The organism is Luteolibacter flavescens, from assembly GCF_025950085.1.
In the GTDB taxonomy this organism is placed as follows: Bacteria; Verrucomicrobiota; Verrucomicrobiia; order Verrucomicrobiales; family Akkermansiaceae; genus Haloferula; species Haloferula flavescens.
In genome coordinates this window covers 113,874-226,222 of the sequence record NZ_JAPDDS010000010.1, presented here as the reverse complement: position 1 = coordinate 226,222, position 112,349 = coordinate 113,874, and the positions used below count along the sequence as shown (strand labels likewise).

Genomic DNA, 112,349 nt, shown 5'->3' with positions numbered 1-112,349 from the left:
AAGCCCTCATCCACCTGTCGATGTCGAGGCGCATGCTGGCGAGAATTACAGCATGAGTTATTTTTCAGACGGCTTCTAAGTTGGTGCGTCGAGGGTGTGGACCGTTTGAGGTCCCATCGTTCAGCCCCGGGAGCGCCGGTCATTAGACCGGCCCGAAGCCTCCTTCACAGCCCTCTCGACCGCAAAGGCCCGCATCGCCCACCACTGGGAACGCGGAACTTCATTCCTCCCGAATCCACCAACAACGCCGACGGAAACCCTGTGCCATCGTGGTCCGCATCGCTCCGCGTGCGGTTCATAGATAGGGAAGCAGTAGGTAGGGCGAAGGAAATGGTGGGCGCGGAAAGTGAGCAGTAGGAAGTCGGGAGAAGCTTTTCAGGGGGAGCCTTCGACATGAGCTTCCCCGCTACCGCAAAGACCGTAGGCAGACCCAGAAGGTCCGGGATGAATCGGCCCTCATGCTTTGCTGGCCAAGAAAACTAAAATGGGGGACTTGGGAGGAAAGAACCGAGGACGAGAGGGCAAGGACGAACAGGCCGAGACCGGGGAGGAAAGATGTCGAAGGGAAGTCCGCAGCTATATGGTCGGGGATGAAGGGGCCGAGAATGAAGTCAGCAGCCATATGACTTCGCCGCACGCGGAGCGATGCGGACCACGATGTTGCTTGGTCGAGCGAGCAGTCAGGGATTGCTCGGGCGGAATGAATTCCGCGTTCCCAGTGTGAGAGCACTTGGTGAGGTGTGCAGTCGGGGACCACTCGGGTCGGTCTAATGACCGGCGCTCCCAGGTGAGGGCGCTGCGTGCTTCAGCGTGGCGCGTTTCGTTATGAGCGTGCCGCGATCAAAACGCTCCATTCAGCTTTCGGCCGGTCCAGAAGACGCCGAGCAGGACGACCAAGAGCACGACCGTCGCCCAGTGGGACCACAACGGGACGCGGTTCTCGATCGGGCGGGGTTCGGGCAGGGCGGTGATCTCCTTGATGAGGTCCGGGAGCTGTTCCGGGGAAATCATCCGGCCGCGGGAGATGCGGGCCATTTCCTGCAGGACTTCCGGACGGGCGGGTTGGCCGGTTTGCTCCAGCTCCGCGCCTTGGGCGAGCAGCTTGGTTTCCACGGGCTCGGCACCGGCTTCGTCGATGGATGCCTTCAGTTGCCACTCACCCGGCAGGCTGATGCGCAGGCGGCCTGAGTAGGCACCCCAGGCGGTGTCGTTCTTCTCCAGCACCACGCGCTCCTTCGTGCCATCGGGCGCGGTGGCATCGACGTAAACGGTGCCCTCCTGAAGGGGGGCGCCGTTTTTGTCGAAGGCATTCGCATTGAAGGTGACCGTGTCGCCGGGCACCGGGCGCTCCGGCGTGAAATACAGCCGCACACGCTGACCCGAGGCCATGTTCCGCTGATACGACATCCAGCGCGCGACCTGGCCCCAGAAGCGGTAGTGATACTTGTCCTCGACGCCGCGGCGCCAGCGCCATGCGGAGTCGATGCCCATGAAGAGCACCTTGCCGTTGCCCGCCGACTTCGTGACGATGAGGGGCACGGGGCCGAAGCGACCGCGGCGGTTCGCGTGGACGGCCAGCACCTCGGTGCCGCCCTTCGACTTCACGACCGGTGCATGCCAGTGGAAGCCCGGCAGGCTGCGCCACACGTCAGGATTCGCCTCCTCGGAGTCGGCCAGCATCGTGAGCAGCGAGCCGCGGCCTTCACCGGTGAGGGTGAGGGGAGCGGCGACGGGGTCATGCAGGCCGCCTCTCGTCTCCTCGTCGTAGATCACAGGAATGAGGTCGCCGAGCGCTGTGTCGAGCAGGCTGAATTGATTCCCCTGCGGCCCCGGCATGAAGACAATCCCGCTCGCCTGATTCTCCACCAGGCCGCGCAGCAGCTCGCACTGCTCCTTGGTGAGCTGGTCCGGTGCGACGCCCACGTCGCCGATGAAAATCACGTCGTATTTCGAAAGCTCCTCCGGCTTCGATGGGAAGTCCTGGATGTAGTCCGGTCCGGCACCCTTCCCGAGCTGCGGGTGGAAGAGCAGGCAGGAAAGCTCCACTCCCGGGTCGCGCGACAGCGCATTGCGCAGGTAGCGGTATTCCCAGCGGGGCAGGGTCTCGATCACCAGCACCTTGATCGACTCGGGCCGGCCGGAGAGCGTGAATTTCCGCGAATTGTTCGCCTCGATGCGCTCGCCATCCGCCACGGGGATCGAGAGTTCCAGCGTGGACGCGCCTTCCTTTTCCAGCCGCCAGAGGATCGCGTCGAAGGTGGTCTCGCCCGGAGGAAGCACGATCTCCTTGGTCTTCTCCCGACCGGTATCATCGCGCAGCCGGGCGATGGTGCGGACCTCGCGGTCCAGTGAAGAGCGGACGGTGAAGGGGATCTGGACGTTCTCGCCGACGATGCCGTAGGCAGGGGCCGTCACCGCGAGCAGGTCGAGGTCCGGCAGGCGCTTCTTGCTGCCCACGGGGATGGTGAAGAGCGGGACGCCGCGCTGCAGCATCTTCTGTGCGGCCACGACCGGTGGATCGCCCGCATTGTAGTCGCCGTCCGAGAGCAGCACCGCGGCACGCAGGTTGGTCTCGCTCTCGAGCAGATCCTCGATCGGCGTGGAGAGATCGGTGCCTGCCATCGCGGCGGCGGACGGGTCGGAAGGAGGAGCGCCAAAGGAACGGTCCACGAGCTCGTTCTTTCCACCTTCCTCCAGCGCGTCCCACAGCGGGCTATCGAGGGCGGCGCGCGTCCAGTCGGTGCGCGAGACCACGCCGCGCTGCGGGGAAAGGATGTCCGGCATCTCCGCATCCAGCGTCTCCATCGAGCGCGAGGCATCCCACAGGATGGCGATGCGCGGCTTCGTCTCCGGATGGAGGATGGTCAGCCACTCCGGCTTCCACAGCAGAAGTACGACGAGCAGCGTACATCCGAAGCGCAGGCCCTCCAGCAGCGCGGTCCGCCTTGGATGCGGGCTGCGCTTCCATGACAACACGCACAGCACGCCCACGGCCACGAGCGCGATCAGGCCGATCGCCAGGGTCGCCGGGGTGGGGGAGAAGTGGAGATTGTGGAGGTGGAAGGACAAGGGAGATCAGGCGTTGGTCGGGCGGCCCGGCAGGGGTGAGCCGGAGGGATTGCTTTTCTTCGGCAGGCACAGGATGGCCTCAGCGAGCAGGAAGCAGAGCATGGCGACGAGGAATGCCTGCCACAGCGGCTGGCTGCCATTGGCACGGGACGAAGTACTACGGTCCTCGAAGAAAGTGGCATCGAGTCCTTCGAAGAGACCTTGGGCAGTGTTGTTTTCCAGGATCTCCAGGTCATCCTCCGCAGCCGGGCGATTGAGCGCCATGATGCGCTCGCCGAATTGGTGGATGCCGGCTTCGTAGGCCTCGTTCGAGGGCACGGGCGAGCCGTAGTCATCGAGCCGCGAGCGGCTTTCCCCCGGGCGAGGCTGGGCGGAGCGGTTTCCCACGATGGCGAGGTAGCCGGTGTCAAAGCGCTGGGCTCCCTCCACCACGAGGCGCTGGCTCACGGGCAGCAGCACGTCCGCGTCCGCGAGATTTGACCACGTGTAGTCCGGCAGCGAGCTGAAGAACCACGCGGTGCCGCGGTCGAAGACGCGGCGCGAGAGGAATGGACGGCCATCGTCCCAGCGGGCGAGCGTGGTGCCCTCGCCCTCGGGCAGGCGGCGCTTCACCGCCTTCAGCCGGTCGGCTGGCACCGGTGTGCCATCGAGTCCGTCGCGGAGCAGGCCGTCGTCATGATCCCACGAGTCGATGATGAAGAACTTGCCTTCCTCGGACTGGGTGACGGGTGACCACTTCATCCCGGCGAATTCCGCGTCGCTATCCGCTTGCGGAGGGAAGAAAGCGACCTGCCCGCCTTCGGTGACGAAGCGCACGAGCGACTCGGCGACCTGGCCGATGGGCAGCGGGGCGGCCCAGAAGATCGCGGCGACGCCCTCGGTATCGAGGCGTGAGATCTGCGCGGGATCGAGCCGCTCGACGCTCTGCCCGTGGTGGCCGCCGGGGGCGGAGGCGAGGGCGAGGTAATCGGTCGCCTCGCCGGGAGGCGCGACCAGCAGGCTCTTCACCGGGCGTGCCGGGCCGTAGGCAAAGAAGGCCGCATTGTCGCGGAGATTTCCGTCACCGGGGATCGAGAGCCAGCCGTAACCGGAGTCCTCGTTCGCGGGGATGGGCAGCGTCTTCCGGAAGCGGAAATTCTGGCCGGCGAGCGTGACATTCGAGGTGCTGCGCACGCCATTCAGAGTGGCGGTCAGCGGCAGGTTCACCGGCGCGGCGGAGTCGTCGTTGCGGGTGATCTCCACATCGAGCACGAGCTGCGCGCCCGCCCGGCGGGAGGAAAGCAGGCGGATCGCCTGGTTCGGCGACGCATCGCCGCCGAGGGATATGACCCGCAGCTTCGGCTGTTCCGCCAGCGAGGAGAATGCCGCGCGCACGGAGGTCCAGCGGTCATTCCGAGGCTGCCAACTGGTGGCCTGCATGTCTGAGGCGATCCACACTTCGGCGCGGCCCGGTGTCTCCGTCAGGAACTCGGCGGCGCGGGATGCGAGAAGGGAGACGTCCGCCGAGGTGTCGGTGGGAGCGGTGGAGGAAATCGAGGTGAGCACGTCCGGGCTCGGGACGTCCTGCGGCTCGCCGGAAGCGCTGTCGATCAGCACGAGCCGGGTGCCGTCGAGATCGGCCATCGCGCTTTTCACCCGCTCCAGCGCCAACTCGCGGCGGGGCACGGAGCCGTTCTTCGGGGTGGCTTCCATGCTGGCCGAGCGGTCGAGCAGCAGAACCACGAGGTCCGGCTTGCCGCTGCCCCAGCCGAGCACATTGCTGAGCAGCGGGCGCGCTGCGGCGGTGGCGAGCGCCGCGATGCCGAGCGCGCGGCAGGTGAGGATCAGGATGTGGCGCAGGCGCTTCTTGCCGCGGGATTCCCGGGTCGCCTTCAGCAGGAACTGCATGGCCGCCCACATCACCGTCTTGTGCCGCCTGCGGTTCAGCAGGTGGATGATGATGGGGATCGCCGCCGCGAGCAGGCCCCAGAGCATGAGTGGCTGGAAGAAGCTCATGCGTGACCTCGTTTCGACAGGCGGTTCGTAAGGAAATCACGCAGCAGCGGCTCCAGCGGCGTATTGGTCGGGACGAGCTGGTAGTCGGCAGCGGCGTCATGGCACTTCGCCTTCACCGTGGTGAGGAATTCGCGTAGAGCCCGGTGATACTCGTCGGAAATCAGGGTTGGCTCCACCACCAGCGAGGTACCGTCCTCGATGTCCACGAAGCGGTGCGGGCGGTCGAATTCGAAACCCAGCTCTTGCGGATCCATCAGGTGGAAGACGCAGATGTCGTGCTTGCGGTAGCGCAGGTGCTGGAGGGCATCTGAAAACGCCTGCGAATCGGTGAAGAGATCCGACAGGATAACAACGAAGGCCCGCTGGCCGATCTTTTCAGCGATGGTATGCAGCGCGCCGACCAGGCCGGTCTCGCCGGAAGGCTCCAGCTTCCCCAGCGTCTCGAAGATGTGCTGCAGGTGCGCGGGGCGACGGCTGGGCGGGACTTCGAGGTGAAGCTTGTCCGTGCAAACGGACAGGCCCGCCGCATCGCCCTGGTTCACCAGCAGGTAGGCCAGCGAGGAGGCGATGCGATTGGCGTAGGCGATCTTCGATTCGCCCTCGCCGTGGAATTTCATCGAGCCCGACGCATCGACCACGAAGTAGGCCCGGAGATTGGTGTCAGCCTCGAATTCCTTGATGTAAAAGCGATCCGAGCGCGCGAATGCCTTCCAGTCCAGTCGCCGTGTGTCGTCTCCCGGGACATACTTGCGATACTCGGCGAACTCGACCGACGACCCGCGGTGCGGCGAGCGATGCTTGCCGGCCACATTGCCGAGCATCGGCACCCGCGTCTCGACCGGGATGGAGCCGAGCCGTGCAAGCAGACCGCTGTCGAGGAAGTCGTATTTCATTTCAGCTTCAATCCTCGCGCATCTCGGCAATCAGGCGCTCGACGACTTTCTTCGAAGTCATGCCTTGGGACTCGGCGGCGAAATTCGTGATCACGCGGTGGCCCAGCACCGGCACGGCGACGGCTTCGAGGTCTTCGAGGCTGGCCATGTAGCTACCGCGGAGGGCTGCCCGGGACTTCGCCCCGAGGATGAGATACTGCACCGCACGCGGTCCGGCTCCCCAAGCAACATAGTCCTTCAGCCACGGAGGGGCTTCGGGGGTGCCCGGGCGGGTCTTGCGGACGATCGAGACGGCGTAGTCGTAGAGGTGCTCCGGCACCGGCATGCGGCGGACGAGCTGCTGGTAGGCCATCACGGTGTGGCCATCGAGCAGGTGATTCAGCGTGGTGCGGGCGGTGCCGGTGGTCTCGCGGGCGATCCGCTTTTCCTCGTCCGAGGATGGGTAGCCCACCTCGATGAGGAACATGAAGCGGTCGAGCTGCGCTTCCGGGAGGGGATAGGTGCCCTCCTGCTCGACGGGGTTCTGGGTCGCGAGGACGAAGAAAGGCGGCTGGAGATCGTAGCTGCGGCCCAGCACCGTCACCTTCAGCTCCTGCATGGCCTCCAGCATCGCGGACTGGGTTTTGGCCGGCGCACGGTTGATTTCGTCCGCCAGCACGATGTTCGCGAAGACCGGGCCGCGGACGAATTCGAACTCACGGCGACCGCCGACGCCGGACTCTTGGATGATGTCCGTGCCGGTGATGTCCGCGGGCATCAGGTCCGGGGTGAACTGGATGCGGTTGAAGCTGAGGTCGAAGGTCTTCGCCACGGACGAAACCAGCAGCGTCTTCGCCAGTCCGGGGACGCCCATCAGCAGGGCGTGGCCCTTCGCGAAGAGACAGATCGCGAGCTGCTCGATGACGAGTTCCTGTCCGATGATCGCCTTGCCGAGTTCCGCCTTGAAGGCGGCGTAGGTCTTTCCGAGCTGGTCGATGGCCGCCACGTCGTCGGGCGGGAGCTCGTGATCCTGGCGGCTGGAGGAGGGGGCTACGGGTGGATCGGCGAGGGTATCTTCCATGTAGTCAGGCGGTTTACGGAATTTTCAGGAAAGCTAGAGAGGTGCCACACTTTGTCGAGGGTGATGAGACGAATCCGGCTTGCAGCCATCAGGCCGGATGCCAAGTTGTCAGACATCATGCTACGCGACCTACTCCTTGCAGCATTCATCGTTGGATCCGTCTCCGCAAAGGAAGGCCCCTGGATACCGCTTTTCGATGGAAAATCTCTCGCCGGATGGACCTCCGACAATGGCGGCAAGCCGGGCGAAGGCTGGAAAGTCGAAGATGGCGCGCTTCATCGCACCGGCAAGAAGCCCGGAAACCTCATCAGCGAGAAGGAATACAAGGACTTCGAATTCGAGTTCGAATGGAAGATTTCCGCGAAGGGAAACAGCGGCGTGAAATACCGCGTCCAGAAGTCGGCCGGTGGCTGGCTCGGCCCGGAGTATCAGGTGCTCGACGACAAGGGTCACCCGAATGGCAAGGTGGCGGACACCACCGCGGCCTCGCTTTATGAAGTCGTCCCTGCCGCGAAGGACAAGGAACTCAAGCCGGTGGGCGAATGGAACACCTCGAAGATCGTCGCCAAGGGCAGCGTGCTGGAGCACTGGCTGAATGGAAAGCTGGCCCTGAAGATCGACACCAAGGGCAAGGAGTGGCCCACGCTCAAGAAGGACAGCAAGTTCGCCAAGTTCGACGACTTCGCCGGGCCTGCCGCGGGCAAGCTGCTGCTACAGGATCATGACGATGAGGTGTGGTTCCGCAACCTGCGCATCCGCGAACTCTGAAGTCTCCGGTTCGCTGCTCATCTCAAAAATTCAGGATTCTTGAAGGGTTCCTTTTGAAAATGCGGGAGTGGCGTTGCTTTGAAGGTATTGAATTTTAATTTTAATTGAAGTGGCTCGGGAATTCGGAGACGGAGAGAAATTCTTCGCCGGAAAAAATCGATTTCCCACTTGCCAGAGGGGTCGCGTCTGCTAAACAGCCCGCCCGCTTCGGAGGGCCGGACTTGTATTCAGGTTCTCCTCCGCTTCGGACATCCGCTCACCACAGCATCAAATGGCACGTATTTTCGGCATCGAAATCCCCAACGAGAAGCGCATCGAAGCGTCGCTCCGCTATATGTATGGCATCGGCGCGACCACCGCTTCACGCATCCTCGAACAAGCGGGCATCGACCCGGACATCCGCACCGGTCAGCTTACTGAAGACCAGCTCGTCAAGATCGCCACGGTGATCCAGAGCCAGGGCATCATCATCGAAGGCGACCTTCGCCGCGAGAAGCAGGCCCAGCTCAAGCGCCTGACCTCGATCAACTGCTACCGCGGCCTGCGCCACAAGCGTGGCCTGCCTGTCCGCGGCCAGCGCACCCGCACCAATGCCCGCACTCGCAAGGGCAAGCGCCGCACCGTCGGCGTGAAGAAGTAATTGCCCTGAACCACCGAACGCTTTTCTCAAATGGCTGACGAAGAAACCATCCCAGCGGCTGACGAAGCCGCCACGGCTCCAGCCGCTGCCGCTCCGGCTGCTGCTCCTGCCGCCACCCCGGCAGCTGCTCCTGCTGCGGAAGAGGTCGCTCCGAAGAAGGACGACAAGAAGCGCGACATCTTTGCCGAGATCGCTGGTGCTGAAGAGACCCAGATCAAGATCCACAAGGCGAAGGGCTCCAAGAACATCTCGCGCGGCATCGTCCACGTGACCGCCACCTTCAACAACACCATCGTCAGCGTCACCGACTCGAACGGCAACACGCTCGGCTGGTCCAGCGCAGGCAAGATGGGCTTCAAGGGCTCCCGCAAGTCCACCGCCTACGCCGCCCAGGTCGTCTCCCAGGATGCCTGCCGCCAGGCCATGGGCCACGGTCTGAAGGAAGCCGAAGTCCGCGTGAAGGGCCCGGGTTCCGGTCGCGAGTCCGCTGTCCGCGCCGTCCAAGCCCTCGGCATCGAGCTTCTCTCGATCAAGGACGTCACCCCGATCCCGCACAACGGTTGCCGTCCGAAGAAGGCGCGCCGCGTTTAATCGCACTTTTCCAAGATCATGGCTCGTTACACCGGACCCCGCACCAAGATCAGCCGCCGCTTTGGCGTGGCTCTCTTCGGTTCCTCGAAGGCGCTTGAGCGTCGCAATTTCCCGCCGGGCCAGCACGGCCTGCGCGCCGGCCGCAAGAAGAAGAGCGACTACTCCGTCGCCCTCGGCGAGAAGCAGAAGCTCCGTTTCCAATACGGTGTGCTTGAGAAGCAATTCCGTGGCTACTACGAAGAGGCTGCCCGCCGTCGTGGTGTTACCGGCGTGATCCTTCTCCAGCTTCTGGAACTCCGCCTCGACAACGTCTGCTACCGCCTTGGCTTCGGCAACAGCCGCCAGGCTGCCCGCCAGCTCGTCAACCACGGCCACGTGCTCGTGAATGGCAAGCGCGTGGACATCGCCAGCTATCAGGTGAAGCCGGGCGACAAGATCAAGGTCGGCGGCAAGCCTTCCTCGCAGCAGCTCGCTCTCCGCGCCCTCGATCTCACCCAGTCCAGCCCGCTGGTTGACTGGCTGACCATCGACAAGGAAAGCCTCGAAGGCACCGTTTCCCGCACGCCTGAGCGTTCGGACATCGACCCGCTCGTCAACGAGCAGCTCATCGTCGAACTTTACTCGCGCTGATTTCCGAAAGGAATCTTCCGATTTCAAAAGACGCCCGGAGGCAACTCCGGGCGTTTTTTGTTTGTTGATGAAGCGGCGACCGATGGTGGTGGAGGGGCCAGAGAAGTGCTCCGCTTTTTCAAACGAGCCCTGATTCTACCGGGCCAACGGCCCACGCCATGCCAGCCTAGGCCCGTTCCATTCGTGAACGGCTCGCATCGCTCGCGGATGTCGGAGAGCCTTTGGCCCTTGAGGGAGCAAGGCGAATGAGCCGTCAGGCAGCCGAGCTGTGATGGCGGGCTTTTGCCGAGATACGTGCTGCCGGGTTACTCGCCGGCTAAAGCCAGCGCTCCGCCTGCGGCAGCCGGTGGGCGTGAAGATCCGCGCCTCAAAGCTGGTCCTTCAAGACCTTCCAGACATTCTCCGCGACCTTCTCCTGACCGGCTTCGGTGGGGTGGATGCGGTCCTGCTGGTTGAGTTCATCGACTCCGCCGACTCCTTCCAGGAGGAAGGGGACCAGCGCCGCCTTCTTCTCGGTAGCGACCTTTGTGAAGAGCCCCTTGAACTTCCCGGTGAATTCCGCGCCCATGTTGTCGGGCATCTGCATGCCAGCGATGACCACCTTCATGTCGGGATTCTTTTCCCGGGCCTTGTCGATGATGCCGGTAAGATTCTTCTCGGTCTGCTCCGGCGAGATCCCGCGCAGGCCGTCATTCCCTCCCAGTGCCACCACCAGCACGTCGGCACCTTTTCCCAGCACCCATGCGACGCGGCGGAGCCCGCCGGCAGTGGTGTCTCCGCTCACGCCCGCATTCGCCACCGTGTAGGCTTGGCCTGCGGCATCGATCTTCTTTTGAAGCAGCGCCGGGTACGCTTCCTGCGGGTCCAGTCCGTATCCGGCGGTGATGCTGTCTCCCAGCACGACGATCCGTTTTTTCCCACCATTTGCATCCGGCGCATCCTGTGCCCATAGTGCGCCGCCCGACATCAACAGCATCAGTCCCAGAAATGCCCGCAATCTCATCTTCCGCCAGCTTAGGATCCTCCACAGATGCTGTCAAACGGCCCCTCCTCGAGATTCAGGGACTCACGAAGGTCCACCGCACGGCCAGCCACGAGCTGACGGTCCTGCGCGAAGTCTCGCTGAGCCTGGACGAGGGCGACTCGCTCGCGATCATCGGGCCATCCGGCAGCGGGAAGACAACGCTGCTGGGCCTGTGCGCGGGCCTCGACGATGCCACCAGCGGCTCGGTGAAGCTCGACGGCCAGCCTTTCGAAGAGCTTAGCCAGGACGCACGGGCGGCCCTGCGCAACCGGCTCGTCGGCTTCGTTTTCCAGAGCTTTCAACTCATCCCGACCCTGACCGCGATCGAGAACGTGCTGGTCCCCCTCGAACTCCGCGGGGAAACCGGCCGCGAGAAGGAGGCGGAGGAACTGCTCCGTCAGGTCGGCCTTGGCGACCGCCTCGATCACTACCCGCTCCAGCTTTCCGGCGGGGAGCAGCAGCGCGTTGCCCTCGCCCGTGCTTTCATCCATCGGCCGAAGATCCTCTTCGCCGACGAGCCGACGGGAAATCTGGATGCGGACACCGCCGGACCCATCGTCGAAATGCTCTTCCGGCTCAATCGCGAGGCGGGCACCGCGTTGGTTCTCGTCACCCACGATCCCACGCTCGCGGCCAAGGCGCGCCGGGTGGTGAAGATGAGCGGTGGAAAGATCGTCTCGGAGGAGATCAATCCGGACCATCACTGAGACGGCTCATTCCAGCGCCGCCATCAATTGCCTGGCATACCCGGTGCCGGCCGCGGTGTCCTCATGCTTGAGGTAGGCGAAGGCTTCTTTCCACTCCTGCGAGCGGATGAATTCCGCCCGTTCCGCGATCTCGTCCGTCGTGTAGCGATCACGGCGGAGTCGCATGTAGCCGAAGTCCGCCGTGGCGATGCGGGGCGTCTCCAGTTCTTCCGACTCGGCGATGCACAGCGCGGCATTCCTTGCGGCCAGCGCGTCGAAGACCTTGTCCGCGAACCACGACGCGTGGCGGAATTCGAATGCAGCCCGCAGCCCCTTCGGCATCGAATCCAAGAAGTCTGCCAGAAGCGGGGCATCCGCCGTGAAGGTCTCCGGTAGCTGGAAGAGCACCGGTCCCAGCTTGCAACCGAGCCCGGTCACCGCCTGCCGGAATTCGTTCATCGCCTGCCCGCATTTCCGCAGCTTCGCGAAGTGGGTGACCCGTTGGGGTGCCTTCAGGCTGAAGCGGAAGTCGTCCGGCGTCTCTTCAGCCCAGCGGGTGATCGTCTTCTCGCTCGGCAAACTACGGAAGGTATAGTTGATCTCCGTGCTGGGGAATTCACCGGCATAGAATGCCAGCATCTTCGGCAGCGAGAGCTTCTCCGGATAGAAGGAGCCCTTCCATTCCTTGTATTGGAAGCCAGAGGTGCCGATCCACGTTTTCATCTTCAAGAGGGGCGGATGTTATGACTCCAGCGGTGGCGCGGTGATGCGGCCTTCATCCAGGTCGATGAAGTCGAACATCGTCTGCACCGTGCCCGGTGGCAGGCCGATCTCCGCGAGACGTTCGTTCAGGCGCTGCGTCCCGCTGTCCCGCCAGCCGCGCTTCTGCATGAAGGCATTCCACACTTCGATCTCGTCTTCGGTCGCACGGCGGCCGTGCTCGAAGGCCCACTCTAACAGCTCCTCGTCGGTCTTTCCGCTTTTCACCGTCTCCGCTTCCAGCGCCGCGTAGCCGATGCTGAGGAATTGGCAGCAGCGGTCGTCGAAGCTCTTCTTCACCGCCGTCCCGCGGGCTGCCTCCCAGCCCTCGGGTAGGGTGCCGGCCGCAGCCAGCCGGATCTTGTCGATCATGCGGCCGAAGTAAACGACACCGAGAACGGTCTCCGACGGACCGCGAAGGCCCGGTATGAGGGTGGGGTAGGGGAGTGGCATGGCCGGATCGATTGGCGGGTTGAGTTACGTCGTAGGGTGGTCGCTACGCTCGGGATGGTGACAATATTCAGATGGATTGTCCCGGAAGCCGGTGCCCGTTCGTGGTATGGGTGAATACCAACCCACCGAACTGCCATGTCCGAGACCGACACCACCGCCGCCACCAATACCGTCCGCTTTCATCGTGTGCTCCGCGCCAAGCCGGAGCGGGTGTACCGCGCCTTCATCGACCCGGATGCGATGGCGAAGTGGCTGCCGCCGCACGGCTTCACCGGAAAGGTCCACCACATGGATGCCCGGGTCGGCGGCACCTACCGGATGTCATTCACGAATTTCAGCACGGGCAGCAGTCATGCCTTCGGCGGGAAATTCCTCGAGCTCAAGCCGGGCGAGCGCCTGCGCTACGACGACCAATTCGAGGACCCGAGTCTGCCGGGCACGATGATTACCACCGTGGACCTGCGCGAGGTCTTTTGTGGAACGGAGATCCACATCGTCCAGGAGGGCATCCCCGCCATGATCCCGACGGAGGCCTGCTACATGGGCTGGCAGGAGTCCCTGGTGCTGCTCGCCCTGCTGGTGGAGCCGGAGATCCCGGACCAGATGTGATTCCGGGCTTGTGCAGTCCTTGCGGGCAGGTCTTTTTCGACCGCCATGGCCGATGCGACCTGCCCGCTTTGCGAGATGAACGAGATCCTCACCAAGGATCTCCATCACGAATGCCTGACCTGCGGCCACGAGTGGGACGATGCTCCCGTGGAGACCGGGGCGGGCGACCGCGTGGTGAAGGACGCCTATGGCAATGTGCTCGCCGATGGGGACGTGGTCGCGATGATCAAGGATCTCAAGCTCGGCGGCACCTCGCAGGTGTTGAAGACCGGCACGAAGTCGAAGCCGATCCGCCTCGTCGATGGCGATCACGAGATCTCCTGCCGCATGGATGGCATGGCCATCGCGCTGAAGGCGATGTATGTGAAGAAGGTCGTCGGTTAGATCAATCGCCCCGCGGAAACCATGGACCATTGGCAGGAAGAACGGCTGCGCCTCGAGCAGGAATTCGGCGAGCGCATCACCCTGGACGCGCTCACCGGACCGAATGGCCTCGACCGCGAGCCATGGCGGGACGACGCGGGCGGCGAGGCGGGCTGGCTCATCGCCCAGCGGAAGAAAGGCCACCGCCACTCCGCGGATGACGTCCTCACCGCGTGGTATGCCTTGCAGGTTTCGCCACGGGTGACCGAGCACCTCGATCTCGGCACGGGCATTGGCACCGTCGGCCTGCTCACGCTCTGGGGGATGGGTCCGGCGGCTCGGCTGACCTGCGTGGAGGCACAAGCGATCAGCTACCGGCTTCTCCAGTCAAATCTCGATGCGAATGGCCTCCGCGCTCGCGTGGATTGCTCGCACGGAGATCTGCGGGATCTCGCGCTTGGGAAGGCATTCCCGCTGGTCACGGGTAGCCCGCCTTACTTCCCGACGAGTGCCGGAGTGGTCCCGCAGGATTCGCAAAAGGCCCATGCGCGCTTCGAGTTGCGCGGGGATGTCTCCGACTATGCAAAGGCGGCGGTGAAGCACCTCGCGCCCGGCGGGTGGTTTGTCCTGTGCTTTCCCACGCCGCAGAAGCAGCGCGCGCTCGATGGTATCGCTGCGGCTGGGCTCGCCACGGTGAAGCTGCGCGATGTGATCCCGCGCGAGACCTTGCCCGCCTTGTTCACGCTCTTCGCCAGCCGGCATCGGGACGAGGTCGATCAGCCGATGATCGTCGAAGAACCGCTGGTCGTTCGCGAAGAAAGCGGACGCCTCAGCGCGGAGATGGCTTCGGTGAGGCGCGGCTTCGGATTTTCGGACAGTGCCGCGCACGGCGGGCATTGAGATCAGCCCGCAGGTGGCCAGGTCACGCCTTCCAGCTCCGGCGGCAGTTGCTTCGGATCCTGCGGGTAGATCAGGGAGAGATCCATGTCGGAGAGCGAGCCCTTGAGGAACTCCATCTCCTCCGGCGCGCCGATGATCAGCCAGAGGACTTCCTCTTCCGTGTCGTTGAAGACCTGTCGGAGTTGGTCCGGGCCGACGAGCACTCCTCCGTGTTTCGGGACGGTCACGCTTTCCTCGCCGATCCGGATGCGGCCGGTGCCTTCCAGCACGAAGTAGAATTCCTCCGTGCGGATGTGCTTGTGCAGCGTGTTCGCGCTCATCGGCGGCATCCTCCACAGGCGTGCTCCCATGTTTTCGCTGCCCGTGCGCTCGAGGAAGTCGGCGTTCGGGATCTTCATCAGGTTCGACGGACGCCAGTGGAGATCGTCCGGGGTGATGAGCTGATAGCCGGAGAATGTCTTCATGAGGGATGAGAATGAAGTAATCCGTCACTGGTCCGACGGCAATATCTCAAGCTATCTCCCGGGCGGAGAGAGGTGGATCACGCCTGTTGCTTCAGCCAATCTACGAGCCAGGTTTTCCCAAGCTTCGCGCCTGCGCCGGGGGTGAGGCTGCGGTCGTCGATGGGGGCGCCGAAGTAGGTCACCCCCGCATCACCGATCACCTCGCGCGAATCCCCGCGAGCCTGGAAGTAGCGCCTCGCGATCTCGTCCATCGGAGCGGATTCCGGTCCGGCAATCTCGACGATGCCTCGCTGCGGCGTGGAGGTCGCGACTTCGGCAAGTGCTGCCGCCACGTCATCCGCAGCCATGGGCTGGAAGCGCGCCGAGGTGATCCGCACGCTCTTGCCGTCTTCCGATGGCGTCGGGATCGCACCGATGAACTCGAAGAACTGGGTGGCGCGCACGATGGTGAAGGGCAGATGCGATGCCTGGATCAGGCTCTCCTGCACCAGCTTCGCGCGGAAGTAGCCGTTCGCAGGCAGCCGGTCGGTCCCCACCACCGAGAGCGCGATGTAGTGCTGCACGCCTGCTTCGCCCGATGCCGCGAGCAGATTGCGGGTCGAGGTCTCGAAGAATTCGCGCACGGCATTCTCTTCGAACGAAGGCGAGTTCGTGACGTCGATCACCACGTGCGAACCTTTCACCGCTCCTGCCAGTCCTTCGCCGGTCAGGGAGTTCACGCCGCGCGATGGCGAGGCGATGACGACCTCGTGGCCTTGTGCTTCGAGGAGCGGCGCGAGCTTGCGACCGATCAGGCCACTGCCGCCGATGAGGGTGATCTTGAGAGGGGAGTTGTTGTTGGAAGTGATGTCGTTCATAACGACGTGATGATTCCACCGGGACCCGTTTTGCGGTAGCCATCGGGTTTGCATTACGGTTATGCGTTTGGCGTATGAGCGCCTTCGACGATCTCGGCCTGTTGCGTTCCTTCGTGGCCATCGTCGAGGCCGGCAGCATTTCCGCCGGGGCGCGGCGCATGAAGGTGCCGCAGCCCACGCTTAGCCGGTCGCTGCAAGCACTGGAGGAGCGGGCCGGTGCCGCGCTCTTGCTGAGGGACACGCATCGCATGAGCCTCACGCCCACCGGTCGCATCTTCTTGGACGAAGCTCAGGCGATCCTGCTGCTGGCGGACGGCGCACAGCAACGGATACGAGAGGATCAGACCATGCTGAGCGGGCACTTGCGGATCTTTGCCACCATTGATCTCGGGCAGTCCGTCGTCACGCGCCTGACCAGCGAGTTCCTGCTGGCGCATCCGCAGGTGACGGCGGCGCTCTCCCTGACGAATCGCCCGCTGCAGATGATCGAGGAGGGCTGCGACGTCGGCGTGGTGCCGGGGAAGATCACGGATGAAAGTGTCATCGCGCGCCCCGCCGGAACGATATCCCTCCAGCTCGTCGCCGCACCTTCGCTGGTGAATGGAATGCCTGCCGCGAAGAAGCCAGCCGACCTCAAGGAGTGGCCGTGGATTGGTCTGGCGGGATCCCATTTCTGGAGCACGTCGGCGATCAGCCTCTTCGGTCGTGGTGGCGCAGAGCAGGTGCTGAAGGTGACGCCCGTTCTCGTATCCGAGGGGGTGACCAGCATGCGCGAAGCGGCGAGGACCGGGCTCGGCCTCTCGATCCAGCCGGATTGGCTGGTCGAGGAAGACATCACCGCCGGTCGCCTGGTGCGCGTGCTGCCGGGGTGGCGTCCGCAGGCCTTGCCGGTGCACGTGGTCTATGCCGGGCATCGCTTGCTCCCGACCCGCGCCCGCTCTTTCGTGGACTTCGCGGTCGATTTCCTGAAGCAAGCGCTGCCCGTGGGGCGCTGATCTCAGGCCGTGGCCGTGGCGAGCGAGCTGCCGAGCATGCGATGAAGATGCGGGCACGTGCTGGCCGTGGGACGCACCTCGGTGGTCAGGCCGAATTCATGCATGGGATTCGATTTCGCGATGGCCACGGCTTCCTCCATGCTCGTCACGGAGAGCAACACGTAGCCGCCGATGGACTCCTTCGCCTCGACGAATGGCCCGTCGGTCACCGCGCCGCCTGTCTCGCCGCTGATCATCACGCCGGCCTCCATCAGTGGCTGCGCGCCGAGGATCTTGCCCTGCGAGGCCAGGCCGTCGAACCACGCGTTGATGCGATTCATCACCTGGCGGATTTCATCTTCGGACAAGCCCTGGCTGGCCCAATCCGTTTGACGGAAGAGCAGCAGGTGGCCGGTCACTTGGGGCGGATTTGACATGTCGAGGCTCATGGTGGGTAGGGGAATGAAGTTTGATTCGATATCACCACGAATGGCCGGCCCCTGCGAGGACAGGCTCCGGAAAAATTCCCACGGATTTTTCCGGAGCCGTGATCGGATCACTCCCTTGTGATCACGAAATGCGTCGCGGCGGAACTCGCCACGTGTCCTGTGCATCGATAGCCGAGCTTCAGTAGATCCAGTCCGCCGAGCAGGCTCTCTCCGCTGCCGAGGATCACCGGGGAGACGGCGACATGCATTTCATCGACCAATCCGGACTCCAGATACTGGCGGATGGTGGCCACGCCGCCGCAGAGCCTCACGTCCAAATCTCCCGCCGCCTCCTTCGCCCGCTCGAGTGCGGCGTGGATGCCATCCGTGACGAAATGGAAGACCGTCCCGCCTTTCATCTCGATCGACTCGCGCGGATGATGAGTCAGCACGAAGACCTGCGCATGATACGGCGGCTCCTCGCCCCACCAGCCCTTCCATTCATCGTCCGGCCATTCGCCTCGGACCGGGCCGAACATGTTACGGCCGAGGATCCACGCGCCGATGCCATCGAATCCGCGCCGGGCGAAATCATTGTCCACGCCGGTGCTTCCTCCGCTTTCTCCAGCTCCGTGCATTTCCTGGAAGACCTGCGTGGGGAAGAACCACTGGTGGAGATCCAGCCCTCCGATGCCAAGGGGATTCTCAAGGCTCTGCTCCGGCCCGGCACCGAAGCCGTCGAGCGATACCCCGAAGCAATGAACGCGTAGCTTTGGCATCGGTCAGTCGGAGGTAGTGATTCCCGCTCGGCGCTGTTCGCTCTCGCGGATCATCTCGCTGAGGTCGGCGGCAGGGCGGATCTCGAAGGGGCCGGCCTTCACGCCCGGGTGCTTCGACATGATCTGGATCGCGTGGTTCAGGTCGCGTGCTTCCAGAATGAGGATGCCGCCGATCTGCTCCTTCGTTTCCGCGTAGGGGCCATCGGTGATGACCACCTGGCCATCCTGCCAGCGCAGGGTTGCGGCAGTCTGCGGAGGTTGCAGCGCCTCGCCGCCGGCGAAGTGTCCCTTCGCGCGCAGCTCGTCGTCGTAGGTGAAGCATTCATCGACCATCGCATTGCGAGCGGATTCGGTGAGATTGCCGAGCTTGTCGGGCTCGATGTAGCCCAGGCAGACGTATTTCATGGGAAAGCTTTTTGAAGGGTTCTCGTCCTCACGCTTCCGGGAACTCGAAGATCGGGCGCAGCTCGATCACATCACCGGCGTCCGCAGGCACGCGGCGCGCCCACTCGACGGCTTCCTCCCGTGACGCCGCCTCGAAGATCCAGTAGCCGCCGATGACCTCCTTTGACTCGATGAAGGGACCATCGGTGAGGGTGGGGATACCTCCCTCGAAGGTGACGCGTGCTCCCTTGTCGAGCGGGCAGAGGCCGTCGATGTCCAGGATCTTCACCGCCTTCGCAAGGTCTTCATTGTACTTCGTCATCTGCTCGATCGCGTCGGCCGGTGGCACGAAGCCCTCGCCCGCGCGTTCGTCGGCGGGAGTGGAGGGCTGATAGACGCGGGGGATCATCAACATGAGAAATTTCATGGCATCAGATAGGTTCGTTTGTCGGAGGTCCTGCGAGGGTCGCAGGGTGACCGTTCATTAGTTGGACGAACGGCGCATCCGGATTTCGACAGGCAGCGTCAAAAAATTTCGCCGGACTCCCTGAGTCGCTTCTCGAGGAAGCGTCGTTCGGGTGCCTGCTGCGCCAGTGCCAATGCGTGGCGGTAGGAATCCCGCGCTTCCTCATGGCGTCCGAGCCGGCGGCAGAGGTCGGCCCGGGCCGAGTGGGCCAGATGGTAGCCGGTCAGATCTCCGCGGGAGAGCAGGGCATCGATCAATTCCAGCCCGGCCTCCGGGCCATCGCGCATCGCCACTGCCACAGCTCGATTCAGCTCCACCACGGGGGAGGGGGCTGCCTTCGCGAGCAGCGTGTAGAGCGCCACGATCTGCGGCCAATCGGTCGAGGCCGCGTCCGGTGCCTCGGCATGCACCGCGGCGATGGCGCCCTGCAGCGTGTAAGGGCCGAAGCGTCGCGAGGTGAGCGCCTGCTCGACCAGCGCGATCCCCTCGGTGATCAGCCTGCCATCCCAGAGCGAGCGGTCCTGATTCTCTAACAGGATCAACTCGCCATCGTCCGATGTGCGGGCTGCCCGCCGTGACTCTTGCAGGAGCATCAGCCCGAGCAAGCCTATCACCTCTGGCTCCGGCAGCAGCGTGTGCAGCAGACGACCGAGACGGATGGCCTCCGCCGAAAGATCCGCGCGGGTCAATGAGGCACCGGAGGTGGCGTAGTAGCCTTCATTGAAGACCAGATAGATCACCTGCAGCACCGGAGGCAGGCGCGCTGGCAGCTCCTCCGGCGAGGGCACCTGATAGGGCAGCCTCGCATCGCGAATCTTCGCCTTCGCCCTCACGATCCTCTGCGCGAGGGCCGGTGGAGTCGTCAGGAAAGCACGGGCGATTTCCTCGGTGGTCAGTCCGCAGACTTCGCGCAGCGTCAGTGCCGCCCGCCCCTCCGGAGCCAGCGCAGGATGACAGCAGGTAAAGATCAGCCGCAGCCGGTCGTCTTCCACGCTCTCCTCCTGCCTCCCCGTGGACGCGAAGATCTCATCGGCGATCTTTTCCTGTGATGCATCGAATCGTGCCCGGCGGCGTAGCGCGTCGATCGCCTGATTGCGTCCCGCGGAAACCAGCCAAGCGCGACCATTTGCCGGAATACCGTCGCTGGGCCATCGTTGCAGGGCTTTGGCAAAGGCGTCGTGCATCACGTCCTCCGCCACATCGAAGTCGCCGAGCAGGCGGATCAATGTCGCGAGGATGCGGCCGGACTCCTCGCGGTAGAGGCGGTCCAGATGTTGCCGCACCTGATTGATGTCGGCCCCGGGCATGGCGGGTCACTTGGTCGCGTCCGGCGGGAGGACTTCCGGCCAGCCGTCCTCGCTCCAGCGGATCGGCATCACGCCCAGCGTGGCCTTCCCCTCCATGCGATCGTCCGCCTCGAAGTGGCAACTGAACCAGCTCTTGCCGTCCTTCTCCACGATGCCGGCATGGCCGGGACCGGTGAGCGTGCCGATCTTCTTGTCCAGCACGAGCGTGCCGCCGCCATCGATCATCAGCGAGCCGTCCTTCGCGACGTAGGGGCCCTTGATGTCTTCGCTGCGGCCGACCGTGATGTGGTAGGTGCTGTTCACACCCGCGCAGCAGTTCCCTCGATTCAGGAAGAGATAGTAGTGGCCCTTCCGCTTGTAGATCCACGGGGCCTCGATCGATTGGCCAGCCGCGAGCGGGGTCATCGGCTCGTCCGGCTTGAGGCGCTTCCCGGATTTCGGATCGAGTTCCACCAGCTTCAGGCCGCTCCATTGCGAGCCGAAGGAAAGCCACAGCTTACCATCGTCATCGAGGAAGATGGACGGGTCGATGGTATTGAAATCGCCACCGTCGCGCGATTGCACCACGGGCCCGTGGTCGGTCCAGCGGAAGTCCGGGCTCTTCGGATCGAGCGTCGGATTCGTCGCCAGCCCGATGGCCGAGTGCATCGCGCCGAAGCTGGAGACCGAGTAGTAGAGGAGATACTGGTCGCCCACCTTCATCACGTCCGGTGCCCAGTAGATGCCGTCGTTCTTCGGCACCTCCTTCGCGATCCATTCCGGGGGCTTCTCCAGCACGCGCGGCCCGCGCTCCCAGGTGACGAGGTCCTTCGAGTGCAGGGATGGCACGCCGCGACCGGTGAAGAAGGTCCAGTAGGTGTCGCCGTGCTTTACGATCGTCGAGGGATCTCTTGCCGTCACTCCGCGGCTGGCGGTGGTCTCCAGCGGTCCGCCGGGTTTCGGCTCCGCGGCGTTCACGGCATGGCAAGCGACCGCGGCTGCCAGCGAGGCGAGAAGGAGGCCCCGTGAGGGAAATCGAAATACCCGATGCATGCACTCATGCTCGGAAGCACGTCCGCAGCGCGACAAGTGCAAAAGCTCCGGGAGAACCGGCTGACACGATTGTCACCCTGGAGCCGGCTACCAGACTCGAACTGGTGACCTGATGATTACAAATCAACTGCTCTACCAACTGAGCTAAGCCGGCGTCGAGGCGGGAAGGGCGGAGTTGGTTGGTGTAACTCCTTGATCCTTCGTGCGATTGCTTGCGACCCAGCAGTGGTATCAGCCGGGGCGGGATGGTCAATGGCAGAGTGAAGCAGGTGGCAGATTTTCCGGGGTCGAATGGGCACCCGGTGTGGCCTGCCACCTTGATTCTATCAGCTCTGATCCGGACTTCAGCCGAGCGGGCTGGGGTAGTCCCCGGCGGCCACGAGCTTCGCGATGGACTCGACCACGTGCGGCTTGTCATCCGGATAGGTGACTCCGAACCACGAGGACGTGGTGTCGAGCACTCGGCAGTCGGCGCGCTCCTGGCGGATGAAGTCATCGACCACGGTGGGGATGTAGCACTCGGACTTTTGCTCGCCGCCCTTTTCCGTGAGGAAGGCGGTGAAGTGCTCCTCGATCTGCTCGAAGAACTTCTCGGTGAAGCCCCAGAAATTCATCGAGACCGGGCAGACGTCGGCGATCTCGCGGCGGCTGCCGTCGAGGGCGGTGCCGCGGACGATGCCGTCCTCATCGCGGGCGATGTCCACGACTTCCTCCACGTCGGTCAGCAGGCCGAGCGCGTCGGTCTGGCAGATGCCGCGGTTCACGGAGCCGTGTTCGGAGAGAGTGTTTTTCAGCGGGTAGCCGACCATCGAGTAGTGGTCCTTTCCGGCCTCGCCGGTATCCGAGGCGAACCAGCGGGCAATGACCTGATAGGCGTCCGCGCCGTAGAAGTCGTCCGCATTGATCACGGCGAAGGGGCCGCTGACCACGTGGCGCGCGGCGCGCACGGCATGGGCGGTGCCCCAGGGCTTCGTGCGGCCCTCGGGAATGGTGAAGCCTTCCGGGAGGTCATCCAGCTTTTGGAAGGCGTAGTCCACCTCGATCTTGCCCGCGAAACGCGCGCCCACGCTGCTCTTGAAGGCCTCGGCGAAATCCTCGCGGATGATGAAGACGACCTTGCCGAAGCCGGCGCGGATCGCGTCGAAGACCGAGTAATCGAGCACGGTTTCGCCACTCGGGCCCATCGGGTCCATCTGCTTCAGTCCGCCGTAGCGGGAGCCCATGCCGGCAGCGAGAACAAGGAGAGTCGGTTTCATCAGGGTAGGTCTGGAGGACGGGCGGGGTTATGAGCCGCAGCCCGATCCCCGGCAATGCGGAATGGCGCATGCACGCGGGGGAAAGGCGAAGTTTAATAGGTATCGCCGGTTCTTCGTGGCTTTCGGGAGTATTTCGCCAGAAGCTGGGAAAGCGTGATGATATCGCGGGCTGAGAAGTCCCGGTCGATCGACTCGATCTCGGATGCTGGCAAATACAAAGCTTGTTCGAGTGTGTCCCCGATAGCTTGTCCCAGTCCAAGTCTCGCCTTGGCCATGCCCATTTCTTCCAACTTCTTGAGAATGTCGATGGGCTGGTGTCCCGGTGGAGGCTGGATGGAAATGGGAAAGCGCTCCATCCAAGCGATGAAGAATGCCTTCATCGGCTCATAGTCTTCTTGGGAGATCTTCGGCATAGCAAGGGGGGGGTACTCGACCTCGATCACTTCTTCACCAAGAACCCCGATGACCCGAGTGTCACCGATCATCGTGGTCTGCCGCAAGTGCTGGTGACCGTGGAGGAAGTATCGCGGGCGGGAAGTCTCGATGTATTTCAGGAAAGCGTCGAAGCCCTGATGGACATGGTCGTCTCTTTCGTGGATGCCAGCGGGTGAATTGTGGGCGATGAAAATGTCCACACTCGGGAAATCCGCCAGCATCCGTGTCACTTCGTCCTAGTCAAAGAGGTGATGGCCACGCGGCTTGTAGCGCCAGCTACCGTTGAAACCACCGATGGTGAGATCGCCGATTCGCTTCACGGTGCAGTGCACGGGCTGGATGAGGGAGGGGAAGGGGGCGTCCGAATCGTGGTTTCCTTTCACGCCGAATGCTGCCTCGGGCTGGTAGCGGGCATGGGCCTTCTCAAGGGACATGTCCCACAAGTCTCCGAGACAAAGGAGTAGGTCCACCGGACCGGGATCCAAGTGGCCGACGAGTGAATCGTCGTCAGCGATGGTGATGGCTTTCAGGCTCACGTGCGAGTGTCAGTCTTTCCACCGGATGTCCCTGCGGATGCCCACGACGTGGAAATGATCGTCGGAGTCTTGGATGAAACCCCGCGCGTTGACCTTCATGCCTTCTTTTCCCAGCAGGGCCTTTTGTTTTGCCGCGAGCTCCGGATCCATGGAGCGGCTGATGCGTGCGTCAGCGGCTACCACGCGGTGCCAGGGCAGATCCCGGGCCTCCTCCTCGGTCAGGCCGCTCAGCGATTGGGCCACGTGGCGGGGATTGCAATTCATATGCAGCGCGATCGACCCGTAGGTCGTGAAGCGGCCCTCGGGGATCAAGGCGACCAGCCGGATCACCTCGGCGCGGATGCGGGGAAAGGCGGAGGACTTGGGCATGGGCGTGAAACTTCAAACTTTCCGCGAGCGGAGGAATGCCTGATGGAGCAATTCGGCTTCCTTCGCCATCTCGGGCTCCATTTCAGCAAGCCTTTCCGGCAGATCCATTGCACCGTGCTTCAGCGTCAGGACATAGATGTTCTCGCCTTCCTGCGCACAGACAAGCAGGTGCCGACCCACGCGGTAAAATTTCAGATGGTCGGAAAGCTCGGGCCTTGATCGGAGCAGCCCGGGATTCTCCTTGAGGCGATTCAGGGCGTCTTCAATTTCGCCCAGATAGCTCGTGGCCACCTTCTTTCCCCAAGTCTCGGTGGAATACTGTTCGATCTCGGCGAGATCGAGCAGGGCACGGCGGGAGAGGGCGAGGTAGGGCATGCCTTTACTTCCAGTCCTCGCGTTCGCGCTTTCTTGCCTCGGCCATCATGCTTTTCAGGTTGCCCTTGAATTCCAGCGTCCGTCCCTCGGTCACGTCCCGGTAGCCTTCGATGATCGCGTCCCTCAAGTCCGCGGCTTCGATGCGGCGCTTCTTTTCCCTCAGGACATCGCGCAAGAACTCGCTGGGGGTAGCGTAGTCGGTGCCGTCCCCGCAACTCCGGTCCACAAAGGCGCGGAGTTCATCCGTGAGTGAGAGGTTGATGCTGCTCGCCATGGGCCAGATCAATACGTCCGGTGGCAAATTTCGTCAATATTCGCCACCCTCGCGTTGCGCATCGTTTTGCAATCTCTGCCCCACCTGCCGGAAAGCGGTTGCGGGCCTTCGGGTCGCCTGTTTAGCCTTCGCCCGTGCCGGAGACCGAGGAAGCCCAGAGGACTGCCGTGGAGTTGGATCGCGACTATGTCCGCGACGTCTTCAGGGCGATGCTTCGGGCGCGACTCCTTGAAAACAAGCTGTCCAGCCTCTATAAGGCCGGCAAGATCGTCGGCGGCGTCTACCTCGGCAAGGGCCAGGAAGCCGTCAGCGCCTCGCTCGGGGCCTCGCTCGTTCAGGGGCGGGACATTTTCGCCGCCCTGATCCGCGATCAGGCCGGGCGCACGGCCTTTGGCGAGCCGCTCATCGACTGCACCCGCACCTACCTCGGCTCCGTGATGGGCCCGATGAAGGGTCGCGACGGCAATATCCACCGCGGTCGCCCGCAGGATGGCATGCCGGCCATGATTTCCCACCTCGGCGCGGCGGTTTCCGTCGTCGGAGGCATGCTGATGGCCCGCCGGTTGAAGGGAGAGTTGGATGGCGTGGTCGGCGCGACCTGCGTCGGCGACGGTGCCACCTCCACCGGAGCCTACCACGAGGGGCTGAATATGGCGGCGGTCGAGCGCCTGCCGATGGTCGTCATCGTGGGGAACAACCAATTTGCCTACTCGACGCCAACCGACCGGCAATTCGCCTGCGAGGACCTGCTGGACCGCGCAAAGGGCTACGGAGTCGGGGCGCATTCCGTGGATGGCACCGACGTGCTGGCCTGCGCGCAGGTCATCGGGAATGCCGTAAGGCTCGCCCGCGAAGGCCATGGCCCGCAGATGGTGGTGGCCCGCCTGCTACGCCTGAGCGGCCACGGCGAGCACGATGACGGCAGCTATGTGCCGCCCGTTTTGAAAGACAGCCACCTCGGACGCGACTGCATCGAGACGGGCATCGTCCAGTTGATCGAGGCTGGATTTGCCACGGTGGACGAGATCGAGCGCTGGAAGCAGGACTTCACCGATGAGGTGCAGGCCGCCGTCGCTCAGGCCCAGCAGGAGCCGACACCGGACCCGTGGGATGAAGACTGGAACGCGTGCTCCACGCCAACCGGAAGGGGGATTTGACGAATGAGCGTGACGTACGTCGATGCGATCCGTGAGGCGCAGGAGAAGCTGCTGCGCGAGGACCCGCGGGTCTTCCTCTACGGACAGGACATTTCGAAATTCGGGGGAGCCTTCAAGGCGACCAAGGGTCTCGCGGAGGAATTCCCCGGCCGCGTGCTGGACTCGCCGATCAGCGAGGACGCCATGATCGGCATGGCCGTGGGCGCTGCCATCGAGGGCATGCGGCCGATCATTGAAATGCAGTTCGCGGATTTCTCCTCGATCGCTTTCAACCAGATCGTCAACCAGGCCGCGACGAGCTTTTACCGGACAGGAGTGCCCATCCCGCTGACCGTGCGCCTGCCCTCCGGCGGTACGCCCGGGTCCGGGCCCTTCCACAGCCAGAGCATGGAGGCGCTCTACGCGCACTACCCCGGCCTGATCGTGGTGACGCCGGCGACCGTCTCGGACGCCTATCACATGCTGCTGGACTCCGTGGCGCTGGATGACCCGGTCATTTACTGCGAGCACAAGTTCCTCTACCGCTGGCTGAAGGCCCCGCGTATCAATGGCGATCACCTGCCCATCGGCAAGGCCCGCATCACGCGCCCCGGCAAGCACGCCACCGTCGTGGCCTACAGCGCCATGGTGCACGAGGCCGTGCGCGCCGCCGACCGGCTGAAAGAGCAGGGCGGCTGGGAAATCGAGGTGGTCGATCTTCGCTCGGTGAAGCCGCTGGATATCGACACCGTGCTCGCGAGCGTCGCCCGCACCGGCCGCCTGCTCGCGCTCGGCGAGGCCTTCCCGTGGGGTGGTGTTACCGCGGAAGTCGTCTCGCGTGTCTGCGCGGATGGCTTCCACCTGCTCGATGCGCCGCCGCGCCGCCTGAACTCCCGCGACACGCCGGTGCCGTATCATCCGAAACTCTGGGCGGCCCATCGCCCGACTCCCGAGACGATCTGCATCGCCCTGCGAGAGCTGCTTTCCTTCTAAAACTAGTCATGCCCACCGTTCCCATCCTCATGCCGCAGCTCGGTGAATCGATTGCCGAGGCGACCGTCGTTCGCATCGGCATCGCGCCCGGCGATACGGTGCAGACGGACCAGGAGGTCATCGAAGTGGAGACCAGCAAGGCGACCATGGGGGTGACCACGCTCTGCCGCGGCACGGTGAAGGAGATCATGGCCCGGGAAGGCGAGACCTACTCGGTCGGGACCTTGCTCGGCCTGCTGGACGTCACCGACGAGGAACTCACGCGCACCGGTGTCGAGAGCATCGAGGCCGCCGCCGACCGCCGCACCGCCGAGGCCACCTCGCCGCAGCAGCAGGAGAAGAACCTGCACTTCGCCCTCGACGATGATTCCTACGAGGAATCGCCCGCCGTGGTGCCGAGCGTGAAGGGCCTGGCCGTGCCGACCGGCACCATGGGAGCCCACTACATTTCCCCGCGCATGCGTGCCCGCATGAATGACATGGGGCTGCGCGAGGCGGACATCTCCGCGATCGTCGGCACCGGCACGGGTGGCCGCGTCACGGTGGAGGACCTTGAAAAATTCCTCGACTACATCGAGACTTGGCCGAGCAGCAATGCCTCGCCGATGCGCATGGCCGTGGCCGATGCGATGCGCCGGAGTTGGACGCGTCCGCTCGCGACGGTGGGCCTGCCGGTGAAGCTCGACCGCGTGCTCGAGCACCGCCGCAACCAGGACCCGAAGCCGGGCCTCACTCTCTACGTCCTGCGTGCCTTTGCCCTCGCCCTTGTCGAGGAGCCTGCGACCGCCGGCTTCCTGATCGGCCAGAAGGTCGTGCATCCCCGCGCCTTTGACATCGGCGTGGCGGTCCAGGTGGACGATGGCGTGGTCGTGCCGGTCCTGCGGAAGGTGGATCGGAAATCCCTTTCCGAACTCACGACCGAGTATGCCGAGATGGTCGAGCGCGGTCGTCGCCGTCGTCTTTCCGATGACGATCTCCGCGGCGGCATCGCGACCGTCACGAACTTCGGCACCTTTGGCCTCACGTCCGGCACGCCGATCCCGCTGCCAAATGAAACGCTCATTCTGGGCCTCGGTGCCGGTGTGAAGAAACCGGTGTGGAGCGATCAGGTGGAGACCTTCATTCCGGTGACCGAAGCCGAACTCGTGGTCACCTTTGACCATCGCGTGGTCGATGGCGGTGGTGCGGGTGTCTTGCTGGGTCGCGTGGCGCAGCTTCTTCAGGAGCCGGAGAAACTCTGATCGTGCTGTGCGTCGGTGACGTGCTGCGTAACGAAAAAGTGATGCATGATCCGGGTCATGCATCACAAAATTTGTCGTCGGTTGTCTTTGGACGGGCGGGATAAATCCCGCGCACCCGGTCAGACTCCGAGCACTTCAGCCGGGTCGGCCACTTCCATGCCGTGGGCCTCGCCGACGGGCAGGATGGTGAGCTTGCCGCCGCTGCAGTTCACGGCACCGAGCACTTCCTTGCGGACGCGGCAGGCACCGGCCACGCCCTTGTCGGCGAGCAGGGTGATCCAGCGTTGGGTCACGTTGTTCAGTGCCTGGGTCGCCGTGCGGGCGTAGGCACCCGGCATGTTGGCCACGCAGTAGTGGATCACGTCTTCCTCGACGAAGGTCGGTGCGTGGTGGGTCGTCGGGCGCGTCGTCTCCGCGCAGCCGCCCTGGTCCACGGCGATGTCCACGAAGACGCTGCCCGGCTGCATCAGCTTCAGCATGTCGCGGGTGATGAGCTTCGGGGCCTTCGCTCCGGGCACGAGCACGGCACCGATGACGAGGTCCACGCGTGGAAGCAGCTCCGCGAGATTTGCCTCGCTGGAGTAGACCGTGTGCGTGCCGCTCATGGTGATGTCGAGGAAGCGCATGCGCTCGAAATCGACCTCGAGGATGGTGACGTCCGCGCCGATCCCGGTGGCCACGCGGGCCGCATTCACACCGGCGGTGCCACCACCGATGACGACCACGCGACCGGGGGCCACGCCGGGAACGCCGCCGAGTAGCGTGCCGCGGCCGCCATTGTGCTTCGCGAGGTGATACGAGCCCACGATGGAAGACATGCGGCCGGCGATCTCGCTCATCGGCTCGAGCAGCGGCAGACGGCGGTTCACCTCGAGCGTCTCATACGCGAGTGCGGTGCAGCCGGTGGCGACCAGTGCTTCCGTGAGCGGCTTGCTCGCCGCGAGGTGGAGGTAGGTGAAGAGCAGGTGATGAGGTTGCAGGCGCGCGATTTCCTCGGGCTGCGGCTCCTTCACCTTCACGATCATCTCGGCGGCGGAGAAGATCGCATCCGCATCCGGCAGGATCTCCGCGCCCATGGCGAGGTACTGCTCGTCGCTGTAGCTGGAGCCCGCGCCGGCACCGGCTTCCACGAAGACACGGTGACCGTGCTTCACGAGTTCCGCGACCGAGCCGGGGACCATGGATACGCGGTGCTCTTGTGCTTTGATCTCCTTCGGGATGCCGATGTTCATGGAATTGCACGCTACCCGTGATCGGCCCTTCCGTCTTGACGGAAACGCGGGGCGGCACCGGCGGATTCGGACAAGTAAAGCGGGGGAGCACGAGAGATCTTGAAGACGCCCCGGCCTTCGCGGCAGAAGGCTGTCATGAAAGTAACAATCGTTGGCCCCGGCAAAGTCGGGATGGTGCTAGCCTACACGCTCGTGCTCCGCGGCGTCGCGCGCGAGGTGGTGCTGGTGGGTTCGAATCGTGACAAGGCGGAGGGCGAGGCCATCGACCTCATGCACGCGCAGGCTTTCCAGCAGGTGCCCGTGAAGGTGCGCGCCGGGGACATCGACGATGCCGCGGACAGCGAGGTCGTGGCGGTCTGCGCCTCGGTGCCGATGCTGCCCGGATTCTTCGACCGCAACGTGCTGGCCCACGACAATGCGGAGCTGATGAAGAAGATGCTGCCCCGCATCGCGGAGGTGGCCCCGCAGTGCAAGCTGGTCCTCGTGACCAATCCCGTCGATGTAATCACCTGGCAGGCGCTGCAGCTCACCGGCTTCCCCCGCGAGCGCGTGATGGGGACCGGCACGCTGGTGGATTCCATCCGCTTCCGCGAATTGCTCTCCGCGATGATTGAGATCCATCCGGACGACCTGCGCGCCTACATCCTCGGCGAGCACGGCGAGCATCAGTTCCCCGCGATGAGTGTCGCGCAGGCCGGTGGCGAGAAGATCGACGACAGCCCCGAGCGCCGCGCGCTGTGCGAAAGGGCGAAGCACCTCGGCATCGAGGTCTTCCGCAAGAAGGGAAACACCTGCTACGCGATCGGCCAATCCGCGGCCTACATCATCGAGGCGATCCTGCTCGACGAGAAGCGCACCGTGCCTCTCAGCGTGCTCGTCGACGGCTATCTCGGCGTGAAGGACGTGTGCCTCAGCCTGCCCGTCGTGGTGGGCAAGAGGGGCATCGAGCGTTTCCTCCAGCCGGATCTCAACGAAGTGGAGGCGGAGCAATTCCGCGAGGCGGCAAAGGCCGTCCGCGCGGTGATCGATAGCCTGGAGTAAGCGCCAGCCGGGGAGCGGGCGGCCTCTGTTAGAAAGGTTCGTCCGCCCAGCTCGATCCCACCTTCCACTCCTCGACGAGCGAGCGCGGGAAGTCATCGAGGAATCGCGATGGCCGCTGGATCACGTCGCCCGTGTACGACTTCGGATTGATGAAAGGGTAGGTGAGATACAGCTCGTCCTTCGCACGCGTGATCGCGACGTAGAAAAGGCGGCGCTCTTCTTCCAGTTGGTCCGCGTCGTCGGCTTCGAGGATGCGGCCGTTCGGGAATTGCCCGTCGGTGAGCCAGATGAGGAAGACGACCTTCCACTCCAGGCCCTTCGCCTGGTGGATGGAGGACAGCGTCACCTTCTCGTCGTCCTTCTCCGAGCGGTCGCCGGTGGGCTCGCCATCGGCGGCGCCGAGCAGGGAGAGCTGCGAGAGGAAGTCGAGCACGTCATCGAAGTTGCCCCCGTAGGCCATGAGCTGCTCGATGTCGCTACGGCGGTTTTCGTAGTTGTCGTAGGAAGCCTGGAGGAATTCCGCGTAGAGGCCTTCGAGGATGCTGAAGACCATCTCGGACGGACGGGCGAATTCCCCGTGCGGCGTGAGTTCGTCCAGCGTGTAGCCGAGCTGTTCCCAGTGCTTCGCCGCTTTCTTCGGCGGCTTCAGCGTGCCGAGCACATCGGACCACACGGGCAGCTCCTCGCTTTCCGCGTAGCCGGTCTTTTGCCAATCCCGCCACAGCTTGTCGGCGCCCGCTGCGCCGATACCCGGCAGCAGCAGCACCAGTCGCTTGAAGCTCGTTTCGTCGCGGCGGTTCGTGACGAAGCGCATGAAGGCGGAGACGTCCTTGATGTGCGCCTGCTCGAAGAAACGGAGACCGCTGGTGATGGCAAAGGGGATGCCGCGGTGGGTGAGTTCCATCTGGATCTCCAGCGACTGGAAATGCGCGCGGTAGAGCACCGCCATCTCCTCCAGCGGGATGCCTTCGTCGCGCAGTTCCAGCATGCGCTGCGCGACGAATGCCGCCTGCGTGGCCGGGTCCTCCAGCGGCACCAGTGCGGGCTTCAGCCCGGCATCGGCGCGCGATGACTTGAGGTCCTTGTCAAAGCGCGCGGTATTCGCGCGGATGGCCGCATTCGAGAGGTCGAGGATCTCCGGGACGCTGCGGTAGTTCGTCTCGATCTTGTAGACGCGGCAGCCTTCGTGCCGCTTCGGGAAGCTGAGGATATTCCCCATGTCCGCCCCGCGCCACGAGTAGATCGACTGCGCGTCATCGCCCACCGCCATCACGCTCGCGCCGCCGGCGGAGAGCAGGTCGATCAGTTCGCTCTGGACGGCATTCGTGTCCTGATACTCGTCCACCAAGATGTGGCGGAAGCGCTTCTGATAGAGCGCGAGCAATTCCTCGTCCTTTTGGAAAAGCTTCAGCGTGAGGACGAGCAGGTCGTCGAAGTCCATCGAGTTCGTCTCCAGCTTCCGCTTGCCGTAGCGCTCGTAGGCCTTGTGGATCTCGGACGACCAGTCGTCGAAGTAGGGATACCGGGTCCGCAGGAGGTCATCGAGCGTGTCGGGCGTATTCTCCACGAGGCTGAAGATCGACGCGAGCACGTCGGCCTTCGGGAAGCGCCGCACCTTCGTGTCGATGTCGAGGCTGGCGATCACGCCGCCGAGCAGCGACTTCTGGTCGTCGCGGTCGAGGATGGAGAAGGACTTCGTGAATCCCAGCACCTCCGCGTGGCGGCGCAGGATGCGATTGCCGATCGAGTGGAAGGTGCCGCTCCACAGTGCCGAGACATCGTGAGGCACCAGCGTGCGGACGCGCTCGGTCATCTCCCGCGCAGCCTTGTTCGTGAAGGTCAGCAGCAGGATGTTCCGCGCCTCCACCTCGTGGTCGAGCAGGTAGGCCACGCGGTAGGTGAGCGTGCGCGTCTTGCCGGAGCCGGCACCGGCGATGACGAGCGAGGCTCCCGGCGGCGAGGTCACCGCGGCGTATTGCTCGTCATTCAATTCCGCCCGGTAGTCGATGCCGGATGCAGGTCCGGAGGTCCGCCGGTTCAGCGTGTATTCGCGCGCCATTTCCCGCAGCTTCGGGATTTTCGGCAGGCGATCAAGAACCACGGATCGTGACGAAAGTTTCCGGTCTTCACATTTGACACTCGCCGGGGGAGGGGTGCAGGCTCCTCTTGCGACTGATTCTCATTAATGGTTGCCATGAGCCCTCTACTTTACGCCCTCAACATTGGTACCCTCGCCGCATGGCTGACGGTGGCCGGGGCGAGTTCGGTTGCCTGTGTGATCAAGGTGGCCGAGCGCTTGCCCGAGCTGCTGGTGATCCTTTCCGATGAGACGGAAGTGGCGATCACGCCGATGGCCATGGGCTCCGCTCCACCGGCCGCCGAGGAGTCTGCGGACGATGCCATGGCGGAGGATTCCGCGACGGCCGAGATTCCCGAAATCCCGGAGGTGCCGGAAGTCCCCGAGATCCCTGAAATGCCGGACATCCCGGAGATGGCCGACCTCGAGCCGCTGCCGGACATTCCCGACCTGCCGCAGAAGACCAGCCCGGATGGCACCGAGCGGCCGAAGCAGCCCGCTGCAAAGCCCGCGAACAACCGCCCGAAGACCTCCACCAACCGCACCACCGCGGGTCGCAAGACGAACGGCGGCAGCGCCAATGGCCAGAGCGGTCGTGGCACGGGCACCGGCAATGGAACCGCGCAGGGATCGGGCGACAGCCCCGTCGGCGCGGACCGCTGGGCCGGTGGCCGCATGCCAAAGCCGACCTACCCCGCATCCGCGCGTTCCGCAGGACTCCAGGGCCGCGTCACGGTGACCTTCACGGTGGACGAGCGCGGCTACGTGGTGAATACCCGCGTGAGCAGCAGCACGAATCCCATCTTCAACGAGGCGGCGCTGGCTGCCGTGCGTCGCTGGAAGTTCCGCCCCGGTGTGCGGGCGACTGCTTCCCGACCGATTGTTTTCCAACTGAATTGATCAATGCTGAGCGCGAATATCGTCCTCCACACGTTCAAAGAGGGGGGCTGGATCATGTGGCCCATCACGGCTACCTTCTTCCTGGCCCTGTGCGTGTTGTTAGAAAGAAGCTACTGGTGGATCACCCTTCGCCGCTCGATCCGCAGTGATGCCCAGGAGCGGGCTCGCGAGGCGCTCGGCACCGGGGACTTCGGCACCGCCTGGCAGCTCGGCCAGCAGATGTCGGATCCCTTCCTGCACAATCTGAACGAAGGCATCTCCCACGCCCACACCTCCATGCTCGCTGCGATGCAGCTCCATGCCACGAAGTGGATCGAGCGCTCGGAGGCCCGCATGTGGGTCCTCGGCACCATCATCACGCTCGCACCGCTGCTCGGACTGCTCGGCACGGTGGTGGGTCTCATGGGCTCCTTCGCCTCGCTGGGTGACGAGGCCCTCGGGGTGACAAAGGTGACCGGCGGTATCGCCGAAGCGCTCATCGCCACCGCGGCCGGTCTCTTCATCGCCATCGGCTGCCTGCTTCCCTACAATTTCTTCCGCAAGCGCGTCTCGACCCTGCGCGGCAACTTCGAGGCATGGATCAACCATGCTGAGCTGCTGGTCCAGTCGGCGAAGGCCCACGGCCACGACCTCGAGGCCTACGCAGCCCAGAACCACCTCAACCAGCGCTGAGCCCCACCGATGCCGGTCAAACTCCAGGGCGGTGGCGACGACCACGAGGACGATGCGCGGATCGAGGTGGTGCCTCTGATCGACATCATGTTCTTCCTGCTCGCCAGCTTCATGATGGTGAGCCTGAGCATGACCCAGATCCACCGGGTGAATCTCAAGCTGCCGTCTTCCACATCATCCGTGGCGGACAACAAAACGCCGCCGATCCACCTCGCGATCGATTCCCACGGTGTGATCACTTGGGATGCGGAGATCGTGACGCCCTCGGAGATCACCCAGCGCCTGCTCGCTCTGCCGCCGACGGAGGATACGAAGGTGCTCATCGGTGGCGATGAAGATAGCGATCTCAAGCATTCCATTGCCGTGATCGATGCCGCACGCGCCGCCGGCGTGGAGAAGGTCAGCTTTGAAACGAAGCATAAGGAGCCGTGAACCCGAAAGTGCTTCCCATCGTCAATGCCGTCGGCTGCGTCGTGCTCGTCGGCTTCATCTTCATCCAGTGGCTTGAGGGTCAGGGACTCGAGCGTGACCTCGGCGAGACCAGGACCCGCGAGATCCTGGAGAAAAACGCGCGGACCGAGGCCGAGCAGCAGATCACGCAGCTCCGCTCGGATATCCAAGGGCTGAAGGATTCCGTGGACTCCATCCGCCAAGCCGCCGAGGCTGCGGAGAAGGAACTCGTAATCAAGAACGAGGAGATCGCGAAATTCGCCGCCGGCCTCGAAGAAGCCCGGGCGATGATCGTCACTTGGGAAGCCGCCGTGAAGGAGCGGGACGAGGCCCTGAAGCTCCGCGACGAAGCGCTGCAAAAACGCGATGAGGCGATTGCCGCGCGCGACTCAAAGCTCAAGGAGGTGAATGCCCAACTCGTCGCTACGCGCAAGCGTCTCGACGAAGCGGTCGCCGAATTGAAGAAGGCAGGCGCCCGCTGAGTCGATTCGCAGTCTCGCTTATCCGCCCACGATCCGGAGCTGGAAATCGCCCACGGCGGTCTCTTCTCCATCCGAGCAGTCCACGAGGAGCAGTTCGCCGTTCTCGATCCACCAGATCGCGCGTTGGCTGAAGCGTTTGCCAAGCGCGATGGCGTCCGCCTTCGGCATCTCCACGCCCCAGCCCGGCTCTCGATGGGCCAGATCCGGCGAGCAACCGGTGGCCCGGAAGTAAGGCCGCGCCTTCAGCTCCAGCGTCCTGCGCAGGGCCTCGTCCACCCGCAGGTTCTCGTTGGTGGTATTGAGCCGGTCCATCGGATTCCAAGCGGTGATGATAGCAAGCCGTTCCGGCAAGGGCATCGGCCGGATTCCGAGCTGGAAGACCGTTGTCAGATATTCTTGGGGCAGAGTGGTCATGGAAAAAACTTCGGATTCATCCCAATGTGCCTCATCTTCGCGCTCCATCCATCAGGAATTTTACCCGTCACGGGTCACAATTTGTAGCCTCCTCCCGAGGCGACGGAGAATAGTGGTGACGCCCGTGGCTTGATCGGGATGAATGGCTGGTCAAATGGGGCGGCGACGGAAACTTGCTTGGATTACTGGCGGCATCTTCACGCTGCTGGCTGCAATCTTGTTGATCGATGGCCGGGTGGTCGCTCTTTTGAGGTTTGCCGGGACAGCTCATCAGCCCTCGTTCGATAGGGATTTCAGGCAATTGGAGACCTTGCTTCCAGCAGGTGATCCGGAGATTCAAGAGGTCTATCAGGGGCTCGCCCATCCCTATGGAAACAAGGATGCTTTCGTTCGCCAACTGTGGGAGTCGCCGAACCGCTCGATTCTAGGGTACCGGTTTCATGAACAGCAGGAGATGCTGGCTCCGGATCTTAAGGAGAAGATGGCCCGGGTGCTATCGCGTCAGGATTCGTTCACTCCGTATGGCGGTCCCAAGATGTGTGGCGGCTACCACGCGGACTTCGCTGTGAAGCTGGGTGGCGATGGGCAGGTACGATGGATGCTGGTGTGCCTGGGCTGCGGTGAGGTCCTGATCAAGTCGGACGATGGAGAGGTGATCTGTGATCTCTCGCCACTGGCAGAGGTCCTTCTCAGCGAAATTTGGAGCGAACACCGTGGTGATCCTCACAAGGTTGTCGGCACCCGCCTCCCGGTTGAGGACTCCGCTTTGACGTCTTGGGGATTCAAGGAATACACAAGATCTTCTGCTCAATTGCTGCCGGGTAAGAAGCCGCGGATTCCTCCCGAAAACATCAGGACACAAACGATCCTCAGCACCGAGACAGTTGGCGATCCCAGGGGGCCTCGCTTTGTGTATATGCTGCGCGAGGAAGCATTTTCAGATGATGACGCCGCAGCGAACCGTGTGGTCGAGTTGAATGCACCAGCCGGTCCGAAGGACAATGCACGCGATGGGACCCCGCCGGTGAGGCGTGGCTTCGCGATTGGTTCGCAGGTTTACGTCATCTCCGCACAGATGAAATACGGCGGAGCCGAGATCTCCGATATGGAGGTGCGCTTGAGGGATTACCTCAAATCGGAACCTCTGCGCGAGGTGATGCAATTCGAGTAGCCAGTTGCAGGAGGTGGCGGCTTGAGATCAGGTGCTCAGCTTCGCCGTAATCCACGCCGTGCAAAGCGGATCAAGGTGCCACCCATCACCGAGAATCCACCGCAGAAGCCGAAGCCAGTGATCATTGTTGGCCAATGCCAATCCCGCTCAATCACCGAAAACGACGGCTCTTCAGGATCGATCCACACCCGGATAGATCGCTCGGTCCTATAAGCATAGCGTAGCCGGGAATAGAAGTCCTCACGCTTGCCAAATAATGCCACCTCTGTCCCCGAATACTCATAATCTTTGCCCAAATAATGGTAAGAATATCGGATTTGGATGGAGCGTTGCTTCCTTCCTGCTACAAGATCAAGAGCCTCAATCTTGGCCTCCACAGAGACTTCGTCTTGTGTCCGGAGATAGCCGGTCAGCGAGCGGGGCATGATCATGGCGGGTAGGAGCAATCCAATCGCCAAACACGCTCCGCCCACCACATGCAGAAGAAGGCGCTCGTTCTTCGGGAGTGGCCCGGCCGTTCTTTTGGAGGCTCGGACCATTCCCTTGGAATGTAGATGAGAGGCTTATTCCTGCGCTGCAGCAGCAGATGGAGCGACAGTCTTCTTCACCGCCTGGATGCGCAGGTCGCGGAGTTGCTTCGGATCGACCTCGGCGGGCGACTGGCTCATGAGGTCGCTGCCCTTGTTGTTCTTCGGGAAGGCCATGACCTCGCGGATCGACTGCTCGTTGCAGATCAGCATGACGAGGCGGTCAAGGCCGAGGGCGAGGCCTCCGTGCGGCGGGGCGCCGAAGCGGAATGCGTCGAGGATGTGGCCGAACTCCTCGGCAGCGGTTTCCTCGGAAATGCCGAGCGCCTTGAACATGGCGGACTGGAGCGGGCCCTCGTGGATACGGATCGAGCCGCCGCCGAGTTCGTAGCCATTCAGCACCACGTCGTAGGCCTGCGCGCGGAGATCGGTGGAGGGGCCTTCGGTCATGAAGCGCTCCTCGTCTTCCTTCAGCGGACGGGTGAAGGGGTGGTGCACGGCGACGAAGCCACCGGTCTCCTCATCCTTCGCGAGCAGCGGGAACTCGGTCACCCAGAGGAAATTCAGCTCCTCGTTTCCTTCGAGCAGGTTCTGCATTTCGGCGCAGGCGAGGCGGACGCGGCCGAGGATGTCGCAGGATTGATCCCAGCCACCGGCGGCGAAGAGGACCAGATCACCGGTCTCGATGTTGAGCTTCTGCTTCAGGCCTTCGATTTCCTCGGGCGAGAGGAACTTCGTGATGGGCGAGCGCCATGTGTCCACGGTCTCGCCGCGGACCTGGATGTAGGCGAGGCCCTTGGCCCCGGCTTGCATGGCGATCTGCTCCAGCGTCTTCACCTGGCCGGTGGAGATGTCGGAGAAGCCCTTTGCGTTGATAGCCTTGATGGTGCCGCCCGATGCGAGCGCGCCGGAGAAGACCTTGAAGGACGAGTTTGCGAAGACGTCGCAGAGGTCGGTGAGATGGTAGCCGAAGCGGCGGTCCGGCTTGTCGGAGCCGTAGGTGTTCATCGCGTCCGCATAGGTGATGCGGTCGAAGCTCTTCGGGATGTCCGAGCCACGGGCTTCCTTGAAGACTCGGCCGAGTAGTCCTTCCACGAGGCCGATGATGTCGTCTTGATTGACGAAGGATGCCTCGATGTCGATCTGTGTGAACTCCGGCTGGCGGTCGGCGCGCAGGTCTTCGTCACGGAAGCACTTGGCGATCTGGAAATATTTCTCCATCCCGCCGACCATCAGGAGCTGCTTGTACTGCTGCGGAGCCTGGGGCAGCGCGTAGAAGGAGCCGGGCTGGAGGCGCGACGGCACCAGGAAGTCGCGCGCGCCTTCCGGCGTGGACTTCGAGAGGATGGGCGTCTCGATCTCGCAGAAGCCGTTTTCGTCGAGGTAATCGCGGGTCGTCTTCGTGACGCGGTGGCGCGTGCGCAGGTTCTGCGACATCCGCGGGCGGCGGATATCGAGGTAGCGGTAGCGCATGCGGATGTCCTCGTTGGAGAGTTCCTTGTCGAGCTGGAAGGGGAGCACGTCGGCCTTGTTCACCACGATCAACTGGGTGGCCACGATCTCGATCTCGCCGGTGCCGAGCTTGTCATTGACGGTGCCCTCGAGGCGCTTCGCCACCTTGCCGATGACTTGGACCACGTCCTCGCCGCGGAGCTTGTGGCTCGCCTCGGCCGCCTCCGGGCTCTCCTCCGGGCGGAAGACGCACTGCGTGACGCCCTCGCGGTCGCGCAGGTCCACGAAGATCACACCGCCCTGATCTCGCACGGTATTGACCCAGCCGATCAAGGTGGCGGTTTCACCGATGTGTGAGGAGCGGAGTTCGTTGCAATGGTGCGTGCGCATGGTCGGAAAAAGATTGGGACCGGGATGGATAGGATGGATGGGATAAAGGCAGGCCGGATCAGCGGAGGGGATGGACTCGTTCGATCTCCACCTTTGGATTGCCGAAATTGATGATGAGACCGAGCGGTAGTTTGGTCGCTTTCAGATAGCTGAGCATCTGGGCCAGTTCCCGCTCGGTGATCGTCTTGATCGTTTTCGTGTCCACGATGATTTGGTCGAAAACGATGAGGTCGGGGATGAGGATGTCGATCTGCGTGTCCTTGTAGAAGAGCGGGAACTGACGCTGCTGATCGTAAGGGATGGTCTGGAGCTGGAACTCGCGAATCATGCCTCGTTCGTAGGCCTTTTCGCGAAAACCGCAGCCCACATCGTTCATCACCTCATAGGAGATGCCGATGATCGCTGCGGTTTGTTCGTCCAGGTTCTTCATCCCATCCATCCTATCCATCCCGGTCCTGACTCATCAGGCAAGGAGCGGGCCGTCGGGTTGCTTGAGGCGTTCGGTGAGCCAGTCGGCGAGGCCTAGGACGTGGCAGGTTTCCTCGCTGCGGAAGGACAGGTTCTTCAGCTTGAGCTCGGGGAATTCGCTGCCGATGACGAGGGCGAAGCGGGCGCCGCTGCGCTCCGCATTCTGGAATTGCTTGTTCACCTTCGCGGCGGAGAAGGGGAGGTCGCAGGAGATGCCGGCATTGCGGAGGTCGCTGAGAATCTCAAGGGCTGCGGAGCGCTTCGAGTCATCGGCGAGCACCAGGTAGATGTCGCAGGCCGCGGCATTCCGCTGAAGCCACGCCGCCATCTGCAGCTCCGTGTGAGGGGTCTCCTCAATGAGATTGCGGATCACGTAGTCACCCATCGCGAAGCCGGTCGCGGGCATGGCCACGCCGCCGTCGGAAATCGTCTCGATCAGCGTGTCGTAGCGACCGCCGCCGGCGACGGCGCGCATGCTCTTCCTCGAGTCAAAGACCTCGAAGACGACGCCCGTGTAGTACGCCAGTCCTCGTACAATCGAGAGATCGAGCGAGAGATAGTCACCGAGGCCGCGGGCGGTCAGTTCCTCGCGGATCGTTTCGAAGGCCGCCGAGGCGTTCTCCGGATTTGCGATGAAGGCATTCACCTCGTCCGTCGAGAGGCCCAGCGCGCCCAGCTTCTCAGCGGTGACGTCGGGCTTCTCGCGCTCCAGCTTGTCGATGATCTGGAGGAAATCGGTGATGCCTTTTTCGGTCACTCCGCGTTGTGTGGCGAAGTTCACCCATGCCTGGCGGTCGGAGACTCGCACGATGAAGTCGCCCTTCTGGAAGCCGAAGGTGAGCATGGTATCGATCGCCAGCGAGATGAGCTCGGCATCCGCCTGTGGGCCTGCCTCACCGACGATGTCGACGTTGAACTGGAAGAACTCCCGACCGCGACCCTTTTGAGGGCGCTCGTAGCGGAAGCACTGTCCGATCTCGAACCACTTGATCGGCTTCGGGAAGTCCCGTTGATGTTGGGCGACCAAGCGCGCCATGGAGGGGGTTACTTCCGGGCGCAGGGTCACGTCGCGGCCACCTTGGTCCTCGAAGCGGTAGAGCTGGGTGGAGAGTTCGCCGCCTGACTTCTTCAGGTAGAGCGCGGTGTCCTCCAGGATTGGCGTTTCGTATTCGACGAAGCCGTAGCGGCGGGCGACGGAGCGCCAGATTTCGAACAAATAATTGCGGGCCGCGGTGTCTTTCGGGAGAAAGTCGCGGAAACCGGTGAGTGCTTGAAAACGAGGCCCTGCCATGAACGGGCGGCGAGGATGCACGGGCAATCCCGCATTTCAAGGGCAGAAGCCGCCATCGGGCAGATGGAAATCGGCACGGGAAACGCCGGTCGAGTCGTTAGCGGGTATTCGCGGAACCACCGGAGACAGTCGCCTTTGCCCTTGCGGCAGGGGGCCATCCCCCGGCTAGCTGGGCGGCGTGATCCGCACGCTGCGCGCCGTCGATTTCCGCTGCTTTTCCAGCCTCGCGCTGGAGATCCCGGAGGGTGGTGCGCTTTTCACCGGGGACAATGCCCAGGGAAAAACCTCGATCCTGGAGGCTGTCTGCGTGCTGGTCCGCCTGCACTCGCCGCGCACGCGGAAGCTGCCCGCAATGTGCCGCATGGGCGGGGCTGGGGGCTTCGGCATCGCCGGCGAGGCCTGGGAACAGGAGCGCCGGGTGCGCTGGCAGCGGGCATTCGACCTCACCGTGGATGGCGAATCCCGGGAGAGCGGAGGCGGCTACCTCGCGGATGGCGGACTGATCGTCTGGATGGGGAATGAGGACCTGGAGCTCGTCCGCGGCTCGGCGGAGACGCGCCGGCATTACCTCGACTTCATCGGCTCGCAGGTCGAGCCCGGCTACCGCACCGCACTGGCCCGCTACCGCCGCGCGCTGAAGGCGAAGAATCTCCTGCTGAAGGACCCGCGTCCCCGTGAGGACGAGATCCGCTCCTACGAGGAGGTCATGATTTCCGAGGGCACGCTGCTCGTCGAGGCCCGCACGCGGCTGGTGGATCTCATTTCGCCTCGGGCCGCCATTTCGCAGCGCGAGGTGAGCGGAAAGGACGAGGTGCTCGGCTTGGAATATCGTCCTGCGGGCGGGCACGACCTGCGGCTCGCGCTGGAGCAGGCCCGCGAGCGGGAGCGGCGGCAGCGCCAGAGCTTCGTCGGCCCGCATCGGGACGACCTGCTGCTGTCCATCAATGGCCTGCCCGCCGGTGAATTCGCCAGCGAGGGCCAGCAACGCACGCTCGCGCTTGCGCTGAAGCTCGCCCAAGGCGAAGCCCTCGCCGCCGTGCGTGGCAACCTCCCGGTCTATCTCATCGACGACGTCTTCGGCGAACTCGATCCCGGCCGCCGGAATGCCGTCATGCGCGTGCTACCCGCAGCCGCGCAAAAGTGGATCACCACCACGCACCTCGGGTGGCTGGATGAATCGGCAGCCTTGGGGGAAATGGCCCGCTTTGCCGTGAAAGCGGGCCACATTGCCACCGCCTGATCAGCGGGGAATCACCAGCGCCTGGCCCGGGCGGATCATCGCGCCCTTCACGCCGTTCGCCTTCTGGATGGCTCCGACGCTCGTGCCGTAGCGCTTGGCAATGTTGTAGAGATTGTCACCCGAGCGCACGGTGTGGCGCGTGGACTTCGGCTTCACCACGACCTGCTTCTTGACGGATGCCTTCGGGGTATTCTTCGCCACGGTGGTCGGGGCCTTGGCCTTCGGCGTCACCTTCGCGACGGCGGTGGAAGGCTTCGGCTTCGGGGTGGTCACGGACGGGGTCGGCTTCTTGAAGACGACCGGGGTCGAGCTGTTGGAAAGCGCCGGCTTTGGCGTCTCGTTCACCGCGATCATCGACGGCGAGATCGGGATGTCGGTCGCGGCCGGGCGATCCGGCTGGGCCTCGGCCACTTGGGTGTTGCCCTTCCGCCAGGCGGAAGGATTGTCAGCCCAGGCCTCGATGTAGTTGCCGCGGCTGTCGAAGGGGCCGGTGCCCGCTGGGTTGTTACTGGCCAGAGGGCCGGTTCCACTGGAGCAGGCGGCGAGGAAAAGGGAAAGGGATGCTGCGGGAAGGAGAAGCCAGCGCGATTGCATGGGCCGCACTATGAGGGTTTCGCTCCGCTTGGCAAAGCTTGATTATTCAGTGTTAGAGCCCGGTGGAAATCCGGCCGCGGCGGGATTCCCGCTGCTCCCCATTTTTGGGGAAGGGGCGATTCGGGGCAGACTCGGCCAAGCGTGGCTGACAGGATTGGCGAAATACATGCAATTTCCCGGCTCGTGGCAGTTGTATTTCTAAGCGTCCCTTCCCAGTCCCGTCATGCTTCGTCCCCTCGCCATTGTCCTTACGATCTCCTGCACCTGCCTCACGGCTCAGGAGCGCAGCCCGGTGGTGGCGACGAGGGACGAGCCGGTGAAGGCGGAGAAGCAGGCCGACGGGCGTTGGTTCATCGACTTCGGCAAGGCGACCTTTGGCACGGTGGAGATCACTTCGCCGGATGCCAGGGCGGGCACGAAAATCTCGGTCCACATGGGCGAGGCGTTGGCCGGGCCATCCACGCTGAATCGGAAGCCATCCGGCACGGTGCGATATCAAGGTGGCGACGTTGTTTTGAAGGCGCGCACGGCGGTGCAGCCCGAGCTTTCCTGGAAGCCTCCGGGCTGGATGAAGGAAGGCTGGCTCAGCTTGCCAAAAGGGGCGCCGGAGATGATGCCATTCCGTTACGTGGAGATCGAAGGCGCTCCGCCATCGTTCTCCGCCGACCAGATCAAGCGAGTCTCGTGGGCCGTGCCCTTCGATGAAAAGGCGTCCGCATTCCAGTCCTCCAGCCCGCAGCTCGATGCCGTGTGGGACCTGTGCAAGCACAGCATCAAGGCCACCACCTTCATGGGCCTGTATGTGGATGGCGACCGCGAGCGGAAGCCCTACGAGGCGGACGTGCTGATCAACCAGCTCGGCCACTACTGCCTCGATGCCCGCTACGACACCGCGCGCCTGACCCACGAGTATCTGCTGGAGAAGCCGACGTGGCCCACCGAGTGGCGGCTGCAGTCGGTGATCCTCGCGTGGCACGACTTCCTCTGGTCCGGCGACGATCGCTCGCTGCGGAAGCACTATGAGACGCTGAAGGGCCGCGCGATGATCGAGCGCCGGACTGCCGACGGATTGTTCGAGGGGTGGAATCAGGGTGAGATCACCGACATCGTCGATTGGCCCGCGGGCGAGCGCGATGGCTATGACATGTCGCCGACGGTGAAGATCGTGGTCACCGCCTTCCACTATCGTTCGCTGGTGCTGCTTGAGAAAATCGCGACGCACCTCGGCAAGGATGCCGATGCGAGGGAATTCGCAGCGATGGCGAAGGCGACGCACCTGGCGGTGAACGAGAAGCTCTGGGATGAGGGCCAGGGTTGCTACATCGACGGGCTCGATCCGAAGTCCGGCAACCGTAGTAGCCACGCCTCCGCGCATGCGAATTTCTTCCCGCTGGCACTCGGGCTGGTGCCGGAGGATCGCGTCGCATCCGTGGCCGCCTTCCTGAAGCTGAAAGGGATGACGTGCAGCGTCTATGGAGCGCAATTCCTGCTGGAGGGGCTCTACGAAGCAGGCGAGGGGGACTTCGCACTGGCGCTGCTGACATCGAGCGACATGCGCTCGTGGCGGAACATGAGCGAGAAGGTGGGATCGACCATGACGCTTGAGGCGTGGGACCCTTCGCTGAAGCCGAATCTCGACTGGAACCACGCGTGGGGTGCCGCGCCATCAAATCTGATCCCGCGCGGTCTAATGGGAATCGAGCCGCTGGAGCCCGGCTTCAAGCGCTTCCGCGTGCGACCGCAGACGGGCGGGCTGGAGGAGGCGAAGCTGAAGCTGCCAACTCCGAAGGGGCCGGTCATTCTGGAGCTGAAGGGAAAGGATGCGTCGGCGTGGTCGGCGAAGCTGGTCGTGCCCGCTGGCACGGCGGCGGAGTTTCATCTCCCTCATCCTGGCGAGGCGGCGCTCACCTCGGCGGGCAAGACCGCACCGACGCGCGTGCTCCGCAAGGAGCGAGGCCGGACGGTGCTGGGCATCGGCCCGGGGAGTTGGGAGATATCATTGAAGAAGTGATGCCTCGGAATTGTCCGGATGACTCATGGCGAGCGCTCGCAATGGCGCGGCTGCCATGATAGACCTGCCTCGTGATCCTCCGCGCGCTACTTTCGCTTTGCCTGGCATTGCCCGGTGTGGCTCAGGAGTTTTCGCCGAATGTGCCGGACGCCCACACGCTGCACCTGTGGCAATTCGATGAGGACGGCGCGCCCTTCGCGGATGCCGGTGCCTACCCGCATCCGATGGAGGGCCTGCTGAACGGAGCCTCTGCCGCACACTCATCGCTGCCGGGACTCGGCAAGGCCATGTCCTTCCATGCGAATGCTGGCGGAGAGCCCGGTGCTCCGGATCTCCGTGGCGCGATCCTGCTCGCGCGACCTCACATCGACAGCGGTCCGCGGGACAATGCTCCCGAGGACTTCCGCTACTTCGGGCCGGACGGTGCCTTCACCTACGAGGCCATCGTGAGGTTCGACATCCTGCCCCACGAGGCGGGCGTCGTGGCCTGCGGGCTGATCTCGATGGACGGGGATGGCGACGACCGCAGCTTCAACTTCCGCATCGAGAAGGAAGGCTTCCTGTCCTTCATCCCACTGCCACACGGCGGGGCGGGGGGCTTGGCGCTTGCCACCATCCCAACCAGCGGCCCGCATGCGATCGATACGACGCATTGGTTCCACGCCGCCGTTTCCTACGATGGCAATGAAGGCGTGCCGAACAACCTGAAGCTCTACTGGACGAAGCTGGGCCCGGATCTAACAGAAGCGAACCGCATCGGCAGCGGCACCTTGTCCACGGGCTTCTCGGGCGGCACCGGAGACTTCGCGATCGGGAACGAGGCCCGTGCCTTCGATGGCAATGCGGAGGCCGAACCATTCCCCGGCTTGATCGATGAAGTCCGCATCAGCGGCGTGGCGCGGCATCCCAGCGACTTCTTTTTCGTCGATCCATCCAGCCGCATCAGCCCGGAGCTGGTGGTCGAGCATCGCAGCGACGAGGCACATCGTCCCGACTCCCGGTTGCGCCTGGAGGAGGTGCTGGTCGATTCCTCGCCCGAGATGTTTCCCGCGGCCAATGGTGGTGCGCTGGTCCTTCCTCCGGGGCTGCACCGTCTCGACTTCGACTTCGGCTTTGGCCCGGACAATCCCGGCGGAGCGATCAAGCTGCGCTGCCAGCTCGAAGGCATCGACGACCGTTGGCAAGAGACCGAGCGCGGGATGGGCCTCGTATGCCAAGCGCTCGACAAGGACGGTCGCGTGATCTCGCAGAGCCGCTTTCCATTCATCGGCACCAGCGATGGCTGGGAAACCACGCTGGAGGACTCAGCCATGATCCGCCGCGTCGAGCCGGTCTATATCCCGGAGGATGCGGTATCGCTGCGGCTGTCGCTCAATTCCGGATCGCCGGATACCACCGGCTTCGTGACGCTGGACCGTCTCGCACTGACCTTGCCCGGGGAGCCGGATACGTCGCTGTGGAAGAATGGCAGCGTGGAGCTGAATGAGACCACCGCACGGGCCGCGGGCGTGCCGGTGGGCTGGCACCGCGATGGCAGCGACCCGGCCATCGCGCGCGTGGTCTTCAGGTCCGGGGCGGGATCGCTCGCCCTTGTGGATGGCGACCAGCAGCGGCATGGCGAATGGTCCTCGGTGCAGCCGATTTCCCCCGGTGCGGGCGGCGTCTTCGTGCTCTCATGGCAGGAGGCCTACAATGTGAGCAGCGGCAGTCTCCATCGCGCGACCTATGTGAATGTCCCGCCGGGAAACTACACTTTCCGCGTTGTCGGGTTGGCGGGGGAGAATGATCCGCTTGGCGACGGCATCTCGCTGCCCATCGTGATCGAGCCGCCCTTCTGGCGACGCTCGTGGTTCGGGCCGGTGCTTGCGGCGGGGCTGGTTGCACTGGTGGCGGCAGGCGTTGTCGCGCGGCTGCGCCTGATGGCAAAGCGTCGCGTCGAGCTGCTGCGCTCCCAGAATGCCCTCGAGCGCGATCGCATCCGCATCGCCCGGGATCTCCACGACGACCTGGGTACTAGGGTCACCGTACTGAACATGACCGCAGCCCTCGCCAGGCGGGACATCGACATCGATCCCGCGAAGGCGCACCGCCATCTCGACAAGATGACCGATGCCGCGCGTGAGATGGTGGTGGCGCTGGACGATCTGGTCTGGGCGGTCGATCCCGCGCACGACACGCTCGATCATCTGGCCTCCCATCTGACGAGGCTCGCGGAGGAGATGTTCCGGGATTCCCCGGTGCGCTGTCGGCTGGAAATCCCGTCCACTTTGCCTGCCCGGCCGCTGGGTGCGGAGTTCCGGCATCATCTTTCGCTCGCGGTGAAGGAGTCGCTTCACAATGTCCTCCAGCATGCCGGTGCCTGCGAGGTCTTCCTGTCGATGGAGTGCGACGACGACAGGATCACGATCACCATCCGCGACACCGGCTGCGGCTTCGATCCGAAGGCGGATAGGGGAGGTCGCGGCCTCGGCAATACGCCGGCACGCATCCGTGAAATCGGCGGCAGCTACGCGATTGACTCGTCACCGAGCCGCGGCACTTGTATCGTCATCATCTGCCGGCTCCCGAAAACCCCGACCTGACCCATGGACCCCGAGATTCACACCGTCGCCCTCGTCGAGGACGATGAACTCCTGCGTGAAAGCCTGGCCGAGATCCTCGCCGCGTCGCCGAAGTGGCAACTCACAGGAGTTTATCCCGACGCCGAGTCCGCGATCGAGGGGATGTCCTCCGTTTGCCCGGAAGTCGTGCTGATGGATATCCAGCTCCCCGGTAGGTCCGGCATCGCCTGTGTGGCGAAGCTGAAGGAACTGCACCCCGACGCGCAGGTGCTGATGGTGACGGTCTATGACAACAACGACCGCATCTTCAACGCGCTCTCCGCCGGAGCCTCGGGCTACCTGCTGAAACGCGACGCCCCGCTGAAGCTGCTCGATTCGCTCGATGAGCTCCTTTCCGGTGGCTCGCCGATGTCCGGGGCGATCGCTCGAAAGGTGGTGCAGCACTTCCAGGCCACGCCACCCTCGAAGAACGAGAACCACAACCTGACCCCGCGCGAGAAGCAGATCCTGGAGCTGCTGGTGAAGGGCGGGCTCTACAAGGAAATCGCATGGGACCTCGGCATCGGCGTGGAGACCGTGCGCACCCACCTTCACAATATCTATGCGAAGCTCCACGTCCGCACCCGCACCGAGGCTGTGGTGAAGTATCTCGGCCGGAACGTCTGACCGGTCACTCCGCGACGATGCGGAGTTGCAGCTCGATCATGTCGTTCACGAGATGGCCGCCGAGGTGGTGGAACCACTTGCCGGAGCCGTAGAGCACCTTCCAGAGCGTGCGGTCGAAGGCGAGCGTCGCCTGTGCCGCGGCCTTGCCGTCGGGTGTGACCCCGGCGCTGGCGAGGAAGTCGAGCGGTGCTGTCGTGTCCTTCAGAGTGAGCTGTCCGTGCACGTGAAGATTCGGCGCGCCGGCCCCGGCTCCCTCCATCGGTTCCGAGCCGGTGATCTCGAAGCGAGCCTCGGGATACAGCCCGGTATCGAAGAAATCGTGGTCGCACAGGTGACGGATCAACACGTCGTGCAGGGTGTTTCCCGCGAGGTCGTGGCAAGTGATGTCCGTCATGGCGATGACGAAGCTCCCTCCGGCGAGGCGGCCATCCTCGATGATGATTTCGCCCGATTTCAGGCCGATGCGACCGGTGTGATGATTGAGCAGATTGCGGCCGGTCCACTGGATGCGGCTCTCGGCGAGATCGATGCGATAGCGTCCGTCGAAAAGCACCGGAGCCGGTGCCGCGGGGCTCTCCTCGACCGGCATGCTGGCGTCACGCCATCCCGCGATCCCTCCGCTCAATTCCTGCACGGAAGTATAGCCGAGGCGGAGCAGCTTCTCCGCAGCCATGCGGCTTTCCATGCTCCCGTCTCCCGCGCCATAGAGGCAGACCGGCGCGGAGAGGTCCGGTGCCACCGCGGGCATGCGTTCGGTGAAGGCGACTTCGAAGACGCAGTTGTTCAGCGCGCCCGGGATCTTGCAGCAGCGGAAGTCGTCATCGAGACGAACATCGATCACCACTGGCGGACGGATGCCATTCAGGAGTCCGGCCAGCGTGGCCGGTGTGAGTTGCGGGATTCTCATGGGAAGCGCCGTGACGCTACCACATGTCGCCGCGATTGCGAAGTTCGTCGAAGTCCGGCTCGTAAAGATTGAACTCGATGCGGGTGAAAGCCTTTTGCTCGAAGCTCGCCTTGCCAAAGGCCTGCGCGCTGCCCTCCAGCTTGCCATTCGCCGCGCCTTCCAGCTTGAAGGTGATGCAACTTCCGTCGGGGAACCACGCGCGCACGTCGCCATTGTAGCGCTTCGGCACCTGATAGAGATCCCAGTTCTCCCGCTGCTCCTTCGTGTGCAGCGCGAAGGTGCGGAGGCGGGACACCGGCAGGCTCACGTCGCCGAAGGATGTCTTCAGCTTCACCTTGCCCTCGGCGATGCCGAGCATTTCACCGGCGATCTGGTCGTTGTTGCGGAGGCGGATGCGGGTGGGGTCGGCGGGAGCTTCCGCTTCCGGCTGGGGAATGATCTCCTCCTCCATGAAGCCGTCGTCCTGCTCCGGCGGCTTGCCCTCCAGCTCACCGTTCCACGCGGTCACCTCGATGCGCGAGACGCGGAGTTGCACACTGTCCTGCGTGCTGAAATGCATGCCACCGCCGGAGATGCCGGCATCGGGCTCGGGGTCCGTCCAGTCCTGGACGACGCGGCCGTTTACCAGCAGGCGGATCAGCCCTGATTTCCGGTCCACGAGGATTTCGAACCGGCACCGCTCCTTGTTCAGGAGTTCGGGCACGTTGGCAAAGCCGGGAAGCGAGTTGCTGCCGGACTTGCCATCCTTTGCCCAGCGCTTGTGGAGCTGGATGTAGCGGCCGCCCTGGACGATCAGCTCGTAGGCATTGTTCGGGCTCGTTCCCGCGATGTCGTCCGAGTAGAAGAGGAAGTTGAAGCGCGGATTCGATCTCCACGAGAGGTCGAAGGCGAAGCGTGTCTTGGTCGGGAGCTTGAGATTTCTCGCGATGCTGCCGGCTCCCTTTGCCCGCAGCCAGCCGCGCTCGAAGCTCCAGATGCCGGGGTCGCTCTGCGTCCAGCCCTGCAGGCTGTCCGGTCCGCTGTAAACGAGATCAATGCGGTCCTTGATCTCCAGCTTGTCCACCATCACCCGGCGGAAAGTCATCTCGCCAGCATACCAGGTGCGGAGCTTGATGGACTGCTCGTCGATCCCGGTCAGTTCGCCGCTAAGGACGTCGCCATTCGTGAGCGTGAGCGTGGCGATGTGGTCTCCCTTTGAATCCCCGCGGTTCACCGGAAGGCTGACCTCCACGACCTTCTCCAGACGCAGGGGCACGGGGACCGCGAGGAAATCGGCTTCGAACTGGAGACGATCCACCTCCACGCCGAGCAGCGAGCCGCGGATGCGGCTGCCATCGACGCAGATGATCTCCGTCTCCTGGGCAGCGAGTGGCAGGCAGCTTGCCAGGAGCAGCAGTGCGGCGGCGGGTTTCATGATGATCATTCTTCCTCCTCCGGTTGTGCCTCGGCTTCTTCTTCCTTCACCTTGGGCTTCTCCGCTTTCCGCTGCAGGTTTGCCACGGCATCGCGACGGATCACCATTTCGCCGAGCAGGGGATGCTTGGCCACGATCTGGTCGCCATTGAAGGTGCAGCCACTCACTCCCAGGTAGCCCCGTCCACGGAGACCGAGGGTTAGGGGTGTCTTGGCTGCATCGCTTTCCGTTCCATCCGGCCGGGCGAAGAACATCGTGGAGATCTCATCCAGCGGTAGCTCGACCGCCTCGGGATGATGCGGTCCCTTGTATTGGACGGAGCGACCTTCTCCCGTGTTGGTCATTGAAAGGATCTTCCCCGTGCCCCGGTCGGAGCTGCGGGTGATGAGGACGTCGCGGGTGGTGTCGCCGCGCTCCTCGCTCCCGTGGCGGGTGGCAGAGGGGTCCCACTCGCGGACCTCGATGCGGGAGACGGTCTGCATGTCATCCCCTCCGATGAGGCTGCGGAACATGATGCCCTGCCCGCCAGGTGCGGTCTTCGCCGGGTCCTTGTATTTCCCGACTTCCTCGCCATCGAGCAGGATGTGGACCTCGCCAACGTGGCGGTCCACCAGCAGTTCCACCTCCACGGCGGACTTCTGCTGCTCCGGGCTGTCGCGGGGAATCGAGGCCATCGAGTAGAAGGCGCCATTGTTGCCGATCGCGTCCTGCCGCTTCAGCTCGAAGCCGTTCGAGTTGAGCTGGATGTAGTAGCGGTTCGCCTTGCCCGTGGTCTCGAAGCTGTCGCAGGCGAAGTAGGCTTGGATATTCGGAGCGTTCCGCCAGGTGAGGCGGAATTTCACGGCGAACGAGCCGGGGATATCGAACTCGCGGAAAACGGTGCCGTTCGAGTCAGCGGCGAAGCGGTTGGTGTCGTAGCGCCAGCCGTTCTTGATGGTCCACCCGGCATCGCTCTCCGGACCCTGGTAGATGATCTTGCGGGGGCGCATCCCGAGTTGCACCGTGCCGACGGATTCCCGCGGGATGCGCAGCTCGCCGGCGAAGTCCGTGCGGACCGTCACCGAGCTGTCATCGATGGCGCTGAGGTCCCCGGGAAATTGATCGCCATTCGCGAGCGTCAGCATGCAATCGTGCTGGTCCTCCCGCGGGCTGGTGTCCGTGAAGACCACCCGGCGCAGACGGTCGGCACGGACTTGGAATGGCTCGAATGCGAGATCGCTCTGGAGCAGCACTTGTCCGCTGTCCGACAGCGCGGTCACGGTGCCATTCAGCCGCGAGTCATCGGAAAGGATCACCTCGTCCGCAAGGGCGGGCAGGAGCAGGAGCGCGAGGATGGATGCTGAGCGGATCACGAAAAGGGGAGGGAGGTCGTTACGGTTCGTCGTCCCAGTCGTCAAGAAAGCCGCCACCAGTCTGAAACTCAAGGATGACAGCAGGGGAGAGATCGAGATCGATCTTTCCGGCGAGGGTGGACTCAAGCTGGATCCGGCCATTCGCCGAGGCGAGCGGCACCCCGCTGACACGGCCCACGGGTTGCAGATGGACCGCGATTTCCGAGGACGCGGCCTCTTCCACCTTGCGGCGCTGGTCGCGGGCGAAGTGGATCTCGGCGACCTCATTCATCGGCACCTTGAGCGGGCCGTAGCTGGCATCGATCTCCATGACCCCGTTGCGGATGGCGATCACCTGCCCCGAGAAACGGTCGGTGCCGTTTGAAAGCAGTGCGATGTCCCGGTGATCGCTCTCCATGCTACGGGCAGAGTCGGTCATGCCATTCCACTCCGCCAGGATGATGTCCGAGACGCGTACCGCGGCGGAAGTCCCCGGGACCATGAAGCCGATCCCGCCGCCGGGTGCCTGATAGGAACCCTGGCCTTCCGCCTTGGCCTCCCCGGCGATGCGACCGGCATCCTCGGAGACATTCCACTGCACTACGAACTCCCCATCGACGTGAACGGTGATGGTGCCGTGCTTGCGGTCGCAACGGATCTCGAAGATCGCCTCGCCGGTGTCCGGCAGACGCACGGAGGTGGTGCCATTCCGCACCCGCTCGGTCTGTGGCTGGCCCTCGTCATTGAACCAAGTCCGCTGGAGATAGGGATAGCCGGATTGGAAATTGATCACGTAGCTGGTGCCGAAAAGCCGGGCAAGCTGCTGCATGCCGCCGAAGTTCAGCCGCGGTTGCTCTTCCTCTTCACCGTCCTTCTTGTCCTTCGGAGCCGGGGTTTCGAGGTCCGCATGAAATGCCACGGAAAGGCTCGGGCGGCTGCGCCAGCCGAGCTTGAAGCGGAGCAGGGCTTGGTCCGGAAGATTCGCATCCAGCGTGATCGCGTCCGTTGCGCCGCCCTTCGAATACCACGAGGCGCCCGTGTGGACCCACGATGGCTTGCCCGCCTCTTCCTCGTCCGCCTTCGGGGTGAGAGGGGCGCGCAGGTTTCCGGCGAAGGGATCAGGCTCCGCGGCAGGTCCGTCCAGATGGACGACATTCCAGCCCTTCTCATCGAAGGGACCGGCATAGAGCAGGCGGCCGCCAAAGGGATTTGGCGAGATCACCGCGACGGCGTCCCGCGGCAGCACCATGGTGCCCGCCGAGGTGGTATCGATCGTCACCGTCTTGTCATCCGCCGCGACGACCTTGCCGGGGAACCGGTCGCCATTGACCAGGGTCACATGGCAGGGGTCGGACATCGCCGAGAGGGGATGCGCATTCCGCAGCACCACCTGCCGGACCTTGTCCCGCTGGAAGGGCATCGGCGTCGCCACGTCAGGGCGCGTCCACGTGATCACGCCGCCCGAGTCCATGCCGGAGAAGCGGCCGTCGATCTGGTTGCCATTCGTGAAGCGCAGCAGATCGGTAGCGGGCACGGCTTCCTCCGCGGCCAGCGGCGCGGCGAACAGGGCGGCGATGACGAGGGGTCGGATCATTTCTCGTAGATCGGCAGGAATCGGTAGTTCAGTGCGAGCGAGAGCAGGGAACCGGCGGTATTGAAGGACTGGCCCTTGTTCCCCGGCCACGAGCCATCCCGCGACTGGATGGTGGAAAGGTAGCGGATATTCTGCGCATTCCAATCATTCCACGTCTCCGGCTCGGCGTGGAAGAGCGCCTGTGACATGTAATACTCGAAGTAGTACGGGTAGTGACGGTCGCGGTAGTTCAGGTTCTTCTTGAGATAGTCCAGGGACGACTGGAAGCCCTTGCCTTCCTTGTCCTTCGCGAGGGCGAGGCACAGCACGCCGATCGCGGTGAGCGTCGGCTTCGGGCCGCTGGCGGAGGTGTAGCCGTAGCCACCGTCGCTGCCGCGGCAGCGCGCCATGTAGGCCAGGCCGCTCTTCAGTGCTTCTTCCGGGACGGGCAGGCCCGCATTTCTCGCGGCGTAGAGCGCGACAAGCTGGCAGCCGGAAACGGTGGTGTCGGAATCCGTGCTGTCCGGTGTGTAGCGCCACGCCTTCGAGTTGTTCCGCTTCTGCGCGCTCAGGATGAGTTCGACGGATTTCTGCAGGGCAGGGGCGATCTTCGGATTCTCGACGCATCCATAGGCCTCGGCCAGCGCGAGCGTGGCGAAGCCGTGGTTGTACATGCTGTTGCCGATGTAGCCGTTGGTCGAGTTCTGCTGGGAGAGTAGATAGTCGATGCCCTTCGAGATGTTCTTCGCATAGGGCCCGTGGTTCGGGTCCTCTCCATGGGCGAGGAAGGCGACCACGCACAGCGCGACCACGCCGGGCTCGCTGCCCATGCTATCGTCCCATGACCCGCGCGCGTTCTGGCTTTTCGCAAGGTAGGCCAGTCCCCGCTCGTACATCGCGTCCACCTGCGGCGGGATCGGATCGTCGGGACGGCGCGGCAAATTCTGGGCCACTACCGGCAATGCGGTGGCCATCATCAGAAGCGGAAAAATAAACCTCATTTCGCGAGTTTCTCGGCGGCGCGGTTGTAGGCGTCCAAGGCATCCTGGAACTCCCGTGGCAGGCCTTGGCCCGCCTTGCCGGAAGACTTTGGAACACGGCGTTCCTCGAATTTGGTGCCGGAGGTCCCGGCGTCGGCAGAGTTCGCGGAATCGGAGTTGCCCGTCTGGCCTTCACCGCCTTGATCGCCCGGCTTGTCGCCTTGCTGCGGATCGCCCGGTTTTTCCTGCGGCTTACCCTGCCCCATCATCTCCTGCATCATTTCGAGCATCGCCCCGCTGGCTTGGCCCTGCTGGTTGCCGGATTGCTTCTGGCGCTCTTTCGCCGCCTCGAAGATCTTTTCGATGACGTCCGTCTCGGCGGCGATGGTGATGCCGCCGGTGTCGAACTCGAGCAGGAGCGCGGACGCCTCGTCCATCGCCTCCTCGACGCCCTCTAGCAGCTCGATCACCTTGGGATTCGTCTGCTCGATGATGAGCTGCTGCACGTCGGCGGCGAGCTCGTCCTGGCGTTCGGAAAGCTTGTTCGCTCCTTCCTGATGCTCGGCGATCTTTGCCGCGAGATCCGCCTCTTCATCAGCGAGGCAAAGGACGGGCAGGGCGAGCAAAAGCGCGATGGTCGTTTTCATCATGGCTTGGCGGGTTGGGCCTCGTAGGAGCGGCGCAGGGTTTCCAGTGAGCGGGTGCGCGCGCGAATGTCCTGCTCCTGCTGGATCATCTTCATCACGCGCAGCATGAATTCGAAATCTTCGTCGGGGTCCTGGCCGCCGCTGTCGCCGCCGCCTTCACCACCACCGCCGTCTTCCTTCTCTCCTTCGAGCAGCTTCGCCCACTCGTTGAGCTTGGCGGCGGCCTTGCTCGATCCTTCCCAGGCGAGAGCACCCTGGTTGGCCTCCAGCACACGGCGGACGTCTTCGAGCTGCACGTCGATGCGTGACTCGGCCATCGCCTCCAGCACCTTGCGGTAGGCTTCCTTGTTCGTCCGGGCGTGGAAGTGGGAGAGGTCCTCCTGGATCCAGCGGACATCCGAGGTGGTGTTCGACTGCTGGCGGACGATGTCCACCAGCTTGCCGGAATCCGACGGGTCCAGCTCGCTCACCCGCATGCCGGCGGTGCGCTCGTAGAAGGAAGGCTCGATGACCGTGGTGGCGATGCCGGTCTCTTCGGTGGCAGCTTTCTTGAGGCGGTTGACGAAGGTGCTGGCCTCGAAGCGCTCGTTGGCGTCGTTGGCCTTGTCCACGGCGTCCTGCATTTTCTCCAGAGCTTCTTTTTGCTGCTCCACCGCCTCCTTCACGTCCTCCTTGGCCTTTTCCTCGGAGTTCTTCTGGTCCTGAGCGTCGCCGAGCTTCTTCTCGATCTCCGGCATGTCCTGCTGGGAAAGCTCCTTCATCGACTGCATGGCATCCGCCATCTTCTTCATCGTCTCCTTGTCGATGCTCTCGTTGCGGGCGCTGTCCTTGAAGAGCTTCTCCATCTTCTCGGCGAGGTCCTGCATGCGCTCGGTCTGTTGGCGCTCGGCCTCCTGCTGGGCCTGCAGCCGCTTCTGTGCGTCTTCCTCCTGGAGCTTCGCATCGTCCAGCATCTCAAGGCGCTGGTTTTCCTCGAAGAGATCGCGTTCGCGGCGGGCCAGGTCTTCCAGCTCGCTGATCGAGCGGTCGAACTGCGTCTTCAACATCTGGGCGTGCTCATCCAGCGTGAGGATGAAAAGCGTGACCGGCTCCGAGTAGGCCCGCGGGCGCCCCGGCAGATAGTCCTCCGCCCATGCGCGGAGGGTCAGCTTTTGCGGCACGATGTTGTGCGTTGCGGGGGAGAAGGCCACGTCACCCGACAGGCGATTGCTGGTCGGTCCGCCGTCCACGATTTTCATCTCGCCGGTAGCGGGAGTCTCGTCGGTGGCGCGGGTGAATTCACCCTTCCACTCCAGTCCAATCCGGCGGAGGCCGAAGTCGTCTTCAGAGGCCACTTGGAAATCGATGGTCTCGTCCGGCAGCATCGCGTGCTGGCGGGCTACTCCCTGGATATAGATGCCGGGAGCGCCATCGGGCAGCGAGTCGACGCGGACCTCGAAGCCGTCCTGACCGGCCAGGCCCAGCGTGTCGGTCCAGGAAATCGGCACCGTGAAACCATTCTCACCCAGCTCCAGCGGCGGGGTCTGCGCGGAGGTGCCGGAAATGCTCATCGTGCCGCCTTCGCCCACCACCGCCTGCTCGCGGGTAAGGGGGCCGTAGGTCGCTGACTTCAGATCGCGGGTGGCGTCCGCGGTGATGCTCACCTTGCTGCCCTGCACCGAGGTCAGCACGCCGGAGCCGAGATCGACCTCACGGGCGGGGAGCTGGAGGTAGTCCGGGTAGCTGACGTTTGCGAAGACCTTGCGGATCGCGGGCCGGAGATGGGGGATGATCTTGATCGAGTGCTTCGCGTCGCCGATCTCCACCTTGATCACACCCGGGTCCTGCTGGGCGGGGAAGTCGAAGTGGTAGCTCTTGTCCTCACGGATCGCCGCCACCGGGTCCTGCCGTCCGTAGCGGGCCGTGCCGTTTTCCGGGGTCCACTCGGAGTCCGCGCCCAGCGTCAGGCTCAGCCGGAATGCCTCGCCCTGTGGGACGGTCAACTCCACCGGCACGTTTTCCAGGGAGGTGAAGGTATAGCGCGGGGACGTGGAAAGCGGCATCAGCCAGCGCTTCAGCGAGCTCCATCCGGCCTTCGGTGCGAGCATGAAGCCACCTGCGGCCAGAGCGAATACGGACACCACGGCCAGCCCCCAGGTCTTGCTGCGGGAAGATGGAAGAGCCTCGTCCAGCTTCCGCCGCTCGGCCTCGGCCGCGACCTGCTCCATCGCCGCGGCACGCAGGCGGGGTGAGAGGGTGTCGGCGTTTTCCTTCTGGCCCTGCAGTTCCACCACGCCGAGAAGCCGGTCGCCAAGGCCTGGATACTTCTTGGCGATCAGGCGGGCAAGCTGGTTCTCCCGGCGGTGTCTCCACACCCAGCGGTGCAGCCAGAGGGGGGCGAAAATCGCGGCGAGCGAGGTGCCGCCGATCAGGATGCCGAGACGGACCGGACCGGGGGTCTGCCACACGCGGTCCAGCGCGAAGACGATGAGGAAGGACGCGACAAGGCCGAACAATCCGGCCAGCAGCGCCTCGGAGATCTTGTTTCTCCACAGGCGGCGGCGGAATTGGTCGAGCTGCCGCCGGAGGGATTCCGGGATCGGGATTTCCACCGGCGCTTTCGGTTCATCTGCCATGGATTCAGGCTGTAAACGTCGGTTGATTCATCGGCTTTACGAAACTCGCAGGATGAGACCCGGATTTCCAGCGGATTTCTCGCGGGAGGAAAGCGCCACCGGACGGGTCTTTCGTTCCCGTTCAGTCGCCACAATACGGGTTTCCAGCACGTTCCGCGCCGATCGTGGTGGCGGGACCGTGGCCGGGGAAGACCTTCGTATCCAATGGAAGAGCCAGAAGCTTCTCCCGAATTCCATCGATCAGCAACCTGCCGTCGCCACCCGGGAAGTCCGATCTCCCCAAGCCGCTGGCCATCAGCGTGTCGCCGGAAAAGAGCTCTCCTTGGTCCGGCAGGAAAAAGGTCACGCTGTCCGCGGAGTGACCCGGAACGTGGGCAAGATCGATGCGCAAGCCATCGATTTCCAATGACTTCCGGCCTTCCAGCACCTCATCGACGGTGAAAGGCTGGACGCGCACCTGCATCCCCAGATTCTGGAGCAGGGTCTCCAAGGTCAGCTCGGCCGAATGGGGTGAAAACGCATGCACTTTCACGCCCATCGCTGCCACCTCAGACGCATCGTCGATATGATCAATGTGCTGGTGGGTCAGCAGCAAGGCCGCGGGGACGATGTTTTTCGCCCTCAGCCATGCAGCGACTCCCATCGGGGCATCGACGAGGATGTAGGAATCTCCCGGGGTTTTCAGCAGATAACCATTTGTCTGGAAGAAACCACCGGTGAAGCGCTCAGGCATGGGACGGATCAAGCCCGCCCCATCCCGAGGTGTCAATCCGCCCACGAAAGCGGACGAGACAGTGGGCTCACTTCGACGCGCTGCCGTGCATCAGGTGGGCCTCCAGCTTGGCGATCGGCAGCTTCGTCAGGTCACCGGTCGAGGTGCTGGCGAGGGTCTTCCTTGCTTCCGCGGGGAGCGCTTTCTGGAGTGCGGGCAGGATGGTGGCGGGCGCCACGAGGTGCCAGCGGGGATTGCCTTCCTCCGCGACACGGTCGCCAATCTCCATCGCGATCCTCGCGAGCGCCTGCTTTTCGAGTTCCGTCTCCAAGCCGTGCATTTCCCCGAAGGACATCCCGCCCGCAAGACCCACTGGGCCGCTTTGCGGAGCGCGTCCTGCTTGGTCGGTCACGACCTTCGTGACGGACTGGGGTCGCAGTTCCACCCGGCTGTTCGGGATTTCGCTGAGATGGTCTTGTTGCCGCGGGTCGTCGCCCGCAGCCCGGAATGCCAGGGCTCGCACCCGGCCGAGATTGGAAAGGATGATAAGCGGTTCCATGATGATGGAATCGAGGTCCGATTCGATCAGACCATGGCCATACCCTCGCGATGGCGCAAGGAAGGATTGGCCGGAAGCCGGTGCCGCGAAGTGGGGCCGGAGGGCGGAAGTTCAAAGCTCCTGTTTGTCAAATCGCCGCCTGATGCAAAGATGGGGCAGATTTTGCTGCCACCATCCGCATGAGTTCCGGTTCCCGCTCGCTCCCCAGATTTTTCCTCGCCGCACTTTTTCATCCCTGGACGTGGCGCATGGCATGGCGGGACAGCCGGTCGCAGCGCGGGCGGCTGCTGATTTTCTCGCTGGCGATCGTCTCGGGCATCGCGGCGCTGACGGCGATCCACTCGCTGAAGGCCAGCGTGCAGACGGGCATCGAGACCCAGGCGAAGGCGCTGCTGGGCTCGGACTTGCAGATTTCCTCCCGCCAGCCGGTGTCCGCGGAAGACCTCACCCGCCTGAAAACGATGGCGCAGTCGGTCAGCCGGGAGACGTCCTTTCCCTCGATGCTGAAATTCCTTTCCGGCGGCGGCACCCGGATGGTGCAGGTGCGCGGGATCGAGGGCGGCTATCCCTACTACGGCGAGGTGGAGACAAATCCCGCCGGTGGCTGGCAGAAGCTGAAGGAGGGCCCCGGCATCCTGCTGGAGCCGGCGCTGCTGGACCAATTCGGCGCGAAGCCCGGTGACGAGGTCGAGCTGGGCGGCCTGCGCCTGCCCATCCTCGGCTCGGTGACGAAGCCCGCGCCAAAGAGCAGCCGCTTCAGCGGCTTCGCCCCGGAGGCCTACGTCCGGCTCGGCGATATCGAAGCCACCGGCCTGCTTTCGAAGAACAGCATGTCGAGCCACCAGGTGCATCTGGAGATCCCGGATGCAGCCGGGGACCTGAAGGAGACCATCCGGCAGGCTTTCCCCGATACCCCGTGGCGTCTGGAGACCCCGGCCGACCGCCGGGAAAACCTCGGCGACGCGCTGGAGCATTTCCAACGCTTCCTCGGCATCCTAGCCCTCGCGGCGCTGGTGCTCGGGGCGATCGGCGTGGCGGGCGCGGTGCATGCCCACGTGGTGCGCCGCGTTCCCACGGTGGCGATCTTGCGCTGCCTCGGTTGTCCGGGGCAGGTCGCCTTTGCGATCTACTTCGTGCAGGCAGCGGCGCTCGGGCTGCTGGGCGCGGTGGTCGGAGCCGGGCTGGGGATCATCCTGCAGACCGGGACGCTGTCATTCTTCGAGGGTGAGCTGCCGATCTCGGTGAAGGCGGCTCCGGAATGGGCGGTGGTCGCCCGCACGACTGCGGCGGGCTTTGCCGTGTGCTGCGGATTCGCCCTGCTGCCGCTGTTGAAAATCCGCCGCATTTCCCCGGCTGCCACGCTGCGGGGTGGGGCGACGCTGGAGGGGAATACCCTGCGGGCGCTCCCCGTGTATGCGCTGCTGCTGGGCCTGCTGGTGGTGCTGGCCCTGACCAATGACCCGGAGTGGAAGCGGGCGCTGTCGCTGGTGGGTGGTCTCGCCGTGGCCTTCGCGGTGCTCGTCGGCGTGGCGAAGCTGCTCATCGTCGTGACCCGGCGCTCGGTGAATTCCCGGATGCCCTACCTGCTGCGGCAGGGGCTTTCGAATCTCCATCGCCCCCGCAACCAGACCTTGCTCTTCCTGCTTTCGCTGGGGCTCGGCACCTTCCTGCTCGTGACGGTGCTGCTGACCGGCAGCCTGATCCGCGAGCGGATGAATCTCACGCAAAACGCGGAGAGCCCGAATCTCTACCTTATCGACGTGCAGCCGGACCAGGTGGCCGGGGTGCGCGAGACCGTGGAAAAGCAGGGCCTTCCCGTGCTGGAGAGCGCGCCGATGGTGACCATGCGCATCGAGGCGATCCGCGGCGTGGCCGTGCGCGATGTCCCCGGCTTGCCGCGATGGATTTCCCGTCGTGAATTCCGCTCGACCTATCGTGCCGAGATGAATGCCACCGAGACGCTCGTCGCGGGCGAGTGGCACTCCTCGATTCCGGACCCGGACCAGCCGGTGCCGCTGTCGCTTGAGGAAAAGATCGCCGGCGACATGAAGGTGGGGATCGGCGATGAACTGACTCTGGACGTGCAGGGCGTGCCAGTGAAGGCGCGCATCACCAGCCTGCGGAAGGTGGACTGGAGCCGCTTCAACCTGAACTTCTTCATGGTCTTCCCGCCGGGCGTGTTGGAGGACGCTCCGGGCTTCCACGTCGTCACCACCAAGACGCCGACTCAGGCCGCCTCCGGCGAATTGCAGCGGTCGCTGGTGGCCGACTTCGCGAACGTCACCGCCATCGACCTCACGCTCATCCTTGAGACGGTGCGCGATATCCTCTCGAAGATCTCGACGGTCGTTTCGGTGCTTGCCGGATTCACCGTGCTCGCAGGTCTTCCCATCGTCATCGGCACAATGCTCAATGGCCGCGACGTGCGACTGCGGGAAAGCGTGCTGCTGCGGACGCTCGGTGCCTCCGCGAAGCAGGTGCGGACCATCCTCGTGATCGAGTATGCCGCGCTCGGCGTGCTGTCCGCGTTGACCGGCGTCGTGCTGGCCGTCGTGGGAAATGCCGCGCTGGCGAAGTTCGTTTTCCAGGGATCTCCCTGGCCCGATCTCACGGTGGTCGCCGGGGCCTTCGTCGCGGCCACCGGCATCTCCGTCATCGGCGGCCTCGCCCTCAGTCGCGGCGTGTGTCACCACTCGCCGCTGGAAATCCTGAGGGGAGGGGCCTGACCCTCGCGGGTCATTCCGGCATGGCGGCGGTCACCCGGCCGAAGAGCCGGGGATCGCCATTGTGGACCGGCGGGATCTTCGCGGTCACGTGAAGGAGGTCGGTGCCTTCCACCGTGAACTCCACTCCATTGACCGTGCTGCTGATGTCGGGCACCGCTGCGGTCTGCCAGGCCTGGTTGTCGTCGCTATACTGCACCGCCACGGTGGCCGGTCCGCGGCTGGCGGGTCCCAGGCAATTGAAGGTGAGGGTCAGGGTGCCATCGGGATTTGCCACTCCGGTGGGCGCAAGCTGGAGGCCTCCGGAAAGCACGCTGTCGCCGCCGAGGAGCCAGACGAGGCCGTTGGCGACACCATCCTTGTCGGCATCTCCGGAGAAGCCGCGGTCTTCCATGGCCACGCCTTCTTGGCCGGAAATCCAGGCATCGTAGGATGCTCCGCTGCCTGCCTTCGTCACGCTCACGGCGCTGATGTTGTCCAGCCACGGATCGCCGCTCACCGCGGTGAAGCGGATGGAGAGGTTGCCGCCGTTCTCGATGGTTTTCGCGAGCGTGTGGAGCTGCCACGTGTCGTAACCCTGCGTGGTCGTGTCCACGACCATGTCATACACGGTGGTGCCCACGATGAACTCCGCCTTGAAGACGCCGCCCGGAGCAGTGGACAGGCCCGCGGAACCTCTGCCTGCGTAGAAGTTCATCGCCAGCGTGTCGCCCGCCTCCACCGTGGAGCCGAGGTCGCGGGTGATCGAGATCGTGTTCGCATTCATCAGCGCGAACCACACGCCGCCGCCGGGACTGGTGTGCGAGAGGTGGCGCGAATTCGTATCGGCCGCGCTGTTCTGTTGGTAGCCAGCCGCGGCAGTGGTTCCCGGATTCCAGCCGGGAGCGATGCGGGCCCACGAATTGGTGGTGAGGGTCCCCGTCGTCTCGAAGCTGCCGTTCTCCACCGGGATCAAGCGTACCGGCGAAACGATGAATGACCGTTGCATCGAGGTGAGCGTGGCATTGGCCGCACCTCGGTCCGTCACGGTGGCACGCAACTGATAGGAGCCATTCGCAAGCGCACCGAAGTTTGCCGTGTAGGGAGCCGCGGAGCTGCTGCCCGCGTCGGTCCATGCGCCGCCGTCGCGGCTGAGCTCGTAGCTGACCGTGTAGGGGCCGGTGCCGTTTGCCACGGTGGCGGTCGCCGTGACTTCGCTGCCGCTGAGGTAGCGCTGGCCTTCCGCTGGCCCGTCCAGCGTGACCGAGTAAACGGGAGCGGGGGTGATGGTGACGGCGCCGATGTTGTCCAGCCACGGGTCGCCGCTCACGGCGCTGAATTCGATGCCGAGCGGGCCGCCATTGGTGACGGTCTGGGTGATCGTGTAGGGCTGCCAGGCGTTGTTCGCCTGCAGGCTGGTGTTCACGGGGATCGTGTATTTCGTGGTGCCCACGACGAGGGAGGCGTTGAAGGTGCCGCCCGCCGCGGTGGATACGCCGGTCCTTCCGCGTCCGCCTTGGAATGTCACCGACACGGTGTCTCCGACACTGACCATCGTGTTCAGGCTCTGGCTGATCTTGCCAACATTCGCATTGATCAGCGCGAACCAGTTTCCGCCGTTCGCGCTGGTAGCGGACATGTGCGCGCTGGCCGGCGAGTTCAGGTTGTTCTGCTGATAGCCGTTCGCCACCACCCCCGGATTCCATGCCGGGGAGACACGCGCCCAGTTCTGGCCTTCGAGCTGCCCTGGGATTTCAAAGCTGCCATTTGGCACCGGCACCGTTGCGGCCCCTCCGACCGTGGTGAAGTAGAAGGTATAGTCCGTGGTGCTGGACGTGGCCGGGTCCGTCACGGAGAGCATCCAGTAGTAATTGGTGCCGGGCACCAGCGATGAAGGCAGCGGCCAGGTGGTGGCCGTGGTGCCTCCGGGCGGGGTGATCAGGTAGAGATTCGAGTGCGGGCGCGTGATGTCGTAGCGCGTGGCATCGCCGAAGCGCACCTCATAGGAAAGGTTGGAAGGCATCCCCGGGGTGGTCCAGGAGACCGTCTTCTGCGATGCCGAGGCATTCGCGCCCGCAGCAGGGGAGGGCATCACCGTGGCAGGAGCCTGCTTCACGAGCAGCACCCAGTCTTCCGCGTCCGGACGCGCGGGCAGGTTCCACTGGCCGTTGACCGGAGTCACGCCGCCGATCTTCGTGGTGGCACCTGTCCGGGGATCGAACCACGATGCTTCGTAGGTCGTGGCGGCCATGCCGCGGAGCGTGCCGGTGGTGGTGCCGCTGCCGAAGAAGTAGACCACGAAGGTCTTGTCCCCATCGGAGGAAAGAAGCGAACGGGCGGGCTCCACAAAAGCCGACCAGGCCGCATCGTCGAAGCGCGGCACGAGCTTCCACCACTCCAGCGAGGTGTAGAAGTTCCTCAGGTAGGTCATCTGCTGGCCGGCGGGTAGATTTGCCCCGGTATGCCAGTCCATGTAGCGGGCGGGCATCTGGTAGGCGGTGCCATAGTCGCCCAGGGCGTAGATGTCATTCCACACGCCCGCGGCACCGTAGCCATAGCCGCACATGCCCCACTGGAAGGCCTTGTAGCCCGCACCGCGCGCGCCCTTCGTGTCCGTCCAGAAATGATCGTAGGGTCCCTCGTAAAGCACCACCGGCTTGGCAGGGGTGCTGTTGTAGAAATTCCGCGGTCCTGTATGACCGCTGAGATCCCCCTGCATCTGCACCGGCCACCACTTGTGGTAGGGTTTGGCCGACCACGTCGAGCGCCTGGGATCGGACGCGATGCTTCCCATGTTCTCCATGTGCGCTCCGAGGGGATGGCCATAGCCGTCATGCTCCGTCATGCCCTGCGCTCCTGCGAACCACCGCTGGATGGTGGTCGCATTGAAAGCGCCATACATGTAGGGATCGATCTCCTGTGCCACGGTCCACAGGACCGGGTAGGCCCCGAAACGGGCCGCCCAGTAGCGACCGAGACGTCCCATGTAATCTTCCGTGAAGACCGGGTTCGCAGGGTCTTGTGCCCAGGTGATCCCCGCATGGGCATGCAGCAGGCCCTTGTCCGCGACGTAGGCGAACTTGCGGTCCATGTTTTCCAAGCCCGGCAGGTCTGCCGCGGTGAAGCCATCCGTGAAATCCGCATGCGGCTCCTCGGACGGGTCGTCGTGCGCTCCTTCTCCGTGGGGCACGTGGATGGACTCCGACTGGAAGACGGTGAATCCCTGATCCACGCGCTTGTCCACGGTGTATTTGAACTGCGACGGGACTCCCGGGACATTCGACGTCGAGAAGCGCTCATGGATGAAGATCCAGTGCGTGTCCCCGAGGTAGAAGAAGGGCGTGCCGTCCGCATACGTGAAGTAGCGCCCGCTCGGCGCGACCTTGACGAAGCCGCGTTGGTAAAGTGGCAGCGTGCCGGTGTAGGCATCGCACTGGACGCTGCGGGTGATGCCCTGCAGCCCGCTGTTTCCCGCGTCGGTGCAGGTGGTCGTCATGGTCCACTCGCCGGTGGCCGTCGGGGCGAAGCGCACCCGCCAGGTATTCCCTCCATCCCAGAAGGCCGGACGCGTGATGATCTGTCCGCCGGGTCCCGTGAAGGTCGCCGTCACCTCGACATCCTGGAAAGGGTCCGGGTAAGCGATGGCGCTGGTGAGCGGGATTTCCGCCACCCTCCATTGCTCGGCGGTGAAGTCCGCAGCTTCCAGTGCGCCGGTGAGCAGGGGAAGGGCTAGGCCGGAACCGAGGATGAAACTGAAACGAGGGCTGGTTGGGATCATGGAAGTGACCGAGAAGGACAGGAGATGGTGAACGCAGGCAGGAAGTGGAGAGTCGTGGGATCAGGCGAATCGGCGGCGCTTGCGGAGAAGCAGCATGGGTGCCGTAAGAAAGGTGACGAGCAGGGGTAGTTGCGGCTCGGGAACCGGCGTGACCGTGATGGACACGTCGTCAATGCCGGGGGCGTTGTTCAGCCGGGACCTCCAGAAGCCGATCCGGATCGCGGTGCCCGCCGCCACGTTTTCCGCGGTCAGGGTGTAGGTGCCGGGTGTGAGGTCGGACAGCGTATCGAGGGTGGTCGTGAAGGCATTGCTCCAGATGGCGGCACCGGCCCGGGCGAGATTTGCGTTCCAAGGCTGGAGAACGGTGAAGGTCATCGAGATCGTGGAGGTTTCATCCAGAGTTCCCAGATCCTGGTAGAGCGGCCGGAAGCCGCCGGAGGTGCTGGAGACCTGGTCGAGGTTCGCAATCCAGTTGGTTCCTCCGTTGTTCGTGCCGACGGTGTAGCTGTTGGTGACTCCCGACCAACCGGTCGGGATCCCGTTGAGCCAGGTATTCGGAGAGGTCACGCCGAGTCCGGTGGTGTCTTGGAAATTGCCATTGATGAGGACGAGTGCCGCCGTGCTGGTGGCGGGGGCAAGCAAGCATCCGAGGGCAAGGGTGATGCTGAGTGCTGAACGGTTTGGCTTCATCGGGTGATCCGGGAATTTTTTTGGTGATGGGGGAACGTGGGGATCGCAAACCAATCCCCATCCTGCCGTCAGCCTACCGGGCCCGTGTCATGGGATTCCATGAGATCCGGGCCAAAAATTAGGACTCCATTGCCAAATTGTTGCGAGAAGCACGATGTGAGGTGGTGGGCCTTGGTGTGAGCGTGGGTCCCCGAATTCTCCACGCCGTGAGGAATTAATCCCTGCTTATGTGACTTTCCCGTTTCTCGATTCGGCTGGCTCCGTGAAAAAGCAGCTCCTCCAATACAAGACTCCTTTGCCAATTTTTGGGTTCCCGTGGTGCCCAATGATGAGTATTAAGCAATCAAAGAATTGCCGCCTCGTGTCCTCTGCCTGCCATGTCCGATACAGCCGTATTTGAGCGTGAACTGGTCTTCCGCACTCCGGACTTCCCGCTCGATGTGTCGATCTGGGACAATCATCCGGACTATCCGGAGATCACGCACGACTTCTGCGAGATCACCCTCATCCTCAGCGGTACCGCCTTCAAGCTGGTGGCGGGGCGCGAATATCCCCTGAAGGCGGGCGACGTCTTCGCCCTGCACGGAGCGATCCCGCACGGCTATCGCAACACGCGGAATCTCAAGGTCGTCAATGTCACCTACGATCCCTCCCTGCTGGGGAATGTGGAATTCGACGTGGGCGAGCTGCCCGGCTACCAGGATCTCTTCTACGCGCGGACAAATGGCGAGGGCTATCGCGTGATGCATCTCGACCTCGCCCGGCTGGAGGAGGTGCAGAAGCTCTCCCGTGCGATCGAGAAGGAGCTGCACCCCGGTCCGACCCGCCGCCGGGCCGTCCGCTACCAGGACCGGAAGCAGACTTCCGTGGAGAATTCCGAGCCGCTGCCGCGGGATCGCGGCTGCCAGTTCATGGCCATGGCGCACTTCATGAATCTCGTCGGGCTTCTATCCCGCTGGCGATTCTACAAGCCGAAGCTGGTCTCGGAGAAGATCATGAACATCGAGCGCGCGCTGGACTACCTGGAGCAAAACTTCGCGGAGCCGCTCGATCACCTCGAACTCGCGCGTCGCGTGGGCATGTCGCACCGGAATTTCCACCGAATCTTCCACCGCATCACCGGCCTCACCCCCTCGGCCCAGCTCCAGCGCGTGCGGGTGAAAAAGGCCGCCCACCTTTTGCAAACCACCGACAAGTCCGTGACCGAGATCGCCCTCCAATGCGGCTTCGCCGACGGCAGCTACTTCACCCGCTGCTTCGGCAAGCAGATCGGCATGACGCCACGGCACTTCCGGGAAAAGGGCAGCGAGGCAGCCCGCTGAAGCCATTTGTTAGCTTCACAGTCGTGGTAGCTCTGAAGGACGTGCAAGTGAGGCTTTGTAGTTTGACGGTCAGATCTGCTCTACATTAGTCGTGGACCAAGATGATGGGCATATGGAACCGCCTCAGGTATGCAGCGACTTGGGTGCCTCTGAGATTGCTGGCCAAGCCGTTAATGCATAATGTATGGCTGGTGTCCTCAAGGCGGTTCGATCTGGTGAGCTCGGCGTTTCGTCAGGTGGTGACAAGCGATGAGGGTGTCGCTGAGTGGAATGGACTGGCCGTGATCATTGTGGATGGGTCACTTCGGCGGGTTACAAGATACACTGATTTTAACCCTCCTTTAGAATACGCTATTCTGTCGCTGAAGATGCCCGAAGATATTTCCGAGGATCGTTTGAAAGAGTATCTCAGGTTGTATTTCCGCTGGTTTGATCCGAGTGAGTGCTTCTCTTGAAGCTGGGAAACGCCTCTTTATGAATGGAGGCTCCACCGGTTGTTCGGAATCAACAAATCGGAGTGCCTCTGTCGGGATGTCCAGTGTCCGACTTCTCCGATCCGGCGAGCTTCGGTCGACGCGATGAGAGATTGCCGCTCTTTTGCATCGGGCATCTATGGGAGAATTCCTTGAAATAGCGAAGGAATCCGTGGCGTTGAGTCCGGGAATGGCGTTGATGGAGCAAAAACGGGGAGGCGGGGGCGCGGAATGAGGTCTCTGGTCAGGGTGCCGGTGGTCTTTCTGGCCCTGTGGGGGCTGCTCCATGGCTTGGGGAAGCTCGTGCGGTTGTCGCCGGAGTGGCCGCTGTGGGTCGTGGCTCTGGCGGGTGCCTTGGCGGTGGAGCTGGTGCTCGGGCTTTACCGCTACGAAGCGGGAGCCGTGGCCCCGCGGCGGGGTCGCATGGTGGTGGCGTTGCGTCTGGCAGCGCTGGCGGTGCTGGGGTGGATCCTCGTCGAGCCGGTGTGGGTGCGGATGGTGGAGCGCGACCGGAATCGCGAGGTGGTGGTGGTGCTGGATGACTCGGCCTCCATGCACCTGCGCGACGATGGTGCGGATGCGACCCGGCTGGAGCTGGGCGAGCGCGGGCTGGAGCAGGCGGGCATCGTGAAGCAGCTTTCCGAATCAATGAAGGTGCGCACCGTCCGCGCGGCGCGCAGCGTGAGATCGGCGGGTGAAGGCGAGGCTGAGGGTTGGGGCGATGCCACCGACTTGTCCGCCGCGCTGGGGACCGTGCTGGAGCAGGTGCCGCCGGACGATCTGGCAGGCGTGATCCTGGTCAGCGACGGACGCCACAATCGCCCGGGCCGGGTGGAGGATGTGTCGCGGCGCTTCGGCATCCTCGACGCACCCATCGGCGTGGTGGCCACGGGCAGCGCCGAGCCGCCGCGCGATGCCTCCATCCTTGAGGTCCGGGCTCCGGAGGCGATCCACCTCGGCGACAAGATGCGGGTGACTGCCGCTCTGAAATTCGACGGCTACAAGGGAAAGCAGGCAAAGGTGCGGCTGATGCGCGGGGACGAGCAGATCGAGGAGCGCGAGCTTTCCATCCCACAGGAGCACCACCGCGAGGAGGTCCGCTTCACCACCGTGCCGGAGGAGGGCGGGGTCGGTGGATTCCGCATCGAGATCGCGGCGCTGGAGGGCGAGCGTTTCGCCGACAACAACGCGTGGGAATTCGAGACCTCGATCACCGACGCGCGGACAAACGTCCTGATCGTGGAAAGCTCGCCGCGCTGGGAATTCCGCTACTTGCGGAATCTCTTCTACGGCCGCGACAAGTCGGTGCACCTGCAATACGTGCTGCTGCATCCGGACCGGATCGAGGGCCAGCAGGACGAGCTGGTCCCTGCATCGGTCTCGCGGCCCTTCGGCGAAGCGCAGGCAACTCGCCTGCCGAAGGACGAGGCGGAGTGGCGGAAATTCGACGTGATCATCCTCGGCGACATCGCGCCGGATGCACTGGACGAGCGGCAGTGGCAGATCCTCGACGGCTGCGTGAAGGAGCGCGCGGCACTGCTGGTGATGGTGGCCGGTCCCCAATACATGCCGCATGCGATTTCCTCGCAGGCCGGCCGCGGCCTCGTGCCGGTGGAGACCTACGAGGGTCATCGTAATTTCTACTCGGCGGGCGGGGAGCCGTTCCGCTTTTCCCTCACGGCGGAGGGCCGGTCGCATCCGGTGATGCAGCAGGCGACCGGCGAGACCGCGAATGAAGCGGTGTGGGCGGACTTCCCCGAGATCTCCTGGCGGCAGCCGATCCGCAGTCTGAAGGAGGGAGCGGAAGTCCTGCTCACGGCGAATGCCGGCGGTGAGGGGCAGGCGATCGCTGGCGGCGAGGGACTGACCGCGGCCCTCGACGCCCTCGCGAAGCGCCGCGAGCTGGAGGCTGCATCCGCGCTGCTGGTGACGCGCCAGACGGGAAAGGGGAAGGTGGCGCTGCTGCTGACCGACCGGACCTGGCGGCTGCGCGAGGGTGCGGGCGATCTTTACCACCACCGCTTCTGGGGAAATCTCGTCTGCTGGGGTGCGGGGCCGGTGCTGCGTGCCGGTGGGTCGCGCGTGCGGCTCGGTACCGACCAACTGACCTACACGGCGGATGACCGCATCAAGGTGACGGCCCGGCTTCGCGATGCCGAGCTGAGCCCGGTGGTCGATGATGATTTGAAGGCCGAGCTGCTGCGCGATGGCGAGGTGGTATCGAGCGTGCCGCTGGCAGCCGTCGCGGGGTCGAATGGACTGCACGAGGCGGAGATGGCGCCGCTGGCCGCGCCGGGCCGCTACGAGGTGAGGCTGCGCGGCGCACAGGCCGACCGCTTGTCCGCGGAGGAGGGGAGCGGTGCCGTCAGTGCGGGCTTCCGTGTGGTCGGTTCGCGCGGGCCGGTGGAGCTGGCGGAGACGACGCTGAATCGTCCGCTGCTGGAGACGATGGCCCAGCTCTCGGGCGGCAAGGTCGTCGATCCCGCGAAGGCCGGTGACCTGACGGGACTCTTTTTAAAGGAAGGCGACGCTCGCAAGGAGCTGCGGGAGACGCCACTGTGGGACAATGCGCTGGTGCTGGGCCTCTTCGCCCTGCTGCTGGCAGCCGAATGGGTGATCCGCCGCGGCGGTGGACTGCCATGAAGAAAGGAGCCATGTCATGAGCACGGACGAAGCAAGACGGGAGATCGGACGGCGGCTGGAGGCAGTGCGGTCGAGCATCCGCCGCGCACAGTGGACGCGCGGCGCGCTGGTCATCGCGACGGTCATGCTCGGCGGGCTGCTGCTGATGATGGCGGTCGATCATTTCCTAGCGCCGCTGCCGCAGATCGCGCGCTGGGCGATGTTTGGCGCGTGGGTGCTGGGCACATTGGTCGCCGCGTTTTTCGGCCTGCGGCCCCTCTTGAGAAAGATCGGCCTCATCCAGGTGGCGCGGTGGATCGAGGGTCGGCACCCGGAGATCGAGGAGCGCATGAGCACCGTGCTGGAGCTGTCCGGCAGTCCCGGCGGGGTCTCGGAAAGCCTGCTGGAAGAACTCGCGCGCACGGCAGGCGAGGACGTGGACAAGGTGGATGCCCGCGCCGAGCTGAAGGCCGTCGGCGCGTCGAGGAAATGGGCGCGCCCGGCGATCGCCTTCGCGGCGATGCTGCTGCTGCTCTTTCTCGTGTGGCCGAAGGAAGCGGCGCGTCTCGCCGTTCGCGCGGTGGCACCTTTCAGCACGCTGGGGAATGCGGCGGCGGTGAAGTTCACGGTCGAGCCAAAGGACATCGAACTGCTGGAAGGCGATGCCCTGGAGATGACGGCCAGCTATGACGGCCCGGCCACGCAGCTCGAAGCGGTGATGACGATGCCCGATGGCAATGAAATCACCCAGCCGATGATGCCTGCCGGCACGGGCTGGAGCTATCGGCTCGATCCCGTGCGTGGCGAGAGCTTCCGCTACCGGGTGCGGGCGGGTCGTGGTGAAAGTGACGCCTACGAGGTGACCGTGTGGCCGCTGCCAACGATCCCGGAGCCTCGGGTGAAATTGTCATTTCCGGAGTATACCGGACTGTTGCCCGATGAAGCTCCGCTCGGCCGTGGCGTCGAGGCGGTGAGGGGGACGAAGGTGGAATTGACCGGTGCGCTGAATACCGCTGTCGAAGCCGCGTGGCTGGAGATCGACGGCAAGCACGTGGCCGATGGATCGGTGGAAAAGTCCGCATCCGGAGGTCGTGTGGCCTTGGCTTGGGATCTGAAGGAGGAGGGCTCCGGCGAAGCGGTGGTGAAGCTGAAGCATCGTCTTGGCAGGGAGATGGAGGCACTGCGTTTCCCGGTGCGGGTGCTGGAGGATTTTTCTCCGTCGGTGCGTTGGCTCAGTCCGGTGGCGACGGAGTTGCGCGTGCGGCCGGATGAAGTGCTGGGCCTGCGCTACGAGGTCACGGAGGACTTCGGGGTGGCCGCGCTCCAATTGGACGTGAAGGCAGGCGACAAGGATGTCCGCCGCCTTTCGCGGGAGCTGCCGGACAAGCTTGGCGGCGGCGCGAAGCCCGCGCGCTATCGTGGCGAGAGCGAGGTGGCGGTGGGCGAATTGTTGGAGGCCTCGCCGGGTGCGAGGGAACTCCGCCTGCGGGTGCGTGCCGAAGATGCGCGGCCGAAGGGTCTCGATGGACCGGGCGTGGGGCATTCCGAGTGGCTGCTGCTGAAGATCGACCAGAGTGCGGAATCGCTCGCCCGTCAGGAATTGCGCGCGGAGCACGATGGCGCGCGCGAGAAGATCGAGTCGGCGATGCGTCAGGCGCGCGAGGCGAAGGATCGGATGGACTGGCATCGCGGCGAGATGCAAAAGGAAGAACTCAGCAAGGATGCGCTGAAGCATTTCGAAGAGGCGCGCGAGAGTTTGGCCAAGGCGCAGGAGGATTTGCAGAAGCTCGCCGCGCAGATGCAGGAGAGCGTCCACGCGACGAAGGCGGACGAAGTAAGACAGGCATCGGAGCAACTGGCGCAAGCCCGTCAGGAACTGGAGAGCGCTCCCTTGCAGGACGGCCAGCAGCGTCGCGAGGAGAAGCTGGATCACGCCCGCGAGCAGGCGGAGGCCGCGATCAAGAATCTGGAGAAGGCGCGCGAGGAGATGGATCGTGATCGTCAGAAGGTCGAAGAGCTGGCCCGCTTCCAGGAGCTTGCCCAGCAGCAGCGCGAACTCGCGCGTCAGGCAGAGAAGCAGGCAGCGGCCCAACAGGAGGCAGCGATGGATCAGGCGTGGCAGGATCGCCAGCGCGGGGTGGAGGAGCAACTGCGCCAGCAATTGCGCGAGCAGCCCCAGGCGCGCGCCGAGGTGCTGGAGGCCCAGGCCGCGGAAGCCCGGGAACTCGCTGCGGAGGCCCAGGCATTGAGCGAGTCTCAGAAGGGCCTTGAAGAACAAACGAAGCAGGCATCCGCGGAATCGCCGGAAGCGCTGCGTGATGCCTTGGCAAAGGAGCAGGCGAAGATTGCCGAGGAGGCGGCAGGCCAGCTTGCCGAAGCGCGCGAGCAACGCAACGAAGCTGCGGACCTCCTTCCTCAGGCGGTGGCAGCGACCGAACAGGCAAAGGACGCGCTTTCCAAAGGCGATGACAAATCCGCGGCCGAAGCCGCGAAGGAAGCTGCAGCGGCGATGAAGGAAGCTGTGGCCGACTCCGAGCAAGGCCAGTCCGAGCAAGGCCAGTCCGAGCAAGGCCAGTCCGAGCAAGGCCAGCCCGAGCAAGGCCAGCCCGAGCAAGGCCAGCCCGAGCAAGGCCAGCCCGAGCAAGGTCAGCCCGAGCAAGGTCAGCCCGAGCAGGGTCAGTCCGAGCAGGCAGAGATGAAGGCGGGCGTCGAGGCGCTTGCCGGGCGTCAGGAGAAGGTGGCGCAGGCCCTGGATGCCTTGGCTGAAGGGAAGACCGCCGAGGCTTTGCAAGGACTCCAACAGCTTCAGGCAGACGAGGCGAAAGGGCTTTCCGAAGCGATTGCCGGAATGCCGCAGGCCGAGGGGTCGGGCCACATGAATGAGGCCCGGGATACCTCTCGCCAAGGCGGCGAGCAGGCGCAGTCCGCCGCGCAAAAAGGCAGCGAGGGCAAGCCCCAAGAAGCAGCCGGGCAGCACCAGCAATCGGCGGCCAATCTTCAGCGTAGCGCCGATGCCCTGGGACGTGCCGCGGAGGAGTTCGACCGTGCCGCCGGGCAGGCGAGGGGGCAGCAGCCGGAGCAACATCGTGCGCCGTTGACGCCGGGGGATCTCGCGGAGGCCTTCCAGTCCGCATCCCGCGCCTCCGAGCAGGGTCAGGCTAGCCAGTCCGCGAATCAAGCGGCGCAGGCCGCCGAGGCCATGGCAAAGGCGGCACAGTCCGCCCGCCAGCAGATGCAGGGGCAAGGCCCGGCGGGACAAAGCCAACCTGGCCAACCCCAGCCCGGCATGCCCGGTGGCCAGCCGGGCGAGAAGCCCGAGGAAGGCCTTCGCACTCCCGAGGCCGATCCCGGGGTGCCGCCTGAGCTGGCGAAGCTCGGGATCAGCGCCGAGGATTGGGAGAAGATCCAGGCCAACCTGAAGTCCGATGTCGGCGGCGCGGCGGCCGGCGGCGTGCCCGAGGAATACCGCGGGCTGGTGAAGAAATACTTCGAAGCGATGACCGACGAATGAAAGCCCGTCTGATTTCCCTGATGCTCTGTTTCGCAGGTCCCGCCGTCGTCTCGGCGGAGGTGGCGGATCCCGTCTTCGCCGAGTGGCGGGAACGCGTCGATCCCGCGGTCGAGTCGGCCTTGGAATACCTCGCGCGCGTCCAGAAGGCGGACGGCTCCTTTCCAGAGAGCTATGGCGACTCCACCGGTATCCCGGCGCTCGCGGGCATGGCCTTCCTCTCAAAGGGTCACCTGCCTACCGAGGGGCCGTATGCCGAGGCGCTGAATAAGAGCATCGACTTCGTGCTCCGGAACCAGCGCGAGGACGGGCTTTTCGTGAAGGGCAATGCCGGCAGCGGTCCGATGTATGCCCACAATATCGCCACGCTCTTTCTTTCGGAAGTCAGCGGCATGGTCGATCCGGAGCGGCAGAAGAAGATCGCCGCGGCGCTGCCCCCCGCGCTCAGCCTGATCCTGAAGGCGCAGGCGGTGAAGAAGGACGACCGCCATCAGGGCGGCTGGCGTTATCACCCAGGCTCATCGGACAGCGACACCTCGTGCAGCGGCTGGGCGCTCATGGCGCTGCGCTCGGCGAAGCTGAATGGCGCTGCGGTGCCGGATCAGGCGATCACCGATGCGATCAACTACGTCGGCCGCCACCAGCACGAGAAGGAGGGGGCCTTTGGCTACATGAACAACTCCGACCACGCCCGCTCCCTCACCGGCATGGGCCTCCTCTGCCTGGAGCTCTGCGGGAAGCATGGCACCCCGGAGACGGTGAAGGCCGCGGACTACGTCATGAAGACCTTTCGCGACCTGCCGGGCGACCAGTTCGAATTCTACGGGAACTACTACAACGCGCAGGGCACCTTCCAGATCGGCGGGCGCTACTGGAGCGAGTACGCGACCTGGATGTATGACACCTACTTGAAAAAGCAGACCGACGACGGCTCATGGAACAGCCGGGAGGCCGGCCGCGTCTATGGCACCTGCATGATGGTGCTCGCCTTCACGGTGCCCTACCGCCAGCTCCCGATCTACCAGCGGGACGAGACGGTGGACGAGGCCGAGTGAGGTGCGCTTTGCGCTTACTCGGCTGCCTTTTCGCCCGCGGGAACCAGGTTCTCCGGCAGGGCGGGGGCGTTGGCGCGCCCGGACTTGATGGCCTCGAGCAGGTTGCCGCCCGTCTCCTTTTCGTGGCGCACGGTCAGACCCACGTAGAAGGCACCCGCCGCGAGGACGAGGAAGATCAAGGTCATGAAAAAGCTCGCCGCCGCGCTGGGCTGCGAGGACTGGACGATCACGCGCTGCGGACCGGCTCCCGGGGCATTGGCGGCCTTGCGCGGGCCACCACCGGCAGCAGCGGCGGAGGGATCTTCCTTGATGATGGGGGATTCCTCCGGCGGCTTCTCGCGGGCCAGCGCCTCGCGCTCCTCCTCCGTCAGGGTGAAGTCGAAGGCGACATCGCCGATTTTCACGGAGAGCCCGTGACGCAGGGGAATAATTTCCTTCTGGATGCCCTCCAGCTTGATGCCGTTCGTCGAGCCCACATCGCGGAGCTGGTAACCGCCATCGATCCGCTCCATCACCGCGTGGCGCACGGAGACCGAGCCGTCATCGATCACGATGTCGTTCTCGCTGCCGCGCCCCATATTGACCTTCATGCGATCAAGCAGGAAGCGGTAGGGCTGCGGGGTCCGGTCGGCGACGGTGATGGTGACGCGAGGCATGAGGTGAAAAACGTGAACTCAGGCGGTTTTCTAGCGGGAAAGAGTGTAACCCTGCACGGAAAAATTCGGTCAGGAAGCGATCCCGAATAAATATGCATAAACCCTTGGTCCGCCGATAAAATTTCAACTTGCAGGAGTAGAAGAGAAGCGCTAATCGACCGCGCCCGATTTTTCAGGACCGGGCGTTATTACGGATTTACCGAAGATTTCAAGAGACCCCAATCGACATGGCCGAAAAGAAGCAACCTGCGAAGAAGGCGGAAACCGCCAAGCCCGCGAAGAAGTCCGAGAAGGCTTCGCCAAAGGCTGAAGCGAAGAAGCCCGCCGCCGAAACCGAATCCGCCGACGAGGTCGTGGAGATCAAGCCTCCTGCCGGTCCGGTGAAGATCAGCGGCTTTGTCCTCACGCAGCGCCAGCGTCTTCTCGACCTCCGCGACGAGCTGGTGGACGCCATGTCCGGCATGACCGGCGAGATCCGCAATGCCCCCGAGGGCAGCGAGGCCTCCGGCAGCGGCATGCACCAGGGCGACGCCGGCAGCGATGCCTATGACCGCGACTTCGCCCTCAGCGTGCTGGCGAAGGAGCAGGACGCCCTCTACGAGATCGAGCAGGCCCTCCGCCGCATCGACCGCGGCGTCTATGGCGTCTGCGAAATGTCCGGCAAAAGCATCCCCCAGGCTCGCCTGGAGGCGATTCCTTTCGCCCGTCTGACCGTCGAGTGCCAGGCCCAGTGGGAGAAGGAATATGGCAATCGCCGCTTCCGTCCGTCCAATGAAGTCGGCTTCTCCGGCGGAAATTATGCGGATGATGACGATTCTGAGTCGGTTTCGCTTGACGAGGACGACGACTAAATTAGCGTTCGCGCCCCAACTTCCCGCCGCAAAATGCCTCGCGAAATTATCATCCTCGAATGCACGGAAGCCCGTGCCGAAGGCAAGCCGCCTTCGCGCTACGTGACCACGCGCAACAAGAAAAGCCTGCGCACCCCGGGTCGCTTGGAGAAGGTCAAGTTCAATCCGAATCTCCAGCGCCGCACCGTCCACCGCGAACTCCGCTAATCTAGATTCCCATGACCGAACCGAAGACCGTCGAACGCCGGATCCGCTTCCGCAAGTCGAACCGCAAAATGACCACCCGCCGGCACGACATCCCGGCGGCCGAGGTCCATTTCCTGAATCCCGATCTCCTTTCGAAGTTCACTTCGGAGACCGGCAAGATCCTGCCTCGTCGCGTGACCGGTGTTTCGGCCAAGCTTCACCGCAAGATCACCCGTCAGATCAAGCGCTCCCGCGCTGTCAACCTGATGCAGTAATCGGGCGTTCCCGAAAGCAACGCTTTACCGGAAGCCTGCCCCTGAACCGGGCGGGCTTCTTTTGTTTCCGGCCCCAATGAAGGAACTGAAGGATACCCAGAACGAGCGGGACGACCGCAATCTCGCCATCGACCGCGTCGGCGTGAAAGGCCTGCGCTTCCCGGTGGAAGTGCGTGACAAGGGCGGCTCGACCCAGCGCACCGTCGCGACCGTGGCGCTCGCCGTCGACCTGCCGCACCACTACAAGGGCACCCACATGAGCCGCTTCGTGGAGGTGCTGAATTCCCACGGTGGCTGCCTCGACGTCCGCTCGATGGCCGGCCTGCCGCGCGAGCTGCTCAAGCGCTTGGATGCGCGGAAGGCACACGTGGAGTTCCAGTTCCCTTTCTTCCGCAGCAAGCCCGCGCCGGTCACCGGCCAGGTGGGGCTGATGGACTACGAGGTCCGCTTCGAGGTGGAGGCGGTGCAAGGTGGCCCGCTCGACTTCATCGTCACCGTCATGGTGCCTGTCGCGACCCTCTGTCCGTGCTCGAAGCAGATCAGCGACCGCGGCGCGCACAACCAGCGCGGCGTGGTGACCTACTCCGTGCGCTGTAAGGAGCCGGTGTGGATCGAGGACCTCATCGAGCTCGTCGAGCGCTCCGCGAGCTGCGAGCTCTACAGCCTGCTCAAGCGCCCCGACGAAAAGGCCGTCACCGAGCGCGCCTACGACAATCCGGTCTTCGTCGAAGACCTCGTGCGCAACGTCGCCTCACGCTCGAACGCCCACGCGGACATCGAGTGGTACAAGGTCGAAGCCGAGAATTTCGAGTCGATCCACAACCACAACGCGTATGCGGTGATCGAGAAGGCGGTGTAATCTGCCTTCGCCATGTGCCGCTACGCTTTCAAGGAGTACAAGTCACACTTCGCTTGCTTCGTCTGTAGGAAAGCCTTCAAAAAGCTACCGATTGCGGAGTGGGCGGAGCAACGAGGCTTGGTCCATGCGTATTCCAAGTTGCTCAAATTCAACTGGACGGACCAGAAAGCCGCGGTTGAGGCCGAGGTGGGCACCACCTACCAGGCGATTTGCGATCTGTATTTGGAAAGCGTCTCGCCTTGTCCTCAATGTGGCAATCGCATGGGTGCCATGGGATTGGACTTCAGGGCACCCCGGATGAATGACGAGGAGGGATGGGATATCATTTCGGCACTCTACGAGCGCGGATTCGCCTTCGCGGGGTGTGGTTGTTCCGTGGGGTATCGTCCACCTCGGAAGGTGAGCGAGCTTGAGGGATTTCTCGCGGAGCATCAGCGGTCGTCGGAGGGGCAACGGCTGTTAGCCCGGATTCGGGCGAGGAGGAGTAAGTAGGAGGCTGTTCGCTGGGCGCAAATTTGCCCGCTTTACGCCCCGTCCTATCTGCGCCTAACCTGCATCCTTCAGGATAGCGTGCCAGGTTGTCTCGTGGCCTGCGATGAAGGTAGCGGCCTCAAGAGCGCGCATGTTTGGCGCTCGCGGGGCCAATGAATTTTTCGATATTCAGATGGAGCGGTTCCCCACACAAGCGGACATTGACGAGATGAAGGCCCGGGGATTTGTCGGGTGAGCCAGTGGACTAGTAGCGATGGGCAAGAAGGCAGAATCCATTTGTGAAAAAATTCGCGAAGCCTTTTGTGGGGTGGCGCTGGGGAATGGCGTGGGACTTGAAGAAGCACAGGGCCTTGATGGTGGTGAGGACGAGGAAGCTTGCGCCAAGCTGCGGCTGGAAGATGAAATCGAGGATTGGACTCGGATTTCCTCCTGTCGGTTGAATGCCTGCCATAGCAGCCTCAGCTTCTTTGATGCGGAGGGGATGCGGTTTCATCTTCCTGCATATTTGATCGCGGACCTGAAGGGTGAATACGGGTTCCATCTAGACTTCAGCCTGACCCACTTGAGCGACTACAACAAAGGGCAGTTCGCATCGTTGTCGGCTCATCAGAGGGAGGCCGTAAGGGAATACCTTCGATTCATTTTCGAAGAGCCGGACTATCTGTATGAGCGACCTTACATTGAGGGTGCTCTTCTTGGGTTCTGGAGCGAAGATCGGGACGAATAGGCGTTGTCTCCGCACCGGGCAGCCTGGAGGTGCTTCATTTGCCCGCTTTACGCCCCGTCCTATCTGCGCTTAGGGTGCATCATTCAGGATAGCGTGCCGAGTTGGCCCGTGGCCTGCTAGGACGATGCCTACCCCAAGAACGCGCATGTTTGACGCCTACGAGGCCAATGGATTTTTCGATGAAATGTTCGATGAGAGCGGTGCAGTCCGGCCCCACTACCGGACGCTGCTGAATCGCTTCTCAAGCTACCCGGCGGAGGATTTCGAGGCCCGCCGCGCGTCCTGCGATCAGCATTTCCTGAGGCAAGGGGTGACCTTCAACGTCTATCACGACGACCGGGGCACCGAGCGGATCTTCCCCTTCGATCCCGTGCCGCGCGTCATCCCGGCGAATGAATGGGAGCATCTCGAGGCCGGGCTCACGCAGCGGATCATCGCGCTGAATCTCTTCCTGCACGATATCTACCACGAGCAGCACATCCTGCGCGACGGTGTCATCCCGCGCTTCTACATCGAGGAGGCGAAGCACTACCGCCCGGAATTCCGCGGCATGAACGTGCCGAAGGACATCTACATCCACATCTGCGGCAGCGACCTGATCCGCGGGGCGGATGGGACCTACTTCGTGCTGGAGGACAATGGCCGCTGCCCCTCCGGCGCGTCCTACCTGCTGGAAAACCGCAATGCGCTGAAGCGCGCGTTTCCCGGTCTCTTCGAGTCGCTCGGCGTGCGGCCGGTGGATTCCTACCCGCGCGAGTTGCTGAACATGCTTCACCACGTCTCCCCGCATCGCGAGGGGGAGCCGGTCTGCGTGCTGCTCACGCCGGGCTGCTACAATAGCGCCTACTTCGAGCACTGCTATCTCGCCCGCGAGATGGGCATCGAGATCGTGGAGGGCCGCGATCTCGTGGTGATGGACGACTTCGTCTACATGCGCACCACGAAGGGCCTCGTCCGCGTGGACGTGATCTACCGCCGCATCGATGACGACTTCCTCGACCCCACGGTCTTCAGGAAGGACTCGGTGCTCGGCGTGCCCGGCATCATGCGCGCCTACCAGGCCGGCAATGTCGCGCTGGCGAATGCCGTCGGCACCGGCGTGGCGGACGACAAGGTCATCTACTACTTCGTCCCGAAGATCATCGAATACTACCTCGGCCAGGATCCCATCCTGCCGAACGTGCCGACCTACCTCGCCTCCGAGGACAGCGACCGGAAGTACATCCTTGAGCACCTGCCGGAGCTGGTCGTGAAGGCGGCGAATGAATCCGGCGGTTACGGCATGCTCATGGGCCCCTCCGCCACGCAGGAGGAGATCGCCAAGTTCAAAGAGAAGATCATCGAAGACCCGCGGAACTTCATCGCCCAGCCGGTGGTTTCGCTGTCCCGCTCGCCCACCTGGTGCGAGGGGTCCATGGAGGGGCGCCACATCGACCTGCGCCCCTACATCATCTACGGCGACGACGTGAAGATCGTCCCCGGCGGCCTCACCCGCGTGGCCTTGCGGAAAGGCTCGCTGGTCGTGAATTCGTCGCAGGGCGGCGGCTCGAAGGATACCTGGGTCTTGAAATAACTTCCGTCATGCTTTCCCGCGTTGCCAATAGCCTCTACTGGATGGTCCGCTACATCGAGCGGGCCGACAATCTCTCCCGCCTGATCGAGGTGAACGGCCAGCTCCTGCTGGACCACGAGCGCCTCGACAGCGAACGCCTGCGGGCCTTCTGGAAGCCGATCATCCTCGCTACCGGGGATGACGAGCTTTTCGGCGAGCTCTACAGCGACGCCAGCAGCGGGGAGGTCATCCGCTTCCTCACCGATGACCGGAAGAATCCGAATAGCATCGTCTCCTCCATCGCCCAGGCCCGCGAAAATGCGCGCATGGTGCGTGACCAGCTCTCGGAAGAGCTGTGGGAGGAGTTGAATGGATTGTATCTTTTTATCAACTCCCGGGCCGGCGAGAACCTGCTCACGACCGACCCGACCCGCTACTACGAGACGATCCGCCGGGCGACCTTCACCTTCCACGGCATCGCCGCCGCATCGATCGCGCGCAGCGAGTCCTGGGAATTCATGGACCTCGGTCGCCATCTGGAGCGCGCGGACAAGACGACCCGCTTCCTCGACATCACCAGCTTCCTGCCGGAGGTGGAGGATGGGAATGGAGCCGCGACCTTCCATTGGACAGCCATCCTGCGCTCCTGCGGGGCGCTCGGGGCCTTCCGCGCCGAGCATCTCGGCCAGCCCTCGGCGAAGAGCGTGCTGGACCTGTTGATGTTCTCGAACAACTTCCCGCGCTCGGTCCGCTACTGCGTGGACCGCATCGACCGGAACCTGCACCGCATCTCCGGCTCGCCACGAGGCACCTACACGAATGGTGCCGAGCGCGTCGCCGGGCGGATGCTGGCGGAGCTGGCCTACGGATCTGCCGAGGAGGTTCTGGAAAGCGGGCTGCACGGCTACCTCGATGACGCGCAGACGCGCTTCAACGAGATCGGCGACGGGCTCTTCCGCGCGTACGTCTTCCCGGACATCACGGATGCCCGGCCGCCGATCCCTGCTGCCAGTGTTTCGGCGGTTGTGGCTTGGCAAATGTCCCAGCAGCAGCAATAGCCGCGGCGTCACCCGCCCGCCGCCCGTTTGAACACGTTCCTCGAATCTGGCCCGAATCCTGCGCCTACCGCCGGACCTCCCATGGGACAACCGTTGCAGCCCGGCCCTATCTTCAAAGTCCTCCACCGCACCGTCTTCGAGTACGATGCGCCGGTGCGGGACAGCCTGAACACGCTCCATCTGGAGCCGCGGACCTTTCCATTCCAGCGCACACTCTCCGCGGTCGTGAGGGTCCTGCCCGCCACGCGGGTGCGGCGGTTTCACGATCTCTTCGAGAATGTGACGCATCACTTCGAGGTGCCGGGGGATCACCGGCGGCTGGAAATCGAGAGCCGCATCCGCATCCAGAATCTTCCGCTCATCATTCCGCAGGCGTCACAGCAGGCGCTGATCCACGAGTATCGGGGCGGGGACATCCCGGAGCGGACATGGGCCTACCTGCAGGACAGCCGCTTTGTTTTCCGCCACCCGCAGATCTGGCGGCAGGCGCTCGACATCACGGCTGGCATCGAGCCGGTCTTCGAGCAGGCCGTGGCGATCATGCACTGGGTCCACCGCGAGTTCCGCTATGAGGCGGGCTCCACGCATGTGAATACCCATATCGAGGAGGCCTTTGCCTTGCGCCGCGGGGTTTGCCAGGACTTCACGCACGTGATGCTCGGGCTGTGCCGCGCCATCGGCATCCCGGCGCGCTATGCCTCCGGCTATCTTTACAATGGTCCGCGCGATCATCTCGTCGGCGCGCAGGCATCGCACGCGTGGCCGGAAGTATTCTTCCCGGGCGTCGGCTGGATCGGCTTCGATCCGACGAATGAGACATTGGCCGACGAGCGATACATCAAGGTCGCGGTCGGCCGTGACTACGACGACGTCGCTCCCGTCCGTGGCACCTACCACGGCACCGGCCACTGCAAGATGACGGTGACGGTGGAAGTGGACAAGGTGGAGTGAGAGGGCTTTCGTAGCGCAGGCTTCGTAGCGTAGCGACTGCGTCGCTACGGCGGGGCGAGGTCCGCACCACGGAGCCACCCGCGAACATCCCTTCGGCCCGCGCCCAGCCAGAAGGGCGCAGCCCTTCTGCTACGGGATAGAGGGTTGCCTCTGCTCCCATGCGGCGCTCGTCTTGATGCCTTTGCTTCGTAGCGTGGCGACTGCGTCGCTACGGCGGGGCGAGGTCCGCACCACGGAGCCACCTGCGAATCTCCCTTCGACCCGCGCCCAGCCAGAAGGGCGCAGCCCTTCTGCTACGAATAGAGGTTCGCCTCAGCTCCTATGCGGCGCTCGTCTTGATGCCTTTGCTTCGTAGCGTGGCGACTGCATCGCTACGGCGGGGTGAGGTCCGCACCAAGGAGCCATCCGCGAATCTCCCTTCGACCCGCGCCCAGCCAGAAGGGCGCAGCCCTTCTGCTACGGGATAGAGGGTCGCCTCTGCTCCCATGCCGCGCTCGTTTTCATGCTTTCGTTTCGTAGCGTGGCGACTGCGTCGCTACGGCGGGGCGAGGTCCGCACCACGGAGCCACCCGCGAATCTTCCTTCGACCCGCCCCCAGCCAGAAGGACGCAGTCCTTCTGCTACGAGCGGCTATTCTACCACGAGCAGCCCTTCTGCTACGAATGGAGGTTCACACCTTCTCGAACACACCATTCGAGTCACCGATGCGCTGGGCTTTCGCTCCCATGCGGTCGAGCAGCGAGAGATACAGATTCGTCATTGGCGTGCCCTTCGGAGCCTCGATCACGCGGCCGGGATTGAGGGTGCCGTTGCCTCTGCCGGCGAGCAGCACGGGCAGGTCGTCGTGATTGTGGCGGTTGCCATCCGCGATGCCGCCGCCATAGACGATCATCGAGTGGTCGAGCAGCGAGCCCTCGCCATCCGGAGTGTCGCGCATCTTCTTCAGGAAATAGGCAAGCTGTTCGACGTAAAAGCGGTCGATCTTCCCGATGCTCTCCAGCGTCTGCGCATGGCTGCGGTGGTGGGAGAGCTCGTGGTGTGCGGAGTGGACCTCGATTTCCGGGAAGGTGCGGTTCGATCCGTCATGCGCGAGCAGGAAGGTGGAGATGCGCGTCGTGTCCGTCTGGAAGGCGAGGTGCATCAGGTCGAACATCATCCGCATGTGCTCGCCGTAGGTCTCCGGCACGCCGTTCGGGCGCTTGTCCTCCGGCACCTCGACGCGGAATTTCTCCGCGCGCTCGATGCGCTGCTCCACGTCGCGCACGGCGGTCAGGTATTCCTCCATCTTGCCGCGGTCGGTCGAGCCGAGCCGGGTCTGGAGGCGCTTCGCATCCGCCATCACAAAGTCGAGGATACTCTTCCGGTAGGCGCGGCGGCGTGAGTCTTCCTTCTCGTTGCCGGAGCCGAACATCTTCTCAAAGACCAGCCGCGGGTCGCGCTCCGCCGGGGCAGGGGTGGAGTCATTGATCCACGAGAGATTGAACTGATACGCGCACGAGTAGCCCGAGTCGCAGTGCCCGGAACTCCGCGCGGGATCGGTGGAAAGCTCCAGCGAGGAAAGCCGCGTCATGTGGCCGATCTGCCGTGCGGCGATCTGGTCGACTGACTCACCCAACTCGATGTCCGCGCCGGCCGTCTTGCGGGCCTGGCAGCCGGTGAGGAAGGTGGCGTTTGCCCGCGCGTGGTCGCCGGCTCCGTCGCCATTCGCGAAGGCCTTGTCGTGGTCGAGCCCGCGCAGCACGGAGAAGTGCTCGCGCAGTTCGGCGAGCGGTTCGAGCGTCTTGGACATCGTGTAGTCTTTCCCGGTGCCGGTGGGGCGCCAGAGGTCGAGGTTCACGCCATTCGGGATGTAGATGTAGGCCATCCGCGTCGGCGAGGCGACTTTCTTCGCGGCGGCCTGGGCCAGCGACGGGAATGCAGGGACAGCGAGGGTGGCGGCGATGCTTTTGAGGAAGGTGCGGCGCTGGGTCATGGCGATGAACTTGGAAGATGGGATCTGAAATTCGGGATGCTGGACCGGGCGATCACTTGTCGCCGCGTCGATACTGGAAAGGAACGGAGTCGATCATCGCGCGCAGCATCGCCCGCGAGCTGCCGCCGGCGGCTTCGGTGTCGGCGACGATCTTGTCGAGGGCGGGCTTGTCATACCAGTCCAGCCCCCGGCCGAGCGCATAGGTGAGCATTTTCGACGCGACCGAGCGGTGGAAGTCCGAGCGATGATCCTGGACGAGCACCTTGCGGAGCTCCTCGACGCCGTGGAATTTCTGCCCGTCGGCGAGTTCGCCGGAGGCATCAATGGGCTTGCCGCCATCCTGGTCGCGCCATGCGCCGGAGGCATCGAAGTTCTCCATGCCGAAGCCGATGGGGTCCATCAGCGCATGGCAGGAGGCGCAGGACGGATCCTCGCGATGCTTTTCCAGTTGCTCGCGCAGGCTGCGCTGCTCGCCGTGTTTGCTCGGCGGCTCGAGCTGCGGGATATTCGGCGGCGGCGGGGGAGGGGCGGTGTCGAGCAGGTTTTCGAGCACATACTTCCCGCGCAGCACGGGCGAAGTACGAAGGGGATAGGAGGTCAGGAGATGGACCGATCCGTGGCCGAGGATGCCATGGCGGCGGCTGTCCTTCAGCTCCACCTTCCGGAAGTCCCCGCCGCTCACGTCCGGGATGTCATAGTGGCGGGCGAGGTCTTCATTCACGAAGGTGAAGTCCGCATCCAGCAGCCGAATCATCGGCAGGTCCTGCTGGATCACGTGTGAGAAAAGCATCTCCGTCTCACGTCGCATCGAGTCGCGCAGCCGGGGATTGAAGTCCGGGAACTCGCGCTTCGCGGGCAGCGAGGACGGCACGTCGCGCAGCCGCAGCCACTGGCCGGTGAAGTTCGAGACGAACTGCCGCGAGCGCTTGTCGGTGATCAGCCGGTCGATCTCTCCATCCAGATTCTTCCGCAATTCCCCGCGCGTCGCCAGATCCATCAGGCGCTGGTCCGGCATGCTGCTCCAGAAGAAATACGACAGCCGCGTGGCCAGGGCGTGCTCGTCCACCAGGTGGATCTTCTTCGCATTGTCCGGCTCCGGCTGCGGCTCCTCGCGGTAGAGGAAGGACGGTGAAACGAGCATGGCCTCCAGTGCCAGCCGCACCCCGTGCTCGATGCCCTCGTCCTTCGCCATGTCCACGAGTGTGAGGTATCGCTCCGTCTCGCCCTCGCGAATCGGCCGGCGGAAGGCCTTGCGTGCGAATTGGCCCAGCACCTTGAGAGCATAGGCGTGATCGCTCTCTCCCGCTTTCCGCTCGGTGAAGATGCGGCGGTGGCTCTGCGGCTTCTGAGGCGGTGGTCCGTCGAGGGGTCCGGTGATGGTCACCGAATTCACCATCAGGTTCCGGTCGCGGCGCGAGCGGTCCGGGTGGTTCTCGTCCCAGAAGTCATTCGTGAAATTGACAGCGATGGGCAGCGGATCTTTTCCGTCGATCTGGATCTCGTGGGTGTAGTCCTTCGGTCGATCCATCGGGGCGTCCACCTTCCACTCGTGGAGCTTCTTGCCGTCTGCCAGCAGCTCCATGATGGGCGGCCCGTCGCCGCCGAGCGTCCCGCAGGCCCTCACGGTCACGCGGTATTTCCCTGGCCTCAGCGGGCGATAGATCGTCTCCGCCTTGCCCGCCATGTAGAGGTAGTGGCCTTCTTCCGAGCGGTTGCCGTCGCCCTTCATGTCGCGGCCATTCGTCTTCGTTTCGGCGGGCGGCATCACGCCCGGCTTTATCGTTTTATCCAGCGCCACGCGGGCAGCTTCCAGATAGCGCTCCAGATGGGCGGGGGAAAGCGTGAGCACGTCACCGATGTTGTCGAAGCCGTAGCCCGAGTCATCCGGCGGGATCAGGTCCATCACGTTCACGTCCGTGCCGAGCAGGTCGCGGAGCGTGTTCTGATATTCCACGCGATTCAGCCGGCGCAGCGTCACTCGGCCGGGATCGGGGTTCTTCGGATCGACGGGGAAGACCGCGTCATCGATCCACGCGAGCATCTTCTCGCGCTCGGCGACAGTTGGCTGGTCCTCGTCCAGCGGGGGCATCAGCCGGTGCTTGATGTGATCGCGGATGCGCTTCCAGACCTCGCGGTTCTGCTGCATCTCGGCGATCGAGCCGAATTTGTCGATCGCCAGCTCGCCCTTCTTGATACCGTCGCCATGGCAGTCGTAGCAATACGTCTCCAGCAGTGGCAGTGCCTCGCTCTCCCAGCGGGCCTCGACGGTGGTCGTCTGGGCGTGCCCGGCAGCTCCTGCGATGACGGTCATCGCGGCGGCTTGGATCAGGAAGAGACGGGGGTTTTCGAGCATGAGGCATCACTCCTACGGCGGCATCCACGCCAAATTCGCAGGAAATTGCGGATTGATGAAGAATTCGGTTCGCTACCCGGCTCTCAAGCTTGTTGCCGAAGGGCTACGAGACGTGGGGGCGATTGCCATGACATTGTAAGTAGATTCCTGTAGTTCGCGTGGGGGAATGACCTTGTCGATCAGGAATCCTTCTGCAATATGCGGCAGTCGGCTCCCCCCGACTACTCCCCATGCACTCCGATGGCTCCCCATTTCGGATTCCTGCGCCCAGGCGCAAGGCTACAACCCACGTGTCGCGCGGATCGGAACCTCCGGTGGTTCCTGCCCGGCGCGGATCCATCACCCAGTCTGCTTCCCTGACACGGCGAAGACGAGGGGAGCGCCGCCAGCGCACCGTCATCCACGTCAGCAAGGAGTGGGTGATCGCGGGCCTGATCGGTGTGCTGCTGCTCGTCGCGATCACCGGTCTCTGGGTCATGGGTCGCAAGCATGCGGTCGTAGGAGGTGGCGTGCAGGCCGAGGTGCATCGCGAGGGATCCGATGCAGCGCCGGAAAAATGGCACGGGCCGATTCCTTCGGTCATCGCCGACCGCTTCACAAAGGCGACCACCCACCAGCAGCGCCTTGAGCTTGTCCGGAATCCTGCCGAGGTCGGACCTGCGATGGAGGCCTTTTTCAAAACCGGCCCGGGTTCGAAAGAGCAGATCACGGGCGTCTATCCGATGACGCCGGGGACATCCGGGGATGTCATCTTCGAATCCTACGGCGTCGAGATTGCCGACTCTCCCAACCGCATGCTGACCGTGCTGGTGGACCCCGGTGGCGCGAAAGTCGATTTCGAATGTTACGCCCGGACGAACTCCGTATCGTGGGATGACTTGCTCTCCGGCAAGGTGAGCGAGGCCTCCGAGGTCCGCGTGATCCTGTCCGTGGACGGGTATTATCTCCACGGCTTCAGCGATGAGAAGAAGTGGATCCACTTCCGCACGACGTCGCCGGATCTGCCTGAATCGCTGAACTTCTACCTCGACCGCCAGAGTCCGCTCGTCGCGGAGATCAAGGACGCCGCCAGCCAGGCCTTCCGCGCCACCGTCTCGATACGATCGGTCGATGGCAGCGAAAAGCACCGCCAGTTTGAGATCACCGCCCTGAAGGCGCTCGCCTGGGTGGAGCCCGATTAAAGCTTCAAAAGGCGAACTCTTCCAGGCGTCCCGCGATGGCGGCGGGCACCACTGCGGTCACGAGGATGTCATTGTCCTCGTATTCGGTGGAGAGCACCTTGGCATCGCGGTGGAGCACGCCGAGCAGATCGGCCCGACTCTGCGGGATGCGATAGCGGTGGCGTCGCACCCGGTCCGCGAGGACGTCGGAGCACTTCTGGAGAAGCTCCTCCATTCCGAGGCCCGTGAAAGCGGAGATCCGCAGGGCATCGGGGAAGAGGCGCTTCAGATCTGCCAGGCGGTCCGGGTCGGTCACCTTGTCGATCTTGTTGAGCACTGTGACCGTGGTCTTGTCCGCCGCGCCGAGTTCTCCCAGCACATGCAGGGTCGTCTCATGGAAACGCTCTATCTCCGGTGACGTGGCATCCAGCACGTGGATCAGGAAGTCGGCGAGCACGGCTTCTTCCAGCGTCGCCTTGAAGGCTTCCACCAGACGGTGAGGGAGGTTGCGCACGAAGCCGACCGTATCGGTTAGCAGCAGTGGCTGGCCGTCGGGTAGCTCGATCTTCCGGGTGGTGGTGTCGAGCGTGGCGAAGAGCATGTCCTTCGCCATCACGTCGGATCCGCTCAGGCGGTTGAGCAGGGTGGACTTGCCGGCGTTGGTATAGCCGACGATCGCGGCGTGCGGTGTCTCCATGCGCTCGCGTTCCTTGCGCTGGGTCGCACGTTGCTTGCGCACATCTTCCAGTTCGCGGCGGGCGCGGTCGATGCGGACATGGGCCATCCGGCGGTCCACCTCGATCTGCTTTTCACCCATGCCACGGGCTGCACCGCCGCCTTGGCCGCCCCCCGATCCACCTTCGCGGTCGAGGTGACCCCACATCCTCGCCATACGGGGGAGTGCATATTGCATGCGTGCGAGTTCCACTTGGAGACGTGCTTCCTTCGTCTGCGCACGCTGGGCGAAGATATCCAAGATGACTTCCTCGCGGTCGATCACACACAGGTCCGCCGCCCGCTCCCACTCGCGCTGCTGGGAGGGAGCCAGTTGGTTGTCGATGACGATGCAGTCGCACTGATGTGCCTTCGCCAGCTCGACGATCTCCGCGGCCTTGCCGGTGCCACAGAGGAACTTCTTGTGCATCTCCCGGCTGCGCGCGAGCACCTTCTCCACCACGCCTATCCCCAGCGTGGACACGAGTTCGCCCAGCTCCTCCAGCAGGGCCTCGGACTCATCTGCTTCACGCGGATCGAAATAAAGGCGCACCAACAGGGCGCGCTCGACCAGCAGGGGTTTCTCACGAACTTCGAACATTCCGGCGCGAACCTGCCACCGGCGGAGCAGCCATGCGAGGGGGAAAAACGCGACGTGTGGAAACACAAAGCCCGCCGTTCTCGGGAACGGCGGGCGTCGCTTGATCTTCTGGTGGGTGGTCCAGTTTACAGTGCCGACTTCAGCGCGTTGAACTGGGTCTTCAGCTTGCCAAGATCCTTCTCGGCCTTGGCGATCTGATCATGCAGGGCTTGGAGCTTGGAAAGCTTCTTCCCGATGGGGCCGGCGACCGCGGTAGCGGCGCCTGCAACGCTGAGGGTACCGCCGCCGATGCCGGAGCGAATCCAACTCGAGATGGTAAGTGGAGAGATCTTATATTTCTTCGAGGCGGCACTCTGGCCACCACGACCTTTCTCCGCGTTCACTTTATCCACGAATGCGATGATCTCTGCTTTTTCCTTGGTGCTGTAACGGCGGCCCTTTGCGGCGTTGACGTTGGAGTTGCTCATGACTTCGGAGGATTAATCTCGAAGGTGTCTGCTCGCAAGTCGAATTTGAAACAATGGACTCAAAAAGTTCATATATTCGTAAAACTACTGTGTCTATGCTATGACGACACACCCAAAAACGGACATGTAGGGTTCGATGTGTCGTTAGATGAATCGTAAAAGGCCGTAAATCCTTGTTGCGAAAGGGTTTCAAGACTGGGTGGTGTCCGGCCGGGAGTTCGTATTTTGACGTAGTTTATCCCACGAACGTGGGAAATTCTCTGTCTTGTGGATGTTCATCAGGGTCATGCCCTGTGAGCACCGGGGAATGGCAAATCTAACAGATTTGCGATCATTCTAACAATTGGAAGCCTGCCTTTCCAGCGGGTGCTCCACGTGTCGGGCGGGACCGACGGACGGAGGCTTTAGAATCAGGAGGTTTTGGGAAGCTTAATACTCCCAAAATCGGACATATTGGTTAGCCAAGCGTCTGCTCCTTCCTCCACGGCCTTGCGTGCGATCACCCCGCCGAAGCCGATGAAAAGGTCCACCTCGGGCTTCGATTCCAAGTCAGAGATCCCATCGCCGACCATGACCGTGACTTCGGGGAGCATGGCATCCTTCCACTCGCGGATCACCTCCGGCTTGCCGCCGTTCCGCGTGGTGGGATAGCCCTCGCCATATCCGGCGTAGCTGCCGTCCTCATGGAAATGAAGGGGCACGGCCTCGACATGTGCGATCCCCAGTGCCTCGGCGAGCGGGCGGATCAGCGGGGCGAAGCCGCCGGACAAGATGACAGGGGTCCAGCCGTCCGCCTTCAATGTGGCGATCACGCCGGCAATTCCGGGCACCATGGTGTCGAGATAAAGTTGTGCGACAACTTCCGCCGTATCCTTGTCGGGCTGGATGATCTCCATGCGCCTGCCGAAGATCTCGCCGATCGGCACCTCGCCATTCATGGCCTGGTTCGTCAGGTGCTCCACCATCCGGAATGTCTCCGGCCCGCGGGCGCGGCCCAGTTCGTCGATGCCCTCGATGGTCGAGAGGGTGGAGTCGCAGTCGAAGAAGATGAGCTTCCCTCGCTTGCGGACGGGCGGGAGGATCTCAACGAGCATGCCGGGTTCGATCCGGTCATGCAGGTCGATCATGTCGGCATTCGAAAGCCGGATGCAGCCACAGCTCGCGGGGGTGCCAAGCTTCTCTTCCTGGTTGGTGCCGTGGAAGTAGATGAAGCGGTCGAAGGTATTCGCGCTCTCCGGTTGGAGCCCGCTGATGCGGATGATGCGGGTGAGCACGAGGTCCTTGTCCGCGGCTTCGCCAGGTTGCCAGAGGCCGATCGGCTTGCGGCTCTTGAAGATGGTGCCGGAGGGTTCCCCGTCGCCGATCTTCTGGGTGATGACAAAGCGTCCGGTGGGGGTGCGGTAGCTGCCTTCGGTGAAGCCGACTCCTTTCGCTGCAGTGGATACGGGATACTCGCGTTCCAATTCCGCGCCGCGGTAGAGGCGCAGGCGTTGATCGTCGATGGAAACTTCGAGGCGCAGGTCGTTCATGGTGGGGCTTGCAGGGCGACGAGGGAGTTCTTTCCCCCGAGTGCGGAGGCGAGTTTGAAAACCGTGGCGCCCGGGAAAAGCGCCGGTGGCGTCATGGTCATGCCCGCCGGGCAGGTCAGGTGGGGCAGGGGGCGGGGTAATCGGGACTCGCGCAGGTGAGCGGCGAGGATCGCCGTCTCCAGCAGTCCGCCGCCGCCGATGCCGTGCCCGGTCACGGGCTTGAGCGGGCAAAGGACGACGCCTTCTCCCAAAGCGGCACGGATGGCAGAGGGCTCCAGCGATGCATGGCTCGCGGTGCCGCTGGCGTGCGGGCACAGCGCCGCGGGAATGCCGAATCTGCCGATGGCTTGTTTCAGAAGCCGGGCCACTCCCGGTGCGCCCGCTGGCATGCCGATCGCGTCGGCGGCATCGGCATTCGCGAGGTAGCCTGCCAGTGCCGGCGCGGCTGGGTGGGCATGCCTTTCCAGAGTCATGGCCGCCGCCGCCTCTGCGGGGAGGATGCCGGCGGTGTTTTGTGAATAGGGGTCATTCAGACCGTTCTTCGATAGGATGCCGGTGGCGGCGTAGCTATCCAGCAGGCACGGGGAAAGAGGCAGATCGACGGCGACGACCAGCGCTCGTTCGGCGAGTCCGGCGGACAACCAGACGGACGCCATGCCGAGGGCATCGAGACCTGCGGCGCATCCGCTGGCCTGTACCTGCCACGGTCCGCGGATGCCCAGCTCGATGCTGATGGCGGCGGCCGGCTCGCTGTGCAGCGAATTGCTGGCTGCCATGAGGGGGAAGGCGCGGCGCTCCGGCCACTTGTCGATCCAGCCTGCCGCCGTGCCGCGGCTGGTGCCGAGGAAGAGGGCGGCGCTTTCCAGGTCGGCGGCAGTCCAGCCGGCCTCGGCGATCGCCTGCCTCGCGACATGCAGCGCCGCCATGCTGGCGGGTGCCCACTTCCGGCTGACCAGAAGCTTCCGCGGTTCGATCCACGACGCCGGGAGATCGCGGTGCGGACTGTCTTCACCAAGGAGCTCCGAGAGCGGACGGAAGCAGGTGCGCCCGGCATCGACCGCGGAAATGTGGTCGGCGATGCCGTCACCAAGCCCTGACAGGGCTCCGAGTCCGGTGATGGCAAGCGGCGTGTCGATGCGAGGGACTAGAATCCCGGTATGCCGATGCCAAGGAAATTGAAATACTTACAGGCTCGGGCGTGGTTCCTCGGGTTCCGTGGCCGGGAAAAGCTTCTGGAGATTGGCTGGCAGATGGGGGACCAGGCCGGCTGGGACCTTCTCTTTGATGGGGAGCAGTTTTCCCGCGTGGATCGCCGGGCCGCTGCTTGATCCGCCATTCGAGGACAGGCTGTAGGTGAGTTCCGTCGTGCCATTGAAGAACCACAGTTCCTGAGGCGAATCGACATAGACGAACCATGGATCGCTCGGCGAAGTGAGGGTGATGCCCGATGAGCCGGAGCCGCTCGATGAAGCTCCGCCGGGCAAATTTTCCGTGCTCGTGAGCGTCCAGGTGATGTCGGTTCCGCTGACCGAGATATCCAGGCTCTCGCTGCCCTTCGAGTGAGTGGCGGACCAGCTCCCTGCGGAATTGATCACCAATCCCGGGGTCAGGGTATTCGCGGTGGAAGTCGTCATCGAGGTCGTGACGGTCACCGACCTGCGGCAACCAACGGATCCCGCGACGAAAGCCAAGACGAGAAGGGCAACGCGCATGGGACTATGAGTCCCACGATTTCACTCCGGCTGAACAGAGGAAACTGCCAGCCGGATTGGAACGATAGTCCCGCTCTTCAGAACATCTCTTCGACAAACTTCTGCTTGCTGAAGAGCGCGAACTGCTCCGGCTCCTCGCCCGTGCCGAGGAAGCGCGGCGCGATGCCGAGCTGGTCGTAGATCGAAACCGCCACGCCGCCCTTTCCGGAGCCGTCCATCTTCGTGACGATCACTCCATCGAGCGGGCAGGCCTTGTGGAATTCCTTCGCCTGCTGGAGCGCATTTGCGCCGGTGGTGGCGTCCACCACCAGCAGCGTCAGGTGCGGGGCCGTCTCGTCGTTCTTCGCCAGCGTGCGTTTGATCTTGGAAAGCTCCTCCATCAGGTTGTGGCGCGTGTGGAGGCGACCGGCGGTGTCGCAGATCAGATACTTCGAGCCGTCGGCGATGGCCTTTTGATGGGCATTGAAGCAGACGGAGGAAGGGTCGGCATTCGGCTGGCCTTTCACCACCGGGATATTCAGGCGCTGTCCCCAGCGCTCGAGTTGCTCCACGGCGGCGGCGCGGAAGGTGTCGGCGGCGGCGAGCACGGTCGGCTGGCCGCGGCGCTGCAGCCAGTGGGCGAGCTTCGCGCACGAGGTCGTCTTGCCGACGCCATTGATCCCTACCACGAGGAAAACGAAAGGCTTGCCATCCATGCGGGGCAGCAGCGGCGGCGAGTCCGGGGGTAGGCGGTTCGCCACATGGCGGCGGGCGGACTCGATCACGTCCTCCGCGGACACCTGGCGACCAAGGTCCTGGAGCTCGGCCACGATGGTCATCGCGAGCTTTGGTCCGAGGTCGGCGGAGATCAGGTCGGCCTCGAGCTCGTCCCAGTCGATCTCCGCCTTGTTCGCGATCTTGTTGTAGAGGGATTTGAAGAAACCGGCCATGAAAAGTCGGGCGGCTTCTAGCGGGAGAGGGCACCCGGGGCAAGCCCGGCGCGTTTTTGCAGTTGAATGCAGCCTGCGCATCAGGGATGAATCGGCCTGCCCCGTCACAAGACGCGGTTTTTCAATCATATGCCCCAAGGAGGATTCAGACGAGGTGGCGGCGGTGGCCGTCGCGGTAACCGGAATGCGCCGCGCCCCCGCAAGCTTGGACCAGACGGCGAGGAAAAGTCCGTCGAGGTCGAAGGTACGATCACGTCGGTTCTCGCCGGCACGCAGTTCCGTGTGCAGCTTCACAGCGGCCACGAGGTGCTCGCCCACATTTCCGGCAAGATGCGCAAGCGCTTCATCCGCCTGGTCGTCGGCGACCGCGTGAAGATGGAGATGTCTCCCTACGACGTGACCAAGGCCCGGATCACCTTCCGCCTCGGCTGAGGAAGGGATTCCGATCAGCGGGCGTGCGGGGACGGAGTTCCCGTGGCTGTGGATCAAGGTCGGCGTTTTCCCTCTCTGTCGGGGAAGCGCCACGGATGGCGGTACCGGTGAAGGCTGAAGAGGGGATCACCCCTCCGGCCTGTCCGTGCCGGAGGGGTGGTAACACCATGTCTAGTTCAAGAGATCAGAAGCCTGATATATTGACTGAACAGGGGGATAATAGGCGGAGTGTCCGATTTTGCGATTCCGTGATCGCGTAGCCCTGCCGGAAGGCGCGGGCACGAAAAAAGCCGGACCCCGTGAGGAGCCCGGCTTTCGCAAAAGAGGATGAATCAGGCGCGGCTGATGTAGCTGCCGTCTTCCGTCTTGATGATGAGCTTTTCGCCCGGGTTGATGAAGAGCGGCACCTGGACGACCAGGCCGGTTTCCATCGTGGCGGACTTGTAGGCGTTGTTGGCGGAGTCGCCCTTCACGCCTTCCGGCGACTCGGCGACGATCATTTCCATCGAAGGCGGGAGCTCGATGTCTGCGACGAGGCCGTCGGCGAAGAGCAGCGTGTAGGTATTGCTCTCGATGAGGTAGTCGCGGACGGAGTCGATGATGTCGTCGTGCACGGCGACATCGTCGTAGGTCTCGTTGTGGAGGAAGTGGTAGCCGCTGGAGTCCTTGTAGGAATACTCGTGCGGGATGCGCTCGAGGAGCACGGAGTCCATCGAGTCGTTCGAGGTCAGGCGGAGATTCGCGACCTTCTTGGTGGCGACGCTACGGATCGACATCACCACGTAGGATGCCATGCGCGGCGGCGTCTTGAGTTCGTGGGAGATCACGACGCAGACGTCGTTGTTGTGACGGACGGCGTGTCCCCTGCGGAGGTTGATGACGGGCGTGCTGGCCATGATGTGGACGGGCGGAATAGGCGCTGGCGCGGCCGGGCGCAAGCGCGGAGTGGCGGCATGACTGCCAAGAGAAAACCCCGGATGCTACATGATGCGGCATCCGGGGCTTGGAAGGAAGTGCGGCAGGGGATGCCGCGGCCACGGGTCAGCGGGCGGAGGCGGCCTCGTGCGCCTCTTCGGCGGCTTCGAGGGCGGCGCGTTCCTTGGCGATGACGCGGACGAATTTCTTCAGGCTGTTGTCCCAGTCGGCCAGCAAGGCGGCGGCGTGGGGGCTGCCGGTCTTCTCGGCGTGATCCGAGATCAGCTTCTTCAGCTCGGCGACGTCCTGGGCGCGGCGCACGGGGAGAGAGACGACCATTTCCGGATTGATGCGCGAGTAGAAGCGACCGTCCACGTCATAGACGTAGGCGGTGCCGCCGGACATGCCCGCGCCGAAGTTCTTCCCGGTCTTGCCGAGGATCGCGACGGAGCCGTTGGTCATGTATTCGCAGCCGTGGTCACCCACGCCCTCGACCACCGCGGTGGCACCGGAGTTGCGGACGGCGAAGCGCTCACCGGCGCGGCCGTTGCCGTAAAGAGCACCGCCAGTCGCACCATACAACGAGGTGTTGCCAAGGATGGTGTTTGTGGCGGGGTTAAACTTCGCGTCGGGGGATACCTTCACGACGATCTCGCCAGCGGCCATGCCCTTGCCGGTGTAGTCGTTCGCCTCACCGGTCAGCTCGATCTTCACGCCGGAGACGAGGAAGGTGCCGAGAGATTGGCCGGCGGTGCCGCGCAGCTTCAGCGTCACGGCGGTGTGGCCGTTGAAACCACGGTCGCCGTGCAGCTCGGCGATGCGGCCGGAAAGGCGCGTGCCGATGTTGCGGTCGGTATTCACCACATCGTAGCTCAGCTCGACCGGAGCGCGGTCGGGCAGGGCCTTGATCGCCGCGGCGACGGTGTCCGGGGTGGCGTCCTTGCCATACTCGGGCGTCTCCTCGGGGATCTCGCCGGTGCCGAGCGCCTTCGCGAGGTCGCGCAAGATCTGGAGGTCCAGCGGGGTCTTCGAGATGCCGTCGTTGCGATACTGCGTGCAGGTGCGCGAGATGGACTCGGGGGCGACGCCATTGTGCTTCGCGAGATCCGGGATCACGTCCTTCAACACGGCACCAAGGTCGATGAGGTTCGCCTTCGGGTGGCCGGGGACTTCGCGCTGCTTCAGGTATTCCGGGCGGCCGATCAGCTCGTCCAGCGTGCGGACGCCGAGCTTCGCCATGATCTCGCGGGCTTCACCGGCCACGCCGTTGAAGAAGTTGATGACCATTTCCGGCGTGCCCTTGAACTTCGCACGGAACTTCGGATCGGTGGTGGCGATGCCGACCGGGCAGTTGTTCAGGTGGCACTTGCGGACATAGACGCAGCCCATGGCGATCATAGCGATGGTGCCGAAGTTGTATTCCTCGGCACCGAGGATCGCCGCGGTGACGATGTCCTTGCCATTGCGCAGGCCACCGTCCGTGCGGACGATCACGCGGCTGCGGAGATTATTGATGAGCAGCGTTTGCTGGGCCTCGGACAGGCCGAGTTCCCAAGGCGAGCCCGCGTGCTTCGTGGACGAGAGCGGGGACGCACCCGTGCCACCGTCGTGACCGGAGATCAGGATGGTGTCCGCGCTGGCCTTTGCCACACCGGCGGCGACGGTGCCGACGCCGGTCTCGGCGACGAGCTTCACCGTCACGCGGGCGCGCGGGTTCACTTCCTTCAGGTCGTGGATGAGCTGCGCGAGGTCCTCGATGCTGTAGATGTCGTGGTGCGGCGGCGGGGAGATGAGCTGCACGCCGGGCTGCGTGTGGCGCAGGCGGGCGATGAGCGCATTCACCTTCTGGCCGGGGAGCTGGCCGCCCTCGCCGGGCTTCGCTCCCTGCGCCATCTTGATTTCCAGCTCGTCGGCATTGACGAGGTAGTGGGCCGAGACGCCGAAGCGACCGGATGCCACCTGCTTGATCCACGAGCGGGCGTAGTCGCCGTTTGCCCAGGGCTTGTAGCGCACCGGGTCCTCGCCGCCTTCACCGGAGTCGGACTTGCCGCCGATGCGGTTCATGGCGATGGCGAGTGTTTCGTGGGCCTCGGGCGAAAGCGCACCGAGCGACATCGCGGCCGTGGTGAAGCGGCGGCGGATGCTTTCCACCGACTCCACCTCGTCGATCGGGATCGGGCCGGAGGCGGCGGGGACGAATTCGAAGAGGTCCTTGATGGCCACCGGGGTGGTCTCGAGTTGCACCTTCACGTAGTCCTCGTAGTCCTCGGCCTTGCCGCTCTTCACGAAGGTGTGGAAGTTCTTGATGACGTCGGTGGTCCAAGCGTGGCGCTCGCCGGACTTGCGGAAGCGGTTGTAGCCCGGGTCGCCGAGGTCGAGCGTGCCGCTGGCGGCAGGCTGGGTCTCGAAGGCTGCCTTGTGGCGGATGATCGACTCTTCCGCGATCTCCGCGAAGCCGATGCCGCCGACCTTCGACTGCACGCCGGTGAAGGCGTAGTCGATGACCTCGCTGCCGATGCCGATGGCTTCGAAGATCTGCGCGCCCTGGTAGGAGTTGAGCACCGAGATGCCCATCTTCGACATGATCTTGAGCACGCCCTTTTCGAGCGCCTTGGCGTAGTTGGCCATGGCCTTCTCCGCGCTGATCCCCTCGAACTTGCCCTTGCCGGAATCCGCGGCCACGAGCTGGCGCACGGTGGCGTAGCCGAGATACGGGCACACCGCGGTGACGCCGAAGCCGAAGGCGCAGGAAATCTGGTGGGTGTCGCGCACTTCACCGGACTCCAGCACCAGCGAGGCGCGCATGCGCTTGCGGATGCGGTTCAGGTGGTGGTGGACCGTTCCCACTGCAAGGACGGCGGGGATCGGCACGCGGCTGGCGGAAGTGCCACGGTCGGAGAGGATGATGATATTGACGCCTCCATCGACGGCGTCCTCCGCTTCCTTGCAAAGCTCGTCGAGGCGGGCCTTCAGGCCATCCTTGCCGGTGCTCGCGGGCCAGGTGATGTCCAGCACGCGGGCAGGGAAGCCCTCGTCCTCGAGGTGCTTGATGCGGTCCACCTGATGCTCGAAGAGGATCGCGGACTCCAGATTGATGATGCGGCAGTGTTCCGGGGTCTCCTCCAGGAGGTTGCGCTCCGGGCCAAGACCGGCGGCGGCGCTCATCACGGCCCACTCGCGGATCGGGTCGATCGGCGGATTCGTCACCTGGGCGAAGCGCTGCTTGAAGTAGGTGAAAAGCAGGCGCGGATACGTGGACAGCACCGCGAGCGGGATGTCGTCACCCATCGAGAAGACGGCTTCCTGCGCGCCCTTCAGCATCGGCGGGAAGACCATGTCCAGCTCCTCCGAGGAGATGCCGTGGGCGACCTGCTGGCGCGAGAGCTCCAGCGCCGCGAAGTCCTCGGACGGTGCGAGTGCGTCGGGCGAGCAGAAGCGGCGGAGTTCCAGGCGGTTCTCGTCGATCCAGCGGCCGTAGGGCTTCTGCTTGGCGAGAGCTTCCTTGATTTCGCGGTCGTTGCGGACGGTGCCGTTGGCGGTGTCCACGGAGAGCATCTGGCCCGGACCGAGGCGGCCCTTCCGGATGACACGGGAGTCGTCGATGATGACGGCACCGGCTTCGGAGCCGATGTAGAGCAGGCCGTCTTCCGTGATCTTGTAGCGCGAGGGGCGCAGGCCGTTGCGGTCCAGCGACGCGCAGAGCTTCGTGCCGTCCGTGTAGACGAGACCGGCGGGGCCGTCCCATGGCTCGGAGAAGGAGCGGATGTACTGGTAGAAGGCGCGGACGTCGTCGGAGATGTCCTCGTCATTCCGGTAGGCGGGCGGCACCAGCATGCACATGGCGTGCTCCAGCGAGCGGCCGGAGAGCACCAGCACTTCCAGCGCGTGGTCGAGCGAGGCGGAGTCCGACTCGTGCTCGTTCATCAGGTCGTGCAGCAGCGCGATGTCGTCGCCCCAGATCGGGTTCGAGAAGAATTCCTCGCGCGAGGCCATCCAGTTGCGGTTGCCTTCCACGGTATTGATCTCGCCATTGTGGCACATCATCCGGAAGGGCTGGCCGAGCGGCCACGCGGGGAAAGTATTCGTCGAGAAGCGCTGGTGATACAGCGAGATCGCGGTCTGGAAATCCGAGTCCTGCAAGTCCCCGTAGAAGGCGCGCAGCGCGGATGGCATCGCGAGGCCCTTGTAGGAAATCAGGCGGCTCGAGAAGGTCGGCATGTAGAAGCCGTTGATGCCCTTCGTCTGCTTTTCGATCGCGCGGCGGCAGAGGAAAAGCTGGCGCTCGAAGTGATCGCCATCCCAGCCCGCGGGCTTCTTCAGCAGCAGGTGCTCGATGTGCGGGCGGGTTTCCAGCGCCGTCTTGCCGAGAGCGTCGGGATCGACCGGGACCTCGCGCCAGCCGATGATCGTGATGCCGCGCTTGTTGACCACGTCTTCCGCCAGCGACTTGAGCTGCTTGCGGCCCGCGTCGTCATTGGCGGGCAGGAAGAACACGGCCACACCGAGGTCGCCTTCGCTTTCCAGCTTCGTGCCGAGCTTTTCGGCGGCCTTGAAGAAGATAGGATAGGGGATCTGCGAGAGGATGCCGGATCCGTCGCCGCTCTTCATGTCTGCTGCCACGGCTCCGCGGTGGACCATGTTGCAGACCGACGTGAGGGCCATGTCGATGATCTCGAACGAGCGTTTCCCGTGAATGTGGGCGATGGCGCCCATGCCGCAATTGTCGCGTTCGGCGGAAAGGCGGTGGAGAGAACCGGGGACCAGCGGCGTGCTCGGATGGTAGTAGGGATTCATCGCAGGGAATTTGGCAGAAGAGCCTTGTCCCGCGGATCCGCGCCGGTGCCAGGTGCGGGGTATCCCGCGGGGCGGGGAATAAAAGGCAGCTCCCGGCCAGTGCCAAGCAGGATTTGTGCCCTACAGTTCCGTCGCGGGACCTGCTTTTATCGCAAATCACCGCATTTTACCTCCAGCATTCGCTCGGGAGACACATATTTGCGGATCGCGGCGTTCACTTTCTCGCGGGTGAGCGCGCCGATACGGGCCGGATACTCGTCGATCCACTCCAGCGGGAGCCCGCGGCGGATGCAGTCGTGCAGGGAGGCCGCCAGCCCGCCGCTGGTGGCCAGTTCCACGCGGGAGGTGCCCGCCATGGCGCTTTTCCGGTAAAGGAACTCCGTTTCGGTGATGCCGTCTCGATGCCAGCGGACGAATTCCCGGCGGATCGAGCCGATCCCGCGCTCCTGCAGGTCCGGGGAGAAGGATGCCGTGATGAGCCAGGTGGAGTCGCCCTTCGCCTTCGTGGAAAGGAGGCATCTCACCCCGTAGGTCAGCCCCTCGGTATCGCGGACGGTGTGGACGAGCCGGCTGGTGAAGCCATCGCCGAGGGCGGCGGACGCCAGCGAAAGCGCGAGGGCATCCTCGTCTCCCGGGGAGAGCTGGCAGGGCTGGCCGAGGATGACCCGCACGCTTTCCTTCCCGGGCAGCGGGACTTTCACCTCGAGCGGTGCGGTGGGCGCGGAGGCTGGCTCACCGGTGGGCACGGGTTGTCCGCCGCTCCAGTCCCCGAAAGACTTCTCCACCAGCTCCCGGCAAGCGCCGGGCTGTGCATCGCCGGTGATGACCACCACGGCGGAGGCCGGGCCGAACCACTGCTTGTGGAATGCGATCAGGTCGTCGCGGCGGATCGCCTTGATCCGGGCCGCGGATTCGTCGGCATCCGGCAGACGGTCGGCGTGCCCGGCGGGGTGGAGGGCGCGATTGAAGGCGAGATTTGCCTGCTCGCCGGTATTCGAGCGGCTGAGCGCGATCTCAGAGAGAAGCTGGTCGCGGATGAGTCCGACTTCCTTTTCCGGGAAAGACGGCTCGCGGAGTTGCTCGGCGAGCAGGGAGAGCAATCGCGGCAGGTGGTCGGCGAAGCAGCGGCCGGTGAAATGGAGGAAGCCGTCGCGGACGTCAAATTCGAGAGTCGAGCCGGTTTCATCCAGCATCTCGCCGATCTTCGTGGCGTCGTGCTTCAAGGTGCCGCGCTCGATCATCGCGGCTACGAAGGACGCGACAGGCTGGTCCGCCGGTGACCCCACGTGCAGCGATCCGGTCAGGTGGACGACGCCATTGTGTCCGGACGGACAGACCACCAGATCCAATCCGGCGACGGTCCCGCGGACGACCCGCGAGGCGATCTTATGCCCCTCAGCCTCGGCTGCAGGCGGCGGCTCAGGGAGAAGCAGGGGCGCGATCTCGGCGGCGGCCACTTCCGGTGCCGGTGCAGCCTTGGCCGCCGGTGCCGCTTCATCCGGCACGAGCCAGCCGACCGTGCTGCGATCTTCGCGCAGCCAGTCCTTGGCAACGCGCTGGACATCGGCGGCGCTGACTTTTTTCAGGGCCTCCCCGCGGGTTTGGTAGATCGTCCAGTCCCCGGCGGCGATGGACTCGGTCAGGACGGCGTCCAGCGCGTGGGTGCCATCGAGATCGAATCCCGCCTGGGCAAGCAGCCGGGTCTTCGCGATGCGGACCTCCGTTTCGTTCACGCCCTTGTCGATGATCTCGCGGAGGATTTTCCGGATGCCCTGCTCGGTCTTCTCGTGCGTGGCGTTCTCCGCGAGCTCCGAGGTGATGAGCAGCAGCGAGGGGTCCACGGTGGGCATCGGTGCGGCGGTGGTGTCGAGGGCCAGTCCGGTCTCGGTGAGCTTTTCGTAGAAGTGGCTGTTCTGCCCGTTCGCGAGGATGTCGCAGAGCACCATCAGCGCCGGGAAATCCGGGTGGCGGGCTTCGGGGGACTTGAAGGCGATCGTGACGACGCCGCTTTCCACCGCGCGCTTCATTTCAAAACGACGCTGTCCGGTCTGCAGCGGCTCCTTGCTGCGCACGACGGGGATGGGCTGCGGAGCTTTCGGGATCGCTCCGAAGCGGCTCTGGATCTCGCGGAGGACCGTGTCCTCATCGCGGAATCCGCCGGTCACGGTCACGGTGGCATTGTCCGGCCAGTAGTAGGCATCGTAGAATTCCCGTAGCTTGGAAATCGGCACGGTCTCCACGTCTGAGCGCCAGCCGAGCACGGAGTGGTGGTAGGGATGCGCCTGGTAGGCGGTCGCCCAGATCTCGCGGTCCAGCGCGGAGACGGGGTCGTCTTCCGCGAGGAAGAACTCATCCATCACGACCTGCATCTCCGGTCGGCGGTCCTCCTCGCGCAGACGCAGATTCCGCATGCGGTCCGCCTCCAGCCCGATGATCACGGGGAGGTGCTCCACGGGCAGGGTGGTGGCGTAGTTCGTGCGGTCCCAAGAGGTGGTGGCATTCGTGCTCGCGCCGATGCCTTCGAGCGTCTGGTCGATCCCGTTGCCCGCCTCCTTGTTGTGCGCTGGGGTGCCCTTGAACATCATGTGCTCCAGCAGGTGCGCCGAGCCGGTGGTGCCGTAGCTCTCGTCGCGCGAGCCGACGCGGTAGGTGATGGAAAAGGTCGCCGCGGGAACCTGCTCCATGGGCGCGAGCAGGACGGTCAGGCCGTTCGCCTCCATGCGGTACTCGGTCACGCCGCCGGAGGATTTCACCTTCGTGAAGCCATCGACCGCGGCGGAGAGTGGGAGGCAGTGGAACGATGCGAGGAAAAGGATGCCGGAGCGGATTCTCACGGCACGATCCTTGGCGAGAGCAGGGGATTGTCGAGGCAATCTCCGGCGGACGCGAGGTCGCGTCAGGACTCGCTGCCTTCCACCACGCCTTCCTCGATCACCAGCGGCGGCGGGAGGATCTTCAGGTCCACCAGGAACTGGTCCGCGGCAGTCACGCTCCACTCGTAGTGCTGGTCGGAGACGTTGAAATTGAAGAACGAGTGATCGGCATTCTCATACTCGACCAGTTCGATCTTGTTCCGACGCCAGCGCATCGACTTGTAGAATTTCTCCGCGGTGGCGAAGGGCGTGAGGCGGTCCTTCTTGCCGTGGAAGAGAATCATCGGTGGGGCCTTGCGGCGCACCGACTTGACCGGGCTCATCCGCTTGGCCGTCGCATGGTCCGGGAAGCGGTCCAGCAGCGGGCGCACGATGGGGTCGAGCAGCGTGCTGAAAAGCAGGAGGGCGGCGGGCGAGTAGGCCGGGGCCACGTCGTTCTTGCCGAGCTTCGGCAGCGCCAGCGCCAGCGCGGTGAAGGCACCGCCGGCAGCTCCGCCGAGGATCACCTTCGACGGGTCCACGCCGAAGTGGGGTTCGTAGGTCTTCACCCACTTCAGGAATTCCTTCAGGTCCTCCAGTGCCTCGACCGGTCCGGTGCGATGCACCGAGCCGACCCGCATTTCCACCGTCACCGTCACGGAACCCCGTTGGGCGAAGTGCAGGCAGTGCGGCACGAACTGGGTGGCCATCGGGCTTTCCCAAAAGCCGCCGTGCAGGAAGATGATCAGCGGCCGCTTGTCGCCCGGCTCGAATCCATCCGGCGTGAAAAAGTGCGCCTGCAGCGGCCCCTCCGGCGTCTCGGAGTAGGTGAAGGTGGTGGCCGACTTCAGCATTTCCCGCTGGCGGGCCTGGCCGATCAGCGGAATTTTTTGGAGCAGACTCATCGAGGGGGGAACGAAAAAGGGAGCGGCAATCGGCGTGCGAAAAGATTTGTTATCTCCGTGGTCGGCTTGTCCAATCCATTTCACCGATGACGCGCATCCTCGCAATTTTTGCCGTGCTGTTGCTGCCCGCGGCGGCGCTCGCCCAAGCTCCTGCCGGGGCAAACACCGGCAGCGCCCTCGTCTCGACCTATGGAACTTGGCGCAATGCGATGCTGCGCAAGGACTTCCCGGCCTGGCAACGGACCACCGCCCAGCACCGCCAGGTCGAAATGCGGAACCGCATCGTCTCGGAAAAGCGCGCATTTCCCTCGACCCTTTTCGACCTTCCGGCCCCGCCTCCGCCGTTGGACGGGCTGAAAATGATCCACCTTTCCCAGAAGGGACCCACCGCGAAGGCTGCCTTCTTCGGCAAGGTAGACTTCGGCGTTGGCGGCACGCCCACGGACAACGTGCTGGTGCTCTCATTCGTCAATACCGGCGGCTGGCGCTACGACCGAGCGGATTTCGTCAACCTCGCCGGCCTTCCGGACGTGCGCAAGGAGTTGGCGGCGGGAGACCTGAAATACGTGGCGGAGACGCCCGATTTCCAAGCGTCCGGCGTCGTGCCGCCCACCGCGGCCTCGGTGAGCCCGGCGAAGTACATCGCGAAGGTTTACGTCTTTTGCCCCGGACGCGAGGTCGAGATGCAGGTGAACCAATTCAGCCGCCATCGCTTCGTGAATGCCAAGGAGGCGGAAGTGGTCATCGGCGGCGCGCTGGATGGGGCGAACTCGGTGGTTTACACCGTGAAGCCCATCGAAGGTGGTACCGGCAAGGAAGCCCTCGCCATCCGGGTCTATCTCATGTCCGAGATTGACGGTACGAAGCCGATCAAAGCCTTCGAATATCAGATCAACGAAGGTGAGGCGCTGAAGAATTTCGGCAAGGGCACCTTCACGGTGGATGCCGCGACGGCTGCCAAATTGGTCAATCGTTCCCGGTAATTTATCTAACCGCGCCGGGGCTTTTTATGGTTCCGGTGCGGATGTGCGCACGGGCGTCTTATTCACAATGAGGCTCCGTGTTCGGATGTTGGTGGGGAAGGGGTGGGGTGATCTTATTTACAGATTTGCTTGTTAAGATAAGCGGATCTTTTAGGGTGCCTCAAAGGTTGAAGTCTCTAACGAGATTTGACCCGGTGGACTTGTTCCATGAAAAGCCCCGGCAACATCGTCTTCACTTTCCTGATCTCCCGTCCCGGGAAGTCGGGTGCCGTACCCGCGGCAGTTGAGGTGGTGGAACGGGTGGATGCCAATCCGCCACCAGCTTTCAGAGATCGCAGCCGGACTGCTCCGATTCCCCCGGAGCGTCGGGTCGCCTGCCTTGCAGGTTCCCGTTTCAGGTTGTGTTTCGCCTGCCCCCCACGGGTCCCGCGAGGGACACGTCATGTGAAACCAAACCCGTATCGCCAGAACGATGAACCATTTGTTCAGCGCCAATAAACATTCTGAGTATCCCCCAAGCCGATATTTACTGAAATCCCTCGCCGCTATCCTTGTTGCGGCATTTTGTCTTGCCGGTAGTGCCTTTTCAGCCGGGAGTAATACCGTATCCTTGGCCTGGGACCGGAATCCGGAAGCGGATATCGCAGGATACCGCCTGCAATACGGGACAACGCCCGGGAGCTATACGAGCTCCATGGATGCCGGGGTAACTACTTCCGCGACCGCGACGGGGCTGCATCAGGGGACAACTTACTATTTCACGGTGGTGGCCTACAATGCCGCCGGACAAACCAGCGCTCCGTCCTCGGAGGTGACCTATACCGTGCCGGGATTGCCGAATACCGCGCCGTCGGCCGGGTCGTTTTCGCTCTCGCTGGTGGAAGACGGACAGGCTTCCGTCACCCTCTCCGGGACGGACGCCGAGGGAGACACCTTGTCGTATGCCATCGTCGCCGGGCCGTCGAAGGGAACCCTCAGCGGCACCGCTCCGAACCTGACCTACCGACCCGCGGCGAATGCGAACGGCAGCGACAGCTTCACCTACCGGGTGAGCGACGGCGCGCTGGATTCGGGTATCGCGACCGTCAGCATCGAGATCACCCCGGTGAACGATCCTCCTGTGGCGGGCGCGAAATCCCTGACCGTGCCGGAAGACGGCCAGGTGGCGATCACGCTGACCGGCACCGACGTGGACGGGGATTCCCTTCGCTACGAAATCGTTTCCGAGCCGACGAAGGGGGCCCTCAGCGGCACGCCGCCGAACCTGACCTACCGGCCCGCGGCGAACGTCAATGGAAGCGACAGCTTCAGCTACCGGGTGAGCGATGGGTCGGCCACCTCCGCACCGGCGATGGTGAATATCACGATCTCGCCGGTGAATGATGCACCCGTCGCGAACGGGCAGAGTCTCACGGTGGCGGAGGACACGCCGCTTTCGATCCGGCTGACAGGGACGGACATCGAGGGAAGCTCGCTGACCTACACCGTGGTCAGCCAGCCGGGGAGCGGGACGCTTTCCGGTACCGCGCCGAATCTCACCTACACCCCGGCCACGAATTTCAACGGGACGGTCAGCTTCACCTTCCGCGTCAGCGATGGCACCGCGAATTCGGCGAATGCCACGGTCAGCATCACGGTCACTCCCGTGAATGACGCGCCGGTGGCCGTGCCACGAACCCTGACGACCACCCCCGGCAACCCGGTGGCCGTGGTCCTCGCCGGCACCGATGTGGAAGGCAGTCCGCTGACCTTCGCGATCGTCACTCCACCGGCAAACGGATCGCTCGGCGGCACGGCTCCGAACCTGACCTACACCCCGCGGTCCGGATTCACCGGCAGCGACAGCTTCACCTACCGGGCCAATGACGGCGCGCTCAATTCTGCCGTGGCCACCGTTTCGATCAGCGTGACCGACACGAACCGCGCACCGCAGGCATACGGCAAGTTCGTCACGATGATGAAGAACAAGTCGGCGGTGGTCACCCTGAGCGGCGCCGATGCCGACGCCGACGCGCTCACCTTCCGCATCGTCACGCCCCCGGCCAATGGCACGCTGACCGGCACCGCCCCGAACTTTACCTACACGCCCGCCGCGAAGTGGGTGGGGGAGGACACGCTCACCTACGTGGTGAATGACGGGAAGGTCGATTCCGCGTCCGCGACAGTGAGGCTGAAGGTGAAGGCCAAGAACACGAAGCCGGTCGCGACCGCGCGAACGGCCTCGGCGAATCAGAACACCGCCGCGCAAATCGTGGTGGCTGGCAGTGATCCCGACGGCGACAACCTGAGCTTCTCGGTGGTGAAGCAACCGGCCAACGGAACCGTCACCGGCACCGGGCCGAACTTCATCTACACGCCGAAGAGCGGCTTCAAGGGGACGGACCGCTTCACCTTCATCGCCACGGATGGCACGGCCAAGTCCGCTGCCGCCTTGGTGGAGATCACGGTGACGAATCCGAACAACCGGGCGCCGGTCGCGCAGTCGCAGGGCTTCAGCGGCCCGGCCAAGAAGCCCGTGGCGCTGACCCTGCGTGGCACCGATGCGGACAATGACCCGCTGACCTTTCGCGTCGTTTCCCCGGTGACCGGCGGCAAGCTCATCGGCAAAGGCGCGAACCTCAAGTTCAAGCCCGCGGCGAATTTCACCGGCACGATCTTCTTCAACTACGTGGCGAATGACGGTACGGTGGACTCGGCTCCGGGCACCATCATGGTCGTGATCAATCCACCGGTCGCCGCAGCCCGCAGTGCGACGGCGAAGCTGGCGGAACCGGCGCAAGTGCCTGCGCTCGCCATCCAGCGGAATGCGACCGGAGGCCTGGTCCTCGCGGTGACCGGCGTGCCGGGGATCAGCTACATGGTCGAGCATTCCGGTGATCTCGCCGCTTGGACGGACTTCCGGGAGGTGACGATATCAGCCAGCGGAGTCACCGAGGTGGCGCTGGAAATCCCGGCGGATGCGAAGAGTGGCTACTTCCGACTGAGGATTCCGGACTGACGCTTGATCTTGGCAGCAGAGGCTTTCATCGGCAGCTTGGTCCCGATGAAAGCCCTGCTCTTCCTCCCCCTGATGTCGCTCGCCGTAGCTGCCGAGCCCTTTGAAGTCTCGCTCGTGCAAGTCCAGGTGGGCAAGCCGCTCGCCGGGGAGATCCCCTTTGAGGTGAAGCCGATGGGCTACGAGCCCGGGGTCAGGCTGGACTTCCTCGTCAGCGGCGAAAACCTGGTGGCGATCAAGGACAAGTCCGTGGACGTCAAATCTTTCAAGCTCGGCGACGGCCGCGAGTGGTCGCGCACCCGCAGCGGCAAGGCGAACTGGGAGCAGGAGAGCTTTTCGAAGGTGAGCGAGGACGGGAAGCTCGGCCGCTTCGGCATCTCGTTCCCGGGCGACCTCTTCGGCTCGCTGGAGGCCGCGGCCCTGGATGCCAGTGTCACGGTGATCACCGCCTCCAAGCCGGAGGAAAAGAAGATCGAGCTGACCGATGGCGACAAGACCCAGCACGAGCTGGGGCCCTTCGAGATTTCATCCGGGCAGGGCGCGGGATTCTTCGGCGGCGGAGCAGACAAGGGCTCGTCCGTCACGGTCACCGGCAATCCCGACGCGGTGATCGAGATCACTGTGAAGGACGGCGATACCGAGCTGGACAGCAACTCGACCTCGACCGTGAACAAGGCGAAGACCTACCACTTCGAGAAGGCGAAGGGCGACAAGCTCTCCGTGACCGTGCGCTACTGGACGGACCTGAAGGAAGAGGTGGTGCCCGTCAAAATGGAGCCCGCGAAGAAGTGATCCCCGCGGGCTTTGTCCGAGACGTCTCCCGGCTGGCGTGGATCAGTTCCGCGCCAGTTCCTCGCAGCCCTTGAGGTCGAGCTTGCCGGAGGCCAGCACCGGGATCTCCGCCACGGGGACGATGATCTTCGGGCACCACAGCGACGGGAAGCCCGCGTCCATGAGCTTGTAGCGGAGGTCGATGCACTCCTGCTCCAGCGCCGGTCCGGCGATGGTGGACAGCAGCACGATGGCCTCGCCCTTCTGCTCGTCCGGGATGCCGACGATGGCGATCTTGCGCTCCGCTTCCGCGTCGAGGCCGAGTGCCTTGTTGATCGCGGCCTCGACGGTCTCGTGCGGCACCATTTCGCCGGCGATTTTCGAGAAGCGCGAGATGCGGCCTTCGATGTAGAGGAAGCCATCGTCATCGAGACGGCCCACGTCGCCGGTGCGGAACCAACCATCCTTCGTGAGCACTTCCTCGGACTTCTTCGTGTTGTTCAGGTAGCCGGGGAAGATGTTCGCGCCCTTCAGCCAGATCACGCCCTGCTTGTCGGCGGGCTGCGGCTTTTCGGTGGCGGGGTCGGTGAGGCGCAGGGCGATGCCCGGGAGCAACTGGCCCACGGAGCCGCGGCGGTGCGACGGGACCACGATGGCTTCGCCCGCGGGTGCGGGGTCCGGCAGATTCACGTTCGTGGCCGGTGAGGTCTCGGTCAGGCCGTAGCCCTCCTGCGGCGGGATGCTGAAGCGCTCCTCGAAGGACTGCGCGAGATTGTCCGGCAGCTTCTCCGCACCGGTCACCACGAGCTGCAGCGAGCGGAGTTGCTCCGGCTCGATGCGCTTCATGTAGCCGCGCAGGAAGGTCGGCGTGGCCAGCAGGATATTGACGCCTTTCTGGGAAATGAGTTCCGCGAGGCGCTTCGTCTCCAGCGGGTTCGGGTAGGTCACCAGGTCGAGGCCCTCGATCACCGGATACCACAGCGTGACCGTGCAGCCGAAGGAGTGGAAGAGCGGCAGGCAGCCGAGGATGGCGGACGATTCGGGTACGAGGTCGAGGCGCGTGCCGAATTGGCAGACGTTGCCAAGCACGTTGCGATGCGTGAGCGGCACGCCCTTCGGCTCGCCGGACGAGCCGGAGGTGAAGAGCAGGATCGCCTCGTCATTGCCGCGCTTCTTGCCGATGCCGAAGAGCGTCGCGATCACCGACGACGGCAGCAGCTTGCCGAGGATGGTCCAGGTGATGATCTTCTTCTTCAGCGTCGGCAGCGCGCGCTCGATGAAGATCATGTCGCGGTTCGGCGGCCAGGGGAAGGAGGCCAGTTTCCGGACAAAGGGATCCGCCGTGATGTAGCGGTCCACCTTTGACTGGCGCATGGCCGAGCGGACTGCCTCGTGACCGGCGGTGAAGTTGAAGTTCACCGGCACCTTGCCCGCGAAGACCGCGGCGAGGTTCGCGATGAGACCGGCCTTCCCCGGCGGCAGGATGATGCCGATGCGCGGGTTGTCCGTGGATTCCTTGAGATACTTCGAGAAGACGAGCGCCGCGCCGAGGATGCGGTCGAAGCCGATGGACGAGTCGTCCGAGCCGTCGTGGACCTTGTTGCGCGAGTGCTTCTTCAGGCCCTGCAGCAGGGCGGTGCCGAGCGAGGACTTCAGCAGCGGGCGGCGGGAGAAGGACTCCTCCACCAGCTCCAGCAGGCGCTCGCGGTAGTTCGCGGGGCTGGCCTCGCCGGGGGCGAGCACCTTGGCAAAGCCGATCACCACCTGCGGCATCGCGCTCTGGCGCTCCACCGTGAGGCTGGCGTCGCGCGGATAGTCCACCATCACCGGCAGCACCGGCAGGCCGAATGAGCACAGAGTCCGCAGCGTCTTGCCCGGGATGGTGCAGGGGATGGCCTTGCGGGAGACGGCACGGCCGGGGATGTAAACGATCACTCCGGAATTCTCCAGTGCGGCGCGGAGCTGCTCGCCCACGGCCTGCGCATCGTCATCGTCGGCGAAGGCGGCTGCCGCACCCGAGCGCTCCAGCGTTGCCTGCGTCGTCGGATCCAGCTTCGATTTCTCCTCGACGAGCCACGTGATGCGGCGGCCGGCGAAGAGCTTTTCAAGCTGCGGCAACTCATGGGTGCCGATGCGACCGGGGATGACGAGGCATCCGGTCGCCGGGATCCGGTCGGCGTGGAGAATCTGGATGGACATGTGTGCAGGAAAGACGTGGCGGAATCGCTCGCGGCGTATTGAAGCGTATAAGACGGGGCAGGCACGGATTTTTTGCCAAAAGCCGCCCGGTTTTGCCCCTCCTGTGTGTCACGTGGCCACAAAAGCCCGTCCCATGACCGCATCAAGACGTCATGTTGCGCGCCTTCCTTGCGGCAGATCGCCGGAGAATCACAACTCAGTGATCCAGCTTCAGCTTCTTGAGCTTCGGCTCGATGACCAGGCGGCAGTAGCCGTTCTTGGACTTGTTCTGGAAATAGTAGTCTTGGTGGTAGTTCTCCGCGGGGTAGAACTCGCTGGCCTTGGTGATCTCGGTGACGATCGGATCCTTGAAGTTCTCCTGTGCTGCCTTTTTGGAAGCCTCGGCGAGCGCCTTCTGGGCGTCGGAGTTGTAGAAGATGGCGGAGCGATATTGGGTGCCCACGTCCGCGCCCTGCCGGTTCAGCGTGGTCGGGTCGTGGAGGTCCCAGAACCAGGCAAGGATCTTCTCGGAGGAAATTTTCTTCGGATCATAGACCACCTGAACGACCTCGGCGTGGCCGGTGGTGCCGGTGCAGATCTGCTCGTAGGTCGGCTTGGCCACGGTGCCGCCCATGTAGCCGGAGACTGCCGCCTGGACGCCGTCGAGTTGCTTGTAGGCGGCCTCGATGCACCAGAAGCATCCGGCGCCGAGCGTGATGACTTCGGAGCCCTCGGGCACCTTGGGCGCGGGGGCGGGCTGTTTGGCTTCTTCGGGCATGGCTTTTTTCGGTTCGCAGGAGGCGATGGCGGGCAGCAAAAGCAGGAGCGCGAGCAAGCGGCGGCGTTTCATGGCATTGGCGGCCGCTTCCCGCGGCGATACTGCGCACCCTAGGCGGCTTCCGGGCGAGGTAAAGTGGGGATTGGTGCCGAATTTCCGCCCGGTTGTCGGGGAAAGGCAGATTTCCCCGACAACTTTTGCATCGCGCGGTGTTTTTCGAGGCGTAAGGATTTTCGCAGCTACCCAAGCCAATCACTCATGAAATACCAATCGACTATCCGCCGTCGTTCCAAAGCGGGTTTCACCCTGCTGGAAATGGTCATCGTCCTCGGGATCATCGCCCTCATTCTGGGCGGCTCGATCACCTTCATGGGCAAGATCAGCGAAACTGCCAAAATCGGTCGCGTGGACACCGACTTCGCCTCCATCACCAGCGCACTGAAGATGTATAAGGTGAACAACGGCAACTACCCATCCACCCAGCAAGGCCTGAAGGCGCTGGTGGAAAAGCCCTCCGGCACGCCCGCACCGCGCCGCTGGTCCAAGATCATGGACAAGGTGCCGCTTGATCCTTGGAACAACGAGTATGGCTACAAGTTCCCGGGTAGCAAGGACCCAACCGAATTCGAGCTCATCTCCAAGGGTGCAGATGGTGTTGAAGGCGGCGAGGACTATTCCAGCCAAGACCCCAAGTAAGATCTGAGATCTGATGCGCAAGGGCTTCCAACGTCAGGGGCAGCAGGGCTTCACGCTGATGGAAATCGTCATCGTGCTGGTTCTTGTCGCCCTGATGGTCGGCGGGGCCCTTGCCTACATGGCTGTTTCAGATGACGAGCGGACGCTCCGCCGTTCCTATGTGGAGGTGGAGTCGCTGGCGAAACGCGCCCGGGCTCTCGCCGCTCTCCAGCAACGGCCCTATGCGCTTGAGTTCTATGAGCAGACCGTGAGCCTCATGCCCTTGGCGGAGGCCATGGTCGATCCGCGGGACCGCGAGAACATGCTGGCGCACCAGGAAAACATGCTCGCCGAGCAGGCCATGATGGCTGCCGAGGAAGGCAGCGCTCCGGTGTCTTCCTTCAACCCGATCCATGCGAGTTGGACGGTGGATGATGACGTCAAAATGTTCGTCCGCCGGTGGGCCAGCGACAACTGGATACCGTCGGATACGAAGAACCGCCACGTCTGGCGTTTCGATCCCGAAGGTTTTTGCGAGCCGCTGGGAGTGAAATTTGCACAGGAACGGAGCTGGGTTGAGATCGAATTCCATCCGCTGACCGGTGGCATCCGCGACCAGGTCCAGGAGATTTACTGAACAAGATGAGAAGCCCTCTGCCAAACCGCCGGTCACGTCGGCGTGCTGCCCGTGGATTCCTCCTGCTGGAGGTGGTCTTGGCGCTCGGCATCTTTGGTATCGCGGCCACGGGTTTTG

98 protein-coding genes and 1 tRNA gene (1 of these 99 only partly in view) are annotated in these 112,349 nt (G+C 63.9%); 43 read left to right on the top strand and 56 right to left on the bottom strand.

The window, feature by feature from the left end; translation table 11 throughout:
- Positions 1-840 precede the first annotated feature (840 nt).
- The 4 genes from OKA04_RS17610 to OKA04_RS17595 are packed head-to-tail and all read right to left on the bottom strand — an operon-like array spanning position 841 to position 7,017.
- A complete protein-coding gene (locus tag OKA04_RS17610; RefSeq protein WP_264502512.1) occupies positions 841-3,069 on the bottom strand; it encodes a hypothetical protein in 2,229 nt (742 codons plus the stop codon).
- 6 nt (positions 3,070-3,075) lie between these two features.
- The gene (locus OKA04_RS17605; protein WP_264502511.1) at positions 3,076-5,043 is read right to left on the bottom strand and encodes a BatA domain-containing protein; all 1,968 of its coding nucleotides are present in this window, start codon (positions 5,041-5,043) and stop codon (positions 3,076-3,078) included.
- A 17-nt stretch (positions 5,044-5,060) separates the two neighbouring features.
- Positions 5,061-5,957: a DUF58 domain-containing protein gene (locus OKA04_RS17600; RefSeq protein WP_264502510.1), complete on the bottom strand. Its 897-nt coding sequence runs from the start codon at positions 5,955-5,957 to the stop codon at positions 5,061-5,063.
- A gap of 7 nt (positions 5,958-5,964) precedes the next feature.
- Positions 5,965-7,017 carry an AAA family ATPase gene (locus tag OKA04_RS17595; protein ID WP_264502509.1) on the bottom strand — a complete coding sequence of 351 codons (1,053 nt, stop codon included), beginning with the start codon at positions 7,015-7,017 and terminating at the stop codon, positions 5,965-5,967.
- A 117-nt stretch (positions 7,018-7,134) separates the two neighbouring features.
- Here OKA04_RS17595 and OKA04_RS17590 point away from each other — a divergent pair, with 117 nt between their 5' ends.
- The 4 genes from OKA04_RS17590 (at position 7,135) to rpsD (ending at position 9,646) form a co-directional block, all read left to right on the top strand.
- Positions 7,135-7,785, top strand: coding sequence for a 3-keto-disaccharide hydrolase (locus tag OKA04_RS17590; RefSeq protein WP_264502508.1), 651 nt, complete (start codon positions 7,135-7,137; stop codon positions 7,783-7,785).
- Between the two features lie 271 nt (positions 7,786-8,056).
- Entirely contained in the window at positions 8,057-8,425 is a 369-nt protein-coding gene (rpsM, locus tag OKA04_RS17585; RefSeq protein WP_264502507.1) for a 30S ribosomal protein S13, read from the top strand.
- Between the two features lie 30 nt (positions 8,426-8,455).
- Complete coding sequence (rpsK, locus tag OKA04_RS17580) at positions 8,456-9,016, top strand: 30S ribosomal protein S11 (RefSeq protein ID WP_343226900.1); 561 nt, start codon at positions 8,456-8,458, stop codon at positions 9,014-9,016.
- Between the two features lie 18 nt (positions 9,017-9,034).
- Complete coding sequence (gene rpsD / locus OKA04_RS17575) at positions 9,035-9,646, top strand: 30S ribosomal protein S4 (RefSeq protein WP_264502506.1); 612 nt, start codon at positions 9,035-9,037, stop codon at positions 9,644-9,646.
- A 367-nt stretch (positions 9,647-10,013) separates the two neighbouring features.
- Here rpsD and OKA04_RS17570 read toward each other — a convergent pair whose 3' ends face one another.
- The gene (locus OKA04_RS17570) at positions 10,014-10,622 is read right to left on the bottom strand and encodes an arylesterase (protein WP_264502505.1); all 609 of its coding nucleotides are present in this window, start codon (positions 10,620-10,622) and stop codon (positions 10,014-10,016) included.
- Between the two features lie 11 nt (positions 10,623-10,633).
- Here OKA04_RS17570 and OKA04_RS17565 point away from each other — a divergent pair, with 11 nt between their 5' ends.
- Positions 10,634-11,377 carry an ABC transporter ATP-binding protein gene (locus tag OKA04_RS17565; RefSeq protein WP_264502504.1) on the top strand — a complete coding sequence of 248 codons (744 nt, stop codon included), beginning with the start codon at positions 10,634-10,636 and terminating at the stop codon, positions 11,375-11,377.
- Between the two features lie 6 nt (positions 11,378-11,383).
- Here the strand turns inward: OKA04_RS17565 and OKA04_RS17560 are convergent, their stop codons facing one another.
- Complete coding sequence (locus tag OKA04_RS17560) at positions 11,384-12,079, bottom strand: DUF72 domain-containing protein (RefSeq protein ID WP_264502503.1); 696 nt, start codon at positions 12,077-12,079, stop codon at positions 11,384-11,386.
- 18 nt (positions 12,080-12,097) lie between these two features.
- Positions 12,098-12,568, bottom strand: coding sequence for a DUF5069 domain-containing protein (locus OKA04_RS17555; protein ID WP_264502502.1), 471 nt, complete (start codon positions 12,566-12,568; stop codon positions 12,098-12,100).
- 135 nt (positions 12,569-12,703) lie between these two features.
- Between OKA04_RS17555 and OKA04_RS17550 the strand changes: the two genes are divergently transcribed.
- The 3 genes from OKA04_RS17550 to OKA04_RS17540 are packed head-to-tail and all read left to right on the top strand — an operon-like array spanning position 12,704 to position 14,440.
- Positions 12,704-13,177 (top strand): SRPBCC family protein, encoded by a 474-nt coding sequence (locus OKA04_RS17550; RefSeq protein WP_264502501.1) that lies wholly within the window; start codon positions 12,704-12,706, stop codon positions 13,175-13,177.
- A gap of 45 nt (positions 13,178-13,222) precedes the next feature.
- Positions 13,223-13,561 (top strand): zinc ribbon domain-containing protein YjdM, encoded by a 339-nt coding sequence (locus OKA04_RS17545; RefSeq protein WP_264502500.1) that lies wholly within the window; start codon positions 13,223-13,225, stop codon positions 13,559-13,561.
- A 21-nt stretch (positions 13,562-13,582) separates the two neighbouring features.
- Positions 13,583-14,440 carry a tRNA1(Val) (adenine(37)-N6)-methyltransferase gene (locus OKA04_RS17540; protein WP_264502499.1) on the top strand — a complete coding sequence of 286 codons (858 nt, stop codon included), beginning with the start codon at positions 13,583-13,585 and terminating at the stop codon, positions 14,438-14,440.
- 2 nt (positions 14,441-14,442) lie between these two features.
- Here the strand turns inward: OKA04_RS17540 and OKA04_RS17535 are convergent, their stop codons facing one another.
- Both OKA04_RS17535 and OKA04_RS17530 read right to left on the bottom strand, forming a co-directional pair.
- Positions 14,443-14,904 carry a cupin domain-containing protein gene (locus OKA04_RS17535; RefSeq protein WP_264502498.1) on the bottom strand — a complete coding sequence of 154 codons (462 nt, stop codon included), beginning with the start codon at positions 14,902-14,904 and terminating at the stop codon, positions 14,443-14,445.
- A 77-nt stretch (positions 14,905-14,981) separates the two neighbouring features.
- Positions 14,982-15,761: an SDR family oxidoreductase gene (locus tag OKA04_RS17530; RefSeq protein ID WP_264502497.1), complete on the bottom strand. Its 780-nt coding sequence runs from the start codon at positions 15,759-15,761 to the stop codon at positions 14,982-14,984.
- A gap of 74 nt (positions 15,762-15,835) precedes the next feature.
- Here OKA04_RS17530 and OKA04_RS17525 point away from each other — a divergent pair, with 74 nt between their 5' ends.
- Positions 15,836-16,756 (top strand): LysR family transcriptional regulator, encoded by a 921-nt coding sequence (locus tag OKA04_RS17525; RefSeq protein WP_264502496.1) that lies wholly within the window; start codon positions 15,836-15,838, stop codon positions 16,754-16,756.
- A gap of 2 nt (positions 16,757-16,758) precedes the next feature.
- On the opposite strand, the gene OKA04_RS17520 is transcribed toward OKA04_RS17525, so the two are convergent.
- The 13 genes from OKA04_RS17520 to OKA04_RS17460 form a co-directional block, all read right to left on the bottom strand.
- Entirely contained in the window at positions 16,759-17,184 is a 426-nt protein-coding gene (locus OKA04_RS17520) for a YciI family protein (RefSeq protein ID WP_264502495.1), read from the bottom strand.
- 107 nt (positions 17,185-17,291) lie between these two features.
- The gene (locus OKA04_RS17515; RefSeq protein ID WP_264502494.1) at positions 17,292-17,942 is read right to left on the bottom strand and encodes a dihydrofolate reductase family protein; all 651 of its coding nucleotides are present in this window, start codon (positions 17,940-17,942) and stop codon (positions 17,292-17,294) included.
- A 3-nt stretch (positions 17,943-17,945) separates the two neighbouring features.
- Positions 17,946-18,347 (bottom strand): YciI family protein, encoded by a 402-nt coding sequence (locus OKA04_RS17510; RefSeq protein ID WP_264502493.1) that lies wholly within the window; start codon positions 18,345-18,347, stop codon positions 17,946-17,948.
- Between the two features lie 28 nt (positions 18,348-18,375).
- Entirely contained in the window at positions 18,376-18,735 is a 360-nt protein-coding gene (locus OKA04_RS17505) for a YciI family protein (RefSeq protein ID WP_264502492.1), read from the bottom strand.
- Positions 18,736-18,851: 116 nt separating this feature from the next.
- A complete protein-coding gene (locus OKA04_RS17500) occupies positions 18,852-20,099 on the bottom strand; it encodes an RNA polymerase sigma factor (protein ID WP_264502491.1) in 1,248 nt (415 codons plus the stop codon).
- Positions 20,100-20,105: 6 nt separating this feature from the next.
- Positions 20,106-21,131, bottom strand: a complete 1,026-nt coding sequence (locus OKA04_RS17495) for an arabinan endo-1,5-alpha-L-arabinosidase (protein ID WP_264502490.1) — start codon at positions 21,129-21,131, stop codon at positions 20,106-20,108.
- A gap of 78 nt (positions 21,132-21,209) precedes the next feature.
- Positions 21,210-21,285 (bottom strand) — tRNA-Thr (locus OKA04_RS17490).
- Positions 21,286-21,475: 190 nt separating this feature from the next.
- A complete protein-coding gene (locus OKA04_RS17485; protein ID WP_264502489.1) occupies positions 21,476-22,387 on the bottom strand; it encodes a nucleotidyltransferase family protein in 912 nt (303 codons plus the stop codon).
- 92 nt (positions 22,388-22,479) lie between these two features.
- Positions 22,480-23,022, bottom strand: a complete 543-nt coding sequence (locus OKA04_RS17480; protein WP_264502488.1) for a metallophosphoesterase family protein — start codon at positions 23,020-23,022, stop codon at positions 22,480-22,482.
- A gap of 36 nt (positions 23,023-23,058) precedes the next feature.
- On the bottom strand, positions 23,059-23,358 hold the full coding sequence (locus OKA04_RS17475) for a hypothetical protein (protein ID WP_264502487.1): 300 nt from the start codon (positions 23,356-23,358) through the stop codon (positions 23,059-23,061).
- Positions 23,359-23,367: 9 nt separating this feature from the next.
- Positions 23,368-23,727 (bottom strand): MGMT family protein, encoded by a 360-nt coding sequence (locus OKA04_RS17470; RefSeq protein ID WP_264502486.1) that lies wholly within the window; start codon positions 23,725-23,727, stop codon positions 23,368-23,370.
- Positions 23,728-23,739: 12 nt separating this feature from the next.
- Entirely contained in the window at positions 23,740-24,102 is a 363-nt protein-coding gene (locus OKA04_RS17465; protein WP_264502485.1) for a type II toxin-antitoxin system RelE/ParE family toxin, read from the bottom strand.
- 4 nt (positions 24,103-24,106) lie between these two features.
- Positions 24,107-24,376, bottom strand: a complete 270-nt coding sequence (locus OKA04_RS17460; protein WP_264502484.1) for a ribbon-helix-helix domain-containing protein — start codon at positions 24,374-24,376, stop codon at positions 24,107-24,109.
- A gap of 134 nt (positions 24,377-24,510) precedes the next feature.
- Here OKA04_RS17460 and OKA04_RS17455 point away from each other — a divergent pair, with 134 nt between their 5' ends.
- From OKA04_RS17455 to OKA04_RS17445, 3 genes are read left to right on the top strand one after another with little or no spacing between them, the layout of a single operon-like run.
- On the top strand, positions 24,511-25,533 hold the full coding sequence (locus OKA04_RS17455; protein WP_264502483.1) for a thiamine pyrophosphate-dependent dehydrogenase E1 component subunit alpha: 1,023 nt from the start codon (positions 24,511-24,513) through the stop codon (positions 25,531-25,533).
- A gap of 3 nt (positions 25,534-25,536) precedes the next feature.
- A complete protein-coding gene (locus tag OKA04_RS17450; protein WP_264502482.1) occupies positions 25,537-26,505 on the top strand; it encodes an alpha-ketoacid dehydrogenase subunit beta in 969 nt (322 codons plus the stop codon).
- An 8-nt stretch (positions 26,506-26,513) separates the two neighbouring features.
- On the top strand, positions 26,514-27,746 hold the full coding sequence (locus OKA04_RS17445) for a dihydrolipoamide acetyltransferase family protein (protein WP_264502481.1): 1,233 nt from the start codon (positions 26,514-26,516) through the stop codon (positions 27,744-27,746).
- 119 nt (positions 27,747-27,865) lie between these two features.
- On the opposite strand, the gene ald is transcribed toward OKA04_RS17445, so the two are convergent.
- Positions 27,866-28,978, bottom strand: a complete 1,113-nt coding sequence (gene ald, locus OKA04_RS17440) for an alanine dehydrogenase (RefSeq protein ID WP_264502480.1) — start codon at positions 28,976-28,978, stop codon at positions 27,866-27,868.
- 135 nt (positions 28,979-29,113) lie between these two features.
- Between ald and OKA04_RS17435 the strand changes: the two genes are divergently transcribed.
- Positions 29,114-30,019 (top strand): malate dehydrogenase, encoded by a 906-nt coding sequence (locus OKA04_RS17435; protein WP_264502479.1) that lies wholly within the window; start codon positions 29,114-29,116, stop codon positions 30,017-30,019.
- 28 nt (positions 30,020-30,047) lie between these two features.
- Here the strand turns inward: OKA04_RS17435 and OKA04_RS17430 are convergent, their stop codons facing one another.
- Positions 30,048-32,120: an ATP-dependent helicase gene (locus OKA04_RS17430; protein ID WP_264502478.1), complete on the bottom strand. Its 2,073-nt coding sequence runs from the start codon at positions 32,118-32,120 to the stop codon at positions 30,048-30,050.
- Between the two features lie 93 nt (positions 32,121-32,213).
- Here OKA04_RS17430 and OKA04_RS17425 point away from each other — a divergent pair, with 93 nt between their 5' ends.
- Genes OKA04_RS17425 through OKA04_RS17410 form a run of 4 tightly spaced genes read left to right on the top strand, consistent with a single transcriptional unit; the run spans position 32,214 to position 34,600 of the window.
- On the top strand, positions 32,214-32,996 hold the full coding sequence (locus OKA04_RS17425; protein WP_264502477.1) for an energy transducer TonB: 783 nt from the start codon (positions 32,214-32,216) through the stop codon (positions 32,994-32,996).
- A 54-nt stretch (positions 32,997-33,050) separates the two neighbouring features.
- Complete coding sequence (locus tag OKA04_RS17420) at positions 33,051-33,668, top strand: MotA/TolQ/ExbB proton channel family protein (protein ID WP_264502476.1); 618 nt, start codon at positions 33,051-33,053, stop codon at positions 33,666-33,668.
- Between the two features lie 9 nt (positions 33,669-33,677).
- Entirely contained in the window at positions 33,678-34,100 is a 423-nt protein-coding gene (locus tag OKA04_RS17415; protein WP_264502475.1) for an ExbD/TolR family protein, read from the top strand.
- Between the two features lie 8 nt (positions 34,101-34,108).
- Positions 34,109-34,600, top strand: a complete 492-nt coding sequence (locus OKA04_RS17410; RefSeq protein WP_264502474.1) for a hypothetical protein — start codon at positions 34,109-34,111, stop codon at positions 34,598-34,600.
- Positions 34,601-34,618: 18 nt separating this feature from the next.
- On the opposite strand, the gene OKA04_RS17405 is transcribed toward OKA04_RS17410, so the two are convergent.
- Positions 34,619-35,014 (bottom strand): DUF3293 domain-containing protein, encoded by a 396-nt coding sequence (locus tag OKA04_RS17405; RefSeq protein WP_264502473.1) that lies wholly within the window; start codon positions 35,012-35,014, stop codon positions 34,619-34,621.
- 142 nt (positions 35,015-35,156) lie between these two features.
- Between OKA04_RS17405 and OKA04_RS17400 the strand changes: the two genes are divergently transcribed.
- Positions 35,157-36,185, top strand: a complete 1,029-nt coding sequence (locus tag OKA04_RS17400; RefSeq protein ID WP_264502472.1) for a hypothetical protein — start codon at positions 35,157-35,159, stop codon at positions 36,183-36,185.
- A 35-nt stretch (positions 36,186-36,220) separates the two neighbouring features.
- On the opposite strand, the gene OKA04_RS17395 is transcribed toward OKA04_RS17400, so the two are convergent.
- From OKA04_RS17395 to hisS, 4 genes are all read right to left on the bottom strand, one after another.
- Positions 36,221-36,610, bottom strand: a complete 390-nt coding sequence (locus OKA04_RS17395; protein ID WP_425503693.1) for a DUF3592 domain-containing protein — start codon at positions 36,608-36,610, stop codon at positions 36,221-36,223.
- A gap of 138 nt (positions 36,611-36,748) precedes the next feature.
- The gene (gene aspS / locus OKA04_RS17390; protein ID WP_264502470.1) at positions 36,749-38,554 is read right to left on the bottom strand and encodes an aspartate--tRNA ligase; all 1,806 of its coding nucleotides are present in this window, start codon (positions 38,552-38,554) and stop codon (positions 36,749-36,751) included.
- Between the two features lie 58 nt (positions 38,555-38,612).
- The gene (locus OKA04_RS17385) at positions 38,613-38,984 is read right to left on the bottom strand and encodes a GxxExxY protein (protein WP_264502469.1); all 372 of its coding nucleotides are present in this window, start codon (positions 38,982-38,984) and stop codon (positions 38,613-38,615) included.
- 33 nt (positions 38,985-39,017) lie between these two features.
- Positions 39,018-40,313 carry a histidine--tRNA ligase gene (hisS, locus tag OKA04_RS17380; RefSeq protein ID WP_264502468.1) on the bottom strand — a complete coding sequence of 432 codons (1,296 nt, stop codon included), beginning with the start codon at positions 40,311-40,313 and terminating at the stop codon, positions 39,018-39,020.
- Positions 40,314-40,491: 178 nt separating this feature from the next.
- Between hisS and recF the strand changes: the two genes are divergently transcribed.
- On the top strand, positions 40,492-41,553 hold the full coding sequence (gene recF / locus OKA04_RS17375; RefSeq protein ID WP_264502467.1) for a DNA replication/repair protein RecF: 1,062 nt from the start codon (positions 40,492-40,494) through the stop codon (positions 41,551-41,553).
- On the opposite strand, the gene OKA04_RS17370 is transcribed toward recF, so the two are convergent.
- On the bottom strand, positions 41,554-42,147 hold the full coding sequence (locus OKA04_RS17370; RefSeq protein WP_264502466.1) for a LysM peptidoglycan-binding domain-containing protein: 594 nt from the start codon (positions 42,145-42,147) through the stop codon (positions 41,554-41,556). It lies immediately after the preceding gene.
- A 223-nt stretch (positions 42,148-42,370) separates the two neighbouring features.
- On the opposite strand from OKA04_RS17370, the gene OKA04_RS17365 reads away from it, so the two are divergent.
- From OKA04_RS17365 to OKA04_RS17355, 3 genes are all read left to right on the top strand, one after another.
- Positions 42,371-44,158: a family 78 glycoside hydrolase catalytic domain gene (locus tag OKA04_RS17365; RefSeq protein ID WP_264502465.1), complete on the top strand. Its 1,788-nt coding sequence runs from the start codon at positions 42,371-42,373 to the stop codon at positions 44,156-44,158.
- 71 nt (positions 44,159-44,229) lie between these two features.
- The gene (locus OKA04_RS17360; RefSeq protein WP_264502464.1) at positions 44,230-46,740 is read left to right on the top strand and encodes a histidine kinase; all 2,511 of its coding nucleotides are present in this window, start codon (positions 44,230-44,232) and stop codon (positions 46,738-46,740) included.
- A 3-nt stretch (positions 46,741-46,743) separates the two neighbouring features.
- Entirely contained in the window at positions 46,744-47,385 is a 642-nt protein-coding gene (locus tag OKA04_RS17355) for a response regulator (protein WP_264502463.1), read from the top strand.
- Positions 47,386-47,389: 4 nt separating this feature from the next.
- Here the strand turns inward: OKA04_RS17355 and OKA04_RS17350 are convergent, their stop codons facing one another.
- From OKA04_RS17350 to OKA04_RS17310, 9 genes are all read right to left on the bottom strand, one after another.
- Positions 47,390-48,292 carry a YceI family protein gene (locus OKA04_RS17350; protein ID WP_264502462.1) on the bottom strand — a complete coding sequence of 301 codons (903 nt, stop codon included), beginning with the start codon at positions 48,290-48,292 and terminating at the stop codon, positions 47,390-47,392.
- Positions 48,293-48,308: 16 nt separating this feature from the next.
- Entirely contained in the window at positions 48,309-49,706 is a 1,398-nt protein-coding gene (locus OKA04_RS17345; RefSeq protein ID WP_264502461.1) for a LamG domain-containing protein, read from the bottom strand.
- 5 nt (positions 49,707-49,711) lie between these two features.
- On the bottom strand, positions 49,712-51,058 hold the full coding sequence (locus OKA04_RS17340; RefSeq protein WP_264502460.1) for a hypothetical protein: 1,347 nt from the start codon (positions 51,056-51,058) through the stop codon (positions 49,712-49,714).
- Positions 51,059-51,077: 19 nt separating this feature from the next.
- Positions 51,078-52,631: a hypothetical protein gene (locus tag OKA04_RS17335; RefSeq protein WP_264502459.1), complete on the bottom strand. Its 1,554-nt coding sequence runs from the start codon at positions 52,629-52,631 to the stop codon at positions 51,078-51,080.
- The gene (locus tag OKA04_RS17330; protein WP_264502458.1) at positions 52,628-53,611 is read right to left on the bottom strand and encodes a prenyltransferase/squalene oxidase repeat-containing protein; all 984 of its coding nucleotides are present in this window, start codon (positions 53,609-53,611) and stop codon (positions 52,628-52,630) included. The genes OKA04_RS17335 and OKA04_RS17330 overlap by 4 nt, the downstream gene beginning before the upstream one ends.
- Complete coding sequence (locus OKA04_RS17325) at positions 53,608-54,240, bottom strand: hypothetical protein (RefSeq protein WP_264502457.1); 633 nt, start codon at positions 54,238-54,240, stop codon at positions 53,608-53,610. Before OKA04_RS17325 ends, OKA04_RS17330 begins: the two co-directional genes overlap by 4 nt.
- Complete coding sequence (locus tag OKA04_RS17320; protein WP_264502456.1) at positions 54,237-56,852, bottom strand: GtrA domain-containing protein; 2,616 nt, start codon at positions 56,850-56,852, stop codon at positions 54,237-54,239. Before OKA04_RS17320 ends, OKA04_RS17325 begins: the two co-directional genes overlap by 4 nt.
- Before the next feature lie 121 nt (positions 56,853-56,973).
- Positions 56,974-57,585, bottom strand: a complete 612-nt coding sequence (locus OKA04_RS17315; RefSeq protein WP_264502455.1) for an MBL fold metallo-hydrolase — start codon at positions 57,583-57,585, stop codon at positions 56,974-56,976.
- A gap of 67 nt (positions 57,586-57,652) precedes the next feature.
- Positions 57,653-58,123, bottom strand: coding sequence for a host attachment protein (locus tag OKA04_RS17310; RefSeq protein WP_264502454.1), 471 nt, complete (start codon positions 58,121-58,123; stop codon positions 57,653-57,655).
- Positions 58,124-58,302: 179 nt separating this feature from the next.
- Here OKA04_RS17310 and OKA04_RS17305 point away from each other — a divergent pair, with 179 nt between their 5' ends.
- Positions 58,303-60,849: an ABC transporter permease gene (locus OKA04_RS17305; protein ID WP_264502453.1), complete on the top strand. Its 2,547-nt coding sequence runs from the start codon at positions 58,303-58,305 to the stop codon at positions 60,847-60,849.
- A 10-nt stretch (positions 60,850-60,859) separates the two neighbouring features.
- Here the strand turns inward: OKA04_RS17305 and OKA04_RS17300 are convergent, their stop codons facing one another.
- Together OKA04_RS17300 and OKA04_RS17295 are read right to left on the bottom strand one after the other, a co-directional pair.
- Positions 60,860-64,603, bottom strand: coding sequence for an apiosidase-like domain-containing protein (locus tag OKA04_RS17300; RefSeq protein WP_264502452.1), 3,744 nt, complete (start codon positions 64,601-64,603; stop codon positions 60,860-60,862).
- A gap of 60 nt (positions 64,604-64,663) precedes the next feature.
- Positions 64,664-65,293, bottom strand: coding sequence for a hypothetical protein (locus tag OKA04_RS17295; RefSeq protein ID WP_264502451.1), 630 nt, complete (start codon positions 65,291-65,293; stop codon positions 64,664-64,666).
- A 377-nt stretch (positions 65,294-65,670) separates the two neighbouring features.
- Between OKA04_RS17295 and OKA04_RS17290 the strand changes: the two genes are divergently transcribed.
- The 4 genes from OKA04_RS17290 to OKA04_RS17275 all read left to right on the top strand — a co-directional run bounded on the left by OKA04_RS17290 (position 65,671) and on the right by OKA04_RS17275 (position 74,273).
- Positions 65,671-66,615 carry a helix-turn-helix domain-containing protein gene (locus OKA04_RS17290; protein ID WP_264502450.1) on the top strand — a complete coding sequence of 315 codons (945 nt, stop codon included), beginning with the start codon at positions 65,671-65,673 and terminating at the stop codon, positions 66,613-66,615.
- Positions 66,616-67,337: 722 nt separating this feature from the next.
- Positions 67,338-69,731 carry a hypothetical protein gene (locus OKA04_RS17285; protein WP_264502449.1) on the top strand — a complete coding sequence of 798 codons (2,394 nt, stop codon included), beginning with the start codon at positions 67,338-67,340 and terminating at the stop codon, positions 69,729-69,731.
- Positions 69,732-69,747: 16 nt separating this feature from the next.
- Positions 69,748-73,221: a coiled-coil domain-containing protein gene (locus OKA04_RS17280; protein ID WP_264502448.1), complete on the top strand. Its 3,474-nt coding sequence runs from the start codon at positions 69,748-69,750 to the stop codon at positions 73,219-73,221.
- Positions 73,218-74,273 (top strand): prenyltransferase/squalene oxidase repeat-containing protein, encoded by a 1,056-nt coding sequence (locus OKA04_RS17275; protein ID WP_264502447.1) that lies wholly within the window; start codon positions 73,218-73,220, stop codon positions 74,271-74,273. The genes OKA04_RS17280 and OKA04_RS17275 overlap by 4 nt, the downstream gene beginning before the upstream one ends.
- A gap of 14 nt (positions 74,274-74,287) precedes the next feature.
- On the opposite strand, the gene OKA04_RS17270 is transcribed toward OKA04_RS17275, so the two are convergent.
- Positions 74,288-74,929, bottom strand: coding sequence for an FHA domain-containing protein (locus tag OKA04_RS17270; protein ID WP_264502446.1), 642 nt, complete (start codon positions 74,927-74,929; stop codon positions 74,288-74,290).
- A gap of 227 nt (positions 74,930-75,156) precedes the next feature.
- Between OKA04_RS17270 and OKA04_RS17265 the strand changes: the two genes are divergently transcribed.
- The 8 genes from OKA04_RS17265 (at position 75,157) to OKA04_RS17230 (ending at position 81,880) form a co-directional block, all read left to right on the top strand.
- The gene (locus OKA04_RS17265) at positions 75,157-75,780 is read left to right on the top strand and encodes a TraR/DksA family transcriptional regulator (RefSeq protein WP_264502445.1); all 624 of its coding nucleotides are present in this window, start codon (positions 75,157-75,159) and stop codon (positions 75,778-75,780) included.
- Positions 75,781-75,813: 33 nt separating this feature from the next.
- A complete protein-coding gene (rpmG, locus tag OKA04_RS17260; RefSeq protein WP_264502444.1) occupies positions 75,814-75,987 on the top strand; it encodes a 50S ribosomal protein L33 in 174 nt (57 codons plus the stop codon).
- Between the two features lie 11 nt (positions 75,988-75,998).
- The gene (gene rpsR / locus OKA04_RS17255) at positions 75,999-76,241 is read left to right on the top strand and encodes a 30S ribosomal protein S18 (RefSeq protein WP_264502443.1); all 243 of its coding nucleotides are present in this window, start codon (positions 75,999-76,001) and stop codon (positions 76,239-76,241) included.
- A 76-nt stretch (positions 76,242-76,317) separates the two neighbouring features.
- Positions 76,318-77,100, top strand: coding sequence for a GTP cyclohydrolase FolE2 (gene folE2, locus OKA04_RS17250; RefSeq protein WP_264502442.1), 783 nt, complete (start codon positions 76,318-76,320; stop codon positions 77,098-77,100).
- Between the two features lie 745 nt (positions 77,101-77,845).
- A complete protein-coding gene (locus OKA04_RS17245; RefSeq protein WP_264502441.1) occupies positions 77,846-78,319 on the top strand; it encodes a DUF6714 family protein in 474 nt (157 codons plus the stop codon).
- A 145-nt stretch (positions 78,320-78,464) separates the two neighbouring features.
- Positions 78,465-79,892 carry a circularly permuted type 2 ATP-grasp protein gene (locus tag OKA04_RS17240; RefSeq protein WP_264502440.1) on the top strand — a complete coding sequence of 476 codons (1,428 nt, stop codon included), beginning with the start codon at positions 78,465-78,467 and terminating at the stop codon, positions 79,890-79,892.
- 8 nt (positions 79,893-79,900) lie between these two features.
- Entirely contained in the window at positions 79,901-80,929 is a 1,029-nt protein-coding gene (locus tag OKA04_RS17235; protein WP_264502439.1) for an alpha-E domain-containing protein, read from the top strand.
- 81 nt (positions 80,930-81,010) lie between these two features.
- Positions 81,011-81,880, top strand: coding sequence for a transglutaminase family protein (locus tag OKA04_RS17230; protein WP_264502438.1), 870 nt, complete (start codon positions 81,011-81,013; stop codon positions 81,878-81,880).
- A 670-nt stretch (positions 81,881-82,550) separates the two neighbouring features.
- On the opposite strand, the gene OKA04_RS17225 is transcribed toward OKA04_RS17230, so the two are convergent.
- Positions 82,551-83,852 carry a DUF1552 domain-containing protein gene (locus OKA04_RS17225; RefSeq protein WP_264502437.1) on the bottom strand — a complete coding sequence of 434 codons (1,302 nt, stop codon included), beginning with the start codon at positions 83,850-83,852 and terminating at the stop codon, positions 82,551-82,553.
- Between the two features lie 52 nt (positions 83,853-83,904).
- Positions 83,905-86,205 carry a DUF1592 domain-containing protein gene (locus tag OKA04_RS17220; RefSeq protein ID WP_264502436.1) on the bottom strand — a complete coding sequence of 767 codons (2,301 nt, stop codon included), beginning with the start codon at positions 86,203-86,205 and terminating at the stop codon, positions 83,905-83,907.
- Positions 86,206-86,519: 314 nt separating this feature from the next.
- Between OKA04_RS17220 and OKA04_RS17215 the strand changes: the two genes are divergently transcribed.
- Entirely contained in the window at positions 86,520-87,386 is an 867-nt protein-coding gene (locus OKA04_RS17215; protein WP_264502435.1) for a hypothetical protein, read from the top strand.
- A 4-nt stretch (positions 87,387-87,390) separates the two neighbouring features.
- Here the strand turns inward: OKA04_RS17215 and hflX are convergent, their stop codons facing one another.
- The 6 genes from hflX to ftsY form a co-directional block, all read right to left on the bottom strand.
- Positions 87,391-88,680, bottom strand: a complete 1,290-nt coding sequence (gene hflX, locus OKA04_RS17210) for a GTPase HflX (protein WP_264502434.1) — start codon at positions 88,678-88,680, stop codon at positions 87,391-87,393.
- A 125-nt stretch (positions 88,681-88,805) separates the two neighbouring features.
- Positions 88,806-89,147: a hypothetical protein gene (locus tag OKA04_RS17205; RefSeq protein ID WP_264502433.1), complete on the bottom strand. Its 342-nt coding sequence runs from the start codon at positions 89,145-89,147 to the stop codon at positions 88,806-88,808.
- Between the two features lie 410 nt (positions 89,148-89,557).
- Positions 89,558-90,676 (bottom strand): HAD-IB family phosphatase, encoded by a 1,119-nt coding sequence (locus tag OKA04_RS17200; protein ID WP_264502432.1) that lies wholly within the window; start codon positions 90,674-90,676, stop codon positions 89,558-89,560.
- Complete coding sequence (locus tag OKA04_RS17195; protein WP_264502513.1) at positions 90,673-91,794, bottom strand: beta-ketoacyl synthase N-terminal-like domain-containing protein; 1,122 nt, start codon at positions 91,792-91,794, stop codon at positions 90,673-90,675. Before OKA04_RS17195 ends, OKA04_RS17200 begins: the two co-directional genes overlap by 4 nt.
- Positions 91,795-91,860: 66 nt before the next feature.
- Positions 91,861-92,388 (bottom strand): hypothetical protein, encoded by a 528-nt coding sequence (locus OKA04_RS17190; protein WP_264502431.1) that lies wholly within the window; start codon positions 92,386-92,388, stop codon positions 91,861-91,863.
- Between the two features lie 77 nt (positions 92,389-92,465).
- A complete protein-coding gene (gene ftsY / locus OKA04_RS17185) occupies positions 92,466-93,317 on the bottom strand; it encodes a signal recognition particle-docking protein FtsY (protein WP_264502430.1) in 852 nt (283 codons plus the stop codon).
- A gap of 129 nt (positions 93,318-93,446) precedes the next feature.
- On the opposite strand from ftsY, the gene infA reads away from it, so the two are divergent.
- The gene (gene infA, locus OKA04_RS17180) at positions 93,447-93,749 is read left to right on the top strand and encodes a translation initiation factor IF-1 (RefSeq protein ID WP_343226898.1); all 303 of its coding nucleotides are present in this window, start codon (positions 93,447-93,449) and stop codon (positions 93,747-93,749) included.
- 332 nt (positions 93,750-94,081) lie between these two features.
- On the opposite strand, the gene OKA04_RS17175 is transcribed toward infA, so the two are convergent.
- The 4 genes from OKA04_RS17175 to OKA04_RS17160 all read right to left on the bottom strand — a co-directional run bounded on the left by OKA04_RS17175 (position 94,082) and on the right by OKA04_RS17160 (position 103,215).
- Positions 94,082-94,645 (bottom strand): elongation factor P, encoded by a 564-nt coding sequence (locus OKA04_RS17175; RefSeq protein ID WP_264502429.1) that lies wholly within the window; start codon positions 94,643-94,645, stop codon positions 94,082-94,084.
- Between the two features lie 145 nt (positions 94,646-94,790).
- Entirely contained in the window at positions 94,791-99,458 is a 4,668-nt protein-coding gene (gene gltB / locus OKA04_RS17170) for a glutamate synthase large subunit (RefSeq protein ID WP_264502428.1), read from the bottom strand.
- A 146-nt stretch (positions 99,459-99,604) separates the two neighbouring features.
- Positions 99,605-102,292, bottom strand: coding sequence for a M16 family metallopeptidase (locus OKA04_RS17165; protein ID WP_264502427.1), 2,688 nt, complete (start codon positions 102,290-102,292; stop codon positions 99,605-99,607).
- Between the two features lie 62 nt (positions 102,293-102,354).
- Positions 102,355-103,215, bottom strand: coding sequence for an alpha/beta hydrolase (locus tag OKA04_RS17160; RefSeq protein ID WP_264502426.1), 861 nt, complete (start codon positions 103,213-103,215; stop codon positions 102,355-102,357).
- Between the two features lie 86 nt (positions 103,216-103,301).
- On the opposite strand from OKA04_RS17160, the gene OKA04_RS17155 reads away from it, so the two are divergent.
- The 3 genes from OKA04_RS17155 to OKA04_RS17145 all read left to right on the top strand — a co-directional run bounded on the left by OKA04_RS17155 (position 103,302) and on the right by OKA04_RS17145 (position 107,985).
- Entirely contained in the window at positions 103,302-104,198 is an 897-nt protein-coding gene (locus OKA04_RS17155) for a hypothetical protein (protein ID WP_264502425.1), read from the top strand.
- Between the two features lie 472 nt (positions 104,199-104,670).
- Complete coding sequence (locus tag OKA04_RS17150; protein ID WP_264502424.1) at positions 104,671-107,196, top strand: Ig-like domain-containing protein; 2,526 nt, start codon at positions 104,671-104,673, stop codon at positions 107,194-107,196.
- Positions 107,197-107,241: 45 nt separating this feature from the next.
- Positions 107,242-107,985, top strand: a complete 744-nt coding sequence (locus tag OKA04_RS17145; protein ID WP_264502423.1) for a hypothetical protein — start codon at positions 107,242-107,244, stop codon at positions 107,983-107,985.
- A gap of 42 nt (positions 107,986-108,027) precedes the next feature.
- Here OKA04_RS17145 and OKA04_RS17140 read toward each other — a convergent pair whose 3' ends face one another.
- Both OKA04_RS17140 and msrA read right to left on the bottom strand, forming a co-directional pair.
- The gene (locus OKA04_RS17140) at positions 108,028-110,163 is read right to left on the bottom strand and encodes an AMP-binding protein (RefSeq protein ID WP_264502422.1); all 2,136 of its coding nucleotides are present in this window, start codon (positions 110,161-110,163) and stop codon (positions 108,028-108,030) included.
- 196 nt (positions 110,164-110,359) lie between these two features.
- Complete coding sequence (gene msrA, locus OKA04_RS17135; protein WP_264502421.1) at positions 110,360-110,992, bottom strand: peptide-methionine (S)-S-oxide reductase MsrA; 633 nt, start codon at positions 110,990-110,992, stop codon at positions 110,360-110,362.
- A gap of 186 nt (positions 110,993-111,178) precedes the next feature.
- Here msrA and gspG point away from each other — a divergent pair, with 186 nt between their 5' ends.
- The 3 genes in view from gspG to OKA04_RS17120 are tightly spaced (at most 13 nt apart) and all read left to right on the top strand, a layout consistent with a single transcriptional unit that may run on beyond the window.
- Positions 111,179-111,616 (top strand): type II secretion system major pseudopilin GspG, encoded by a 438-nt coding sequence (gene gspG, locus OKA04_RS17130; RefSeq protein ID WP_264502420.1) that lies wholly within the window; start codon positions 111,179-111,181, stop codon positions 111,614-111,616.
- A gap of 13 nt (positions 111,617-111,629) precedes the next feature.
- Entirely contained in the window at positions 111,630-112,232 is a 603-nt protein-coding gene (locus OKA04_RS17125) for a type II secretion system protein (protein WP_264502419.1), read from the top strand.
- 5 nt (positions 112,233-112,237) lie between these two features.
- On the top strand, positions 112,238-112,349 hold the 5' portion of the coding sequence (locus OKA04_RS17120) for a type II secretion system protein (RefSeq protein ID WP_264502418.1). It continues 326 nt past the right edge of the window; only the first 112 of its 438 coding nucleotides appear in the window; it begins with the start codon at positions 112,238-112,240; its stop codon lies off the right edge, out of view.

Bases quoted from the DNA above. Each gene is read 5' to 3' on its own strand.
- OKA04_RS17305 (WP_264502453.1), top strand. From the start codon at position 58,303: ATGAGTTCCGGTTCCCGCTCGCTCCCCAGATTTTTCCTCGCCGCACTT.
- OKA04_RS17595 (WP_264502509.1), bottom strand. From the start codon at position 7,017: ATGGAAGATACCCTCGCCGATCCACCCGTAGCCCCCTCCTCCAGCCGC.
- OKA04_RS17385 (WP_264502469.1), bottom strand. From the start codon at position 38,984: ATGAAGAACCTGGACGAACAAACCGCAGCGATCATCGGCATCTCCTAT.
- OKA04_RS17525 (WP_264502496.1), top strand. From the start codon at position 15,836: ATGAGCGCCTTCGACGATCTCGGCCTGTTGCGTTCCTTCGTGGCCATC.
- OKA04_RS17515 (WP_264502494.1), bottom strand. From the start codon at position 17,942: ATGCCAAAGCTACGCGTTCATTGCTTCGGGGTATCGCTCGACGGCTTC.
- OKA04_RS17405 (WP_264502473.1), bottom strand. From the start codon at position 35,014: ATGACCACTCTGCCCCAAGAATATCTGACAACGGTCTTCCAGCTCGGA.
- OKA04_RS17425 (WP_264502477.1), top strand. From the start codon at position 32,214: ATGAGCCCTCTACTTTACGCCCTCAACATTGGTACCCTCGCCGCATGG.
- OKA04_RS17485 (WP_264502489.1), bottom strand. From the start codon at position 22,387: ATGAAACCGACTCTCCTTGTTCTCGCTGCCGGCATGGGCTCCCGCTAC.
- OKA04_RS17315 (WP_264502455.1), bottom strand. From the start codon at position 57,585: ATGCCTGAGCGCTTCACCGGTGGTTTCTTCCAGACAAATGGTTATCTG.
- hisS (WP_264502468.1), bottom strand. From the start codon at position 40,313: ATGGCAGGGCCTCGTTTTCAAGCACTCACCGGTTTCCGCGACTTTCTC.
- OKA04_RS17395 (WP_425503693.1), bottom strand. From the start codon at position 36,610: ATGCCCCGCTCGCTGACCGGCTATCTCCGGACACAAGACGAAGTCTCT.
- OKA04_RS17200 (WP_264502432.1), bottom strand. From the start codon at position 90,676: ATGAACGACCTGCGCCTCGAAGTTTCCATCGACGATCAACGCCTGCGC.
- OKA04_RS17240 (WP_264502440.1), top strand. From the start codon at position 78,465: ATGTTTGACGCCTACGAGGCCAATGGATTTTTCGATGAAATGTTCGAT.
- OKA04_RS17365 (WP_264502465.1), top strand. From the start codon at position 42,371: ATGCTTCGTCCCCTCGCCATTGTCCTTACGATCTCCTGCACCTGCCTC.
- OKA04_RS17505 (WP_264502492.1), bottom strand. From the start codon at position 18,735: ATGATCCCCCGCGTCTATCAGCCCTCCACTCCCGCCGACGAACGCGCG.
- OKA04_RS17175 (WP_264502429.1), bottom strand. From the start codon at position 94,645: ATGGCCAGCACGCCCGTCATCAACCTCCGCAGGGGACACGCCGTCCGT.
- OKA04_RS17565 (WP_264502504.1), top strand. From the start codon at position 10,634: ATGCCCGCAATCTCATCTTCCGCCAGCTTAGGATCCTCCACAGATGCT.
- OKA04_RS17550 (WP_264502501.1), top strand. From the start codon at position 12,704: ATGTCCGAGACCGACACCACCGCCGCCACCAATACCGTCCGCTTTCAT.
- aspS (WP_264502470.1), bottom strand. From the start codon at position 38,554: ATGCGCACGCACCATTGCAACGAACTCCGCTCCTCACACATCGGTGAA.
- OKA04_RS17295 (WP_264502451.1), bottom strand. From the start codon at position 65,293: ATGAAGCCAAACCGTTCAGCACTCAGCATCACCCTTGCCCTCGGATGC.
- OKA04_RS17265 (WP_264502445.1), top strand. From the start codon at position 75,157: ATGGCCGAAAAGAAGCAACCTGCGAAGAAGGCGGAAACCGCCAAGCCC.
- OKA04_RS17450 (WP_264502482.1), top strand. From the start codon at position 25,537: ATGAGCGTGACGTACGTCGATGCGATCCGTGAGGCGCAGGAGAAGCTG.
- OKA04_RS17220 (WP_264502436.1), bottom strand. From the start codon at position 86,205: ATGCTCGAAAACCCCCGTCTCTTCCTGATCCAAGCCGCCGCGATGACC.
- ftsY (WP_264502430.1), bottom strand. From the start codon at position 93,317: ATGGCCGGTTTCTTCAAATCCCTCTACAACAAGATCGCGAACAAGGCG.
- OKA04_RS17555 (WP_264502502.1), bottom strand. From the start codon at position 12,568: ATGCCACTCCCCTACCCCACCCTCATACCGGGCCTTCGCGGTCCGTCG.
- OKA04_RS17140 (WP_264502422.1), bottom strand. From the start codon at position 110,163: ATGTCCATCCAGATTCTCCACGCCGACCGGATCCCGGCGACCGGATGC.
- infA (WP_343226898.1), top strand. From the start codon at position 93,447: ATGCCCCAAGGAGGATTCAGACGAGGTGGCGGCGGTGGCCGTCGCGGT.
- OKA04_RS17500 (WP_264502491.1), bottom strand. From the start codon at position 20,099: ATGCCCGGGGCCGACATCAATCAGGTGCGGCAACATCTGGACCGCCTC.
- OKA04_RS17540 (WP_264502499.1), top strand. From the start codon at position 13,583: ATGGACCATTGGCAGGAAGAACGGCTGCGCCTCGAGCAGGAATTCGGC.
- OKA04_RS17470 (WP_264502486.1), bottom strand. From the start codon at position 23,727: ATGCCCAAGTCCTCCGCCTTTCCCCGCATCCGCGCCGAGGTGATCCGG.
- OKA04_RS17155 (WP_264502425.1), top strand. From the start codon at position 103,302: ATGACGCGCATCCTCGCAATTTTTGCCGTGCTGTTGCTGCCCGCGGCG.
- OKA04_RS17205 (WP_264502433.1), bottom strand. From the start codon at position 89,147: ATGAGCAACTCCAACGTCAACGCCGCAAAGGGCCGCCGTTACAGCACC.
- OKA04_RS17460 (WP_264502484.1), bottom strand. From the start codon at position 24,376: ATGGCGAGCAGCATCAACCTCTCACTCACGGATGAACTCCGCGCCTTT.
- rpmG (WP_264502444.1), top strand. From the start codon at position 75,814: ATGCCTCGCGAAATTATCATCCTCGAATGCACGGAAGCCCGTGCCGAA.
- OKA04_RS17320 (WP_264502456.1), bottom strand. From the start codon at position 56,852: ATGGCAGATGAACCGAAAGCGCCGGTGGAAATCCCGATCCCGGAATCC.
- OKA04_RS17345 (WP_264502461.1), bottom strand. From the start codon at position 49,706: ATGAAACCCGCCGCCGCACTGCTGCTCCTGGCAAGCTGCCTGCCACTC.
- OKA04_RS17280 (WP_264502448.1), top strand. From the start codon at position 69,748: ATGAGCACGGACGAAGCAAGACGGGAGATCGGACGGCGGCTGGAGGCA.
- OKA04_RS17590 (WP_264502508.1), top strand. From the start codon at position 7,135: ATGCTACGCGACCTACTCCTTGCAGCATTCATCGTTGGATCCGTCTCC.
- OKA04_RS17350 (WP_264502462.1), bottom strand. From the start codon at position 48,292: ATGAGAATCCCGCAACTCACACCGGCCACGCTGGCCGGACTCCTGAAT.
- hflX (WP_264502434.1), bottom strand. From the start codon at position 88,680: ATGTTCGAAGTTCGTGAGAAACCCCTGCTGGTCGAGCGCGCCCTGTTG.
- OKA04_RS17370 (WP_264502466.1), bottom strand. From the start codon at position 42,147: ATGCAATCGCGCTGGCTTCTCCTTCCCGCAGCATCCCTTTCCCTTTTC.
- OKA04_RS17150 (WP_264502424.1), top strand. From the start codon at position 104,671: ATGAACCATTTGTTCAGCGCCAATAAACATTCTGAGTATCCCCCAAGC.
- OKA04_RS17230 (WP_264502438.1), top strand. From the start codon at position 81,011: ATGGGACAACCGTTGCAGCCCGGCCCTATCTTCAAAGTCCTCCACCGC.
- rpsR (WP_264502443.1), top strand. From the start codon at position 75,999: ATGACCGAACCGAAGACCGTCGAACGCCGGATCCGCTTCCGCAAGTCG.
- OKA04_RS17330 (WP_264502458.1), bottom strand. From the start codon at position 53,611: ATGAGGTTTATTTTTCCGCTTCTGATGATGGCCACCGCATTGCCGGTA.
- OKA04_RS17125 (WP_264502419.1), top strand. From the start codon at position 111,630: ATGCGCAAGGGCTTCCAACGTCAGGGGCAGCAGGGCTTCACGCTGATG.
- ald (WP_264502480.1), bottom strand. From the start codon at position 28,978: ATGAACATCGGCATCCCGAAGGAGATCAAAGCACAAGAGCACCGCGTA.
- OKA04_RS17300 (WP_264502452.1), bottom strand. From the start codon at position 64,603: ATGATCCCAACCAGCCCTCGTTTCAGTTTCATCCTCGGTTCCGGCCTA.
- OKA04_RS17560 (WP_264502503.1), bottom strand. From the start codon at position 12,079: ATGAAAACGTGGATCGGCACCTCTGGCTTCCAATACAAGGAATGGAAG.
- OKA04_RS17145 (WP_264502423.1), top strand. From the start codon at position 107,242: ATGAAAGCCCTGCTCTTCCTCCCCCTGATGTCGCTCGCCGTAGCTGCC.
- OKA04_RS17245 (WP_264502441.1), top strand. From the start codon at position 77,846: ATGGGCAAGAAGGCAGAATCCATTTGTGAAAAAATTCGCGAAGCCTTT.
- OKA04_RS17415 (WP_264502475.1), top strand. From the start codon at position 33,678: ATGCCGGTCAAACTCCAGGGCGGTGGCGACGACCACGAGGACGATGCG.
- OKA04_RS17310 (WP_264502454.1), bottom strand. From the start codon at position 58,123: ATGGAACCGCTTATCATCCTTTCCAATCTCGGCCGGGTGCGAGCCCTG.
- OKA04_RS17495 (WP_264502490.1), bottom strand. From the start codon at position 21,131: ATGCATCGGGTATTTCGATTTCCCTCACGGGGCCTCCTTCTCGCCTCG.
- gspG (WP_264502420.1), top strand. From the start codon at position 111,179: ATGAAATACCAATCGACTATCCGCCGTCGTTCCAAAGCGGGTTTCACC.
- folE2 (WP_264502442.1), top strand. From the start codon at position 76,318: ATGAAGGAACTGAAGGATACCCAGAACGAGCGGGACGACCGCAATCTC.
- msrA (WP_264502421.1), bottom strand. From the start codon at position 110,992: ATGAAACGCCGCCGCTTGCTCGCGCTCCTGCTTTTGCTGCCCGCCATC.
- OKA04_RS17355 (WP_264502463.1), top strand. From the start codon at position 46,744: ATGGACCCCGAGATTCACACCGTCGCCCTCGTCGAGGACGATGAACTC.
- OKA04_RS17530 (WP_264502497.1), bottom strand. From the start codon at position 15,761: ATGAACGACATCACTTCCAACAACAACTCCCCTCTCAAGATCACCCTC.
- OKA04_RS17545 (WP_264502500.1), top strand. From the start codon at position 13,223: ATGGCCGATGCGACCTGCCCGCTTTGCGAGATGAACGAGATCCTCACC.
- gltB (WP_264502428.1), bottom strand. From the start codon at position 99,458: ATGAATCCCTACTACCATCCGAGCACGCCGCTGGTCCCCGGTTCTCTC.
- OKA04_RS17235 (WP_264502439.1), top strand. From the start codon at position 79,901: ATGCTTTCCCGCGTTGCCAATAGCCTCTACTGGATGGTCCGCTACATC.
- OKA04_RS17325 (WP_264502457.1), bottom strand. From the start codon at position 54,240: ATGATGAAAACGACCATCGCGCTTTTGCTCGCCCTGCCCGTCCTTTGC.
- rpsM (WP_264502507.1), top strand. From the start codon at position 8,057: ATGGCACGTATTTTCGGCATCGAAATCCCCAACGAGAAGCGCATCGAA.
- OKA04_RS17225 (WP_264502437.1), bottom strand. From the start codon at position 83,852: ATGACCCAGCGCCGCACCTTCCTCAAAAGCATCGCCGCCACCCTCGCT.
- OKA04_RS17435 (WP_264502479.1), top strand. From the start codon at position 29,114: ATGAAAGTAACAATCGTTGGCCCCGGCAAAGTCGGGATGGTGCTAGCC.
- OKA04_RS17190 (WP_264502431.1), bottom strand. From the start codon at position 92,388: ATGCGCGTTGCCCTTCTCGTCTTGGCTTTCGTCGCGGGATCCGTTGGT.
- OKA04_RS17465 (WP_264502485.1), bottom strand. From the start codon at position 24,102: ATGCCCTACCTCGCCCTCTCCCGCCGTGCCCTGCTCGATCTCGCCGAG.
- rpsD (WP_264502506.1), top strand. From the start codon at position 9,035: ATGGCTCGTTACACCGGACCCCGCACCAAGATCAGCCGCCGCTTTGGC.
- OKA04_RS17290 (WP_264502450.1), top strand. From the start codon at position 65,671: ATGTCCGATACAGCCGTATTTGAGCGTGAACTGGTCTTCCGCACTCCG.
- rpsK (WP_343226900.1), top strand. From the start codon at position 8,456: ATGGCTGACGAAGAAACCATCCCAGCGGCTGACGAAGCCGCCACGGCT.
- OKA04_RS17605 (WP_264502511.1), bottom strand. From the start codon at position 5,043: ATGCTCTGGGGCCTGCTCGCGGCGGCGATCCCCATCATCATCCACCTG.
- OKA04_RS17335 (WP_264502459.1), bottom strand. From the start codon at position 52,631: ATGATCCGACCCCTCGTCATCGCCGCCCTGTTCGCCGCGCCGCTGGCC.
- OKA04_RS17535 (WP_264502498.1), bottom strand. From the start codon at position 14,904: ATGAAGACATTCTCCGGCTATCAGCTCATCACCCCGGACGATCTCCAC.
- OKA04_RS17275 (WP_264502447.1), top strand. From the start codon at position 73,218: ATGAAAGCCCGTCTGATTTCCCTGATGCTCTGTTTCGCAGGTCCCGCC.
- OKA04_RS17520 (WP_264502495.1), bottom strand. From the start codon at position 17,184: ATGAGCCTCGACATGTCAAATCCGCCCCAAGTGACCGGCCACCTGCTG.
- OKA04_RS17270 (WP_264502446.1), bottom strand. From the start codon at position 74,929: ATGCCTCGCGTCACCATCACCGTCGCCGACCGGACCCCGCAGCCCTAC.
- OKA04_RS17445 (WP_264502481.1), top strand. From the start codon at position 26,514: ATGCCCACCGTTCCCATCCTCATGCCGCAGCTCGGTGAATCGATTGCC.
- OKA04_RS17420 (WP_264502476.1), top strand. From the start codon at position 33,051: ATGTGGCCCATCACGGCTACCTTCTTCCTGGCCCTGTGCGTGTTGTTA.
- OKA04_RS17160 (WP_264502426.1), bottom strand. From the start codon at position 103,215: ATGAGTCTGCTCCAAAAAATTCCGCTGATCGGCCAGGCCCGCCAGCGG.
- OKA04_RS17600 (WP_264502510.1), bottom strand. From the start codon at position 5,957: ATGAAATACGACTTCCTCGACAGCGGTCTGCTTGCACGGCTCGGCTCC.
- OKA04_RS17570 (WP_264502505.1), bottom strand. From the start codon at position 10,622: ATGCTGTTGATGTCGGGCGGCGCACTATGGGCACAGGATGCGCCGGAT.
- OKA04_RS17510 (WP_264502493.1), bottom strand. From the start codon at position 18,347: ATGAAATACGTCTGCCTGGGCTACATCGAGCCCGACAAGCTCGGCAAT.
- OKA04_RS17400 (WP_264502472.1), top strand. From the start codon at position 35,157: ATGGCTGGTCAAATGGGGCGGCGACGGAAACTTGCTTGGATTACTGGC.